The organism is Rothia endophytica (assembly GCF_928381505.1).
Classification (GTDB): domain Bacteria; phylum Actinomycetota; class Actinomycetes; order Actinomycetales; family Micrococcaceae; genus Rothia; species Rothia endophytica_A.
In genome coordinates this window covers 1-113,717 of the sequence record NZ_CAKMSJ010000005.1, presented here as the reverse complement: position 1 = coordinate 113,717, position 113,717 = coordinate 1, and the positions used below count along the sequence as shown (strand labels likewise).

The 113,717-nt window shown below is 55.9% G+C and carries 113 protein-coding genes, 2 tRNA genes, 3 pseudogenes and 1 riboswitch; of the genes and pseudogenes, 46 read left to right on the top strand and 72 right to left on the bottom strand.

The window, feature by feature from the left end; genetic code table 11:
* Positions 1 to 63 precede the first annotated feature (63 nt).
* On the top strand, positions 64 to 414 hold the full coding sequence (locus L6990_RS07710; RefSeq protein ID WP_237203521.1) for a universal stress protein: 351 nt from the start codon (positions 64 to 66) through the stop codon (positions 412 to 414).
* Positions 415 to 640: 226 nt separating this feature from the next.
* On the opposite strand, the gene L6990_RS07705 is transcribed toward L6990_RS07710, so the two are convergent.
* Complete coding sequence (locus L6990_RS07705; RefSeq protein WP_237203520.1) at positions 641 to 1,000, bottom strand: hypothetical protein; 360 nt, start codon at positions 998 to 1,000, stop codon at positions 641 to 643.
* Complete coding sequence (locus L6990_RS07700; protein ID WP_237203519.1) at positions 1,001 to 1,303, bottom strand: hypothetical protein; 303 nt, start codon at positions 1,301 to 1,303, stop codon at positions 1,001 to 1,003.
* Between the two features lie 189 nt (positions 1,304 to 1,492).
* On the opposite strand from L6990_RS07700, the gene L6990_RS07695 reads away from it, so the two are divergent.
* From L6990_RS07695 to L6990_RS07685, 3 genes are read left to right on the top strand one after another with little or no spacing between them, the layout of a single operon-like run.
* The gene (locus tag L6990_RS07695; protein WP_237203517.1) at positions 1,493 to 1,960 is read left to right on the top strand and encodes an S-ribosylhomocysteine lyase; all 468 of its coding nucleotides are present in this window, start codon (positions 1,493 to 1,495) and stop codon (positions 1,958 to 1,960) included.
* Positions 1,957 to 2,700, top strand: coding sequence for a 5'-methylthioadenosine/S-adenosylhomocysteine nucleosidase (gene mtnN / locus L6990_RS07690; protein ID WP_237203516.1), 744 nt, complete (start codon positions 1,957 to 1,959; stop codon positions 2,698 to 2,700). Before L6990_RS07695 ends, mtnN begins: the two co-directional genes overlap by 4 nt.
* A gap of 15 nt (positions 2,701 to 2,715) precedes the next feature.
* On the top strand, positions 2,716 to 3,540 hold the full coding sequence (locus tag L6990_RS07685) for an aldo/keto reductase (protein WP_237203511.1): 825 nt from the start codon (positions 2,716 to 2,718) through the stop codon (positions 3,538 to 3,540).
* 221 nt (positions 3,541 to 3,761) lie between these two features.
* Here the strand turns inward: L6990_RS07685 and L6990_RS07680 are convergent, their stop codons facing one another.
* The 9 genes from L6990_RS07680 to rimP form a co-directional block, all read right to left on the bottom strand.
* Positions 3,762 to 4,715, bottom strand: a complete 954-nt coding sequence (locus L6990_RS07680; RefSeq protein ID WP_237203510.1) for a bifunctional riboflavin kinase/FAD synthetase — start codon at positions 4,713 to 4,715, stop codon at positions 3,762 to 3,764.
* A gap of 74 nt (positions 4,716 to 4,789) precedes the next feature.
* Positions 4,790 to 5,215, bottom strand: a complete 426-nt coding sequence (locus L6990_RS07675; RefSeq protein WP_237203509.1) for a hypothetical protein — start codon at positions 5,213 to 5,215, stop codon at positions 4,790 to 4,792.
* A 226-nt stretch (positions 5,216 to 5,441) separates the two neighbouring features.
* Positions 5,442 to 5,813 carry a hypothetical protein gene (locus L6990_RS07670; protein WP_237203508.1) on the bottom strand — a complete coding sequence of 124 codons (372 nt, stop codon included), beginning with the start codon at positions 5,811 to 5,813 and terminating at the stop codon, positions 5,442 to 5,444.
* A complete protein-coding gene (truB, locus tag L6990_RS07665) occupies positions 5,810 to 6,910 on the bottom strand; it encodes a tRNA pseudouridine(55) synthase TruB (protein ID WP_237203507.1) in 1,101 nt (366 codons plus the stop codon). Before truB ends, L6990_RS07670 begins: the two co-directional genes overlap by 4 nt.
* Positions 6,911 to 6,916: 6 nt before the next feature.
* Positions 6,917 to 7,348 (bottom strand): 30S ribosome-binding factor RbfA, encoded by a 432-nt coding sequence (gene rbfA / locus L6990_RS07660; RefSeq protein ID WP_237203506.1) that lies wholly within the window; start codon positions 7,346 to 7,348, stop codon positions 6,917 to 6,919.
* Positions 7,349 to 7,622: 274 nt separating this feature from the next.
* Positions 7,623 to 10,484 carry a translation initiation factor IF-2 gene (infB, locus tag L6990_RS07655; protein WP_237203504.1) on the bottom strand — a complete coding sequence of 954 codons (2,862 nt, stop codon included), beginning with the start codon at positions 10,482 to 10,484 and terminating at the stop codon, positions 7,623 to 7,625.
* A gap of 232 nt (positions 10,485 to 10,716) precedes the next feature.
* On the bottom strand, positions 10,717 to 10,962 hold the full coding sequence (locus L6990_RS12010) for a YlxR family protein (protein WP_369127819.1): 246 nt from the start codon (positions 10,960 to 10,962) through the stop codon (positions 10,717 to 10,719).
* Between the two features lie 149 nt (positions 10,963 to 11,111).
* Positions 11,112 to 12,149, bottom strand: a complete 1,038-nt coding sequence (gene nusA / locus L6990_RS07650; protein WP_237203503.1) for a transcription termination factor NusA — start codon at positions 12,147 to 12,149, stop codon at positions 11,112 to 11,114.
* 129 nt (positions 12,150 to 12,278) lie between these two features.
* Positions 12,279 to 12,884, bottom strand: a complete 606-nt coding sequence (rimP, locus tag L6990_RS07645) for a ribosome maturation factor RimP (protein ID WP_237203502.1) — start codon at positions 12,882 to 12,884, stop codon at positions 12,279 to 12,281.
* A 135-nt stretch (positions 12,885 to 13,019) separates the two neighbouring features.
* Between rimP and L6990_RS07640 the strand changes: the two genes are divergently transcribed.
* A complete protein-coding gene (locus L6990_RS07640; RefSeq protein WP_237203500.1) occupies positions 13,020 to 13,871 on the top strand; it encodes a hypothetical protein in 852 nt (283 codons plus the stop codon).
* Here the strand turns inward: L6990_RS07640 and L6990_RS07635 are convergent.
* The 5 genes from L6990_RS07635 to ispG form a co-directional block, all read right to left on the bottom strand.
* A complete protein-coding gene (locus tag L6990_RS07635; protein WP_237203499.1) occupies positions 13,868 to 14,653 on the bottom strand; it encodes a TSUP family transporter in 786 nt (261 codons plus the stop codon). The genes L6990_RS07640 and L6990_RS07635 overlap by 4 nt on opposite strands.
* Positions 14,654 to 14,736: 83 nt before the next feature.
* The gene (locus L6990_RS07630; protein ID WP_237203496.1) at positions 14,737 to 16,536 is read right to left on the bottom strand and encodes a proline--tRNA ligase; all 1,800 of its coding nucleotides are present in this window, start codon (positions 16,534 to 16,536) and stop codon (positions 14,737 to 14,739) included.
* Between the two features lie 137 nt (positions 16,537 to 16,673).
* Complete coding sequence (locus L6990_RS07625; protein ID WP_237203494.1) at positions 16,674 to 18,158, bottom strand: hypothetical protein; 1,485 nt, start codon at positions 18,156 to 18,158, stop codon at positions 16,674 to 16,676.
* A 157-nt stretch (positions 18,159 to 18,315) separates the two neighbouring features.
* Positions 18,316 to 19,458: a GNAT family N-acetyltransferase gene (locus tag L6990_RS07620; protein WP_237203493.1), complete on the bottom strand. Its 1,143-nt coding sequence runs from the start codon at positions 19,456 to 19,458 to the stop codon at positions 18,316 to 18,318.
* Positions 19,459 to 19,475: 17 nt separating this feature from the next.
* Positions 19,476 to 20,642 carry a flavodoxin-dependent (E)-4-hydroxy-3-methylbut-2-enyl-diphosphate synthase gene (gene ispG / locus L6990_RS07615; protein ID WP_237203490.1) on the bottom strand — a complete coding sequence of 389 codons (1,167 nt, stop codon included), beginning with the start codon at positions 20,640 to 20,642 and terminating at the stop codon, positions 19,476 to 19,478.
* 173 nt (positions 20,643 to 20,815) lie between these two features.
* Between ispG and L6990_RS07610 the strand changes: the two genes are divergently transcribed.
* Entirely contained in the window at positions 20,816 to 21,487 is a 672-nt protein-coding gene (locus tag L6990_RS07610; RefSeq protein ID WP_237203487.1) for an MOSC domain-containing protein, read from the top strand.
* 3 nt (positions 21,488 to 21,490) lie between these two features.
* Here the strand turns inward: L6990_RS07610 and L6990_RS07605 are convergent, their stop codons facing one another.
* On the bottom strand, positions 21,491 to 22,837 hold the full coding sequence (locus L6990_RS07605; RefSeq protein ID WP_237203486.1) for a M50 family metallopeptidase: 1,347 nt from the start codon (positions 22,835 to 22,837) through the stop codon (positions 21,491 to 21,493).
* Positions 22,838 to 23,493: 656 nt separating this feature from the next.
* Here L6990_RS07605 and L6990_RS07600 point away from each other — a divergent pair.
* From L6990_RS07600 to pflA, 3 genes are all read left to right on the top strand, one after another.
* Entirely contained in the window at positions 23,494 to 25,620 is a 2,127-nt protein-coding gene (locus tag L6990_RS07600) for a pyruvate formate lyase family protein (protein ID WP_237203485.1), read from the top strand.
* A gap of 67 nt (positions 25,621 to 25,687) precedes the next feature.
* Positions 25,688 to 25,939 carry an autonomous glycyl radical cofactor GrcA2 gene (gene grcA2 / locus L6990_RS07595; protein WP_237203484.1) on the top strand — a complete coding sequence of 84 codons (252 nt, stop codon included), beginning with the start codon at positions 25,688 to 25,690 and terminating at the stop codon, positions 25,937 to 25,939.
* 6 nt (positions 25,940 to 25,945) lie between these two features.
* The gene (gene pflA, locus L6990_RS07590; RefSeq protein WP_237203483.1) at positions 25,946 to 26,818 is read left to right on the top strand and encodes a pyruvate formate-lyase-activating protein; all 873 of its coding nucleotides are present in this window, start codon (positions 25,946 to 25,948) and stop codon (positions 26,816 to 26,818) included.
* A 75-nt stretch (positions 26,819 to 26,893) separates the two neighbouring features.
* Here pflA and dxr read toward each other — a convergent pair whose 3' ends face one another.
* The 12 genes from dxr to L6990_RS07530 all read right to left on the bottom strand — a co-directional run bounded on the left by dxr (position 26,894) and on the right by L6990_RS07530 (position 38,799).
* A complete protein-coding gene (dxr, locus tag L6990_RS07585) occupies positions 26,894 to 28,210 on the bottom strand; it encodes a 1-deoxy-D-xylulose-5-phosphate reductoisomerase (protein ID WP_237203481.1) in 1,317 nt (438 codons plus the stop codon).
* Between the two features lie 41 nt (positions 28,211 to 28,251).
* Positions 28,252 to 30,069 carry an ABC transporter ATP-binding protein gene (locus L6990_RS07580; protein ID WP_237203479.1) on the bottom strand — a complete coding sequence of 606 codons (1,818 nt, stop codon included), beginning with the start codon at positions 30,067 to 30,069 and terminating at the stop codon, positions 28,252 to 28,254.
* 213 nt (positions 30,070 to 30,282) lie between these two features.
* A complete protein-coding gene (locus tag L6990_RS07575; RefSeq protein ID WP_237203598.1) occupies positions 30,283 to 30,549 on the bottom strand; it encodes a GlsB/YeaQ/YmgE family stress response membrane protein in 267 nt (88 codons plus the stop codon).
* A gap of 169 nt (positions 30,550 to 30,718) precedes the next feature.
* The gene (locus L6990_RS07570; protein WP_237203478.1) at positions 30,719 to 32,353 is read right to left on the bottom strand and encodes a solute symporter family protein; all 1,635 of its coding nucleotides are present in this window, start codon (positions 32,351 to 32,353) and stop codon (positions 30,719 to 30,721) included.
* A gap of 9 nt (positions 32,354 to 32,362) precedes the next feature.
* Entirely contained in the window at positions 32,363 to 32,737 is a 375-nt protein-coding gene (locus L6990_RS07565; protein ID WP_237203477.1) for a DUF485 domain-containing protein, read from the bottom strand.
* A gap of 139 nt (positions 32,738 to 32,876) precedes the next feature.
* Positions 32,877 to 33,470, bottom strand: coding sequence for a cell division protein DivIVA (locus tag L6990_RS07560; protein ID WP_237203475.1), 594 nt, complete (start codon positions 33,468 to 33,470; stop codon positions 32,877 to 32,879).
* Positions 33,471 to 33,499: 29 nt separating this feature from the next.
* Complete coding sequence (locus L6990_RS07555; RefSeq protein WP_237203474.1) at positions 33,500 to 34,345, bottom strand: phosphatidate cytidylyltransferase; 846 nt, start codon at positions 34,343 to 34,345, stop codon at positions 33,500 to 33,502.
* A 5-nt stretch (positions 34,346 to 34,350) separates the two neighbouring features.
* Positions 34,351 to 34,908: a ribosome recycling factor gene (frr, locus tag L6990_RS07550; protein ID WP_237203472.1), complete on the bottom strand. Its 558-nt coding sequence runs from the start codon at positions 34,906 to 34,908 to the stop codon at positions 34,351 to 34,353.
* A gap of 100 nt (positions 34,909 to 35,008) precedes the next feature.
* A complete protein-coding gene (pyrH, locus tag L6990_RS07545) occupies positions 35,009 to 35,743 on the bottom strand; it encodes a UMP kinase (RefSeq protein WP_237203470.1) in 735 nt (244 codons plus the stop codon).
* Between the two features lie 178 nt (positions 35,744 to 35,921).
* Positions 35,922 to 36,752: a translation elongation factor Ts gene (gene tsf / locus L6990_RS07540; protein WP_237203465.1), complete on the bottom strand. Its 831-nt coding sequence runs from the start codon at positions 36,750 to 36,752 to the stop codon at positions 35,922 to 35,924.
* Positions 36,753 to 36,871: 119 nt separating this feature from the next.
* Positions 36,872 to 37,669 carry a 30S ribosomal protein S2 gene (gene rpsB / locus L6990_RS07535; RefSeq protein ID WP_237203464.1) on the bottom strand — a complete coding sequence of 266 codons (798 nt, stop codon included), beginning with the start codon at positions 37,667 to 37,669 and terminating at the stop codon, positions 36,872 to 36,874.
* Between the two features lie 578 nt (positions 37,670 to 38,247).
* Positions 38,248 to 38,799: a YceI family protein gene (locus L6990_RS07530; RefSeq protein WP_237203463.1), complete on the bottom strand. Its 552-nt coding sequence runs from the start codon at positions 38,797 to 38,799 to the stop codon at positions 38,248 to 38,250.
* Between the two features lie 292 nt (positions 38,800 to 39,091).
* On the opposite strand from L6990_RS07530, the gene L6990_RS07525 reads away from it, so the two are divergent.
* From L6990_RS07525 to L6990_RS07485, 9 genes are all read left to right on the top strand, one after another.
* Positions 39,092 to 39,868: a transposase family protein gene (locus L6990_RS07525; RefSeq protein WP_237203462.1), complete on the top strand. Its 777-nt coding sequence runs from the start codon at positions 39,092 to 39,094 to the stop codon at positions 39,866 to 39,868.
* Between the two features lie 258 nt (positions 39,869 to 40,126).
* Positions 40,127 to 40,663 carry a M23 family metallopeptidase gene (locus L6990_RS11930; RefSeq protein ID WP_272879274.1) on the top strand — a complete coding sequence of 179 codons (537 nt, stop codon included), beginning with the start codon at positions 40,127 to 40,129 and terminating at the stop codon, positions 40,661 to 40,663.
* A gap of 237 nt (positions 40,664 to 40,900) precedes the next feature.
* On the top strand, positions 40,901 to 41,467 hold the full coding sequence (locus tag L6990_RS07515) for a hypothetical protein (RefSeq protein ID WP_237203460.1): 567 nt from the start codon (positions 40,901 to 40,903) through the stop codon (positions 41,465 to 41,467).
* Positions 41,468 to 41,559: 92 nt separating this feature from the next.
* A complete protein-coding gene (locus L6990_RS07510; protein ID WP_237203459.1) occupies positions 41,560 to 41,829 on the top strand; it encodes a glutaredoxin domain-containing protein in 270 nt (89 codons plus the stop codon).
* 223 nt (positions 41,830 to 42,052) lie between these two features.
* Entirely contained in the window at positions 42,053 to 42,445 is a 393-nt protein-coding gene (locus tag L6990_RS07505; protein ID WP_237203458.1) for a hypothetical protein, read from the top strand.
* A 439-nt stretch (positions 42,446 to 42,884) separates the two neighbouring features.
* Positions 42,885 to 43,388, top strand: coding sequence for a tyrosine-type recombinase/integrase (locus tag L6990_RS07500; protein WP_237203457.1), 504 nt, complete (start codon positions 42,885 to 42,887; stop codon positions 43,386 to 43,388).
* 78 nt (positions 43,389 to 43,466) lie between these two features.
* Positions 43,467 to 43,955, top strand: a complete 489-nt coding sequence (locus tag L6990_RS07495; RefSeq protein ID WP_237203452.1) for a hypothetical protein — start codon at positions 43,467 to 43,469, stop codon at positions 43,953 to 43,955.
* A gap of 28 nt (positions 43,956 to 43,983) precedes the next feature.
* On the top strand, positions 43,984 to 44,544 hold the full coding sequence (locus L6990_RS07490) for a hypothetical protein (protein WP_237203450.1): 561 nt from the start codon (positions 43,984 to 43,986) through the stop codon (positions 44,542 to 44,544).
* A 197-nt stretch (positions 44,545 to 44,741) separates the two neighbouring features.
* Positions 44,742 to 46,676: a hypothetical protein gene (locus L6990_RS07485; RefSeq protein WP_237203449.1), complete on the top strand. Its 1,935-nt coding sequence runs from the start codon at positions 44,742 to 44,744 to the stop codon at positions 46,674 to 46,676.
* A gap of 951 nt (positions 46,677 to 47,627) precedes the next feature.
* Here the strand turns inward: L6990_RS07485 and L6990_RS07480 are convergent.
* Together L6990_RS07480 and L6990_RS07475 are read right to left on the bottom strand one after the other, a co-directional pair.
* Positions 47,628 to 47,816, bottom strand: a complete 189-nt coding sequence (locus tag L6990_RS07480; RefSeq protein WP_237203447.1) for a hypothetical protein — start codon at positions 47,814 to 47,816, stop codon at positions 47,628 to 47,630.
* A 311-nt stretch (positions 47,817 to 48,127) separates the two neighbouring features.
* Positions 48,128 to 48,553, bottom strand: a complete 426-nt coding sequence (locus L6990_RS07475) for a nuclear transport factor 2 family protein (RefSeq protein WP_237203445.1) — start codon at positions 48,551 to 48,553, stop codon at positions 48,128 to 48,130.
* A 104-nt stretch (positions 48,554 to 48,657) separates the two neighbouring features.
* On the opposite strand from L6990_RS07475, the gene L6990_RS07470 reads away from it, so the two are divergent.
* The gene (locus L6990_RS07470) at positions 48,658 to 49,056 is read left to right on the top strand and encodes a winged helix-turn-helix transcriptional regulator (protein WP_237203444.1); all 399 of its coding nucleotides are present in this window, start codon (positions 48,658 to 48,660) and stop codon (positions 49,054 to 49,056) included.
* 301 nt (positions 49,057 to 49,357) lie between these two features.
* Here the strand turns inward: L6990_RS07470 and L6990_RS07465 are convergent, their stop codons facing one another.
* Both L6990_RS07465 and L6990_RS07460 read right to left on the bottom strand, forming a co-directional pair.
* Complete coding sequence (locus L6990_RS07465) at positions 49,358 to 49,936, bottom strand: recombinase family protein (RefSeq protein WP_237203443.1); 579 nt, start codon at positions 49,934 to 49,936, stop codon at positions 49,358 to 49,360.
* 472 nt (positions 49,937 to 50,408) lie between these two features.
* A complete protein-coding gene (locus tag L6990_RS07460) occupies positions 50,409 to 50,786 on the bottom strand; it encodes a VOC family protein (protein ID WP_237203441.1) in 378 nt (125 codons plus the stop codon).
* 62 nt (positions 50,787 to 50,848) lie between these two features.
* On the opposite strand from L6990_RS07460, the pseudogene L6990_RS07455 reads away from it, so the two are divergent.
* Positions 50,849 to 51,034, top strand: a pseudogene (locus L6990_RS07455) (TetR family transcriptional regulator); the annotation flags it as partial.
* Between the two features lie 9 nt (positions 51,035 to 51,043).
* The gene (locus tag L6990_RS07450) at positions 51,044 to 51,451 is read left to right on the top strand and encodes a hypothetical protein (protein WP_237203602.1); all 408 of its coding nucleotides are present in this window, start codon (positions 51,044 to 51,046) and stop codon (positions 51,449 to 51,451) included.
* A gap of 106 nt (positions 51,452 to 51,557) precedes the next feature.
* Here L6990_RS07450 and L6990_RS07445 read toward each other — a convergent pair whose 3' ends face one another.
* The 3 genes from L6990_RS07445 to L6990_RS07435 all read right to left on the bottom strand — a co-directional run bounded on the left by L6990_RS07445 (position 51,558) and on the right by L6990_RS07435 (position 56,214).
* Positions 51,558 to 52,157, bottom strand: a complete 600-nt coding sequence (locus L6990_RS07445) for a class I SAM-dependent methyltransferase (RefSeq protein ID WP_237203439.1) — start codon at positions 52,155 to 52,157, stop codon at positions 51,558 to 51,560.
* A 571-nt stretch (positions 52,158 to 52,728) separates the two neighbouring features.
* Positions 52,729 to 55,089, bottom strand: a complete 2,361-nt coding sequence (locus tag L6990_RS07440) for a S8 family peptidase (protein WP_237203438.1) — start codon at positions 55,087 to 55,089, stop codon at positions 52,729 to 52,731.
* On the bottom strand, positions 55,090 to 56,214 hold the full coding sequence (locus L6990_RS07435) for an AAA family ATPase (RefSeq protein WP_237203437.1): 1,125 nt from the start codon (positions 56,212 to 56,214) through the stop codon (positions 55,090 to 55,092).
* Between the two features lie 556 nt (positions 56,215 to 56,770).
* Between L6990_RS07435 and L6990_RS07430 the strand changes: the two genes are divergently transcribed.
* On the top strand, positions 56,771 to 57,349 hold the full coding sequence (locus L6990_RS07430; protein WP_237203436.1) for a recombinase family protein: 579 nt from the start codon (positions 56,771 to 56,773) through the stop codon (positions 57,347 to 57,349).
* Between the two features lie 33 nt (positions 57,350 to 57,382).
* A complete protein-coding gene (locus L6990_RS11960) occupies positions 57,383 to 58,000 on the top strand; it encodes an 8-oxoguanine DNA glycosylase OGG fold protein (protein ID WP_336604475.1) in 618 nt (205 codons plus the stop codon).
* Positions 58,001 to 58,004: 4 nt separating this feature from the next.
* Here the strand turns inward: L6990_RS11960 and L6990_RS07420 are convergent, their stop codons facing one another.
* Positions 58,005 to 58,886, bottom strand: coding sequence for a GNAT family N-acetyltransferase (locus L6990_RS07420; protein WP_237203434.1), 882 nt, complete (start codon positions 58,884 to 58,886; stop codon positions 58,005 to 58,007).
* Positions 58,887 to 58,988: 102 nt separating this feature from the next.
* Here L6990_RS07420 and L6990_RS07415 point away from each other — a divergent pair.
* The 5 genes and pseudogenes from L6990_RS07415 to L6990_RS07390 all read left to right on the top strand — a co-directional run.
* A pseudogene (locus L6990_RS07415) lies at positions 58,989 to 59,256 on the top strand (IS5/IS1182 family transposase); the annotation flags it as partial.
* A 346-nt stretch (positions 59,257 to 59,602) separates the two neighbouring features.
* Positions 59,603 to 59,911: an ArsR/SmtB family transcription factor gene (locus tag L6990_RS07405; protein ID WP_237203433.1), complete on the top strand. Its 309-nt coding sequence runs from the start codon at positions 59,603 to 59,605 to the stop codon at positions 59,909 to 59,911.
* Positions 59,908 to 60,129, top strand: coding sequence for a hypothetical protein (locus L6990_RS07400; RefSeq protein WP_237203432.1), 222 nt, complete (start codon positions 59,908 to 59,910; stop codon positions 60,127 to 60,129). The genes L6990_RS07405 and L6990_RS07400 overlap by 4 nt, the downstream gene beginning before the upstream one ends.
* Before the next feature lie 125 nt (positions 60,130 to 60,254).
* Positions 60,255 to 60,407 (top strand): helix-turn-helix domain-containing protein, encoded by a 153-nt coding sequence (locus tag L6990_RS07395; RefSeq protein WP_440480489.1) that lies wholly within the window; start codon positions 60,255 to 60,257, stop codon positions 60,405 to 60,407.
* 39 nt (positions 60,408 to 60,446) lie between these two features.
* Positions 60,447 to 60,644, top strand: coding sequence for a hypothetical protein (locus tag L6990_RS07390; protein ID WP_237203431.1), 198 nt, complete (start codon positions 60,447 to 60,449; stop codon positions 60,642 to 60,644).
* A 630-nt stretch (positions 60,645 to 61,274) separates the two neighbouring features.
* On the opposite strand, the gene L6990_RS07385 is transcribed toward L6990_RS07390, so the two are convergent.
* Genes L6990_RS07385 through L6990_RS07375 form a run of 3 tightly spaced genes read right to left on the bottom strand, consistent with a single transcriptional unit; the run spans position 61,275 to position 63,619 of the window.
* Entirely contained in the window at positions 61,275 to 62,144 is an 870-nt protein-coding gene (locus L6990_RS07385; protein ID WP_237203430.1) for a winged helix-turn-helix domain-containing protein, read from the bottom strand.
* Positions 62,145 to 62,197: 53 nt separating this feature from the next.
* On the bottom strand, positions 62,198 to 63,382 hold the full coding sequence (locus L6990_RS07380) for a helix-turn-helix domain-containing protein (protein ID WP_237203429.1): 1,185 nt from the start codon (positions 63,380 to 63,382) through the stop codon (positions 62,198 to 62,200).
* Positions 63,383 to 63,619, bottom strand: coding sequence for a helix-turn-helix domain-containing protein (locus L6990_RS07375; RefSeq protein WP_237203428.1), 237 nt, complete (start codon positions 63,617 to 63,619; stop codon positions 63,383 to 63,385).
* A 111-nt stretch (positions 63,620 to 63,730) separates the two neighbouring features.
* On the opposite strand from L6990_RS07375, the gene L6990_RS12000 reads away from it, so the two are divergent.
* The gene (locus tag L6990_RS12000; protein ID WP_369127821.1) at positions 63,731 to 64,093 is read left to right on the top strand and encodes a helix-turn-helix domain-containing protein; all 363 of its coding nucleotides are present in this window, start codon (positions 63,731 to 63,733) and stop codon (positions 64,091 to 64,093) included.
* On the opposite strand, the gene L6990_RS07370 is transcribed toward L6990_RS12000, so the two are convergent.
* The 4 genes from L6990_RS07370 to L6990_RS07355 form a co-directional block, all read right to left on the bottom strand.
* A tRNA-Ile gene (locus tag L6990_RS07370) sits at positions 64,053 to 64,126 on the bottom strand. The genes L6990_RS12000 and L6990_RS07370 overlap by 41 nt on opposite strands.
* Positions 64,127 to 64,209: 83 nt before the next feature.
* Entirely contained in the window at positions 64,210 to 65,415 is a 1,206-nt protein-coding gene (locus L6990_RS07365; RefSeq protein WP_237203427.1) for a glycosyltransferase, read from the bottom strand.
* A 195-nt stretch (positions 65,416 to 65,610) separates the two neighbouring features.
* Positions 65,611 to 66,519, bottom strand: a complete 909-nt coding sequence (locus L6990_RS07360) for a phage holin family protein (RefSeq protein ID WP_237203426.1) — start codon at positions 66,517 to 66,519, stop codon at positions 65,611 to 65,613.
* Between the two features lie 125 nt (positions 66,520 to 66,644).
* On the bottom strand, positions 66,645 to 68,036 hold the full coding sequence (locus L6990_RS07355) for an MBL fold metallo-hydrolase (RefSeq protein ID WP_237203425.1): 1,392 nt from the start codon (positions 68,034 to 68,036) through the stop codon (positions 66,645 to 66,647).
* A 115-nt stretch (positions 68,037 to 68,151) separates the two neighbouring features.
* On the opposite strand from L6990_RS07355, the gene L6990_RS07350 reads away from it, so the two are divergent.
* Complete coding sequence (locus L6990_RS07350; protein ID WP_237203424.1) at positions 68,152 to 68,409, top strand: metal-sensitive transcriptional regulator; 258 nt, start codon at positions 68,152 to 68,154, stop codon at positions 68,407 to 68,409.
* A gap of 72 nt (positions 68,410 to 68,481) precedes the next feature.
* Here the strand turns inward: L6990_RS07350 and L6990_RS07345 are convergent, their stop codons facing one another.
* The 7 genes from L6990_RS07345 to L6990_RS07315 all read right to left on the bottom strand — a co-directional run bounded on the left by L6990_RS07345 (position 68,482) and on the right by L6990_RS07315 (position 74,694).
* Positions 68,482 to 69,066: a rhodanese-like domain-containing protein gene (locus L6990_RS07345; RefSeq protein ID WP_237203423.1), complete on the bottom strand. Its 585-nt coding sequence runs from the start codon at positions 69,064 to 69,066 to the stop codon at positions 68,482 to 68,484.
* A gap of 21 nt (positions 69,067 to 69,087) precedes the next feature.
* Complete coding sequence (locus tag L6990_RS07340) at positions 69,088 to 69,858, bottom strand: sulfite exporter TauE/SafE family protein (protein ID WP_237203422.1); 771 nt, start codon at positions 69,856 to 69,858, stop codon at positions 69,088 to 69,090.
* Between the two features lie 363 nt (positions 69,859 to 70,221).
* Positions 70,222 to 70,294, bottom strand: a tRNA-Asn gene (locus tag L6990_RS07335).
* Positions 70,295 to 70,409: 115 nt separating this feature from the next.
* Positions 70,410 to 72,317: a DNA primase gene (dnaG, locus tag L6990_RS07330; protein WP_237203421.1), complete on the bottom strand. Its 1,908-nt coding sequence runs from the start codon at positions 72,315 to 72,317 to the stop codon at positions 70,410 to 70,412.
* A gap of 32 nt (positions 72,318 to 72,349) precedes the next feature.
* A complete protein-coding gene (locus L6990_RS07325) occupies positions 72,350 to 72,544 on the bottom strand; it encodes a hypothetical protein (protein WP_237203420.1) in 195 nt (64 codons plus the stop codon).
* A gap of 23 nt (positions 72,545 to 72,567) precedes the next feature.
* Positions 72,568 to 73,911, bottom strand: a complete 1,344-nt coding sequence (locus tag L6990_RS07320) for a deoxyguanosinetriphosphate triphosphohydrolase (protein ID WP_237203419.1) — start codon at positions 73,909 to 73,911, stop codon at positions 72,568 to 72,570.
* Between the two features lie 69 nt (positions 73,912 to 73,980).
* Positions 73,981 to 74,694, bottom strand: coding sequence for a GAP family protein (locus L6990_RS07315; protein WP_237203418.1), 714 nt, complete (start codon positions 74,692 to 74,694; stop codon positions 73,981 to 73,983).
* 75 nt (positions 74,695 to 74,769) lie between these two features.
* Between L6990_RS07315 and L6990_RS07310 the strand changes: the two genes are divergently transcribed.
* Complete coding sequence (locus L6990_RS07310; RefSeq protein ID WP_237203417.1) at positions 74,770 to 75,357, top strand: TetR/AcrR family transcriptional regulator; 588 nt, start codon at positions 74,770 to 74,772, stop codon at positions 75,355 to 75,357.
* Positions 75,358 to 75,665: 308 nt separating this feature from the next.
* Here L6990_RS07310 and L6990_RS07305 read toward each other — a convergent pair whose 3' ends face one another.
* Both L6990_RS07305 and dusB read right to left on the bottom strand, forming a co-directional pair.
* On the bottom strand, positions 75,666 to 76,208 hold the full coding sequence (locus L6990_RS07305) for a GNAT family N-acetyltransferase (RefSeq protein WP_237203416.1): 543 nt from the start codon (positions 76,206 to 76,208) through the stop codon (positions 75,666 to 75,668).
* A 120-nt stretch (positions 76,209 to 76,328) separates the two neighbouring features.
* On the bottom strand, positions 76,329 to 77,540 hold the full coding sequence (gene dusB, locus L6990_RS07300) for a tRNA dihydrouridine synthase DusB (protein ID WP_425570030.1): 1,212 nt from the start codon (positions 77,538 to 77,540) through the stop codon (positions 76,329 to 76,331).
* A gap of 258 nt (positions 77,541 to 77,798) precedes the next feature.
* Between dusB and L6990_RS07295 the strand changes: the two genes are divergently transcribed.
* Positions 77,799 to 78,398 (top strand): DUF3887 domain-containing protein, encoded by a 600-nt coding sequence (locus tag L6990_RS07295; protein ID WP_237203414.1) that lies wholly within the window; start codon positions 77,799 to 77,801, stop codon positions 78,396 to 78,398.
* 98 nt (positions 78,399 to 78,496) lie between these two features.
* Here L6990_RS07295 and L6990_RS07290 read toward each other — a convergent pair whose 3' ends face one another.
* The 4 genes from L6990_RS07290 to L6990_RS07275 all read right to left on the bottom strand — a co-directional run bounded on the left by L6990_RS07290 (position 78,497) and on the right by L6990_RS07275 (position 81,969).
* The gene (locus L6990_RS07290) at positions 78,497 to 79,381 is read right to left on the bottom strand and encodes an SDR family oxidoreductase (protein ID WP_237203413.1); all 885 of its coding nucleotides are present in this window, start codon (positions 79,379 to 79,381) and stop codon (positions 78,497 to 78,499) included.
* A 98-nt stretch (positions 79,382 to 79,479) separates the two neighbouring features.
* Positions 79,480 to 80,298, bottom strand: coding sequence for a PRC and DUF2382 domain-containing protein (locus L6990_RS07285; protein ID WP_237203412.1), 819 nt, complete (start codon positions 80,296 to 80,298; stop codon positions 79,480 to 79,482).
* Positions 80,299 to 80,645: 347 nt separating this feature from the next.
* Positions 80,646 to 80,984, bottom strand: a complete 339-nt coding sequence (locus L6990_RS07280; protein WP_237203411.1) for an MGMT family protein — start codon at positions 80,982 to 80,984, stop codon at positions 80,646 to 80,648.
* A gap of 22 nt (positions 80,985 to 81,006) precedes the next feature.
* Positions 81,007 to 81,969 (bottom strand): GNAT family N-acetyltransferase, encoded by a 963-nt coding sequence (locus L6990_RS07275; RefSeq protein WP_237203410.1) that lies wholly within the window; start codon positions 81,967 to 81,969, stop codon positions 81,007 to 81,009.
* Positions 81,970 to 82,165: 196 nt separating this feature from the next.
* Between L6990_RS07275 and L6990_RS07270 the strand changes: the two genes are divergently transcribed.
* Both L6990_RS07270 and L6990_RS07265 read left to right on the top strand, forming a co-directional pair.
* Complete coding sequence (locus L6990_RS07270) at positions 82,166 to 82,786, top strand: GNAT family N-acetyltransferase (protein WP_237203409.1); 621 nt, start codon at positions 82,166 to 82,168, stop codon at positions 82,784 to 82,786.
* Positions 82,787 to 82,910: 124 nt separating this feature from the next.
* Positions 82,911 to 83,858, top strand: a complete 948-nt coding sequence (locus tag L6990_RS07265) for a cation diffusion facilitator family transporter (RefSeq protein ID WP_237203408.1) — start codon at positions 82,911 to 82,913, stop codon at positions 83,856 to 83,858.
* Positions 83,859 to 84,054: 196 nt separating this feature from the next.
* Here the strand turns inward: L6990_RS07265 and L6990_RS07260 are convergent, their stop codons facing one another.
* A complete protein-coding gene (locus L6990_RS07260; protein WP_237203407.1) occupies positions 84,055 to 85,437 on the bottom strand; it encodes a glycine--tRNA ligase in 1,383 nt (460 codons plus the stop codon).
* A gap of 138 nt (positions 85,438 to 85,575) precedes the next feature.
* On the opposite strand from L6990_RS07260, the gene L6990_RS07255 reads away from it, so the two are divergent.
* Positions 85,576 to 85,797, top strand: coding sequence for an RNA-binding S4 domain-containing protein (locus L6990_RS07255; protein ID WP_237203406.1), 222 nt, complete (start codon positions 85,576 to 85,578; stop codon positions 85,795 to 85,797).
* On the opposite strand, the gene L6990_RS07250 is transcribed toward L6990_RS07255, so the two are convergent.
* The 3 genes from L6990_RS07250 to L6990_RS07240 are packed head-to-tail and all read right to left on the bottom strand — an operon-like array spanning position 85,794 to position 89,099.
* Positions 85,794 to 86,480 (bottom strand): alpha/beta hydrolase, encoded by a 687-nt coding sequence (locus tag L6990_RS07250; RefSeq protein WP_237203405.1) that lies wholly within the window; start codon positions 86,478 to 86,480, stop codon positions 85,794 to 85,796. The two genes, L6990_RS07255 and L6990_RS07250, sit on opposite strands and share 4 nt — an antisense overlap.
* 31 nt (positions 86,481 to 86,511) lie before the next feature.
* Positions 86,512 to 87,738, bottom strand: a complete 1,227-nt coding sequence (metX, locus tag L6990_RS07245) for a homoserine O-acetyltransferase MetX (RefSeq protein ID WP_237203404.1) — start codon at positions 87,736 to 87,738, stop codon at positions 86,512 to 86,514.
* A 14-nt stretch (positions 87,739 to 87,752) separates the two neighbouring features.
* On the bottom strand, positions 87,753 to 89,099 hold the full coding sequence (locus L6990_RS07240; protein ID WP_237203403.1) for an O-acetylhomoserine aminocarboxypropyltransferase/cysteine synthase family protein: 1,347 nt from the start codon (positions 89,097 to 89,099) through the stop codon (positions 87,753 to 87,755).
* A 121-nt stretch (positions 89,100 to 89,220) separates the two neighbouring features.
* Positions 89,221 to 89,338: riboswitch (SAM riboswitch) on the bottom strand.
* 138 nt (positions 89,339 to 89,476) lie between these two features.
* Between L6990_RS07240 and L6990_RS07235 the strand changes: the two genes are divergently transcribed.
* The 4 genes from L6990_RS07235 (at position 89,477) to L6990_RS07220 (ending at position 92,954) form a co-directional block, all read left to right on the top strand.
* The gene (locus L6990_RS07235; RefSeq protein WP_237203402.1) at positions 89,477 to 91,660 is read left to right on the top strand and encodes a S9 family peptidase; all 2,184 of its coding nucleotides are present in this window, start codon (positions 89,477 to 89,479) and stop codon (positions 91,658 to 91,660) included.
* Positions 91,661 to 91,764: 104 nt separating this feature from the next.
* Complete coding sequence (locus tag L6990_RS07230) at positions 91,765 to 92,319, top strand: hypothetical protein (protein WP_237203401.1); 555 nt, start codon at positions 91,765 to 91,767, stop codon at positions 92,317 to 92,319.
* A complete protein-coding gene (locus L6990_RS07225) occupies positions 92,264 to 92,713 on the top strand; it encodes a hypothetical protein (protein ID WP_237203400.1) in 450 nt (149 codons plus the stop codon). The genes L6990_RS07230 and L6990_RS07225 overlap by 56 nt, the downstream gene beginning before the upstream one ends.
* Positions 92,700 to 92,954 carry a hypothetical protein gene (locus L6990_RS07220; protein WP_237203399.1) on the top strand — a complete coding sequence of 85 codons (255 nt, stop codon included), beginning with the start codon at positions 92,700 to 92,702 and terminating at the stop codon, positions 92,952 to 92,954. The genes L6990_RS07225 and L6990_RS07220 overlap by 14 nt, the downstream gene beginning before the upstream one ends.
* A 508-nt stretch (positions 92,955 to 93,462) precedes the next feature.
* Here the strand turns inward: L6990_RS07220 and gatB are convergent.
* The 9 genes from gatB to L6990_RS07175 form a co-directional block, all read right to left on the bottom strand.
* On the bottom strand, positions 93,463 to 94,968 hold the full coding sequence (gene gatB, locus L6990_RS07215; protein WP_237203398.1) for an Asp-tRNA(Asn)/Glu-tRNA(Gln) amidotransferase subunit GatB: 1,506 nt from the start codon (positions 94,966 to 94,968) through the stop codon (positions 93,463 to 93,465).
* On the bottom strand, positions 94,969 to 96,558 hold the full coding sequence (gene gatA / locus L6990_RS07210; RefSeq protein ID WP_237203397.1) for an Asp-tRNA(Asn)/Glu-tRNA(Gln) amidotransferase subunit GatA: 1,590 nt from the start codon (positions 96,556 to 96,558) through the stop codon (positions 94,969 to 94,971).
* A gap of 9 nt (positions 96,559 to 96,567) precedes the next feature.
* A complete protein-coding gene (gene gatC / locus L6990_RS07205; RefSeq protein ID WP_237203396.1) occupies positions 96,568 to 96,864 on the bottom strand; it encodes an Asp-tRNA(Asn)/Glu-tRNA(Gln) amidotransferase subunit GatC in 297 nt (98 codons plus the stop codon).
* Between the two features lie 205 nt (positions 96,865 to 97,069).
* Positions 97,070 to 97,747, bottom strand: a complete 678-nt coding sequence (locus L6990_RS07200) for a transglycosylase family protein (RefSeq protein ID WP_237203395.1) — start codon at positions 97,745 to 97,747, stop codon at positions 97,070 to 97,072.
* Between the two features lie 633 nt (positions 97,748 to 98,380).
* Positions 98,381 to 100,576, bottom strand: coding sequence for an NAD-dependent DNA ligase LigA (ligA, locus tag L6990_RS07195; protein ID WP_237203394.1), 2,196 nt, complete (start codon positions 100,574 to 100,576; stop codon positions 98,381 to 98,383).
* 120 nt (positions 100,577 to 100,696) lie between these two features.
* Positions 100,697 to 101,779, bottom strand: a complete 1,083-nt coding sequence (locus L6990_RS07190) for a PP2C family protein-serine/threonine phosphatase (protein WP_336604474.1) — start codon at positions 101,777 to 101,779, stop codon at positions 100,697 to 100,699.
* Positions 101,776 to 102,897, bottom strand: coding sequence for an adenylate/guanylate cyclase domain-containing protein (locus L6990_RS07185; protein ID WP_440480488.1), 1,122 nt, complete (start codon positions 102,895 to 102,897; stop codon positions 101,776 to 101,778). The genes L6990_RS07190 and L6990_RS07185 overlap by 4 nt, the downstream gene beginning before the upstream one ends.
* Before the next feature lie 181 nt (positions 102,898 to 103,078).
* The gene (locus L6990_RS07180) at positions 103,079 to 103,576 is read right to left on the bottom strand and encodes a PH domain-containing protein (protein WP_237203393.1); all 498 of its coding nucleotides are present in this window, start codon (positions 103,574 to 103,576) and stop codon (positions 103,079 to 103,081) included.
* A 54-nt stretch (positions 103,577 to 103,630) separates the two neighbouring features.
* Positions 103,631 to 104,479 carry a biotin--[acetyl-CoA-carboxylase] ligase gene (locus tag L6990_RS07175; RefSeq protein WP_237203392.1) on the bottom strand — a complete coding sequence of 283 codons (849 nt, stop codon included), beginning with the start codon at positions 104,477 to 104,479 and terminating at the stop codon, positions 103,631 to 103,633.
* 271 nt (positions 104,480 to 104,750) lie between these two features.
* On the opposite strand from L6990_RS07175, the gene L6990_RS07170 reads away from it, so the two are divergent.
* The 7 genes from L6990_RS07170 (at position 104,751) to L6990_RS07145 (ending at position 112,392) form a co-directional block, all read left to right on the top strand.
* Complete coding sequence (locus tag L6990_RS07170; protein ID WP_237203391.1) at positions 104,751 to 105,035, top strand: YciI family protein; 285 nt, start codon at positions 104,751 to 104,753, stop codon at positions 105,033 to 105,035.
* Between the two features lie 211 nt (positions 105,036 to 105,246).
* Entirely contained in the window at positions 105,247 to 106,860 is a 1,614-nt protein-coding gene (locus L6990_RS07165; protein ID WP_237203390.1) for an acyl-CoA carboxylase subunit beta, read from the top strand.
* Between the two features lie 13 nt (positions 106,861 to 106,873).
* The gene (locus L6990_RS07160; protein ID WP_237203389.1) at positions 106,874 to 107,200 is read left to right on the top strand and encodes an acyl-CoA carboxylase subunit epsilon; all 327 of its coding nucleotides are present in this window, start codon (positions 106,874 to 106,876) and stop codon (positions 107,198 to 107,200) included.
* Positions 107,201 to 107,431: 231 nt separating this feature from the next.
* The gene (locus tag L6990_RS11995) at positions 107,432 to 107,719 is read left to right on the top strand and encodes a lactococcin 972 family bacteriocin (protein ID WP_369127820.1); all 288 of its coding nucleotides are present in this window, start codon (positions 107,432 to 107,434) and stop codon (positions 107,717 to 107,719) included.
* A gap of 82 nt (positions 107,720 to 107,801) precedes the next feature.
* The gene (locus L6990_RS07155; RefSeq protein WP_237203388.1) at positions 107,802 to 109,817 is read left to right on the top strand and encodes a hypothetical protein; all 2,016 of its coding nucleotides are present in this window, start codon (positions 107,802 to 107,804) and stop codon (positions 109,815 to 109,817) included.
* Positions 109,818 to 109,831: 14 nt separating this feature from the next.
* A complete protein-coding gene (locus L6990_RS07150) occupies positions 109,832 to 110,470 on the top strand; it encodes an ABC transporter ATP-binding protein (protein WP_237203387.1) in 639 nt (212 codons plus the stop codon).
* 218 nt (positions 110,471 to 110,688) lie between these two features.
* Positions 110,689 to 112,392: a DUF885 domain-containing protein gene (locus L6990_RS07145; protein WP_237203386.1), complete on the top strand. Its 1,704-nt coding sequence runs from the start codon at positions 110,689 to 110,691 to the stop codon at positions 112,390 to 112,392.
* A 256-nt stretch (positions 112,393 to 112,648) separates the two neighbouring features.
* Here the strand turns inward: L6990_RS07145 and L6990_RS07140 are convergent, their stop codons facing one another.
* Positions 112,649 to 113,542, bottom strand: a complete 894-nt coding sequence (locus tag L6990_RS07140; RefSeq protein WP_237203596.1) for a Gfo/Idh/MocA family protein — start codon at positions 113,540 to 113,542, stop codon at positions 112,649 to 112,651.
* A 43-nt stretch (positions 113,543 to 113,585) separates the two neighbouring features.
* Positions 113,586 to 113,717: pseudogene (locus tag L6990_RS07135) on the bottom strand (IS481 family transposase); the annotation flags it as partial.

Here is a 113,717-nt window from a genome sequence, read left to right as displayed (position 1 = left end):
CCCCTGGTCGGCAATCGCTCGCTACAATGCGAGTATGATGAGTCACACTACGATTGGAGTTGTATGAGCATTCTTCTAGCCCTGACCGCCACCGAACCCGGAGAAGCAGCCCGCCTCTATGCCATTGAGCGAGCCCAGGAGACCGGCGAATCCCTCGTTATTTGCCCTCTGGACGGCAGCGAGCCTGCAGACTTCGACTTTGGAGGTCTGGCCTACACCGTTGAAACCGGGGTGCACCGCAGCCGCGATGCTGTGGGCGATCTGATTGACGCAGTGGAGCGCGTCAAACCCCTCTTTGTGGTGGTGGGTGTACGACGCCGCAGCCCGGTGGGCAAAATGCTGCTGGGCTCAGCAGCACAGCGTATCATCCTTGAAGCTAACGCCCCGGTGGTAGCGGTCAAGCCCGCCAACTAAAACCTTCTGAGACCAGCGCCCCGTGCAGGCCTTGTAAAAAAGAAAACTTCACTGGCATGAAGTAAGAACATGCCAGTGAAGTTGTCTTTTACAGCATAGGTCAATCATGAGCTGATGCCACTTTTGTCAGAGGTGCGCTATTTCTTTCCGCGCCCGAAAACACAGGGGACGGCGGTAGCTCACTCCCATGATTCGAGTTGAATATAAGCTAACTCGCAATCCGTAACTATGCTTTGGCTGGCTGCAAGGTGGACGGTGCTGGAAAAGGCAGGTCAAAGAATTCTTGATCGGCTGTGATGTCGTTGTAGTTATTGGTTTTTGCAGTGATGCCATCGGGACTAACGCTCACCAGAACAACCTCTTTATGGCCATCATCAAGCTTCAATGTGTAGTTATCCGCCAAATAGCTGATTCCCAGATCATCGAGGGCTGTCTCAGCCTCGAACCAGTCCTCAGTCACAAGAACTTTTTGCCCCAAAAGGTTAAAGACGTGAAACACCTGACCTACCGGTTCAATCCAGCCTAGTAGTTCATGGTCATCGTCACGAAAGTGTTTTATCCACTGGCTACGCATAGCGTTAGGCACTCATTTCTTTTCGCGCCCGAAAGCTAGAGAAGCCAGCACAGTAGCACCGGTGACGGCGCAGACAGCGGGCCAGGGGCCAATCTTCTTGTGCAACACGTGGGAGTAGCCGAAGCCGCCCAGGTAGACAGCGGTCAAGGCCGCAGCGGTGCAGGTTCCTGCGTTTTCCTGCCACCCTTTGAAGGCAGCTACGCCACCGGCGGCCAGGGCAACACCACCTAAGGCACGCACCTCGGTGAGGCGGGCTACCTTATAGCCACCCGTCAGGCCGGCAGCGGCAGCAGCGGTGGGGATCAAAACGTTCATGAGGTTCTCCTTCGATACAGCGGGGTCAGATTCCAGATTACCCCTCCGTCAGCCCATATGTAGCTAGGTAGGCCTGGGGGTTACCCGAAAACTCCCTGCCAGAAACCCGCTCTCGGCTAGCGTCCTGCCACTAGATACGAAAGAATGGTAAGCAGACAAACTAACCCACCGCACAGATAGATGAAATCAGTGGAAAAACAGAAAACCAATGTGGAGTCCTTCGACCTGGACCACACCAAAGTTGCTGCCCCCTATGTTCGCGTAGCAGGGCGTAAGGAGCTACCCGGCGGGGATACCCTCATCAAGTACGATGTGCGCTTCACCCAGCCCAACAAGGGGCACCTGGGCATGAAGGCTGTGCACTCCATCGAGCACATGACCGCCCACCACATGCGCAACCATACCGACGCGCTCATCGACTTCTCCCCTATGGGCTGCCAGACCGGCTTCTACGCCCTCACTCTGGGGATCGAGCCCGCAGACTTCACGCCGATTCTCGCAGCCACCATGCAGGATCTTCTGGACGCCACCGAAGTGCCTGCAGCTAACGAGGTGCAGTGCGGTTGGGGTGCTAACCACTCCCTCGAAGAAGCGCAGACAGCCGTCGCAGCCTTCCTGGACCGCAAGGATGAGTGGGAAGAGGTCATGGCCTCATGAATTCCTTGCTACCCCAGGAATTCGCCACCGCGGTCATCGTTCAGGTGGCTATGGACGAAGAAGCTGCACCCTTCCTTGAACTGACCGAACCCGCCGCCGACGATTTCGGCGTGGGCGCCGCCCAGTTCTACCCCCGCACCCTAAATACCGCAGGTACCACCCAGCCGGTTCTGCTGGTCCGCTCAAAAATTGGTCTGGTCAATGCGGCTACCGCGCTCACCACTGCACTGGGCCTGGTTTCCCACCCCGCCGCCGTCCTCTCAGCTGGCACCGCCGGTGGCCTGCATACCAGCATCAACGTGGGTGACATCGTGGTCGGCGCCGACTACACCTACACTGACGCGGACGCCACCGCCTTTGGCTATGAGTACGGGCAGGTGCCCGGTATGCCCGCACGCTACCAGGCCAGCGAGTCGTTGCTGGAGCAGGCGCAGGCTGCGGCACAGGTCTACACCGGTGAAGGCCAGGTGCGTTATGGCACCATGCTGGCAGGTGGCTCCTTCGTTACCGCCCACAACGTTAAGAACACCCGCGAGATCTTCCCCGAGGCACTGTCCACCGACATGGAAACCACAGCGCTGGCCCAGATCTGCGTTTCTCGCAATCTGCCCTTTATCTCGGTGCGCGGCGTCTCTGATCTGTGCGGCCCGGCCGCTGACCAGGACTTCCATATGGACGCCCCCATCGTCGCTGCGCGAAGCGCCCAACTCGTAACAGCCCTCATTAATACCCCCGCCTAGGAAAAGAGAGACACTATGAATAAGCACACCTTGCGCGACGGCAACGAAATCCCCCAGCTGGGCCTGGGCACTTACCCCATGACTGACGCTCAGGCTGAGGTGGCAGTTTCTGAGGCTATTGCTCGCGGCTACCGCCTAATCGACACTGCCGTTAATTACGAAAATGAGACCGGCGTGGGCCGCGGCGTGCTGCGCTCAGGTACCGACCGTGGCGATATTTTCGTGCAGTCCAAGCTGCCCGGGCGTGATCACGGCTATGAAGGTGCCATGCGTTCCATCGAGGGGACCCTGGAACGTATGGGTCTGGACTATCTGGATGCCTACCTGATTCACTGGCCCAACCCTTCCCAGAACCTCTACGTGGATACCTGGCGAGCGCTCATCAAGCTGCAGGAGGAGGGCACCGTCAAAAGCATTGGTGTCTCTAACTTCCTCCCGGAGCACATTGACCGTCTGATAGAGGAAACCGGTGTAACCCCGGCGATCAACCAGATTGAGCTGCACCCATACTCCCAGAAGAAGGATTGGGCTGCTTATAACACTGATCATGCGATCCTGACTCAGTGCTGGTCGCCCCTGGGGCGCAAGACCGATCTGCTCAAGGACGCCGCGTTGGCAGGTGTCGCTGCGGAGGTTGGTAAGAGCGTGGCGCAGGTGATTCTGCGCTGGGAGGTGCAGAACAGCTACCTTCCCATTCCGAAGTCCTCTAACACCGAGCGGATGGAAGCTAATCTGGATGTTTTCAACTGGGAGTTGACGGACGAGCAGATGGACGCCATTACCGCCCTCGAAGCGGGCGTGGGCAGGGGCTTTGACCCCAACACCCACGAAGAAATGTAAAAACCTTCTTTAAGTGAAACAGTCGCTCCGGCCGTCCTCTCTGAGGATGCGCGGGGCGACTTTTTGGTGAATTCCCGGAGGAAATGGGTTCGGGGCTCAGGCTCGCCTGCTGGCTCGGGGCTGGCGTGAATTGCCTTCGTGAGCTTGCGAACCAAGGCAAGAGGGTCAGCAGCGGGCCTGAGCCTCGTTACCCATTGAAAATTTACTGGGTAAGGTCGAACCTAGACACCGAGGATTTCGGAGGCGCGGGCGACATCCAGGTTCATCTGTTCGATGAGCGCCTCAACACCGGTGTAGGCGACCATGCCGCGCAGGTAGTCTACGAATTCGAGGGTGATGTGTTGGCCGTAGAGGTTGAAGGCTTCTACTGCTTCTTGGGGGCGCCCAATGACGTGTGCTTCGACCTGGCGGCAGGTGATTCCTTCGAAGGTGGGGTTGGTGCCCACGGAGATAGCGACGGGGTGGCGGGTGCCTGCCTCGTCGGTGAGCCAGCCGGCGTAGACGCCGTCTGCAGGCACGAGGCCGGTGGAGTTGACGTCCATGTTGGCGGTGGGGAAACCGAGTTCGCGGCCGCGGGCTGCACCGTGGACTACTTCGCCCTGCATGAAGTGGTTTCGGCCCAGAATTTCAGCGGCTTGGGCAACTTTGCCCTCGGTGAGTAGGGAGCGGATGCCGGTGGATGAACAGCGGTGGGTGCCGTCTGCTAGGAGGTCCTCAACCACGATGACGTCAAACCCGTACTGTTGGCCGAGTTCTTTCATGGTGTTGAGGTCCCCGGAGTTACCAGCTCCGAAGCGGACGTCGTCGCCGATGACGACGTAGCGGGCGTTGAGCGCTTCAACAAAGGTGCGGCGCACAAACTCATCGGGGCTCTGGGCTGCGAAGTCCAGGTTGTAGTGAAGGAGCAGGTAGACATCGATGCCGAGGGAGTCCATGATGTGCTGGCGGGAATCCTGGTCCATGATTTCCACGTGTTGCCCGGCGGGGTTGTGGACCACGGCAGGGTGGGGGTCAAAAGAGACGGCGACGGAGGTGAGGCCGTGGTGCTGAGCAGTCTCTGCCAGGGTTGAGAGCACCTTTTGGTGGCCGATGTGTACGCCATCGAAGTTGCCGATGGTGACCACGGTGGGGCCAAAGCCGGCTGGGACCTGGGAAAGGTCGGTATAGCGCTTCACGGTACTCCTTGAGGGTGTCTTGCTCGTGTCTATGATACGCGGTTTGCTGTTGGCCCGCACACGCAGTGCCTGGGTTACGCGGTGACCCGCCCGGGCTTAGTTTTGAACAGCCACCAGAGCCCCACCATGGGTAGGACGAGGGGGATGTAGCCGTAGCCGGAGCCGAAGTGGGACCACACCGAGGCAAGTTCGAAGTGCTGGGGCTGGATGTAGCTGAAGATACCCACCAAGATGACGCCTGCCATCTCGATGCCAACCGCCACCAGGGATACTTTCCAGGCCCCCTCCCCCTTCTTGGCGAGGGCGATGGTCGCAACCAGGTAAATCAGGGCTGAGATAGCCGAGAGCGTGATGGACAGCGGCGCCTCGTCAAACTTGCGAATGACCTGGTAGAGGGAGCGCGCGCCCGCTGAGAGGGTGAAGACCGCGTAGATCACTACGAGGAGGCGGCCGAACCCGCTGGTCTTCTCTTTAGCATTCTGTTTAAGTGGCTGTTCCATTATTTTCCTCTGCAAAGCTGGGTTTAGGATACTGATCGTGGCAAAACGCACTCGCCGACAGACCTTCTCGCTGGTTCGCTAGCGCTCACAAGCGATTCATAAAGCTTCGCAAGCTCAGCTGATTCACAACAATTTCTATTTCGCTTCGCGGAAATTGTCGCTCATCCCAGCCAGTCGGCTACGGGGGTTCTGCCGCTCCCACGCTGGGCTTACCTAGCACCTGATTTTAGTAGTAGTACCAGAGCATGTTCATGCGGTGCACCATGATAATAAGTACTGGCCCGGTCAGGCCGAGGACCAGGGTGGACCAGCGGCTACGTTCGGTGAGCGACCAGATGAAGGTGCCGGCTGGGATGATCATGGCGGTGATGAGATAGCCGTAGTATTCCAGCCAGTCGCCGCTGGGCCCGTCAGTAAGGGTCTGCATGATGATGGAACCGACCAGGTAGACAACCAGGAAGGCTTCAAGTACGAGGACGGAGCCTTGGGAGAAGTCATCGGGGGCAGCACCGCGCAAAAATTGAAAAACGCAGATGGCGAAGCTGAGGGTTGAGAGCACTAGGCATGCCCAGAACCAGAGGTCAAGGCCAGCGATCATGCGGGGTTCTCCTCAAAGGTTTTGCCTGATTCGAAGACCAGGATGGGGGCGGCAACGTCCTCGCGTTTCCAGCGGGTGTTCTCGGTCAGTGCCACCAGAGTACCGTCAGGAGCGAAGGCGGCGCTGATACCGGCGGTGGTGGGTTTGTCGTGCCCGCCTTTGCTACCGGTTTGTTTGGGGTCTGATGTGGACGCCGGGGCGTCCTCAGTAGTCACAGGGCTTGGGCTGATACGCCTGCCGTTCGATAGGTTAGTTGCCTCGCTTGCAGTGAGTTGGCATTCGCTAAAGAGCCTGCGAGCTGCTTCTTCGATGGGCAGCAGGGGTACAGCTTGTTCGGCTTCCCGCCCCGCGATGAGGGTATCCAGGCTATAGGCATCCTCCACGGAAATTTCACCGATGGCGGTGCGTCGCAGTTGGGTCAGGTGGGCGCCAACGCCCAGAGCCGCGCCCAGGTCGCGTGCCAGGGCACGGATGTAGGTACCGGCAGAGCAGGTGACGGTCGCGGCGACGTCAAGCACATTGGCGGTGACGGTCTCGGTCGCAGTGGGTGCGCCGTCCTCATCGGTTTCAAGCACGCGGTCTACCTGCACGGTCTGTGGGGTCACCGAGTGAACCTCAAACCTGTGCACGGTGATGGGGCGGGCATCAAGCTGAACATCTTCGCCCGAACGCACCCGGGCGTAGGAGCGAACACCGTTGACCTTGATAGCTGAAACGGACGAGGGTACCTGCTCGATTGCGCCGGTAAGCTTCGCTACCTGCTCAGCAATCATGTCCTCAGTGATAGCCTCAACAGCAGCTGCGCTGGCAACCTCTGTGATATCGCCTTCAGCATCGTCGGTGACGGTGCCCAGGCCCAGTCGCATGATGGTGGTGTAGGTCTTGGTCTCCCCCACCACCCAGGTCAGTAGCTTAGTCGCCTTATTGACGCCCAGAATAAGTACACCGGTTGCCATCGGGTCTAGCGTGCCTGCATGGCCTACTTTGCGGGTGCCAGCAATCCACCGCATTTTTGACACCACGTCGTGGCTGGTCATCCCTGCGGGTTTATCAACAACAATGAGCCCCGATGGGCCGGTCGCACTTTTCTTCGCCACGTTTATTTACGCTTCGTCGTCTTCTTCAGTCTTGTAGGCATCCGCCCCTGCTACGTAGTCAGCTCCCTCGGCGGTGGCTGCGATTTCGGCGTCGCGTTCCTTGGTCTTGCGCAGCAGGTCCTCGATGTGGGCAGCGTTGACCGGCACCTCATCAGGGACGAAGGTGAGGGTGGGGGTCAGACGGGCGGTGATGTTCTTACCGACCTCTGAGCGCAGAACCCCCTTGGCGCTTTCGAGGGCAGCGGCGGTTGCCTTCTGCTCCTCGGCGTCGCCGAATACGGTGTAGTAGACGGTGGCGTGCTGAAGGTCGTTCGTCACGCGGGCGTCGGTGACGGTGATGAACCCCAGGCGGGGGTCTTTGATACGGCGTTCTAGTGCCTGAGCGACGATGACCTTGATACGGTCAGCGAGCCGGGCGGCGCGGGCTGGATCAGCCATGATGTTCTCCTTGGAAAAGGTCTGCGGTAAATCCATGAGGAGCCGGGCTACCCGCTGAGAGCTAGCAGGTACTGTGCCTGTTAGCTGGCTCGGGGCTGGCGTTTAAGGGTGCTAACAGGCACAGGGCCTGCTAGCGATTTCCCCACGGATAAGCCGTTGAGTCGTGTTCTCTATAAATTCTATTGGGGGTGGGGTGGCCGCTGTGCGACCACCCCACCCCCAATCATCGGGTGCCTAACCGTTGGGGCTAGGCACCGGTGCCCTTAGGTAGGGCTTAGACGCGGGGCTTTTCCTGCATCTCCCAGGTTTCGATGATGTCGCCGTCTTTGATGTCGTTGAAGGACCCAAGACCGATACCACATTCGAAGCCCTCGCGGACCTCGGTGGCGTCGTCCTTGAAGCGGCGCAGTGACTCAATCTTGAGGTTGTCTGCAACCACAGCGCCGTCGCGGACCAGGCGAGCGTTGGTGTTTCGCTTGATGGTGCCGTTGCGGACGATTGAACCGGCGATGTTGCCCCACTTGGAGGAGCGGAAGACCTCGCGTACTTCAGCTGAGCCGAGCTCAACTTCTTCGTACTCGGGCTTGAGCATACCCTTGACGGCTGCTTCGACCTCTTCGATGGCGCGGTAGATGACGGAGTAGAACTTCATTTCTACGCCTTCACGGTCAGCCAGTTCTGCCACGCGTTCTGCGGGGCGGACGTTGAAGCCGATGATCACTGCGTTATCGACGGTTGCCAGGTTGACGTCGTTCTGGGTGATTGCACCTACGCCGCGGTGGATGACGCGCAGCTGAACTTCGTCGCCGCCAACCTCAATCTTCATGAGGGACTCTTCCAGTGCTTCAACAGCACCGGAGACGTCGCCCTTGATGATCAGGTTGAGGGTGTCCATCTTGCCTTCAGCCACTGCGGCATCGAAGGATTCGAGGGTGACGCGCTTGCGGCGCTTAGCCAGCTGGGCGTTGCGGTCTGCTGCTTCACGCTTTTCAGCGATCTGGCGAGCAGTGCGCTCTTCTTCGGTAGCCAAGAAGGTGTCACCTGCGCGGGGCACGGTGGACAGACCCAGGACCTGAACGGGGCGTGAGGGGCCAGCTTCTTCAACGCTGGTGCCCTTCTCGTCAAACATAGCGCGCACACGACCGTGAGCTGCACCGGCGACAATGGCGTCACCGACGCGCAGGGTACCTGACTGGACGAGTACGGTAGCAACTGCACCGCGGCCCTTGTCCAGGTTGGCTTCAATGGCAACGCCACGGGCTTCCTTGTTGGGGTTAGCCTTGAGTTCCAGAGCGCCGTCTGCGGTGAGGCAGACTGCTTCGAGAAGCTCGTTGATGTTGAGGCCCTGACGTGCTGAGACGTCAACGAACATGGTGTCGCCACCGTATTCTTCGGGAACCAGACCGTATTCGGTGAGCTGACCGCGGATCTTCTCCGGGTTAGCGCCCTCCTTATCGATCTTGTTGACTGCCACCACGATCGGCACTTCTGCTGCCTGCGCGTGGTTCAGAGCTTCAACGGTCTGGGGCATGACGCCGTCGTCCGCTGCAACTACCAGGATGGCGATGTCGGTGACCTTGGCACCACGGGCACGCATAGCGGTGAAGGCTTCGTGACCGGGGGTGTCGATGAAGGTCAGGGCACGGTCCTGGCCGTCAACCTCGGTGTGGATCTGATAAGCACCGATGTGCTGGGTAATGCCGCCGGCTTCACCGTCGATGACGTTGGTGTTACGCACAGCATCGAGCAGGCGGGTTTTACCGTGGTCAACGTGACCCATAACGGTCACTACGGGCGGGCGGAATTCGAGAACGTCGTCGCCTTCACCTTCGGCTTCAGCATCAAGGTTGATGTCGAAGGATTCGAGCAGTTCGCGCTCTTCGTCCTCGGGGGAAACAATCTTGATGACGTAGCCGAGCTCGGCACCGAGCAACTCAAAGGTCTCCTCGTCCAGTGACTGGGTCTGGGTAGCCATTTCGCCCAGGTGGATGAGAGCGGTTACCAGTGCTGCTGCGTTTGCGCCTATTTTCTCGGAGAAGTCCATGAGAGAGGCGCCACGGCGCAAGCGAATCTCGGTAGTACCGTCACCGTGAGGTACGGCGACGCCACCAACGGTAGGCTGACGCAGCTGCTCTTCACGACGCAGAGCTGACTTGGTCTTGCCCTTCTTGCGCTTACCGCCACCGCGGCCGAATGCACCCTGTGCGTTGCCGCGACCTGCGGGGCCGCCACCGGGGCGACCGGGGCCACGGTTGAAACCGCCGCCGCTGTTGCCACCGGCACCGCCACCGCGACGGGGGCCGTTGCCGCCACCTGCGGGGGCGCCTGCGCCACCGCGGGCACCGACGTTGCCGCTCATCTTAGTGGGCATCATGTTGGGTGAGGGGCGGTTGCCACCTGCACCGCCGCCTGCGGGGCGGGGAGCACGGTTGTCTGCACCTGCAGGGCGTGCGTTGCGACCGCCTGCGGGGCGGGGTGCTCGGTTGTCTGCACCTGCGGGACGGGGGCCACCGTTACCAGCGGGGCGGGGTGCGCCGCCGCGGGGGTTACGTCCACCTGCGGGACGGGGACCACCGGTGCGGCCCTCACCGCGCTCGCCACGCTCCGGACGTTCACCGCGCTTGCCCATGCCCTGTGAGGTTGAGAAGGGGTTGTTGCCGGGGCGGGGGCCTGGCTTTCCTGCGGGCTTGGGAGCTGCAGGCTTAGGTGCACCGGGCTTAGGAGCAGATGCCTGCATGCCCTGTGAGGTTGAGAAGGGGTTGTTGCCGGGGCGGGGGCCAGCAGGCTTGCTGGTCTCAGCCTTAGGCTCTGCTGCCTTAGGAGCGGCAGGTGCCGGCTTTTCAGCTTCTGACTTAGGGGCATCAGCGGGCTTAGCGGCAGGCTTAGGCGCGGAGGGCTTCATGGCGCCGGGCTTTGCTGCTGCGGACTTAGAAGCGCTGGGCTTGGTAGCCTCTGCCTTGGGTGCTTCAGCGGGCTTGGCATCGGGGAAGGCAGCGCGGAGTTTTTTAACAACCGGTGCTTCAAGGGTTGAAGAAGCGCCCTTGACGAATTCGCCAAGTTCTTGCAGCTTTGCTACTGCTTCTTTAGAGGGGATTCCGAGTTCTTTAGCGATCTCGTGAACGCGGGGCTTAGCCACTTTTCTCCTGTTCTGATTCGCACCAGAACAGGCGCGAACCTTCAGTTTATTGGGGGTGGCAGCTCATGGTGAGCTGCGGTGTTGCCGGTGTCTGAGCACAGAAAAGCACTCATTATGCGGCACTCATCGGGTTTCCATCAGTTTTCTGACTCGCTTTCTTACAAGGTAAGCCGTCAAACTCGTTTGACTTTCTTGGTTCGCCTGGGTCTTACCCCTGAACCGGTGTGCAGCACTATGCTGTGATCACCAGTTCATTTGGCTGCACCCGGGTGCGAAGGGCCCTGCTGAACGCATTCTTTTTGATTGCGAGCGCCAGACATTCCTCGGTGTGGTGGAGCCATGCTCCCCTGCCCGGGTGATTTTTTGCCGGGTCGAAGGTGAGCCGCGGGGGCTCTCCATCAACCTTTGCAATTCTAATGAGGTCTGACTGCGCAACCGTGGCGCGGCAGCCGATGCAGGTACGAAGAGGAGTGTGCATGCGCTCCTCCTTTTCGTTCTGTTCCCAGGACGCTACCGCCTGCCTCATCTACACAGAGCAGATGGGCGGGAGTGGGCGCACTGGTTCTCTGTTAATAACCTCAAAGACCAGTTTAGCCCCCTTACGGGGGCTAACGGCAACTATGTTAGTTAGCTCTCGCTATCCGAAGCTTCAGTCTCGGTCTCTGCTGCAGCTTCTTCAGCTGCCGATAGAGCGGCACGATACTTGGATTCAGCGATGATATCGATACGCCAACCGGTGAGCTTAGCAGCCAGGCGGGCGTTCTGCCCTTCCTTGCCAATAGCCAGTGAGAGTTGGTCATCGGGCACGATAGCGCGGGCTGAGAAAGTTTTGCGGTCAGTCACTGTTACTTCGCTGACCTTGGAGGGTGAGAGCGCTCCGGCGATGAACTCCTCGGGTGAGTCCGAGTAGTCAACGATGTCGATCTTCTCGTTGTTCAGTTCGCCCATGACGGCGCGCACGCGGGAGCCCATTTCGCCGATGCAAGAGCCCTTGGGGTTGATGCCGGGTTTGGTGCCGCGTACTGCCATCTTGGTGCGGTGACCAGCTTCACGGGCGATTGCCATGATTTCAACTGAGCCGTCCTGAATTTCGGGCACTTCGTGCTCGAAGAGGCGGCGCACCAGGTTGGGGTGTGAACGCGAAAGCACGATGGAGGGGCCCTTGGGGCCGCGGCGGGCTTCTAGGATGTAGGCGCGCAGACGAGTGTTGTGGGTGTACCGCTCACCGGGTACCTGCTCAGCGGTCGGCAAGACCGCTTCGAGGGTGCCGAGGTCAACGTGAATCATGCGGGGGTTAGGGCCCTGCTGAATCACACCTGAAACCAGGGTGCCTTCACGGTCTTTAAACTCGCCGAGAACCTGGGAGTCCTGAGCATCGCGCAGACGCTGGTGAATGATCTGACGAGCGGTTGATGCTGCGATGCGCCCAAAGTTGTTGGGGGTGTCGTCAAATTCGCCGATGCGCTGGTCGTCCTCGTCCAGCTCAGGAGCCCAGATGGTAACGATGCCGCTGGAACGGTCAATCTCTGCACGTGAACCACGGATTGCACCGGGCTGCTTCTGGTATGCCAGCAGAAGGGCACTTTCGATCATGGGGATCAGGTCGTCAATCGAGATGTCGCGCTCTTTTTCGAGCAGGCGAAGGTTGCTCAAATCAATGTCCATGGCGGGCCCTTCTATGTAGTACGGCGCCGGGGCGTTTTCACACCCCGGCCCCGCTAAGTTGTATGTGCACCCTAGGGGTGCAGCCTAAAGAGGTTATGCGTCGTTGCTAGCTATTCTACCGACTAGGAGCTAGCGGTTAAACTCAATTTCTACCTTTGCGGCAGAAATCGCGTCCCAAGGAAGGGTAAGCGCATCGCGGTAAGACTCCGGCTGACCCTTCTTGGTTTCTTTTTTACGGCGGAGGACCGGGCCCTCTTCACCCACTGAATCGAGGCGGGCAAGGTAGTTCTCCCCGCCCTTTTCGGCGATATCAATCAGGCGATCAATCGAGCGTTTCCAGTGGCGGGTTTCGGTCAGCGGGCTGGTGACGCCGCGGGATGAGACCTCTAACATGTAGGGAGCCTCACCGTCGTTCGCTTCATCGAGCGCCGATGAAATTGCCTGTGAAACCTCAGCGATGGTGTCCAGCGAGAGAGCATCGGTGCGGTCTTCTGGGTAATCAATCACGATTTCAAGGGTGCGGTTAGCACCCTTGCCCTGGGCTGTGACCTTTTCAAGCACCAGCTTGAAGTCTTCGGTCACCACTTTCTCAATCGCACCGCGCACTTCATCCAGCACAAGAAAAGCGCCGGACGCAGCAGGTGGGGTTGAGATACCCTCAGCGGCACGGGCCGCTGCCCTGCGCTCGCGAGCATTAGGAGCGTCCTTTTTTGAAGCCTTGGGGCCGTTCGCCATAGCTTTTCTCACCTTTCACGGTTTGTCGTCTTCTCTACCCTAACCGATATCCCGGGGCCGGTCAGTTAGCTCTGCCTGGGCATGGATCTTTCTGGCAGAATGGGGTGTGTCCTTCCCGCCGTCCCAAGGTTGCCCATGCCCCGCTCTCTTCCCAAGATTTTTGCCGCTCTTCTGGCCCTGATACTTCTTGCTCTGGTCGCAGTTGGCTTAGCAGCGCAGAAGCAGAGTGATCAGACCCGGGCAGAGCTTGCGACTCAGAGCGCAATTGCAGCTCAGCTCCTTTCTCTGCAGGAAGCCGGTGAGGACGGCGAGCTGGGTGCGGCGATCACCGCATCTTTGGAGACTTTGGCACCGGCTGCCCGAGACATAGAAGCCGTTCAGGGCTCAGAGGCTTCCGATAAGCAGGTGGAGCAGAGTCTCGATGCGCTGCTCTCTCTCGGGTTTAATGCGCAGACTGCGGCTGACCGCGAGCGCGCGCTCATGGCTGCGGTGCGGGTATGGCAGGGAGCAGCAACTGATGGTCTCGTTGAAAGTCACTACCCTCCCGCTCTAGAGCAGCGGCTAGAGGGTTTGGAGGGCTTTGCCTGCGAGACCCCTGCCGCAACAGCAGAAGGCACGGCTTCTGAGGCTGTTCTTCATCTTCAGGACGCGGTGGGTCAGCTGGGCTATACTGCTGAGGTTTATGCTGCCCGCGGCGGGCAGGAATACGGCAAGGTAGCCGAGGCTGCCGGAAAGCGGGCTGAGTTTGCTGAAACTCTTGAAGGTGAGCTTTCCCCGGTTTTGAGCTGTGAGGGGCTCTTGCAAGCCCCGGCGGCGTCCTACCCTCTGGCTGAACCGGCGGACGCCTCCGCCCAGCTGGACGCTTCCCTAGAAGCTATTGCCACCAATGCGCAGGCTGCACTCGGCGATTCTGCCCTGCCCGCGGACGCTGACCGGGTAGAGATTCTGCTGGTCAAAGCCCTGCTGGACGCTGGCAGCTCCAGCTAGGCGCCGGTGAGCAGGTCGTAGCTGAGCTTGAGAATCAGGGCGCTGACCACGCATAGCATCATCACACGTATAAAACCGTTGCCGCGGGCTATGGCGGTGCGAGCACCCAGATAGCCACCTGCCATATTGGCAGCCCCCAGCGCCAGCCCCAGTAGCCAGACAGTGTGCCCACCCAGGCTAAAGAGCAGGATAGCGCCCAGGTTGGTTGCGGCATTAATGATTTTGGCGTGAGCGGTCGCCTGCAAGAAGCTATAGCCCAGCAGTGAAATCATGGCAATCATCAAGAAAGAGCCGGTGCCCGGGCCCAGTACTCCATCATAAAAACCAATGACCGCGCCAATTCCCAGACTTGTCAGCAGCAAGCGCGCACCGGTGTGTTTGGGGCGGCTCAACTCCCCCAGCTTGGGCTTGAGCAGGGTATAGATCAGCACCCCGATTAGAGCAAAAATGATCAGCGGCTTGATAAGACCCACCGGCAGAACCGTTGCCAGCAGGGCACCAATCACGCTAGCGCCAAAAGCAAGGACGGCGGTGGGCAGTACCGTACGCCGATCCACCGGCACACGGCGTATGTAGGTGGCTGCACTGGTGAGCGTGCCAAAGACAGAGCCCACCTTGTTGGCTGCCAGTGCCTGCACCGGGGTCAGCCCGGGCACCATGAGCAGAGCGGGCAGCTGGATCATTCCGCCGCCACCCACCACGGCGTCCACCCAGCCAGCCGCGAAAGCAGCCAGCAACAGCAAACTCAGGGTCAGCAGATCTAATCCTTCAAGCCCCAGCACCGCATCACCGTTCTTTCACACCAAAAGCTAAGAGGTGGAAGGGGTACCCCTTCCACCTCTCAAACCTAACGTACAGCTAAGTTCTAGCCGCGAACCTCAGCCACGATTTCTGCGACCGCATCGGCAACAGCAACCTCGCGAGCTTCACCGCTGCGGCGGTCCTTGACCTCGACCTTGCCATCGGCAAAGCCGCGCCCAACCACCACAATGGTGGGAACGCCCAGCAGCTCAGCATCGCCGAACTTAACGCCGGGGGACGCCTTGGGGCGGTCATCAAAGATGACCTCAAGACCGGCGCCTTCAAGGTCAGCAACCAGTGCCTCTGCACCGTCCACAATCTCGGTGCCCTTACCGGTCATCACCACATGCACATCTGCCGGTGCAAGGTTGCGGGGCCAGATCAGACCGCGGTCATCGCGGTTGCCCTCAGCAACGGCAGCCAGCGCACGGGTGACACCCACACCGTAGGAGCCCATGGTTACGGTCTGCAGCTTGCCGTTCTGGTCCAACACCTTCAGGCCCAGTGACTCAGCGTACTTGGTGCCCAGGGCGAAGATGTGGCCCATCTCGATGCCGCGGGCGGTCATCAGCTCACCTGAGCCGTCCGGTGCGGGGTCGCCCTCACGCACTTCACAGGCCTCAATGACGCCATCAGCTTCAAAGTCGCGGCCCGCTACCAGGTAGTAGACGTGCTTGCCGGCCTCATTAGCACCGGTAATCCAGGCAGAACCGGGCACTACGCGGGGGTCCAAGTAGAAGGGAATGCCGGTGGCAGACTCCTCACCCAGAAGCTTGGCGTCCAGCGAGTTGCCGGGGCCAATGTAGCCCTTGACCAGCTGGGGGAACTTCTTGAAGTCCTCTTCGGTTGCAGCCTCAACCTCAACCTCGCCACCAATACCCAGCAGGGCGCCGACGTTAACCTCAACACGGCCCATATCTACGGCACGGTCACCGGGTACACCGATGGCGACCAGCTTGCGCTCGCCGTCCGGCAGGATGACAGCAACGACGACGTTTTTGAGAGTGTCAGCAGCGGTCCAGGCGCCATCCGCATTGGGGTGCAGGGCGTTGGACTGGTCTACCAAAGTTTCAATGGTGGGTGACTCGGGGGTCTCCAGCACGATAGCGGCAGGGGTATTGGTAGCGTCCACGGGCTCAGGAACCACAGTGGTTACAGCCTCAACATTTGCTGCGTAGCCACCGGCTGAACGCACAAAGGTGTCCTCACCGATGGGGGTGGGGTGCAAAAATTCTTCTGAGCGAGAGCCACCCATAGCACCGGACTGAGCCTTTACGATCACAATTTCAAGGCCCAAACGCTCGAAAATCTTGATGTAGGCGGCGCGGTGAGCCTGGTAGGCCTCATCCAAACCGGCGTCATCGATGTTGAAGGAGTAGGAGTCCTTCATGATAAATTCGCGGCCGCGCAGCAGACCGGCGCGGGGGCGGGCTTCATCGCGGTACTTGGTCTGAATCTGGTAGAGGCAGACCGGCAGGTCCTTGTAGGAGGTGTAAAGATCCTTAACCAGCAGGGTAAACATCTCTTCGTGAGTAGGGGCAAGCAGCATATCGGTGCCCTTGCGGTCCTGCAGACGGAAGAGGTTATCGCCGTACTCGGTCCAGCGGTTGGTTGCCTCGTAGGGTTCGCGGGGCAACAGCGCAGGGAAGTGAACTTCCTGGGCGCCGATGGCATTCATTTCTTCGCGCACAATGTTCTCTACCTTGGCGAGAACCTTGAGGCCCAAGGGTAGCCAGGAGTAGATGCCGGGAGCGGCGCGGCGAATGTAGCCGGCGCGCACCAGCAGTTTGTGGCTGGCGACTTCGGCATCAGCCGGGTCTTCGCGCAGAGTGCGCAGGAATAGGTTAGAAAGGCGCTGTACCAAGGTGCTGCTGTTCCGTTTCTTGTAAGTGGTCTGGAGATGCCTGCCTCAGGCGAGGCAGGCACAGTCTACTCCCAGTTTACCGCTTAGAGCTGTGGGCAGCACCCCCGATGTGTGCTGCCCACTCCCCAACCGTTTGATTAGCGGAGGTTCAATGATTTGTACCATTCAGTCTTTGCAAGACCACGTTCGTTAAGGTCAGCTCCCAACCACTCAGTGCCCTTGTACCAGGTGGCGGTACCACCCTCGAATTCCTGAGTCACGATGGGGGCCCCCTCAGGGTCTGTACTATGAACTTCATCGCCCACGGGGGCACCCAGCATTGCCAGCGGGCCGTACAGTTTGTAGTCTCCACCGTAAGCCCATTCACTGTAGCTAGAGAAACGGGGCCGGTCGCTCAGCCCGTAGCTGTCCAGCAACATATTAGATTTGACGGGTACAGCACCCGGTAGGGGCTTCTGGTCACTGGTTGCTTTGATGTACCAGTCGTTACCCTCAGCGTCTCGGATGTTCAGAACACCCGGCAGGCCCAAGTAATCTGCTTGGGACCAGTCAAAGGTTGTATCGACCGGCAGAGCCTCGTCGTAGACGCGGCCTGCTACGTCATCGGGGAAACCGTTGACGAGTGCGGGCAATTCATCGTGGTAGATAAGGTAGTCTTCACCCTGCCACTCGAGAGATAGGGGGCGGGAAAGAAGCACCTGGTTCTCGGGCAGGGCATAAAGCATAAAGCCGTAATCGTCCCAGTTGTAACTGAACTGGGCGTGCTGCATCACAAGAGCCTGCAGAGTCAGCTGACCATCTTCATTACTCACCAGAGTTTGCCAGAGGTAGGGGCCGTACTCCTGCGGTGCCAGGAGGTACTCAGCCACTGCATTGGTGTTCATCCAGATAGCCTTGTTCTGCTCGGCTGAATAAAGGGCTGAAATATTGTTGCCGAAATCCTGCGAGTAATAGACACCGCTACGGTGGGTAACGGCTGAAACCGGCGCAGTAGGCTGGAAGTCGGTGGTAGAGGCAACCAGTGCGTCAATAGTGATGGAAGCGTTTTCTACATCGCTCTTTGCAGGGTCTTTGGGGTTATCCGGGGTAATAGGGATGATGGGGTTGGCAGGCTCAGGGGTCTCTTCTTTGTAGAAGCAGTTGCCGGTCTGCACGCGCTCGGCTTTCCACTGTTCCGCTTCTGGGCTGTTAAGATCCAGTGAGGCACCTGCATGCTCTCCTGCGAGGACGATCAGCGAGCGGGTCTGCCCGTTATAAGTGGTAACAGATGGGCCGCAGTAGGCATGATTCCAAGCATCCCCTTCAAAGCCACCAAAAACCTCTGCGCCGCCCGCTGCCCTAAAGGTTGCTGCGTTCTCTGCACCGTTGAGCACCCGCACGCCGTTCCTCTTATTCCAGGTGATGGTGGCATTTTCAAAGTCCTGAGCACAGGTTTTGTTGGGGTAACATTTTTCAGGGCTTAGGGGCTGGCCATACTTAGCCGGGTCTTTAAGCCACAGTCTGGCAATGCCGGACTTCGGAGCGGGGCTGGCTTCGGCTGCTTGAGCCGTGGCGGGGGTCATCGTTACTATCAGTGCTGCAGTAGCCACAGCGGAGGTGGCGTAAGCGTAGAGGTTTTTCATAGTTCCCTATCCTTGATCAACAAAGAGACCCTACTGCTTCTAGCGGTGGTTAAAGCCTCTCATATCTATAAGAATATGCTTGTCAGAGCGTTTTTTCTGTCTATGACGAGGTATTACCTGCCCCCACTTATAGGGCACTTTCCACCTGTTGTTAGGTTTAGAACAGGATAGTTGAGAAAGTGCCTGTCTGTTCCCAGCCTGTGCGCTGGTATAAGGCCCTGGCAACAGTGTTATAGCTGTTAACGTAGAGGGAGAGCTGGGGAAAGCGAGTGCGGATGAGCTCGGAGGCTTGCGCCAGTAAGGTTGGTGCCAAACCTCGGCCTCGATAGGCAGGATGTAGCCAGACGCCCTGCAGCTGGCAGGCATCTCCGTGAGCCAGCCCCAAATCTGTTTTGAAGACCACCACCCCCTCAGCGTTGACAGCCACCAGGGTACGGCCACTGCGAGTCAGGTCATCGATACGACGGGTGTACCCTGCGGGGTCACGGGTCATGGGGTCATAGCCCACTTCTTCAGTGAACATGGCCACCGAAGCACGCAGCAGGCTTTGTCGATCAGAGGTGCGCGCCCACCGCACCTTCTCAGTAATTTGCGGGGCTTTTAGGTTGGGGCGGTACAGTTCTCCACCGGCGAGCTCGGTCAGGTCAACGTGCTCGGGGAGCTCCAGCAGAGGCTGGTCTTCCCGCACGTCAAAAGGGGCGGGCATGCGCTGAGACAGGTACTCCCACAGCCCCATCACCGCTTCACGGCGCCCAAAGATAGAGCCGATTCTGCGGTGATGTCTCAGCACATACTGAGCCACCTGGCGCTCATATTCAGCAGGAATAGCAAGTGGTACACAGTTAGCCCCCAGCCACAGGGCCCCCACCAGGGCATAGCGGGGTTCACGGTTGTCAGGTGTCACCGTTTCGGCGTAGCCAGGTAAAGAAGCATCGCTGTGGCTTCCCTGCGTTCTGCCGCTGGCTTCTGTGGTTCTAGCAAACATTCCCTCTAGCACGTTGAGCACTCGCCGCGGCAGGCGCCCAGCTACCGCTGGTTCTGGCGGCGCGGCGTCCTTAGGCGAGCCTTCAGCAGTTGCGGCGTGGCGGGGAGCAAATACTCCGATAAATCCGTGAGGGGCCTTGAGGGCATTGAGGGTGCTGGGAGCAGGCAAGCCAAAAATGCTGAGGTGCTCAGCAGCATATAGAAAACCCACCGGGTCAGTGCTAATCAGGGCTTCCAGTTCGTCCCGGTCGTCGAGGGTTAGCGGGCGTATGATGGCGTCCGCAGCGTTGCGCTGGATTTTTGATAAAACTGACACGGTGGGTGTGCGGTGGTCTAGTTGCTCACTGAAACAGTGGGGTCACCGGAGAGGTCAATTTCGCCGCGTTCCTCCATCTCGCGGGCAATGCGGTTTGCCTCGTCGATGAGGGTCTGCACGATGTCCTCTTCGGGCACGGTCTTAATAACCTCACCCTTGACGAAGATCTGGCCCTTACCGTTACCGGAGGCAACGCCAAGATCGGCTTCGCGGGCTTCGCCGGGGCCGTTCACTACGCAGCCCATGACGGCTACGCGCAGGGGCACCTTCATGCCTTCCAGGCCCTTGCTGACGTTCTCTGCCAGTTCCCACACATCTACCTGGGCGCGGCCGCAAGAGGGGCAGGAAACGATATCGAGCTTGCGGGGGCGCAGGTTGAGTGACTCAAGGATCTGCGAACCAACCTTGACCTCTTCAACAGGAGGTGCTGACAGGGAGACACGGATGGTGTCGCCAATACCTTCAGACAGCAGGGCGCCAAAAGCGGTGGCACTCTTGATGGTGCCCTGGAAGGCCGGGCCAGCTTCGGTCACGCCCAGGTGCAGGGGCCAGTCACCGGCAGCTGCCAGCTGACGGTAGGCCTCCACCATAATGACGGGGTCGTTGTGCTTCACGGAAATCTTGAAGTCGTTAAAGCCGTGCTCCTCGAAGAGGGAGGCTTCCCAGACAGCGGACTCTACCAGAGCCTCGGGGGTTGCCTTACCGTACTTTTCCAGCAAGCGGCGGTCCAGCGAACCAGCGTTGACACCGATACGGATGGAGGTGCCGTGATCCTTAGCTGCAGCAGCGATTTCCTTGACCTGGTCATCGAATTTGCGGATGTTACCGGGGTTCACGCGCACAGCACCGCAACCGGCTTCAATCGCTTGGAAGACGTACTTGGGTTGGAAGTGAATATCAGCGATCACGGGAATCTGTGACTGTTTGGCGATAATGGGCAGCGCCTCGGCGTCCTTATCGGTGGGACAAGCCACGCGCACAATGTCGCAGCCGGACGCTGTCAGCTCAGCAATCTGCTGCAGAGTGGAGCCAATGTCGTAGGTTTTGGTGGTGGTCATAGACTGCACTGAGATGGGTGACTCTGACCCTACCCCTATGCTACCTACCTTGAACTGACGGGTTTTGCGGCGCGGCGCCAGCACGGGCGGCGGTGCGGCGGGCATTCCAAGAGCGACCGAGGTCAAGATAATCCTCCAAAAGGTTTTCAGCAGCGCGCCAAACCGTGGCACACGTTTACTCAACTATATATTCTGCCACGCTTCTGCGCTGGGGGCGCTTGAGCTAGCGCACATAGAGGGCTCTTCAAATGGTGCTTTTCAGCCTCCGTATTGAGCGACGCCCACCTATACTAAACCCTATGACACAGACCTCACCCTTACCCCGCGTCCTCTCAACTAATCTCGCAGAACCTGTGCCCTATCAGACTAGGGCCCAGAAGATTACCGGCATCAACAAGGTGGCACAGCCTTCTATTGAGGTCTTTACGCCGGGGCCCAACCACGGCGATGGCTCCGGGGTTGCAGGTGACACCATCGGCGATACCAAGCACCACGGCGGTCAGCACAAGGCGGTCTACGCCTATGCGCGCGAAGAGCTGGACTACTGGGGCGAGCAGCTGGGCCAAGAATTCACCCCTGGCTACTTTGGTGAGAACCTCACTACCGAAGGCATTACCTGGGCTGAGGTACTGCTCAACCAGCGTTTTAAGGTGGGAACAGCAGTGCTCGAGGTGAGTGTGCCCCGCTCCCCCTGCCGCACCTTCGCCACCTGGCTAGATCAGCGCGGGTGGGTCAAAACCTTCACCGCCCGCGGGGACGCCGGCGCCTATATGCGCGTTATCACCCCGGGCACCGTTAGCCCCGGCGACACCGTGGAGTTTATGGACGCACCCACCCACGGGGTCACCTTGGGCACGGCTTTCACCGCCGCCATGGGCGATAAGCAGGCAGCTCGTACCGTAGCAGAAGCGAACTGTTACCCGCCCTTCTACCAGGCAAAGGTTGAAAAGCTCGCGGGCATCACGGGCTAGCTCCTAGAAAACATTGATGGGCTTGAAGATATCAGCAGCCACCAAAATAACGGTCATCACCAAGAAGGAACCTGCCACCAGGTAGGTCAGGGGCAACAACTTCACGGGGTCAAAGGGGCCGGGATCCTTGCGCCCAAACAGGCGGGCAGTCTTACGACGGAAGCCCTCCCAGAGCGCGCCCAGCACGTGCCCGCCGTCCAGAGGTAGCAGGGGTATCAGGTTGAAGACAAAGAGCATGAGATTCATTTGAGCAATCAGGGAAACCAGTGAAGCTGCCTTATCACGCACAATGATTTCGTCATGAGCAGCAATTTCGCCAGCAATACGCCCCACTCCCACCACAGAAACCGGGCTGTTAATATCCCGCTCCCCGTTGGTGATCAGGGTTTGTGCCACTCCGTAGACGCGGGCGGGTAGCTTAATGAGGGTAGCCCCGATTCGCTCAAGAGACTGCCCAACCGTGGGCAGCACCTCCCCTACCGTTCCAGGGGTCAGCTCGGTTTCGGGGCTGATACCAATGAAACCAACATCAACGGTTTCTAGGTTGCCCTCACTATCCACCGTATAGGTCCCTAATAACTCATCCATCACCGGGCGGACGGTCAGTATAGGAGTGATCTGCAGTTCTTGCACCTGACCGTCACGCTGCACGGTGACGGGCACGGTCTGGTCTGCACGGTCGCGGATCATAGAGCTGAGTTGCTCCCAGCCTGTCACAGGTTCACCGTCAAAACTGGTAATCACATCACCCGGTTGCAGGCCAGCTTTCAGGGCAGGCGATACCGGGTCTTCTGCGCCGCATTCAGTTGCAGATGCGCTATTAGAGTCGGTAGCGCGCACCTGCTGCACGCACTGGGACACCGTACTAACGGTTGCGGTGGGCTGGTAGGAGCCGAAGCCGGTCACCAAGATAGCGGTACAGATCAGCCCAATCAGCAGGTTCATGGTGGGCCCACCCAGCATAATAATGATGCGTTTGTAGACCGGCAGCTTGTAAAAGAGACGGTTTTCATCCCCCGGTAAGATGCGTCCAGCGTCCGCCTCGCGGGCATCGGTGGCAAGTTGCTGGAAAGGGCTGGTTCCGCCGGCTCGACCTCCCTGATTTTCCCGACCCGGCGGGTACATGCCGATCATGGAGATGTAGCCGCCCAGGGGTAGCGCCTTGAAACCGTATTCCGTTTCACCGCGCCGCCAGGAGAAGATGGTCTTACCGAAACCAATCATGTACTGCGGCACCCGCACCCCAAAGAGCTTGGCGGGCAGCAGGTGCCCCACCTCATGCAGGGCAATGGATACGGCAATAGCGAGCGCCATCAGCACAACACCCAGAATGAAGAGCAGAATACCCACAGAACTCCTTGAATCTCGGTAGGACGCCGGGGCCCACCTCTCTTGTCGGCGAGTTGGGGTGGCGTCGGGATATACCAGCTTTTTAGCCTACGCCACCGGCTAGAGATTAGACGCTCTTGGTGAGCTGATGGTGCTTTGAATTTGCCAACAGTAAGTTTGGAGAAAACAGCCCGCCTAATGGACGGATGCCGCAAGCCAGCGTTTCGGACGTATGGCCCGCCTGCTGGCTCGGGGCTGGCGTGAATCGCTCTAGTGAGCTTGCGAACCAGAGCGAGAGGGTCAGCAGGCGGGCATACGTCCGAAATGCTGGGTTTACTTTACGACTCAAGTTCTAAAAGGGTTGAGGTGAAACTAACCCCAACTTTTGAGTGTTTTGCACCTTTACTTTTAGGTCAAAAAAACACTTACTTCATAAACCGCCTTGAACGCGAAACAAACCGCGCGAATGGGGTTGAACAGCTCACTTACCCCTCGCCATTAAAAACCACCAAGCGTGATTTGACTAGGTGATATATCTTATTTATTCAAGGTCTATAATTTAAGCATATACCGTACTAAATTTGATTTAAGCCCTTATTCAAGACAGACTTATTCATGAAGGAACACCCGCTACGGGTGTGTTCAAACCATAGAAATCTTCACAAGGAGAAGTTCACATGACCGCACAGGTGCAAGCTGAAAGCTCTGCAGCCCACGGCGTATTCGTCAATGAGCAGTCGACCAAGGCATGGGAGGGTTTCACTCCCGGTGCTTGGCAGAATGAAGTTGACGTTCGCGGCTTCGTGCTCGACAATTTCACCCCCTACCTAGGTGATGCCGAGTTCCTCGCTGGGCCCACCGATAAGACCCTGCGCGTCTGGGACACCCTTGAGAAGAAATACCTCTCGGTTGAGCGTAAGCAGCGTGTCTACGATGTTGACACCGACACCCCTGCCGAAATTGACGCCTTCCCTGCTGGTTACATCTCCGAGGACGACAACGTCTGCGTTGGCTTGCAGACCGACGTGCCCCTCAAGCGCGCCATGATGCCCAACGGTGGTTGGCGCATGGTCGAGACCGCTATCCGTGAGGCTGGCAAGGTACCCAACGAAGACATCAAGAAGATCTTCACCGAGTACCGCAAGACCCACAACCAGGCTGTCTTCGACATCTACACCCCCCGCATTCGCGCGGCTCGCTCCTCACACATCATCACCGGCCTGCCCGATGCTTACGGCCGCGGTCGCATCATCGGCGACTACCGCCGTGTAGCTCTCTACGGCGTTGATAACCTCATTGCTGATAAGGAGCGCGCCAAGGACGCAACCCTGAGCAAGGGCTTCAGCGAGCACTGGGCACGCTACCGCGAGGAGCACTCAGAGCAGATTCGTGCTCTGCAGCGCCTGAAGAAGATGGCTGAAAAGTACGGCTTCGACATCTCAGGCCCCGCTACCAACGCCAAAGAAGCAGTGCAGTGGACCTACTTCGCTTACCTAGCTTCGGTCAAGTCTCAGGACGGCGCTGCGATGTCCATCGGTCGCCTCTCCGGCTTCTTGGACGTCTACTTCGAGCGCGACCTGCAGGCCGGTCTCATCACCGAGACCGACGCCCAGGAAATGATTGACGCTCTGGTGATCAAGCTGCGTATCGTCCGTTTCCTGCGCACCATCGACTACGATCAGATTTTCTCAGGTGACCCCTACTGGGCAACCTGGTCAGACGGCGGCTTCTCAGCTGACGGCCGTACCCTGGTTACCAAGACCTCCTTCCGTCTGCTGCAGACCCTGCGTAACCTTGGCCCTGCTCCCGAGCCCAACATCACCATTTTCTGGGATGAAGAGCTACCCAACGGCTATAAGGAATTCTGCTCCGCTATCTCCATTGAGACCTCCTCAATCCAGTACGAGTCAGACCCCCAGATTCGCGAACAGTGGGGCGACGACGTCGCTATCGCCTGCTGTGTCTCCCCCATGAAGATTGGCAAGCAGATGCAGTTCTTCGGCGCTCGCGTCAACGCTGCTAAGGCACTGCTCTACGCTATGAACGGCGGGCGTGATGAAATGACCGGCAAGCAGGTTGTGACCGGCTACGAGCCCATCACCGGCGACGGCCCTCTCGACTTTGACGAGGTCTGGGTTAAGTACGAAGAAATGCTGGACTGGGTGGTCGGCACCTACGTTGAGGCGCTGAACATCATTCACTACAGCCACGACAAGTACGCCTACGAGTCCATCGAAATGGCACTACACGATTCAGATATCATCCGTGCCATGGGTTGCGGTATCGCAGGTCTGTCGATTGTTGCCGACTCACTGGCAGCTATCAAGTACGCCAAGGTCACCCCCGTGCGTGATGAGACCGGCCTGATCGTTGACTACATCACCGAGGGTTCCTTCCCCGCCTACGGTAACGATGATGACCGCGCCGATGACATCGCCGCAACCATCGTCCACACCGTTATGGAGAAGATCAAGGCGATCCCCCTCTACCGTGACGCGATCCCCACCCAGTCCGTCCTGACCATCACCTCCAACGTGGTCTACGGTAAGGCAACCGGTAGCTTCCCCTCCGGTCACCGCGCAGGCGAGCCGTTCTCACCCGGCGCCAACCCCGAAAACGGTATGGATACCCACGGCATGGTCGCTTCTATGCTCTCGGTCGGCAAGCTGGACTACGAGGACGCCTTGGACGGCATCTCACTGACGAACACCATCACCCCCACCGCGCTGGGCCGCACCAAGGAAGAACAGGTCAAAAACCTGGTCGGCATCCTTGACGCCGGCTTCATCCCTGAAGAAGACTAAAAGCTACAAGCAACCGGTGCGCCGGACCACCCGGCGCACCGCCACACCCCACCCAAAGGAGAACACCATGGCAGTAAAGTCATACGAAGAGCGCCTAGCATCAATGAAGGCTAACCGCGAGGCAAAGACCGCCCCCAAGGGCCTCTACCACGCCAACATCAACGTTCTGAACCGCGAAACCCTCGAGGACGCAATGGAGAACCCCGATAACTACCCCAACCTGACCGTACGCGTCTCAGGTTACGCTGTGAACTTTGTTCGTCTGACCCGCGAACAGCAGATGGACGTACTCTCACGCACCTTCCACCACGGCGCATAAACTGTTTTGACAACAACAGACGTCACTGTATCCGTCGGCGAGCAAGATTTTGCTCCGCCGACGGATCGGCATAAGGGTGCAGGCACCTGGGGCCTGGGTGAACTGACCGAACTTGAACGCGCGCAGCAGCTCAAGATGATGCGTGAGGGTCAGCTGGGTTCGGTGCATTCCTGGGAGCTGGTCACTGCCGTGGACGGCCCCGGCACCCGCATGACCATTTTTATGAATGGTTGCCCCCTGCGCTGCCTCTACTGCCACAACCCTGATACCTTCCAGATGCGGGACGGTCAGCCCATTATGGCAGCCGACCTCATGAAGAAGATTAAGCGCATGCGCAAGGTCTTCCGCGCCACTGGTGGCGGTATCACCATCTCCGGCGGTGAGGTGCTCATGCAGCGCGCTTTTGCAGAGAACATTCTGATGAGCGCTAAGTCGCTGGGCATTCACACCTGCATCGACACCTCTGGCTACCTGGGCAAAAGCGCATCGGATGAGTTCCTAGAAAATGTGGACCTGGTTCTGCTGGATGTAAAGTCCGGTTCAGAAGAGGTCTACAAGAAACTCACCGGCCGCGAGCTTCAGCCCACCATCGATTTCGGCGACAGGCTATCTGCCCTGGGCAAGAAAATCTGGGTTCGCTTTGTCTCTGTGCCGGGTTACAGCGATTCGGTAGAGAACGTTGAGCAGGTAGCAGATATCGTCTGCCGCTGGAAGAACGTGGTCGAGCGCGTCGAGGTGCTCCCCTTCCACCAGATGGGCACCGATAAGTGGGAATCACTGGGTCTCAAGTACGAACTTACGGACGTTGAGCCGCCCTCCAAGGAGGACGTTGAGCGGGTGCGCGATCAGTTCCGCGCTCGCGGTCTTGAGGTTTACTAAACCCCGCTTTTCTTAGGCCAAGATAAAAACCGGTACTGGATTGATCCAGTACCGGTTTTTGTGTGAGGCAAGCCCCTAGCGAGCCAAAATCTCGTGAGCGCGAGTGCGTGCCCAGCGCTCGGCCTCCAGCACGGCGTCCAGCGTCAGCTCAGAGGTTTCAGCCTTAGTACTGGAATTTTCGTGGTCCTCTAGCACACGGGCGGTGCTTTCGATCATATCAGTGAAGCGGATAGCCCCGGCGTGGAAAGCAGCCACAGCTTCTTCATTGGCGGCATTGAAAACCGCCGGGAAGGTGCCGCCGCGCTTTCCTGCCTGCTTGATTATCTGCACAGCGGGGAAGGCTTTGTTATCGAGCGGTTCGAAGGTCCACTCAGACGCCTGGGTCCAATCGCAGGGCTTGGCGACCCCCGGGATACGATGCGGCCAAGTTAGCCCCAGTGCGATGGGCAGCAGCATGGTAGGCGGGGACGCCTGGGCGATGGTGGAGCCGTCCACAAACTGCACCATGGAGTGCACCACTGACTGGCGGTGAACGGTCACGTCAATACGGTTTAGGTCGAGGCCAAAGAGGTGGTGGGCTTCAAGAACTTCCAGTGCCTTATTGACCATGGAGGCAGAGTTTGTGGTGACGACTAATCCCATATCCCAGGTAGGGTGCGCCAGTGCCTGAGCCGGGGTAACCTCGCGCAACTGTTCGTAGCTCATACCGCGGAAGGGCCCGCCGCTGGCGGTGAGAACCAGCCGGTCAATCTCTCGGTCGGTGCCGGAGGCGAGCGCCTGGGCCAGTGCAGAATGTTCGGAATCAACGGGCACCATGGGTTGCTCTAGCGGGGAGGCATCTACTGCGGTACGCACCAGGGCGCCACCAGCAATGAGGGATTCTTTATTTGCCAGAGCCACCTGAGAACCCGCTTCAAGAGCGGCCAGGGTGGGGCGTAAGCCAATGGAACCGGTAATGCCGTTGAGCACCACGTCCGCCCCAAAAGAGGCAGCCTGCACCGAAGCTTCAGGGCCGTAGGCGATATCCGGTTGATAGTCAGCTAGCCCCTGGCTGCGAGCGGCGTCAGCAATTAGTTCACGCAACTGGGCGGCATCCTGTTCGCTGCCGCTGGTCGCGACCAACTGCACGCGCAGTTTCACGGCCTGCTGGGCTAGAGCGAGCAGAGAGCTACTGCCAGCAGACAGTGCAAGCACGCGCAAGGGAGCGTCCTCTGCACCGCTCTTAGTGCCAGCGAGTGAATTGAGGTGGTCAATGACCTCGATGCCCTGGGTGCCGATAGAACCCGTAGAACCCAGCAGCGCAACGGTGCGCCCCTCCCCCAGGAAATCAATCAGTTCGGGGGTGAGAGCTGTGGTGTTGGGGCTGAGTGTCTGTGTTGAACCAAATCGCATGGCTTCATTTTCTCACACCTACCCCTTACACCCGGGCCGAGCTAACCCACAATGTCGAAGCTCTGCAGCTTCTTCTTAGAAGCCTTACCGCCCTGGTTCTGCAGACCCAGCAGTTCGGCATAGATACCGCCGGACGCCGCCAGCTCAGCTGGGGTGCCCATCTCGTCAATGCGGCCATCCTTGAGGGTGACGATGGTGTCTACGGTGGCAATCGTCGAGAGGCGGTGGGCAATAATCAGAGAGGTACGCCCCACCATCAACTCTTCAAGACCCTTTTGAACAGCTCGTTCAGCCTTGGTATCTAGAGCCGATGTAGCTTCATCGAGAATAAGTATGGGAGCATCTTTGAGGATAGCACGGGCTACCGCCACGCGCTGCTTTTGACCACCAGAGAGTTTTAGGCCGCGCTCGCCGATCAAGGAGTCATAGCCGTCCGCAAATTTTGAGATGAATTCATGAGCATTGGCTTTTTTAGCAGCAGCGATAATCTGTTCGCGGCTGGCAGCGGGGTTGGCGTAGGCAATGTTCTCTGCGATGGTGCCCGAGAAGAGTGAGGCGTCCTGGAAGACCATACCAATCAGTGAACGCACAGTTTCAAGGTCGCTGCCGGCAATGTCCATGCCATCGACAGTAACGGAGCCGCTGCGGGCGTCGTAGAGCCCTTCGAGCAGGGCCATGAGCGTGGACTTACCGCCGCCGGATTCACCGACGAAAGCGATGCGCTGCCCGCGCTTGATGGAGAGGTCGATGTTGTGCAGGACGTCCTCTTCACCGTCATAACCGAAGGTGACCCCATCAAAACGCACCAGCTCTTGCCCGGTTTCGGCCTGAATGGTGTGCGGGCGGGTGGGTGCGTCAGTGCCAGCGGTAATAGCCAGGGCGCGGGCATCGGACTCCCGTTCCATCACATCAAAGTAGTCCTTTGAGCCGGTGATGGCGCGCTGGGCGCTGTCAACAATCCAGGACAGCGAATTGATGGGGGCTACTGCCATGGCAAGTAACTGAATAAGGAGCACCATGTCACCGATGCTGAAGTTACCCGCCAGAGTTTGCAGAAAAATGAGCAGATAGAGCCCAAAGAAAATGAGGCTTAGGAAGGCGAGGCGGGCGGCATCCATGGAGTGCCAGAAACGGGACTGCTCACGAGTTAGCCCTACCGTATTGCCAAAGTGGGTGCGGAAAAGACCTAGCTCGCGGCGCTCGGCACCGAAAGACTTGACCACACGAATCTGAACGATGACTTCGTTGAAGCGGCCTGAAGCTATATCGATATTCTGGTTTTTCTTACCCTCCCAGACCTGCCACTTGGCGCTAGTCTTTGAGGTTAGCCACAGGTAGACGGGGAAGATAATGATAAGGAGCAGACCCAGCGGCCAGTAGTAGATGGAGCTAATAACGATAACCGAGACGGTGGTAATAATGAGCGAGATAAAGGTATTGCTCATGGTCTTCACGAAGTTAGTTACTTCGGTGATTGAACGGTTAAGCCTCGAAATGATGGTGCCGGTCAGCTCTGTATCAAAGTACGAGAGCGGCAGTGCTAGCAGCTTCTCAAAGTAGCGAACTGATAGGGTAGTTCGCATTTTTTGGCTCATCACATCACCGATGTAGCCACCAATGTTGGAGGTGAACACGTTAAAGAGCTGGGCTGCCAGGTAGGCCACTGCGAACCAGGCAATTGCCATACCGGTAGTCGGCTCAGAGCCATTGAGGTGATTCACCACGGTATCGGTCGCACCCGAGATAATAAAGGGTGCTAAGAGGGAGCTAGCTGAGGTCAGCACAGCACACACCACAATGCCAGTATAAAAGGGCCAAAGTTCTCGGGTGGCACGGATAATTCTAAGTATGCTCTTCATGGCTCTCCCTGTGCGTAGTATTGACTGTAGGCTCTTCGTGGAGTTGAGCTCTGCCCACCAAACACTACCCGTTACCCCGCCTGGCTGATCCTTCCCTCCGGTGCGTTATTCACCACCCTGCACGCCCTACCCGAGTACAACGAGGAACATTAACAAAAAAATCCCCGCCGTGCACCCGTGAGGGACACCGGCGGGGAACCTTTTCGTTAGAGGCTAGCGAGCGCTCTTCTTGGTGATCACACCGTAGATCCACAGAACGATCAGGGCGCCAATAACAGCGGTGAAGATTGAACCGAGGGTTACGCCACCGACACCAGCGGTGAGGAAGGGCAGGAAGTTGCCCAGCCAGCCACCGAGCATAGCGCCTACGATACCCAGAACCATAGTGACGATGATGCCACCGCCCTGCTTGCCGGGCATAATGAGTTTAGCGAGCGCACCTGCAATGAGGCCAAGAATAATCCAACCGAGGATACCCATGAGTGTATGTCCTTTCATCTGTGCTGATTATTATCAGCTGTACGTTTTTAAGCCTACACGAAAAGCTAAGCAATCTGTTAGTTTCTTGCTTATGCTTTGGTCACAGTTGGGTTAACACTGGGGGGCGTCCCGTTCGCGGCGCCCCCCAGTGAAATGCTAGGTATAGCTCTTAGTGATCGATTGCACCTTCTGCACCGACACCGGTGAGTGAGCGAACTTCCATCTCTGACTGCTTAGCGCTTGACTCTTCCTTACCACCCAGTGAGCCCAGGAAGCCCAGCAGGAAGGCGGCAGGGATGGAGACGATGCCGGGGTTAGCCAGCGGGAACCAGGCAAAATCTACTCCCTTGATCATGGAGGTTTCTGCACCGGACATCACCGGCGAGAAGATAATCAAGAGAACCGAGATGCTCAGACCACCGTACATTGACCAGAGCGCACCGCGTGTCTTGAAGCCCTTCCAGAAGAGGGAGTAGACGATGGTAGGCAGGTTAGCCGATGCTGCAACGGCGAAGGCAAGGGCAACCAGGAAGGCAACATTCTGACCCTGGGCACCAAGACCACCGAGGATGGACAGTGAGCCGATAACTACCACGGTTGCCTTTGCGATGCGAGTTTCCTTGAGAGGATCAGACTTACCCTTGCAGATGACATTGGTGTAGATATCGTGGGCGAAAGAAGCTGATGCTGTAATTGCGAGACCGGCAACTACTGCGAGGATGGTTGCGAAAGCAACACCTGCAATGACGCCCATCAGCAGAGAACCACCGAGTTCGTAGGCCAGCAGGGGTGCCGCTGAGTTGACGCCACCTGGTGCTGACTGGATGGCTTCCGCACCAACCATTGCTGCAGCGCCGAAGCCCAAGATTAGGGTAAAGAGGTAGAAGCAACCAATGAGGACGATAGCCCACACCACAGACTTGCGTGCTTCTTTAGCGGTGGGAACGGTGTAGAAGCGCATCAGAACGTGCGGCAGGCCAGCGGCGCCGAAGACCATCGCCATAGCGAGTGAAACGAAGTCCAGCTTGGAGGTTTCGCTCACACCGTATTTGAGGCCGGGCTCTAGAATTCTTGGATCACCGGAGGTTTCAACAGCTGCGCCCAAGAGGGTTGAGAGGTTGAAACCGTTGAGAGCTAGAATCCAGACCGACATCACGGCAACACCGAAAAGCAGCAGGCAAGCCTTGATGATCTGCACCCAGGTGGTGCCCTTCATGCCACCGATCATGACGTAAACAATCATGAGCAGACCAACACCGATAATAATCATCGACTGGCCGAGTTGGGAGCTAATACCCATGAGCAGGGAGACCAGCGCACCGGCACCTGCCATCTGAGCTAGCAGGTAGAAAAGTGTGACTGCGAGGGTTGAGATGCAGGCTGCAATACGGACCGGACGCTGCTGCAGACGGAAGGATAGAACGTCTGCCATGGTGAACTTACCGGTGTTACGTAGGGGCTCAGCTACCAGAAGAAGTGCTACCAGCCAGGCGACAAGGAAGCCGATGGAGTAGAGGAAGCCATCGTAGCCAGTCAGAGCAATTGCGCCAACGATACCCAAGAAGGAAGCCGCCGAAAGGTAGTCACCGGCGATAGCTAGACCGTTCTGGGTTCCGCTGAAGGAGCGCCCGCCAGCATAGTAGTCGGCTGCGGTTTTATTATTCTTCGATGCTCTCAGCACTACCACCATAGTGACGAGCACAAAAGCGCCGAAAATGGTCATGTTAACCCAGGGGGTACCCACGGTTTCGGTTGCAGCGTCTGCTGCCTGCAGGGCGCTGGCCTGCACAGTAGTTGTGTTCATAGTTGCCTCTTAGTTGGTCTTGCCGTGAGCGTACTGACCGTCTTCAATGTCGGTGCGTAGCTTCAGTGCCAGGGGGTCAAGTTTGCGATTTGCGAAGGATACGTACAGTGCTGTGATACCGAAAGTTGTGACAAACTGCAGCAGCCCCAGAAGAATACCAAGGTTAATGTTTCCTACCACCTGGATGCCCATTAGTCCTGGCGCATAAACGGCCAGGACTACATATGCCAGGTACCAGACAAGAAAGGCAACGGTCATGGGCATGACAAATGAGCGGTGGGTTTTGCGTAGCTTAACAAAATCTTCGCCCTGTTGGGCGGCAGCGAAATCTACATGGTCGGCGTCGACCGGTAGTTTGATGGGTTCGGGTGATGTGTGTGACATCAACTACCTCCTAATGTGTAATTGTGAACACATTAGTCTGTATCGCGCATCACTTGCAAGTGTAGAAGACATAAAAAGGGCAGGTTCCCGTAACAACCCGGTAAACCTGCCCTCACTAGTAAAAATAAGCTCGTAACTTTTACAGCGTGTCTTGTAAATATTCGAGACACCGGCTCATAAAAGCATCAACCTGCGTTTCGTCATAGCTGTTCTTGCCCACCGCACTTCTAAAAGCCGCTGAGCGAATTTTTTGCGGTAGCAAAGTTTCACCATGCTCGACTGCGCGCAGCATGAGGCGGCAAAGTTCGTCAACGTCCTGACTCAGGTACCCCTTGGTGCGTTTATGGGAGGGCCTGCGAAAACGCTCCCCATCGGGGCGATTTAAGCGCCCCAGCAAAAGCGTCCGCAGTTCTTTCAGTGAATCTTGCCAGAGTTGCTCACCATAACGCTCGATGTAGAGCCGACGCTCCATTTCAGCAAAGCGATCCTCAACTCGGTCTAGAGCACTATCAACAACCTGGGGCGTGTAACCCCCTGCTTCAGGGGTGAACACCTTATCTCGGATGGTGCGGGAAGTGTGCGCAGACTGCGAGGTGCTGTGATTCGTTAGGAGCTGCTCATAGTCATCGGCGAGTGCACTGAAAAAATCATTGACCTCACGTACGCTGTAGCCGCTCTCCTGCGCGTCCACTCTACTAAAGTCATCCGCAGTTGATGCCTGCTGCTGTGACATATTCACTCCTTGAAAGTTCTCTGCACGACCTAGAAGATAGCACCGAGTACAGCAAAAATAACGTAGCCGGTTGCAATCGCGAAAACAATGGAGTCAAGACGATCCATGACTCCCCCATGCCCTGGAAGAAGATTAGACATGTCTTTAATGCCGATTTCGCGTTTGACCATGGACTCCCCCAGGTCACCCACCGTCGATGCAATCACCAGAAAAATGGCCACAATGATGCCGTACCACCAGGGATCACCAATCACCATTGAGCAAATAATGCCAACAATAATTGACCCAACCATAGAGCCGGCAAAGCCCTCCCAAGTCTTTTTGGGAGATATTTTAGGAGCCATCGGGTGCTTACCCCAGAGCACACCTGCAATGTAGCCCCAGGTGTCATTGCCAATAGCCATCAGCAAAATCATGAGCACCTTGCCAGCACCTGATTCTTCGCGGTAGAGCAAAAGAGCCAGCGAGATCATGAAAGGCACCCAGGACATCACAAAGATGGAACCCATGATGGACATAATCATGCCATCGCGTTTGCCAACAATGCGCCAGCCAATCAGCACCAGGATTGAGGCAACCACCGTGAAAATCAACCATTGCCCACCGCCGTAGTAGGCGGCAAAAGGCATGAGGAAGGCCGTAGCGACAGCCGGGATAAGCGGCACACCCATGCCGCGTTTCTGATTGAGACCGTGGCAAACTTCCCACGTTCCCACAGCAACAGCAGCGGCAGCCAGGAACACAAGGACGGCAGGAACATAAAACAAACCCACCACCAGCACCGCGCCGAGCGTAACGCCGACGGTGATAGCGGCGGGTAAGTTCCTGCCAGCTTTTGAGGCCTTCTTAGGCTGTTCAGTAGGCTGAGCAGTCATCGTGTTTAGACCTCGGTCAGTTCAGCTTCCTTGACCTTCAGCAAAGCGTCAATCTGATCGGTGTGCTTCTTGGTGAGGGCATCCAGTTCTTTTTCTGCGCGAGTGCCATCATCTTCACCAATTTCACCGTCTTTGACCAGCTTATCGATAGCGGTCTTGGCGTGACGGCGGGTGTTGCGCACAGCAACGCGGCCGTCTTCTGCCTTGTGGCTAGCCATTTTGACGTACTCGCGGCGGCGCTCTTCGGTCATTTCAGGCATCACAACGCGCACGACGTTACCGTCGTTAGCGGGGTTGGCACCCAGATCTGAGTCGCGAATTGCCTTCTCAATGGCACCCAGTGCGCTCTTGTCATAGGGGGTGATGAGAACGGTACGTGCTTCGGGGGTCTGGAAGGACGCCAGCTGCTGCAAGGGGGTGGGGGCGCCGTAGTAGTCAGCGGTGAGGTTAGCAAAAAGCGAGGGGTTAGCGCGTCCGGTGCGGATGCTAGCGAATTCGTTCTTTAGCGCTTCAACGGATTTATCCATTTTTTCGCCGGCTTCAAGGAGGGTTTCATCAACCATCGGTGTTGTCCTTTTGGTTCTCGCCCACCGTGTAGGCAGGCTTTTTATACAGTCCCTACCAGTCTAGTGGGTCAGACTGGTAGGGGCTAATCTCTGGCAGTTATGCGGTCACCAGGGTACCGATTTGGTCACCAAGGATGGCCCTAGCCACGTTGCCCTCACCCTGCATACCAAACACACGCATCGTAACGTTGTTGTCCTTGCAGAGGGAGAAAGCGGTCTGGTCCATGACACGGATGTTACGCTTCAGGGCCTCATCGTAAGTGAGGTTGTAAAGACGCTCGGCGTTGGGATCCTTGTTGGGGTCAGCAGTATAGATACCATCTACCCCGTTCTTAGCGACGAGAACCTCATCAGCATGAATTTCAAGAGCACGCTGGGCTGAAACGGTATCGGTAGAGAAGTAGGGCAAACCGGCACCAGCACCAAAGATCACAACGCGGTCTTTTTGCATGTGGCGGATAGCGCGGCGCGGAATGTAGCTCTCGGCAACCTGGTGCATGGAGATAGCCGACTGCACACGGGTATCAATACCGGCCTGCTCCAGGAAGTCCTGCAGCGCCAGAGAGTTCATGACGGTACCCAACATGCCGATATTATCTGCACGTGAACGGTCCATACCCGCCTCTGAAAGCTCGGCACCACGGAAGAAGTTACCGCCACCCACAACGACAGCGACCTCAACTTTTCCGATGGTTGACGCAATCTGCTCAGCAATGCCTCGTACAACATCGGTTGAGATACCAACCTGCCCACCACCAAAAACTTCACCAGAAAGCTTGAGGAGGACTCGGCGGCGTCCGGTGTCATCTTTGTGAATAGGTGTGGTGGTCATGGGCCCTCCTGGCAACTCAATTATAGGTGCAGCGCCTACCGGCGCTCGCGTCGTCTCTAGCATACGACAAAGGGGAGCCCCTTGTGTAGGACTCCCCTTTGTACTCAACTTTTCTGTGCAGTATCACAGTGCCCCTTTGACAGGGCAAGGTAACTGCTCAAAGAGCGAGCTTCTCTACTTACGCACCAACACGGAAACGTTCGAAAGCGGTTGCGGTTGCACCGTTCTCTTCCAGAACTGCAGCAACAGACTTTGATGAGTCCTTTGCGAAGTCCTGATCAACCAGAGTGTTTTCCTTGTAGAAAGACTTGAGCTTGCCTTCAATGATCTTGGGGATAATCTGCTCGGGCTTGCCTTCGCTGCGTGCGGTTTCTTCTGCAACGCGCTTTTCAGCCTCGATGTCCTCAGCTGAGATGGACTCAGAGGTGAGGTACTTGGGGCTCATTGCAGCAATGTGAACTGCTACATCGTGAGCAACGGTTTCAACGTCGTTACCAGCAACAGCCAACAGGACACCCACCTGTGCAGGCAGGTCCTTTGAGGTCTTGTGCAGGTAAACAGCGACGTTTTCGCCTTCAACGCGTGCTACGCGGCGAACAACGATCTTTTCGCCCAGCAGTGCGCCAGCTTCAGTGGTGAGCTCTTCAACGGTCTTACCCTCGAAGGATGCTGCATTGAGTTCGTCGATGGTTGAAGCATTAGCTGCAACTGCTGCCTCGAGAACGTCGTTACCGAACTTGATGAAGGGGTCTGACTTAGCAACGAAGTCGGTTTCTGAGTTAACTTCGACCATGAAGCCAACGCCGTTTTCAACGCGTGCGGCTACGAGGCCTTCTGCGGTTGCACGGCCTTCGCGCTTGGTAACGCCCTTGAGGCCCTTAACGCGGATGATTTCCATTGCCTTCTGCTGATCGCCGTTAGCCTCGTCGAGGGCCTTCTTGACGTCGAGCATGCCAGCGCCGGTCTTTTCGCGCAGTGCTTTGATGTCTGCTGCGGTGTAGTTCGCCATTGTGAACTCCTTGATGGTTTGTGAACAGATCAAAAATCTATTGGGTGCCACCGTAACCGGTGGCGGTGAGAGGATAAGGCACCCACCAAGGTGGGCGGGTGCCTTATCGTTCTCAAGCTTTACTTAGCTTCTTCTGCCTTAGCGGATTCGTGCTGTTCGAGCAGTTCGCGTTCCCATTCAGCCATGGGCTCTTCGGAAGCATTAGCTGACTTGCCAGCCTTCTTGTTTTCGCGTTCCAGCAGACCCTCAGCAGCTGCATCCGCAATAACGCGGGTGAGCAGGTTGACGGAGCGGATAGCGTCGTCATTGCCGGGGATGGGGAATGAAACTTCGTCAGGATCGCAGTTGGTGTCCAGGATGGCTACCACGGGGATGCCGAGCTTCTGAGCTTCGTCAATCGCGAGGTGTTCCTTCTTGGTGTCTACAACCCAGATGAGTGAGGGAGCCTTGGTGAGGTTACGGATACCACCGAGGGTCTTCTCCAGTTTCTCGTGCTCGCGGCGGAGCAACAGCAGTTCCTTCTTGGTGAACTGTGAGCCTGCTACGTCATCAAAGTCGATCTGCTCAAGTTCCTTCATACGATCGATTCGCTTGGAAACGGTCTGGAAGTTGGTGAGCATACCACCGAGCCAGCGGTGGTTAACGTAGGGCATGTTCACGCGGGTAGCCTGTTCAGCGATGGCTTCTTGAGCCTGCTTCTTGGTACCAACGAAAAGAACGGTGCCACCGTGTGCAACGGTTGCCTTAACAGCTTCGTAAGCCTGGTCAATGAAGGCCAGTGACTGCTGCAAGTCAATGATGTAGATACCGTTGCGCTCGGTGAAGATGAAGCGCTTCATTTTGGGGTTCCAGCGGCGGGTCTGGTGACCGAAGTGGACACCTGAATCGAGAAGCTGGCGCATAGTTACGACGGGCATGTCGTCTCCTTTTGAAAAGTGCCGGGCGGGCCCCTGATTCCAGGCTAACCGCGCCACGCGCATAGTAGTTATCGGTTTACATGTGGAGCGTATGGGCTTGCACCCGCTCCCCTGGTAGCGCTCAGATCGGCCCGTCAAAGGTTTAGACGGTTAATCTCAGGCCGCGACCGGTTTCCCGGACCGAACGTCCCTTATCAGTGGTAAAACTGCTTCGCACTACGCGATGTCAGACCCGCACCAAGGCGCGGATGGGTCTCTATGTAAAAGGATTCCCCTTGCCCCTTTTCTGCCCTTGAAGGCTGAAAGTGTGCACACGAGTGCGCACACAGGCAAACTGCAAACATCAACTATACCGCATCAAAGCCTGCTCTAACACCGATTTTGGGCGTTTTAAGTCTGGTAAGCAGGTCACTTTTAGCTCTGCCGCTGACTGACACTGATGAGTCTAAAATTCCTTGGTGAACCCGCCCTTAATAGATACTTAATTCTCTGCACACCGTGAGGCTTATTCAAAAGGGGTCTTCTGGTGAAGCAAGATCAGCTCACCAGAGACCCCTCTCGCCCGGTCTCATAAAAGGCTATGAGGAGGAATCGAGCTTAACCAGGGAGAGGTCAAATTCAAGCGTAATTTTATCGGCAACCATTACGCCGCCGTTATCAAGCACCTGGTTCCACTTAAGTCCCCAGTCTTTACGGTTAATACGGCGGGTTCCCTCTAGGCCAGCGCGCGTGTTACCGAAGGAGTCTTCGCTAATACCGGTGAGTTCTAGCGGAATTGAGATAGCCCGCGTAACCTCACGGATGGTAAGGTTTCCGGTCACGATAAAAGCGCCTTCATCAATTTCATCAACAGTCGTTGAGGAGAAGGTGATTGTAGGGTAGGTTTCAGCATCAAAGAAGTCAGCACCCATCAAGTGCTGGTCCCGATCACCGCTACGGGTTTCGAGGCTGTCGACGTGAAGCACAATATTTACTTCGCTTTCACCCTGCCCGACATCTTTAATATTGGCCTTACCTTCAAATTGACCAAATTCGCCACGTACTTTAGTGACCATTGCGTGACGAGCTGAGAACCCAAAACGGGAGTGCTGAGCGTCAACATCCCATTGTCCGATGAAATCCGGATTCATAATCTAATTTAATTCTTTCGTTTTAGGGTTCGCGTTTAATTTAGGTTTACGCAGCTTTTAAATTCTAGGTCTTACTTGGGATAACGGGTACAGGTAAGACATCAAAAATCTGCATGTAATTATAACAATATAAACCGCTTCTCCCCTACCTGTAAATACACTGAGACGTACTGAGGCTTATTCAAAAGTAGGAACACACCCACACCCCACCAACTAGACAACGGCCCCACCAACGGCAAAAATAAGAGGATTAAATCACTACAAATAACCTCAAGCCATAGCGGAAGAACCGTTGCTCCACCAGCGTACAACAGGACTCACACCTCAGCAATTCACCACGCTACTGACAGCCCTCACCGCCCACATCACCTGGGCAAAACCAGGCGGAAGACCACCAGCACTAACCCTGGCCCAGGGTCTTAAAGTCACCCTTTTCTACCACCGACACAACCTCACCGAAGAACTCCTCGCAGAAATCTTCAACACCTCCCAGCCCACCATCTCACGGACCCTCAACACCGTTGAAAAAGCACTTGAGAAAGCCCTCAGGCCGCTAGAACAGTCTATAGAAAACAGCCTGAAAATCCCTGGTTCACTGGTTATCGACGGCACCCTATTTCCCACCTGGAACTGGCATTCACTAGGGAAAATAAACTTTTCTGGTAAGCATAAACGAGCCGGTTTCAACCATCAAATCATTTGCACCCTGGGCGGGAAACTACTGGCCATCACTGACCCGGTCCCTGGCGCTAGGCATGATGCCTATGCCTTCAAGCATCATGGCTTGGAAAGATATCTTGATGAGAGCACTTTGGCTGATAAGGGTTACATCGGGTTGGGGTTGGCCACCCCAGTAAGAGGCAGCAAAGCCCGCAGGATGCCTGCAGATGTGAAGGTGGTGAACAGGTTCATTAATTCACGCCGATCGGTGGTGGAGCGGGTTATCGCGCAGGTCAAGACGTGGCGGGTTTTGCATACAGGTTTCCGGCGGCCGCTGAGCGTGTATGGGCGGGTGTTTGCGGTGGTTCGGGGGTTGGTGTTTTATGCGGCTGGGAGGACTTTTGAATAAGCCTCCGTCTTTAGCAGTCCATGTGAGTTGGGTGCCCCGTGAGAAGTTCAAGTCAATACTGCCATCACCATGAACTGTTTCATCTGCCGTGGGAAAGGTGATGGTAGTTACTGGGCTGCTTGATATACCAAGGGGTTGAGTGGAAAACTCCCTCAGATTGCAGGGCGGGATATCTTCCCATGTCACTTTTTCATTGGTATTGGTTAAAGCGTTCGCCAGGCGCAGGGTAAGAGGTTCATAGCGAAGGAAGATGACACCATGAAGCTTTATATTCGGAAGGTGAAGCATCAATGCCTTTTAGTGGTTTTGCTCGCCGTTTTTCTACTAGCAGCCCCCAGCAGTGATGCGGTAGATGGCAAGACCCCGCGGTGGCAAGCCCCGGTGACCGGTCCGCTAAGCGTTGCTAGGGAGTTTGAAAAGCCTGAGCAGAAGTGGTCGCCAGGTCACCGCGGTGTGGACCTCATAATGCAGGAGAATTTTAACGTGCGCTCCCCTGAAGCTGGGGTCATCACCTTTTCAGGTACCGTGGTGGACCGTAAAGTCATGACCATCGAGCACCCGGACGGGCACAAGTCATCCTTTGAACCGGTGACCGATACCCTTCCGGTAGGTACTGAGGTTCAGGCGGGGCAGATTATCGCTCAGCTTGATCAAGAGGTAGCTCACTGCCAGCCTGCGGCCTGCCTGCACTGGGGTGTTCGTCAAGGACCGGACGACTACGTTAACCCCCTGCTCTTTTTGGGGTTAGCTGATCCCAGCGTTCTCCTGCCCATAGGCGATGATTTTGCGGCCTAGGTAGTTTTGGTTCATCGGTCAGCACGTGCATCTTGACCGGTATACAAAAAACCGCCCCCATCAGGTTATATCGTTTAACCTAACGGAAGCGGTTTATGCTGTAGGGCCTGCGGGGTTTGAACCCGCGACCAAGGGATTACACGCCCCACTCTGGAACCAAGCAGTAAAAATGACCCTCTTGCTGCAACAGCTACTTCGTTCAAGCTCTAGAGACCTCAAAGACGAGGTGAACTAACTATGCAGCACAAGAAACATGCCCACCCAGACATTTCCGTCTCATTTTTCCTCCGTGAAATCATCCCCACGCTTCTCACCCAAATGGGGCTAAAAGAAGAAGCAAAGTCAATCATTGAACAAACAGCAAACCACAAAATAGACACCCCTCATACCCCTAACGGCCTGAAGGCTGCTCTTTGGAAAGCCTACGAATCAGCCCTAAATCGTGTTGACCAAACATGCGAAAGTTCATCTGATTTCAGCGAAGAGGCCATTCGCGATTTTCTTGCCTACCTCTTCAACTACGAAGATCACCCAGAAGTCATCACAGAAGATACCTTCTACACCCACATCAACTACCACTGGTGGAGTTACTACAACTCCCCCAGCTGGGTAGGAGCACGCCTTCCAGCCCTCAAACTCTATCTTCAGATCCTCTGGTACTTCACGATCACCGAAGGCACCAACAATGAGGCTTCACCTCTACTGGAAAAAATACATTTCCATGATCTGTTTTCCACCTACATGCGGGCATATTGCAACTGCCCCATCACCATCTCCCAGATTGACCCACTATCCGCTCAGTAGAAGGCTTTGGCAAACGCGACCTCACTTTCTACCGCCACCAAACGCAGCCCTACACCATCACAACCCACCAATAAACCCAAGGAGTGAAGACTATGAGCAATCAAACCATCACCGTCTATACCACCAAAACCTGCCAACAATGCCGCCTCACAGAAGCAAGCATGGCCGCCAAAGGACTGGACTTTCGTATCATCCGGTTAGAGAACGAGCCCTCTATCGCTCACACGCTACGCAATAAAGGATTCAGGGAGGCACCAGTCGTCCAAGTCACCGGTGATAACCCACAGATTTGGTCAGGATTTCGCCCAGACCTCATCGAGATCCTCGCTAACTCATTGAGACTCGCAGTGACAGAGCAATGAGTAAAAACCCAACTCCATCAAGTGGACGCGAATTCAAGAAAATACTCACTTCCCAGGGCTTCACTGTCACACAAACAGGGGGCGGTCATTTCAAAGCTACCCACCCCAAACACCAGGACAAGCCACCTATCTGGTTCGCGGCTACCCCCAGTGACCGGCGCTGGATAAAAAACACCACCTCATGGATCAGAAGAACCTACGGACTCGACCTCAAGGATATTCAATGACAACAGCACCAGTAGCACCAAATGCAATGTTTTGGCCACGAAAATTCGGCGCTCTCTTCCTCATAGGCACCCCAGCAGCTATCGTTCATACTGTCATCGCCTACGGAGTAGCACCCACGCTAGTATCACCTGAACAACTTGATCACTTAGGTAACTGGACTGCCGTGGGCATCTTCACCCTAATTTTCACCTTCAAGGTGTATATCTTTCTGGCTCTACTCATCTTGCTAGTTCTAATTGGCTTGAAGTATCTACTCAGCAAAACAATCGGCCTCAGCTCCACTGCTAGAAGTCTCATAAGCAAAGCAAACCTTCTGGTGACAGGTAGCACCGTCGCTATCGCCCTCACCGGTTTTATCATCACTTTTATATCCATGGCCTTCAGCTAAAAAGCATGAGCCGGTTAGTACAAATACGTTCTAACCGGCTCATTTTTCAGTATCAGGCAGAACGCAGCAAACGTTTCATCTACCGGGAATCCAGCCTACAACTAGATGAAACGGAAACGTCATGACTTGCCCTTGGAACACCCAAATCACCGAGTTCTCAACCTGGCTCAAAGCAGCAGGCCGAACCCCACGCACCATCGAGACCCGCGTCCGCTGGTTACGCACACTCATAGAAACCACCGACTGTACCCCAGCCACCATTACTCACCAGGAAATAGCAAGTTGGCTAGCGAACCCCAATTGGAAACCAAACTCCAGACGCAATGCCCTCGCCTCAGCCAGACGATTTTTCCACTACCTCGAAATCACCGGCTACCGAAAAGAAGACCCCACAACCCTTCTCTTACCCATCCGGGTACCACGGGCAAAGACAAGACCCATGCCTACCAGCATCATCACACAGGCCCTAGAAAACTCCCCCAGCACAGAGCAACAACTCATGCTCTTACTAGGAGCCTTCGCAGGGCTACGACGCACAGAAATAGCGTCCCTCCACACCTCCAACTATGCCCAAGGCTGGCTAACTATCACTGGCAAAGGCGGCAACACACGGCAAATACTGGTGCACTCTCAGCTTGCACCATTTTTAGACCTCAAATCCAAGGGCTACTACTTCCCCGGACGATTCACCGGCCATCGTAGCAACGACAATATCGCCAAGAAAATCAGCCACCTCTTAGGCGCAAACTACACACCCCACAGCCTCAGACATTGGTTTGCCACCACCGTTTACTCCGAAACCCAAGACATCCGAGCGGTCCAAGAACTTCTGGGGCACGCTGATATCACCACTACCCAGCTCTATATCGGCATCGAAGAAACATCACTGAAAACTGCCATCAAAACACTACACAATCTGCTCACCGCTCCTGCGCAGAAGTGACCGACATTCACACGCTACAGAACCTAATACCTATCAAGGCAGGGTTTTCCCTCATCAATCATCTAAGGAGTAAGTACCATGGCTATCCCCACTCACTATGACGTCAAGCTGTCCTGCGACCACACAGAGAAAAACAAGGACCTCTCCCAGAAACCAGCTGGAGAGCGTGCCCAGTTCGTCAAATGGCTAGAACACAAAGGGCAATGCTGGAACTGCTACACCAAAGCCAACAAGGACGAGTACGCTCAGCGCGACTACGAAGAAGCGGTGGAGAACATGGCCGTTTTTGGGCTCAACGAACTAGAAGGAACGGAAAAGCAGGTCCGGGCAGGAACCCGCATCCGTAACCACAAATTGGTCGCAGCGCTAGAAACATTCGTCCGGGGCGATAACCCCAGCATGGATGAAGACGAGTTCGAAGCCCGCATTGTTGAGCCCGCACGCCGCATTACTCGGGCCGGATACTGGATTGCCAACATCGAGGTCGAGCTAGAAGACCTTGAAGAGATTCTAGAAACCGCGGTGGAGAACAACCCCCAAGACGTAGAATCAGAAAACCCCTTCTAAGAAGAACCCCGGGAAGGCAGGTACCACCATGAGCCGGGCCCCTATCACCAGTTCATTTGAAGAATGGGATACTAAGTACCCCATTATCAACTTTGAACGCACTTTCACCTGCGGCCATACTGCAGTGTTCACCAATCGATTGCACAAGTTTCAGCCCTACCAGCATCGGGCTGAATTTGCAGACCGCTTTGCCGCTACAACAGAGTGTTGGGATTGCCGACAAGCTAAATTGCCGCCACTTGAATCAGACCCTGTTTACGTTGCCTCGGTCAAAGCCGCTGTTGCCAATCTGGAGGTATTTGAACTTCCTATGCTGGAAGATGATGATCCTTCAACCCTAATGAGAGCACTGAAGCAACGTGATGCCCTGCTGGTGCAGGTGGTGGAATTGATGGTCAGCTCACCGACTCCCTCGATGAGTGAAGACGAATTTGAATCGGACGTACTGGTCTATGCCAGGAAAATTACCGATACCAAGTTTTGGGCTTCACCTCATCTGGTCTGGGTCACAGAGGTCTCTGAGTACCTGCAAGCTACAGCGGAAGGTAGGGAGCTAGTTCTGAACACCAGGAACGACTTCAATTACTAGCACTCGGAACAGGGGCTGGGAACACTACTAACAGTGTTCTCAGCCCCTGCTTTATACCCAAAAGCGGTGACTGACATTTTGCTTTTCCGCTACTAACAAGTCATAAGCCCATTCATTGAGCAGCCTAGCTTGTACTGTCCCATTTGGGACAGTACCGAGCTTAACCGGCAGCTATGACAAGTCAAGGAAAAGCATTTATGCACCAGCAGCACACTATCGTTGTCGTGCCAGCCCAGCGCGCTATCACCTTCGGTCAAACCACTGTACCGGTCAATTCAACCGCCCAAGCAGTCAAGTTCTGCCAGGACCAGGCGGCTATTTTGCGGAATAACTACCGCATCAACATTATTGACGTGAATGACAAGACAGAGTTTTCGCGTTACTACATTAGTCCTGGTGGTAGCCACGGAACTCGCAAAACCTCCGTTGATTCCGCTTGCCCAGTCATCGAAGCACCTTTGTATATTGACGGCTGGAAACTGGTTATTGATGACACTGTGCGAGAGACTTTCTATACTCTCAAGGAGTTCTTATCCCACTGTCAATCTATCGCTGATACCTACGTGGTTTCGTTCAAGGTGATGGCCGTGGACGTCACCCCCTCCCAACAGCAGGTGGAGCTCAAATTCCGCCCTACCGCTGCCCAGGAACCGGCAGATGATATTGACACCGGAAAACTTGGGCTTCTTCTTGTTGAAAAAGAATCGGAACCACTTCAGCAAGCAACGCAGATAGTTGCTGGTGGCCCTGGAGACGAAGAGCTGTTGCCAGTTCCCGATGTACTGGTTGATGAGGCACCTTTAGCAGGTGAAGATTCAGAGGCGGAAACGGAGGCGGAACCTGCTCCTGAACCTGAAGCCATTCCGGAAGCGGAAGTGGGACCTACAGATCAGCTAGAAACCTTAGATGAGCTGTTGCTTTCTTCTGAACCTCAGAATGATGATTGGGGCGCAGAGGAAGAGCAGAAAGCTTTTAGGTTTACGGCATTCGTGAAGTCTCGGAAGGTAATGGCAGCCGGTGCAGGGCTACTTATAGCTGTTCCTCTTGTATGCGGTTTTGCTTATTCTGCTGTTACCCGTGCCGATACCCCTAAGCCGGTGGAGTTTACGTCAAGTTCTGTCTCCATCCCCCAGGGCTATGAAAACGTAGCCCAGTGGTCACTGCCTATTCCGGAGGACTCCAGGGTGCACGTCGGTAAGGCAGCTACCGCTCTAATATCCTCCACTGAAATCAAGCTCTATAGCAATCAGACTGGGGAGCTACTACGGACCGTTCAAATCAGTGAGCCTATCTCCGAGGACAGCAAGAATGTCATTGGTAGCACCATCATCAACGGTAAGGATGCTCTTATCTGGGAGGTCGGTAATCAAATATCTGTCTTCACCGCGGATATGGGCAAAGATGGGTCTCTGATTACCGCGAAGGTAGAGAACAACCCGACTATCTACGCATTGGGCACAGCACCTCTTATCAAGGTAGAGGACAAGGTATACACGGTCACCGAATCTGGGCTGAAAGAGTTCAAAGCACCAGCTGGACTAACACCTATGGCCGTCGACGAACAGACCCTAGTCTCAGGAGGCTTTGATGTGCCAATCCTGCTCACCAATCTCGACGGGTCTAGCCAGGAGCGAAGCCTATCGCCTGTTTCAGAGGATCTGTATTTGAACTCCTATATCCACGTCGGTAAAGGGCTGGTTAGCAGTATCTGGGCAGAGGACCCTTTAGCTCAGTGTTCAGAGACCAGTCAGGCGGCGTGCGATTTAGAAGCTTTTTTAGTGGTTCACAGCCTGGAATCAGGTGAGGTTACTTTTAGCGCTGAAACAACTCTTGGTGAGGCAAAGAATGCTGCTTGGGTTGATGGGTATCAAGGGAATGTTGCCGTTTTGGGCAAGGTTCTCATAGATCCAGAGGGTCATAGTATCGGGGTTTTGCCTGAGGGTCAGAAGGCGGAGAAGGTCAAAGGATATTTTGTTCAGACCTCTGCAGAAGGCCGAAGTGCTTACATCGACGCCAGTGCTAGTCCTGCTTCTGGTAGCTACATGAATTCAGTAATTCTTGCTCAGACAGATCAATCAATCATTGTTCAGCAAGGCGAGAGCATCAACGCTTACAGCCGAGGCGGACAGTAACTTTTCTCCTTAAGTTTTTCAAAGCAACTAATCCTTTAAGAAGGTAATTATTATGAAGAAGTCACCATTGACTTACGCTTTTATGCTGGCTCCACTTTCCTTGGCAGCTTCGTCTGCTCTTGCGTATGGGTTGGAAGTTCCTCCTGCAGTTGTGGTTCAGAGTAATTCTGAGATTGGGCAAGTTCCTGGGCCGGAACCTGAGCCCGTACCAACTCCTGAGCCGGTACCGGTGGACCCGGAGCCACTTCCGGAACCAGTAGACCCCGAGCCTGTGCCTACTCCCGAGCCGGAACCTACTCCTGAGCCAATTCCGGAACCAGTAGGCCCGAGCCTACCCCAGAGCCTGTGCCTACTCCAGAGCCGGAACCTGTAGACCCAGTGCCAACTCCCGAACCGGAACCTACCCCTGAGCCGACACCGGAACCAGAACCCACTCCTGAGCCAGTACCGGTAGACCCGGAACCAATTCCGGAACCTGTAGACCCTGTACCTACTGCCGAACCGGTACCGGTAGATCCGACACCTGTGCCTGAAGACCCAGTGCCTACTCCCGAACCGGAACCAATTCCGGAACCAGTAGACCCTGAGCCTGTGCCAACGCCGGAACCAGAGCCCACTCCCGAGCTGGAGCCGACACCCGAACCGGAACCTACCCCTGAGCCAATTCCTGAACCAGTAGACCCCGAGCCTGCTCCAGAGCCGGAACCCACACCGATTCCAGTAAACCCGGAACCAACCCCAGTACCGGTAAATCCGACACCTATCCCCGAACCGATAGACCCAGAGCCAATTCCGGAACCAGTAGACCCTGTGCCCACACCGCTCAATGAAGTTGATCCAACAACCCCAGCCCCGGAAAGGGGCCCTACAAAATCAGCAGAAACTAAAGCTCAACTCGAAGTTATTCCAGTGACTCCAGAGCGTAATCAAGATACGAACTCACGCGAATCATTAGCCGTAGTTATTCCTACGACCCCGGTTATTGAGCGTGAGGATGTTCCGAACTCGTGGACGATCTTCCACCGTGACCTCCCAGAACTGCTCTTCCTCGTCCCATCGCAAAGCAGTAACACGAGAGTTGAATTGAATAGCTGTGGACAGACCAAGACGGGTGGTGAAGTGCTCCAAATACTCGCGCACTTCACCACCCGTCGGGAAGCGTTCCTTCCAATTCCAGGTGTCGATGACATCCTGAGAGAGAGTGAGGCAGTAGTAACGGGATTCGCAGTCCGTTCGAACTCCGGGATACCGATTACTGCTCCACGTCCCGCCGAGCGCAGTGCCGGCCTCTAATAGCAGCGCATCAAATGTTCTTTGCTAGAAGTAATTGGAGCATGGCAAGACCGCTAAAGCCGGCCCCAATGACGACAACTTCACGCGGCATGCCCGCGGAAGTTTCGGTTGATTGCGTCGTGGTCATCTTGTGCCCTCTTTCAGGTAGTCAACTCGGTTTATCCGTTATTCACGGAATCGGCGGAGCCCCAGAAGGCGTCTTCTGCTGGGCCGTCAGACGAGAACAGGTGCACAGCTACGATCTTTCCGCGTTGCACGGTGATGAGATCGCTGCCGGCTTGATCGAGCTTGACGTCGCCGCGGTCACCGGTGAATTGGACTGGGGCAACCACAAGATCACCATTGGCCATCAACGGACCGGTCGGAGCAATGGCAAACGTGTCTTGGCTGACCGTCATCATTCCGCCAATCAATGCATGCACAGCCTCCGGACCAACATGGGTACCCGAGAAACGGTTTTCCCCTGGCTGGAACCACCGAACATCCGGGTCAAGGTAACCGAGAGCATCCTGAACACGGCCCTCAGCCAGTGCACCAAAATACTGCGAAACGACCTCAATAGGATCCATAGTCGACGTAGTCATGAAACGTTCCTCCGTGAAATAGGTTTTACTGTCTCTCTCATGGTTACAATTAGTTACCTGTTACCTCAACGTAACTATTTCAGGAATTTAGAAAAAGGATGTAAATGACCACGGCGCACTGGAATGTGATGATGGCGAAATGCCCATCGCGGACATCGCTAGCGAGAATCGCGAACAAATGGACGGCGATGATCGTTATTGCACTGTCCGAAGGGCCCTTGCGATTCAAAGAGATTAAGGCAACTGTTGAAGGCATCAGCGGCAAAGTACTAACGGACACGCTCCGGGCGCTCGAACGTGACGGCATGGTCACCAGAACGTTCTACCCCGAAATGCCGCCTAGAGTGGAATACCAACTCACCGAACTGGGCCGAACCCTATCGGAGCCCCTCAACGCTCTACGCACATGGTCTGAAACGCACTTCGATGCCGTCCAAGAAGCGCGCGACGCATATGACCGCGCATCAGAGCCATCCGAGGATGATCTCATCACGAGCATCTAGAAAGCACCCGGATACAAATGGCAGAGTCGAAAATAACCACCAATTGACTCGTGGCAACCGGAAAGTAGAAATGGCTGATAACTAGCGACTCTCGCACCAAGCACCAGGACCAGAAGAAGACGGAACCACCATCAGCCTCGCCGGGCCCAGAAAGCGACCTAGCAAGTAGATCCCCATATTCTTCAATCAAAGAAACCATTTCAACCATAGAAATGACTCTACTTTGAGTCCTGCATTTTCAGATGACGAGACAATCCGAGCGGACTCATCGCGCCACTGTTTAGAGAGGAACTGACCTATCTTATAGCTCGTGGACCCTCTTTAGCTCACGATAGATTGTTGTCCGCGAGACGTTGAAGAGTTCTGCGAGCTCACTCTGTGTATGCTCACCCTGCGGGGCTATCGAGAGCAGATGCTTTCGCTGCGCTGGGGATAGCTTCGGTTGTTTGCCTTTAAGTTTTCCTTTGGCCTTAGCGATCGCCATACCTTCTTTAGTCCGAGCTCGGATGAGATCCGCCTCGAATTCGGCCACCATCCCAAGGACGTTAAAAAGGAGCCGGCCGACAGGATCCTTTGGATCGTAAATACTTCCGCCAAGACTCAACGCAACGCCTTTACGATTCAGTTCGTCGGCGATGTCCCTGGCGTCGGGGAGTGAGCGGGCGAGACGATCAAGTTTCGTGACTACGAGAGTGTCGCCGGCGCGCACAGCAGCCAGTGCTTTTCCCAGTCCTGGACGTTCGCGATTAGTGCCTGTTAACCCGTGATCGACGTACAGGTTTTCCGGCAGGACACCCAGTGCGGTCAGTGCAGCTTGTTGGGTCGCGAGATCTTGTTCGCTGGTTGAAACGCGAGCGTATCCGATAAGAAGTCCTGTCATGCACTCATTGTTGCAGTTATGGTGCCTTCATCGCGCATATTATCGTGCGAGTCTTACGTGCATATTTAATGACTGTAAACCTCTGAACCAAAATTCCAGATTCGGATGCACGGTGAGGGATCGGCTAACGGACGTCTTGACGAGCAATTCCCTGGTTGACATTGCCAACTGCCTGCGGCTGATGCCAGGGCACACGCTCGAGGACAAGGACGTGTGTCAGAGTCCGAAGTCCTCAGTATTTCTGTCCATAGTCAACAGCACTGCCGCCCGCAAGAGGAACCTCCTACGGGACATTCGCAGAGGTTCCCTGCATTGTGACCTGAAAGAATCTCCTGCATCGCGTGGAGGCGCGACGCCGACGAGCAGCTCGGACTTGGCTCCAATCGGCTAGCCGTCAATGCCCGCGGATGTGGCCCTGCCAATGCAATGATCTCCACAACATCGTTCACAAATGCCGTACGCAAGGGGGCGTTTAGGACGGTTGCGTGAACTGAGCTTCGAACTCTACGCTCGGCGCGATTGGGGTGATGACATCAACCAGTATGCCGTTGGGGTCTGCGGTAATGAAATGTCTCTGGCCAAAGTCCTCATCGCGTAGTGGCGTGATTATCGGTAGGCCTGCGGCAATGAATTTGGCGTATGTGGCGTCGACGTCATCAACTTCAAAGTTGAGCAGTAGGCCGGAAGCAGTTCCTCGGTGCGACTCGGGCACGGTCTCGTGCTGGCCATCCAAGACGGCCAAGGCATGTTCCTCACGTTGCAGGTGGATATACCAGTCGCTTGAAAACAGCTGTTCAAAGCCGAAATGTTGCTGGTAGAAGGCAGCGGTGCCAGCCACATTTTCGGTCATGATTACGGGATAGGAGCTCGAAATGATTTGCATGTAAGAAAACTAACATACAGACTGTATGTATGCAAAAAGTTCAAGTCCAGACAAACGCTCAGCGCAGCGCTCAGACCAGACGGGCGCTGCTTGTCGCAGCACGGTCGCTTTTCATTGAGAAAGGGTTCACCTCCACATCCACGCCAGAGCTGGTTGAGCGAGCGGGGCTGACCCGTGGCGCGCTATACCACCACTTCAGGGATAAGAGCGAAGTCCTGCAAGCAGTGCTCGAGGAGGAGGCCCGCCAGGTCGCAGAGGAGATAGAAAATGCTGCGCCGGCCAACGCCAGCCCTGTCGATGACTTACGAGAGGGCAGCGTCGCCTACCTCAAGGCAATGGCAGTTCCGGGGCGTACTCGCCTCCTACTTATCGAAGGCCCGGCGGCTCTCGGTACGGTCACGATGGAAACAATAGACGAGGGCCATGCCGCCGCATCACTACGGGAAGGCCTCGAAGACGCAATGCCCGGACACGACGTCTCTGCCCTAACGAACCTGCTGTCGGCATCATTTGATCGGGCAGCACTGGATATTGATGGCGGTGGCGACAAAGATACGATCCAGGCAGCGATGCTTTTCCTCATTGACCGGGTTGTGACTCCCAATGGGTCTCGGCATGAAGGGTCTCAGTGAATAGACATTCTTGAATGCCCTGCTAAAGGCTGTGTGCCAATTATCGACGGCGAATTCACCGTCCGAAGTCCTCAGCGCAGGGCTTGAGCGCCCGCAAGGTGAACGTCTACCGGACAATCGCGCAAATTGCTGCGTGGGGCCGGTTGCCGGGATCTTGGCGCTTTTCGACTTCGATCACTTCGAACCCGGCGTCATGCAGCAGGCCACTCATCTGATCAACGGACCAGCAGTAAGCCGTGGTAACCGCGTGGTCAAGCGGTTCTGCGGATTCACCCTCGAAAAAGCCGACGAGCAGGCGCCCTTGTGGCGAGAGAACTCGCGCGAGCTCGATGAGAACTGGCGGTAGTTCTGCCGGGGGCAGATGAATCAGTGAATACCAAGCGAGCACTCCATTCAGGCTTCCATCGGCTGCGTCGAGGCGGCGGAGCGTGGAGACCTGGAACGATACATCGGGAAAGCGAAGTCGGGCACTCTCAATGAATTCGGGCACGAGGTCAATGCCTGAGATGTCGGCACCCCGTCTGTGAAGAAAATCCGTCCAATGTCCCGGGCCGCATCCGGCATCGATGATACGGCCACTAATCTGTTCAGCCCATCGTTCTATGTGGCTCCGATCAAGCTCATGCATGTCATCGATTGCCCCAAGAATAGCCGTGTACTCGGCTGCCCGCGCGGCGTAGGCCTGTTGAACCTGAGAATCAGTCATGCAATAAGTCTAGGGACTTGCAACCACGACCTATCGCGCGGTTTCCCGCTTCGTCGGCCTGAAAGCGGCGTTCCCCATGGAGACTGTCGAGCTGTCCCGTAAGACGGTCGCCATACGGGACACTCGATCCGTTGGCTTGTTACGTTTTCGAAACTCCGAGTTTTCAAAGATTTCAGATTCCCATATACCCCGCCCGAGAAAATGCCCGGTGAAGGGGCCTTATACGGACGCCAAAAACGGTCGTTTCGACACATTGATCCGCGGACGTCGGTGAAATTTTGTGACAGTTGAAAACTCAACAGATTTTCAAGCGCGTTTGGTCGCAGAACCCAGTGCCACAAACTATGTTCCGATACAAGCTTCTTGACACGAGTATTGAGACATCCAGAATCATGGAGCACCTCCTCAGAAACGCTAGGTATCCATCGGCTAACGTCGCTTCGAGTTCCCGCGCCCGAAAGCAGTAATAAGGACCTGCAGCGTCGGTGCATCGCTCACTCCAGGAAGCACCGACCCTGATACTATCGCCATTGCATGCGCAAATACTAAATAAATCCTTTATTCTAGCGAGTCATACGCTGGGGGAAATTTGAATAGGAACACTTACGTTTTGCAATGCGCGTAGCGCCGGGTACGCCTTTGCAACTCCATCATAAAAGTCCGGAGCCCCGGGTTCACAAACAGTGACTAGCAGTGAGAAAGGGAGATCTGGGGCATGGTCCGACAGAGTTCCTGCTTCACGTGCTAGGTATCCGACTTCTAAACGGGGATTATGCGCTCCTCCAGCAGGAACCTTCACTCTATAATGTCGTAGCGTTTCCCATTTTCCAGATTCTCTGAGTTTGGCCTCGGATCGATCTGTCACTGGAGCCAAAGTTAGTGTTGGAGCTTCCCGACTGTCTTTCCAACCTTCGGATAATAAACGAAAAGCTTCATCACTTCGACGATCAAGATTTATTTTTCTAGTCTCATCGGGCGATGTATAGGTTCGTATCTCGCTGTGAGGCCTGAAGGTAAGGTCAATTGACGAATCCGTGTAATCGGTAGTCTGTGCGATATCGACCGTAGATGTGTAAGAAAGCGTTATACGAATCTCCAATTCACCAAGAGATCTAGCAGGTAAAGGGATTTGGTACCCCAACAGTGTCGACCTTATCGCTGAATCCTCGAAAAGAACGTGAGCTTCGTCAGCTTCTGCATTCAGTTTCTGGGTATAGTCGAGCAGAAAACGTCCGAATCCATGTTCATTTACTTTCGCCCTGTAAGCTCGATGCCTCTCAGCAAAATGAACCGCGAAAGCTCTCAAAGTATTAGCATTGAAGGTCGGAAGTTCTGCTGCGAGTCGAGACAATGCATGGGTCATCAAAGGGGCAGAAAAACTGGTCCCATGGTTGCGCATCACAGTCCCGTCCTCCCGTAGGAGAGGCATCCCTTCTTCCTCAGTTCCTCCGTATTGAACGCCAATGGGTTGGATCCTCGATCCGTGTCGACCAGGCCCCATAGATGAATAAGGTGCCCGTTCCCACTTTTTCTCCGGATACGGGAGCGTACAGGAACCCACAGTCAGGCCATTGACCATGTCAGCTGGCACTTGAACACGATGAAAATCGCTATTCGGCTCCCAAACAGACCATTCCCCACTATTACCTGCGGCGACTACGAACAATACGCCCATTTCATGTGCTAGCTTGTCCAGCTCACTTGTCCATCTGTCTGGTTCAGCGAAATCTTCGACACTTTTTTCGGGACCTAAGCTGAGGTTAACTATTTGGTGTTCACCTTTTTTAACAACTTCCACGATCTGATCGAGCATCCAATAACCCCAAAGATCGCCTTCAATATCAGGTGCCGGGAAAACCCTGTAGCTATCGACATTTACAGCAGGTCGCGGAGCTTGATCTCCAGAATCTAATAATCCATAGAGGGATGCTCCAACCACTGCTGTCCCATGTGACAGGTCTCCCCGATCCGACGCTTCGGGGGTGATATCGAATTCTCGGACAGGGAATAACGATGGACGACGTCCAAAAGATTCGATTCCTCCATCGAAAACTGCGACCCTGATGTCCTCTCTCAAAGGTTTATGTGTACCTGGGGAATGAACAAAAGCAGCACTCCGCGACCTGACACTAGGGCGCGGCCTTATCTTGGGCAAGGGACGTAGTGCTCTTAGCCCGTTAAAGCGTCTCAGATATTGAGCACTATCGAGCGACATAGTGACGGGTGAGAACGTAATTCCTCCGACTATCCGCTCGTAATCAGTATGGAGTTCACCTCCTACATTCAAAACTGCAGCATGCCAGTTCTCTATACGATCTGGGTCCAGTGCATATGCTTTGCCGTCCCGGCGACCTTGAGGATGCAACACTGCTTCCCATGTAATTCTTCCCCTAGATTTTTCTGAAGTTACTGGTACCGCTAGTTCGTCAACGGTTGATAGCTTAACTACATCGAACTTCCTCAGGTCTTCGTCGAAAGCCCGATCTCCCAGATCATTCGTTTCCTCACCATTGATGAGCGCACTGAGGCGTTCAAGTGCATCCGACTGCGAAGCAAAAACCAGGTTCTTAGTTAAGGCTAATATGGGCTGCCTCGATGCCGTTCTGTAGGAGCTCGAATCGGTTTTAACACCCACCAAATCCGCCTCGAGGTAACTCGCCAACCTCTCTGGAAAAGCAGAAGCCGCGAGATAATTTGGGAGAAGTCGGAGCTCGAAATAGAGAATATCTGAAATTAGCTCAGGCGGGAGGTTCTTGCGAGCATCCATAGCAATATCAACTTGGGGTCTGAGAAGTGTTGCAGCTTCCAAAGCACTCTGCGGATGAAATTTGTTATTTCTTCCAGAGTTGACTCTCGATACCTCTATTTTTAGCGCTTCACCGTTTGTAAATAGTCGGCGCCTAGGCGTGTTGCTGGAGGGTGTTTCAGCCATTTAATCGTTCACTTCTTTTCTTTTCAATGCCGATGCCACAGTAGGATGAGTGACTCCAGAACAGGCCGCTATACGGCGATTTGACCAACCCAATTGGTCTGACAAAAGACGATAAGCCTGAGTCGGATTCCCGAATTTTTTAGATAAAACCAATATCTCTTCACCCAATGTTTCCTCAACAGGAATTGAATGCAATACAGAACGACGACTACTGGCGTTCCAAATTCGTTCAATATCGGATCCTGTTGCACCTTCCGTGGCTTCCGACAGAGCGTCAATTAGGTCATCAGCGAAATTCTTTGATTTTGAAACGTTCGCGAATATTCTCTTTCTTGATTCAAAATTCGGCTTATCGAACTTCACCACTGTATCGAACCGTCGCTCAACTGCGGGATCAAGCAGATGCGCATGATTTGTAGCAGCTAACAGCAATGTCGTTTGCGGCCATCTGTCCAACTCAATGAGTAGGACGTTCACAATTCGCTTGAGTTCTCCGATATCTGTCTCGTCATCTCTATTCTTGGCTATGGCGTCAAATTCATCAAGAAAAAGGACGCATGGTCCCGACTGTGCATAATCCAGAACTGATTTAACGTTTTTCCCAGACGTACCAAGATGACTGGAAACAGTCGCAGACAGTGATAAAGTCACCAACGGCAGTTCCAACTTTTCGGCAATCCAACGCGCTGCGAGTGATTTCCCTACACCTGGTGGCCCCGTGAACATAACTGAGCTGGTAAGGGGAATTCCAGCCTTATCTAAGAGATCAGATTGGTGCCTCTCAAGAACGATGTCATTAACAACATCGAATTCCCTCGCATTAAGAGTAAGGTGAGCACCACTGGGAAGGGGGTCGATTTCAATCAGGTGAGAAGAAGTAAGTTCATCTGTAGGAACCTGACCTCCAGCAAAACGCAATCCCTTTGTTTTGGTGGCACTCTTGAGCGCGTGATGAATGTTCTGTCTAAATTCCTCAGGGTTGTCAACACCTGCAGGCACGGAACGAATTAGACGACTCGCCATCTGAGAGACGCCTGAGGCAAAGCCTGTGGAGCCAACCCTGACGAGGTCGTAAATTACGGCCTCGAGACCCGGGTGGTAAGACTTCGTTTTTTCTTGAGTCATATTTACCACTTTACCGGTTATCTTGGTCAGAGACTAGCATGAGATCAGTTGTTCCTAGAATTCGCATCCACCTTCAGGCGGCAGTCATATCTTCAAGACCGATGAGCCCGACGCGTGACTCCTATCAACTCGTTCTTCGATTTTCGCCCTGGGGATCGCCTCCCCTTTAACTATCATTATTAGATACCACGCTATCCACACAACCGTCCGCGCCGATGCAGACCGTCGAGGACCCTTTCTGGATCCGAGTCGCAAGGACTGCGTGCGGAAAGTTCCAAATTTACGAAACGCCACTGGAAGGATCCTGCTTTAGACCTCCCGCTAGAGAACGCTCTTGAAGCGCGGTATGCAGGTGGCGCATTGGATCTGCTGAAGGAGTGAAGAAAACTGTAGCGTCTTGCAACCTATAGGTTGCAAGACGTCTCAATGAGCCCCAATCCCTCGGCAAAAAATCCGCAGAAACTCAACGCCCCCAAATTCTCGCAACTATGTGTCGCAACCGATGGCGTAGAATCGTGTCTATACCATTAGTTGCGAGACACTTTTTGAAGGACCGATGACCAAACTGATCGGATACGTCCGCGTCTCTACCAAAGCCCAAGACGCCGCCCGGCAAATCCAAGACCTCCTCGCTGCCGGCGTCCGGCGCGATGACCTCTACACCGACCATGGTCTCTCCGGCGCCCTGGCCAAACGACCCGGCTTGGATAAAGCACTGACCGCACTGCATACGGGTGACACGCTCGTGATCACCACTTTGGACCGGCTCGGGCGCTCCACCCAGAAAATGCTCGAACTCGCCGAGGAACTACGAGATCGCAATATCGGTTTGCGCGTGCTCAACCTGGGTGGTGGTGATGTGGATACTAAAACACCCATGGGCGCCATGGTCTTCACCGTCATGGCCGCACTCGCGCAGATGGAACTGGAGATCAAGCGCGAACGCATCACCGACTCCGTCACCAAACGCCGCACCACCGGTGGTGATCTCGGTGGCCGACGCCCCACCTTCACCGAATCCCAAATCCGCACCGCATCCAAGCTCATTCAGGCCGGTGAGCCAGCGACCCAAGTCGCCAAAGATATGGGAATGTCCCGAGCAACTCTGTACCGACGAATCAAAGAGCTTTCATAACCAACCGGTGCTCGACAAGGGTTATAGCATTTCTTGCCCTTGCATACTGTTCTAGAGTCCAGGTCACTCGTCGGAGCAATAGACTACGCTGGGCAACCTACCACGCAACCTTTCCACGACTGGAGCTGGATCTTGGCCAGAACAAGAAAGACTACCGCCGAAGTTGCAGACCTTATACGCAACGGCAAAAGAATACCCACTACTGTAGAGGTCGAGAACCACGCTATCCGGTTCCACCCTCGTCACTGGTTGAACCGGTGGGGCGAAAATATCCCGGTCATTCCTTCCGTTTTTCAAAGCGGAGAAAAGGATAGTAAAGGGCGACTTACCCTTAGCCGCGGCGACCTATTCACTCTGGGTACCATGGTGGAAACTGCACAAAATGCGGTCAACTTCTACGTCGCGGCCTGTTCATGGGACGCCGGTGCCAAAGCCCGGGATATCTACCGTCGAATTCCAACATTGAGCGAAACGGACGTTGGAGAAAAACTCCTCGGCGGAATCATGCCCGCCAAAGACTCGAACCTCGAATCGGAAGTTGCCTACCGACCTTTCTGGAGACGTGAGCAGTACAGACTCAAGGGTCTAGGCCCAGCCTTCTTCACCAAGCTTTTGTACTTTGCAACCGGTTTTGACACATTATCAGATTAGCCCTTTAGGGCTCGAGGTCGATTCGTACCTCCGTGCATCTGTATCCTGCTCGCTCGAACGCCGCGGCCATGGGTGTGTTCACTGCGTCGGTGGTTGCGGTGATCCGCGGTGCTCCGGCTGAGGCGTGGAAGGCGGTGATGAACCCCAAGAGGTCATCGACGTATCCGTGTCCGCGGTGCTCGGGCAGGACCGCGAGGTAGCCGACGTTGCGATTCGTGGGTGTTGCCGAAGGAATCGCGATGCCAATGATGGTGTTCTGTTGGTCGTACGCGACGCGCCACCAGTCGCGGTCGCCGGGACAGGAACGGTAGTAGTCCACCTCCTCCCGAGCCAAGCTCAGTGCGTTGGTGCTGGTCAGCTGGCGTCGCGTCATGACGTCGAGCGAACCGTGGGCGACGAGGGCGATGAGGTTGATAAACGTGTCGTCGTCTGCCTGCTCGAACCGCAGTTGCGGGCTGGGTTCTTGTATCGGGCTGCCTTGGTCCCATTGGAACTGGCGTCGTTCGTTGTGATGACTCAGGCCAGCAGTGGCGGCTGCCGCGATCTTCGCATGGACGTCATTCGCTACGGCGGTGTTATCGCGCCACGTGATGGGGACACGCATGGTATGCGGCAGCGGGGTAGGGGTACCGTGAACTTCCACGGCGGCGTGGCCCTGTTCCAGCAACGCGCTGAGGATTACTTCGGACATGTCGTGGCCGGCGACGGCATCCCATACGTCCAGCGCGATTGGCCTGAGCTCGTCTCGTCCCCACCACAGGGCCCGGCCCACAATGCTACCGTCGTCGTCGAGAGCAATCTGCGACCAGCGAGGTTGCAGGCGACCGGCGGCGATCTCAGTCTGTATCTGTTCGGGTGTCATACCAATCTCGGGTGTGGTGGGCATGTGAGCGGCCTGCTGAAGAAGCTCCGCGGTGGGTGTCTCGATTCTCATTGCCTACATTGTTGCATAATTCTGAAGGGGTATTCAGATACTGGTCATCCCCGCACAAGCAATTCCCTCCGCCAGATTCTGCGCCGTCGCGGGATCAAGGCAGTGATCCCCGAACCTCGCGACCAGCAGCAATACCGCCGCGACCGTGGTTCACGCGGCGGCCGACACGGAGGCCTACCGCGGCCGCAACGTCATCGAGCGTGGCTACAGCGACGTGAAGCAATGGCGCGGCCTGGCCACTCGCTACGACAAACTCGGCCTGACCTACCGAGCCGGAGCCGTCCTCCGCGCGATCAGCCAGTGGCTCAACCACCTCGTTTGACGAGGTTTCGGGATATCGCTCCCAGACCTACGCACTCGTCCGTTCCGGGGAGCTGCGCTCGATCCAAGTCGGCGGCCGTGGGCAGTTGCGCGCCGAGCACCCCGAGCTCGAGGCGTCCATCCAGCGCTGCGGCGAGGAGACTGCGCAGCTCGTCGCGCGCAAGGAGGAGGCGACCCCATGAGGTCGACCCCTCCCGTACTCGCCGGCGGTGCAGGCCGGCCCGCAGTCCGACCGGCCACCCCGGGTGAGCAGCCAGCGTCTCCGCCAGACCCGGCAGAACTTGCGCACCGCTGACTGTAAGCATATACTTACACCTGACATCGTTCGATTACGATCCGGAGGGATAATGGACGCAGCACGGCTCGCTCAGATACTCAGTGCTCTCGGAAGTGAGCCTCGGTTGCGAATTATCGCCTCCCTAGAGACGGAGTCGACCCATGTCAGTGAGCTGGCCCGCCGACTTGGGATGTCTCGGCCACTGCTCTACCAGCACCTCAACCGCCTGGAAGCTGCTCGACTCATCGAGAGTAGCCTGGAACAGCTCGGAGAGAGCCGAGTGAGGAAGCACTACTGGGTCACTCCGTTTCAGCTTGAAATAACTCCAGACCACATTGTGCACCTAATTAATCAAGAACAGGAAAGAGAATCTTCATGACACTTACCGCTACCCTATTTGTTATCATCCTCGCCGTCGCACTACCACTCGCGATCTTCGTTGCTCTTACCGTCTGGGTGGTACGCACCATCACCAGCGCACGACGCGAAACGGCAACGGCGATCGATGGTTCGAACCAACTCATCGTGGAGCACCTACGCAACATCACCGAGCGGTTGGATCGGATTGAGGCCCAACTCAGCGAGGTCCCCGAGTAATCAGGCCCTCCAGAGAGCCGGTGACCGCCACGCCCCTCTTCATGACGCTGGAGGGCGTGCAGACCATCATGTCCATTGGCCGCTCCCAGCCCTACGCACTCGTCCGCTCCGGTGACCTGTGAGCAATCCAGGCCGGCGGCCGCGGACTTTGGTGCGTCGAGTGCCCCGGGCTCGAGGCAGCTAAGCTCATTCAGGCCGGTGAGCCAGCAACACAAGTCGCCAAAGACATGGGCATGTCTCGTGCGACGCTCTATCGACGGATCAAAAAACTTCCCTAATCAAACATTACTCAGTAAGAGTTACAGCTCTCCCTGCCCTTGCTGACCGTTCTACAGCGTGGGCAACTCGTCGGAGCAATAGACTACGCTGAGCAGAAAGGTCGCTCAGGCGTTGACGGCGACGTGCCTATCGAAGCTCTCTGCCGTAGTGTCGAAGATGCCGGATTCGACGTCGTGGGCATGGCAGAGCACGAGTGCCGAGATCCCGTCCCCGCTCACGCACGATTCGTTCGATGAGGGCGGCCGGAGCTGAATCGTCGGACAGATCGCAGGGATAATCGCCCGTATCGAGGTCACTAGTGACGACTTCCCAGCCGTCTGCCGAGAGTCGCGGAACGATCCCAGCTGCAATACTGTTGAGTCGCGCGGCTCCGGTCACAGGGGCGAGAGGCATTTTTCTACACTAGCGCCGCTCATTCGCAGGTATCTGCAGCCGCTCAAATTGGACGTTTGTGATGTGTTTATTTCAATGGTGTCCAGCCCACGGGCAACGGACCGTCGAAGCCCGACCCATGCGGCAACGTCCCGAAGCCCGTTAAAGGAGACCATGAATGAAGTCAGCCCTAAAGAACCGATGAGGATGACGGTTAGCCAGAGAGTGACCTTGGAATCAGGGTTGATTCGGGGGCTAGTGCGATTAGTTGGAGTGTTCAAAACGGTGTACCACTTCTGATATTCTTAGAGTCATTCATTGAGTCAATGGCAGCGTTTCATCATGAGGAAAATCTGGTCTGGTTTGAATTTTTGGCCAGCTTTTTCGATGTAGTGCTAAAGAGTTCTATTGGTTTGGTGATTGTCCTGGCCTGAGCACCTGATAAGGGTGCTCAGGCTTTTTAATGCCCCGGACATGATGAGCTGTGCGTCTTTCTAACGACCTAGAACGCTAAGTACCCGGTCAAGGGTGCAAACCGCTGATTCAATCGTTTCTGCGGTGCCTTCTGAGGCCTGAAGCAGGTCTTCTTGGAGATTGAACAGCTCTAGCAGAGCAGCACCGGTGAGAACGGAGCGGGTAATGCTCTGAATCATCTGGTCAGTGATGATCTCTGCATCAAATCGCTGTTTGCCGTTAGCTTCGATCACCTGGCGTGCTAAATCTTCAAAGTCCATTGCTACCTCTGAAACTTCCACAAGCCCCGGGTCGTGACCTGGTGTGTGAGCACTGGGCTTCTTTTCCTCTGGAGCACTTCGCTGGTAGTTCTGAGCCTTGGTGGGCTCAGCTGGAGCACCGGTTTTCTTCGGTGTGAAACTTTTGAGTCCCAGCCCATCAGCTGGAATGTCGAGCAGGTTTTCTGGGATTTCTTCACAGAGGGAACGTTCCTTGCAGGCTTTGGCGGTCTTGCCGTTACGGGTCAGAACCTGGGCATCAGGGGCGATGATGCCTTCTTTGCGGGCTTGCTGTGCGCTTCGGTTCACGGTGGACTTCGATAGCCCGGTGGCTGCTGAAATGGCCCGGGATGACATTTGTGCGTTGACCATTGCGCCGATAGTGCTCATACGGTCCTTATCTGGAACGCTCAGGAGCTGAGGTTCTCCGATTTCGGTTTCTAGGTATTCTTCCCAGGATGTGTAGCCCAGGGTCAGCCAGACGCGGTGTTGCCAGGCGTAGACCACGGTGGTGTAGGTGCTGTGGAGCTGGTGCTTGAGGTCTTTGGTCAGGCGTAGTGCTTCATCACGGGAGAGTTGTTCTAGGGCTGGCTCGGTGGTGATCTGGTCGAGTTCTAGGAGTGCGGTGGTCATGGTTATTGTCCTTTCAAGGAGCACTGCGGGTTTGATACGACAGGTGCTGTGGGTTAGTGGGAAACAGGTTGGCGGTTGAGGGCTGAGGGGTTTTGGGCTTTTCGCATGGCGTGGATGAGGTCTAGTCCGCGTAGGGGCTTGCCGTCTGGGCCGTAGATGGTCTCGGTTGGTGGTTCGGGGGTTTGGAGGGCTTTGCGGTCTGCGGCGCAACTGTTGCATTCGCCAGTGGCCGGGTATTGGATGTCGCAACGGGGGCAGGTCAGAGTAGTTTTTGCTTCTTGCTCTTCAAGGCGTCGAGCGTGTTCTTCAATGGCCAGGTTGTGCTGGTAGCGGCTTTTTGACTCGATGAGTTCGAGGATGGCTGGGATACCACCGGCTTCGTTGCCGATGACTCGGACGCAGAAACCGACTGGGTTGGTGACTTTGGTGCGGTTGGTGCGGTTGAGAATTTCTTCTACGACTTGCAGGAGCTCCGTGGCGGCGAACTGCGAGGTGTTCATTGCGCTGTAGCGGCTCAGCCCGGTTCGCAGTTGGGTGATGAAGAGCTTGGCTGGTACACCGCAGATGTCCCCTTGGAGGTCTTTTGAATCAGTCATCAATCCATCAGTCACGGGCGTTTCTTCTCTCGCGCCTGTTCTAGTGTTAGCTGATTGAGTGATTGATTGATCAATCACTGGGTTATTAAGGGTTAAACGCGCGCGCGTTCCTTTTAAGGCGCCTTCGGTTTTTGTGCTCAAATTTGCACCTTGAACGTCCATTTTTTGCACCTTGAACGTGGTTTGAGCTTCTGAAGGTGCATATTTTGCACCTTGAGTCTGACTAGGTGAAACATATCTAGGTGCAGATTTTGCACCTTGAAATTCTGAGTCCTGAATATCCTCTTTTTCGATGTACTCGTACTGCTTGCGGAGCTGTCGTGAGTATTCGATTTCTTCGAGGTCTTCGGTCTGAGGAATGTCCCAGTGGGTGATGCAAGGGTGAAGAATAATTGCATCCACATTCCGGCCCCGCGCGAACTCTGCAGGGCGACGTTCGGTGTGCAGCAGATCTTTCTTTCTCAGCTCAGAGATACTTGCCTTTACTGTTCTGATGGAGAGTCCAGACTTGGCGGATAGTTTCTTCTGGCCGGTGAAGCAGATGCCACTGCTGTCTGCTTCATTAGCGATGTTGAGCAGGATTCGGAATTCTGAGTTTTTGAGGTCTTTTTTTAGAGCCCACACCATCATTTCCAGCGACATTTAGCTACCTCGCTTAGGGGTAGCGAAGCGAATGTATTTGGTCAGTTCCTCAATGTCTACACTCATAAACTCAGCGATTTTTTCAATCTCGCTGGGGCGGAACTCGATACGGCCACGGAGCCTGTTACTCAGCTGCGCCTGGGACATATCTAGGTGGCGGGCTAAATCAGTTTGGTTGATCTCGCGGCGGCTAACCTCTGCCCTGATGTTGCCGGCGATTGAGTCTGCATAGGTCATACCTAAAGAATATAGGCTGTACCTATATTCTGCAATGTCAAATATTGGCTGTACCTATATTTTCTTAATTATTCCTTGACTATGACAGGCACACTTCGTAATGTATAAGATATGAAAGAAATGATTACTCCAGCAGAAGCTGCTGGCAAAGAAGTGAAAATCTGGATGACCCGAGAAGGTGTGACCCAGAAAGAACTGGCAAACATCTTAGGTGTTACCCAAGCCTCTGTATCAGAGAAGCTTCGAGGCAAAATAGCCTTCAATCTGAATGATCTGGTAACCATCTCAGCTGCCTTTGGCATCTCATTGGGCGAGTTACTTGGTGATGGAATTCTCAACGCCAAGGTCCCCGTTCCAGCTCTGCATGGACATTTTGGGGATAAAAAAATCGCCCCGATTGGATTCATACCAACCGGAGCGACTTATGAGGTTGTAGGGCCTGCGGGGCTTGAACCCGCGACCAAGGGATTATGAGTCCCCTGCTCTGACCAGCTGAGCTAAGGCCCCCCACCCACACGCGATCAAGCAGTGTAAGCGTTACCAAGAATACCGCACAGAGCCTGCTCTAGAAAAATTTGTTGCCAACCTGGCTAGCGACGACCAGCCACAAAATCATGGTAAGCCTGATTCGATACGTAGAGAGATTCAAAGGTTTGCCAGGTCTTCTCGGCAGCGTGCTTCTCAATCATCTGGTGAGAAAACTGACCCATTTCAGCTCTCTCCCCCTCCGATAAGAGCAGCACTGCAGCTAACTTATCTGCTAGATCCTGGGGGTTGCCCGGCTCGAAGAGGTAACCATTCTGCCCCTCTTCAACCAGGTGGGGTAACGCAAGCGCGTTCGCCAAAACAACGGGTTTAGAAGCACTCATAGCTTCAAGCGTGACGAGAGATTGCAGCTCAGCGGTACCAGGCTGACAGAAGACATCGGCGCGCAGGTAGCCGTCCCGTAATTGCTCGTCGGTGACATACCCCAAAAATCTCACCCGGTGCTCAACAGCGAATTCACGAGCCTTAGCCTGTAAGCTCTCCAGGATTTCACCGCTGCCAGCTACTTCAAGAACCACATGGTTCAAAGACTCAGGAAGTAGGGCAAGAGCCTCGATGAGAACATCCACATTTTTTTCAACCGCCAGGCGACCAGCAAAGAAGATACGAAGCTCCCGAGGGTCTTTCTCAATCGTTTCACCGGGAGCAAGCTCGTAGTTCTCACTCTGAATACCGTTGGACACCGGCATCACCAGTCGCCTAAATTTACCTGAAGCACGCATGGCATCAGCCCCGATTTGTGTGGGATTAGTGACCACCGCAGCCTGTGAAAGTACCCGGCGCATATCGTTCCATGAAGCTTTCTCTACCAGGTCCTTACCCCACTGAGGAAAAGGCAAGAAGGGGTTGATGTTAGCTGGCATCACGTGGTTGGTTGCGATAACACGTATCCCGTGTTTCTTACCGATTCTGGCAAGCACCCTGCCGATAATGTAGTGGCACTGAACATGAATGACATCGGGCTTAATACGCTGCACGATACGTTCAGCGTCCTTATAAATTTCCCACGGAAAACTCAAACGCATGTAGGGGTGGGTAACCACCTTGTGCGAGCGCACGCGGTGCTCTGTTAGACCACCTACGTCAAAGGAGGTTGTTTTACCTGCTTCTTGACGGGACGCCATGACGTGAACCGTGTGCCCCCGATCTTTCATGGCTCGTGCTAGACGGTGGGAGAACTGCGCTGCACCATTGACATCGGGAGGGTAGGTATCAGCACCAATAAGAATGGTGAGGGGCTGCGTGGCCATTGATGTGGTCACCTTTAAGGGTTGAAGAGAGGGTGTTTGCTACCATCAAGACACTACCGGATTGATTGATTTTTTGCAGGTTCAGTGCAGATAGCTGGTTCACTCTCACCCGATTGTAAACCCCACTATTTCAACAAAAACCCGCCGCCCTTTCTGAGAAAGGGCGGCGGGTGCATGCTCGTAGGTCAGTGAGACTTACTTGCGGCGAATGAGCTTGCCCAGGAATACGAAGAAGGCACCGAGGGAAGCTGCCAGAGCGGCGAAGGACTTCCAGTGAGCCTGCAGGGTTTCAGGGTCAGACGCATTGTTAACCAGGTTCCTGCCGCTTGCAGCCGCAGTAGATGCCGCAGTCGCAGGGGTGTTCTTGGCGCTGTACTTAGCCTCCTGGCTCAGACCCTTAGCGCGGGTCTGAACGTCGTTGGCGTGGTTTTCGATGTCATCACGCAGAGTCTTGAGGTGTTCACGACGCTGCTTGGTGCGCTGGATGAGCTGTTCCTTGTTGGGAGCAGGAGCGGCAGGGGCCTTCTCAGAGTCCTCGCTCTTGTTCTCTTCTGATTCAGCCTTCTTAGCTTCAGCCTTTTCAGCCTGCTCACGCTTGACTCGCTTTGAAGTCATTGCCGAGCCCTCCTTGAGCACGCCGAGGTCGTAGAGCACACCGAAAATCGCTGACTCAGGCTTGAAGGGAAGCTGTTTCATGATCATCTTGTAACCAACGAAGCCCAGCACGGCAGCCAGCAGGAGGAAAAGCCCAACCAGTACGAGGGCAGCTGCCCAGTTAGGCATGATTGCGGCAAGACCGACGTAAGCAAGGATGACCAGAGCGATGGCCATGAAAAGTGCGAAGACGACGGCTACAGCAGCTACTGCAGCGCCCTTACCTACCGCGATGCCCTTTTCTTTGACCTCAATTTTGGCGATGGCAACTTCGTCTTTGAGCTGCTTGGGGGCAAGGCGGGTAAGAACCTTGCCTGCATCAACAACCTGGGTCGCACTGGATTTGATGTTGTTGATGCCCGCGCGGATACCGCGGTTAGCGGCAGGCATTTCTTCGGCGCGGACGCTCTGAGCACGAGTATGCCCAATAGGATCCATCGGAGTGGTCATGAGCCACCTCTCTTTGCATTATAAGTGTGCTTGTGTACTGCTTTATACCAAGTTATCAGTTTACTCCGCTGATAGCCCTATTAGGCGAGATACTTGACGCCCTGGACGTAATTATTTACCTAGAGTTAGGCACCCTGCTCATCCATCCAGCCCTGGTAGCTTCCTTCAAGTTCCAGCACCTTGTAACCTGCCCGGCGCAGGCCGCTAGCCACCACTGAATTGCGCACACCTGATTGGCAAAAAGTCACCAGGGTTGAACCAGCCTGCGGTAGCTCATCCAGGCGCCAGAGCGCTGACCCACCCGAAAGTTGCTGCGCCCCCGGAATACTGCCGGCAGCGTACTCGCCCTTGGCGCGCACATCAATGAGGGCATCGTAACTGGCTTGGTCTAGTTCAGCCGGAGCGATAGTTTCTGGTTGATAGTCCGTAAGGTCAGCGATATCAGGGGTAAAGAAACGCACCGTATCAATACCAACACGGTAGAGAGCGTCCCTAAATTGAGCCACGTCAGCTTCACCATCAAAAGTGACGATGAGCGGGCGTTGCTCACGCTCCGGGTCGATCACCCAGGCAGCAAAATTGGAGGCTTGGCCTCCTGCCGGAACATTCAATGCACCTTCAACAGTTCCCCCGTGGACGCTGTGCTGATTACGGGTATCGACCAGTAAAGCTGACCCGTCACTCAGCATCTTCTTAACCTGTTCTACATTCAGCTTTTCAGGCTGAGCAGGTTGCCCAATGAGTGCTGGGCCCACCCGGTTCTCTTTTTTCATGCGGGTAAAATAAGCGTGTGCGTCCGGCTGGCCGTCCAGAAGTTCATCAATGAACCCCTGCTCATCATCGTTTTCAAGATAGGGCGCCCACCATGCAAAAGCTTTTTCGTAGCCCACAGTAGTGGTTGGCACAGCCCCCAAGGCCTTACCGCAGGGGCTACCTGCGCCGTGTGCCGGGTGAATCTGCACGTAATCTGGTAAAGGCATGAAGACTCTCTTCAGGCTTGCAAAGAGATCTTTTGCCCCTGCAAAGCGAGTGTCTTTGCCCCCTGCTGCCTCATCGAGCAGGTCTGGCCGCCCCAGGTCTCCCACAAACACAAAGTCACCGGTCAGCATATAGCCGGGCTGGTCTGCTACCGCGCCGTCGGTCACGAGAAAGGACAGGTGTTCAGGGGTGTGGCCCGGGGTGTGCTGAGCTGTAACGGTGATGTTGCCCAGCTGGATTGTGTCGCCGTGGTGGATTCTTGTGCCGTCAAAGTCGTACTGCCAGTCGGCTCCGCCCTCCCCCGAGAGGTAAACGGTGGCACCGGTTGAGGACGCAAGTTCTCGGGTTCCCGAAAGGTAGTCGGCGTGAATGTGGGTTTCAGTGACAGCAATGATATCCATGCCATTTTTGGCAGCTAGATCAAGGTAAACCTGAATGTCACGGCGGGCATCAACCACAATGGCTTGGCCTTTGCGCTGGCAGCCAATGAAGTAGCTTGCCTGCGCTAGCCCCTCTTCATAAATTCGTTCAAAAAGCATGATGACTCCTATCATTTGAAATAATACCCCTGGGGGTATTATTGAGCATAGCAAACTGCAACCCAAAAGCAAACCCCCGGGGGTATACTAAACAGAGCAACAAAAGGAGAACATCGTGCAACTTGAACCAGACAACATCAAACCCGCTATCAACCGACTCAAGCGGGCCCAGGGGCAACTGGGTGGCATCATCCGCATGCTAGAAGAGGGTGCAGACTGCCAGCAGGTCGTCAACCAGCTAGCCGCAGCATCCAAAGCCGTAGACCGGGCAAGTTTTGCCATCGTTGCCGCCGGGCTACAGCAGTGCTTGACCGCCGAAGAACCAGAAATGAACCCAGAGCAGCTAGAAAAGATGTTTCTCTCACTAGCGTAAACAGAACTAGCTGCCAACACAGGCGCAAAAAAGCCGCCGGGACCATATGGCCCCGGCGGCTTTATCTATCGTCTAAGCGTTTTGCTGCCCTAGGCGCGCCTTCGCTTCTTTCAAGCTCACCTCACCCTGACGGTTATAGGGCAATTTCTGCAGAGCTGCCCCCATGGCACAGGTGTTACTCAGTGCGGCGAAGCTCAAACCGCCACCCACAGCCCCGGCAAGATACTTGGCCTTGGGCGCAACCGCACTCAGAGCGATACTCCCCAACACCAACGATCCAGCCACTAACCGTACCTGACGCTCCAAATCCCAGCGAGCAGGGCCCGCATTGATAGCACCTTGCGCTGATTTCCACGCTTCAATACCGCCAGTCAGAACGCTGGTATTAAGCACGCCCACCCCGGCAAGTAGCTTCTGAGCCCTCTGCGCCCTGGCACCTGAACGGCAAATAATAATGGTTTCCTCATTAATGTGAGCACTGAGATCCTCGGGATGCTTTTCAATAAGCGCCAAAGGCACGTTGACGCTCCCCGGAATATGGGCACTTTCAAACTCAGCCGCTGTTCTTGCGTCAAGCAACAGTGCCTTGCCCTCACTGCGCACCTGCCCTAAGCGGGCAGAGTCGATTGACTGAGGTAAAGATGAATCGATGGTCATGTCATTCCTTTGATGTCGTTATTAGATGATGGCTAGAAAACTGTTGATAGCAGTGTAGATAGCTACAAGGTAAAGCAGGGTGGCGAAAGCTAGCTTGAGCATTTTCTGAGGCACCCTGGCACCGATTCTGGTTCCGATGAGCGCCGCAAGTACAGCCGCTCCGGCCATAGCACTCAGCACCCCCCAGTCCAGCTGGTTTAGCTGGGCAAAACCGGCACCCAACCCCGCGACAGAGTTGATAAAGATGACAACCAGCGAGGTGCCGACCGCATGCCGCATACTCAGACCCATCAGCAGGGTAAGCGTCGGGACGATCATAAAACCGCCGCCCACACCAAAGAAACCAACGAGGACACCCACCAAGAGAGCAGCCAGAATAATCTTGATGACACCCATCAGCCCTCCCGAACCCCTATCGCCGGAGACGGCTTGTGAGCCAGTCGCAGCATTTTTGATCATAAGGCTAGCTACAACCACCAAGAGGGCGGCGAAGGTGAGCATTAGGGCGTTGCCATCTACTCCCCCAGCAAGATAGCGTCCAACATAGGTACCAGCGATCCCCAGCACTCCGAATAGCACACCTTTACTGAGGTCTACTGAACCCATTTTTGCGTGATTGACAATACCCGAGACCGTACCAGCTACCATCACAACCAGTGAGCCGAGCGTGGCGTCCTGAGGCTCAAAGCCAAAAATAAACACCAGAGCTGGTACAGCAAGAATTGCCCCGCCGCCGCCCAGGGCGCCCATGAGCAGGCCGATGACGGCCCCTAACAGCATAGCGAGTAGCATAAGCACCTTTCAGCTAACTAACCTACCATCCAAACTATACCCCCAGGGGTATTTATTTTCAACAGTTCCCACAGCAGCGGCTTGAGAAGTTTGGTGAAGGCGAGCGTGCAGCTTATGTTCGAGCGTGCGCCCTAAAGCTGCACATTCGAACCTAAGGTGCACATTCGGACGCAGGAGCCTGCGGAATGGTTACTGGTTAAATAAAAAGACCCAGCTAAAAAGCTGGGTCTTGCGTTTTGCTCCCCCGACTGGACTCGAACCAGATGGAGCAGGCGGGAGCGAGCGCGCGAGCTCACGAGAGCCTGCGGAATGGTTACTGGTTAAACAAAAAGACCCAGCTAAAAAGCTGGGTCTTGCGTTTTGCTCCCCCGACTGGACTCGAACCAGTAACCCTTCGATTAACAGTCGAATGCTCTGCCAATTGAGCTACGGGGGAATGTTTTTGGTGATGTTTCCATCTCCGCAACGAGTAATAACTTTACTGGAGTTGCTTCGACCTCGCAAATCGAAATTCCGTAAGCTCAGTCACAAATTGCAAGTATTGGTGGAAGCTAGTCTTGCCCTTGCATTTTTTTGCGTCGCTGCATTTCTAGTTCCAGGAGTTGTTGTTGGATTTGCCGGTATTCTTTGGGTTCGGTGGCGGCGTTGGTTCGTTGCAGTCTCATGAGTAGGTCTGATTTTTGGCGAGTGATTTGTTGCTCGAAGAGACGGTTGAGAATGTCGCGGGAGTAGCGCACTAGCTGGTCGACGGTGCGCGCGGGGATGGGCGCCACGGTGAGTTGGGCGATGAGGGCATGTACTTCCTCTGGGGCATGAGCTCGGACGGTGTTGACCCAGGCGTGACCGGGCACGGGTGCCATGGTGCTTGCTGCACCGATAATCCCCTGCCCCACCCCAGCATGCATGCGGTAGCGGTACTGCACGGTGGCGAGTTCTTGCCACTGTTCGACGCTGAGATAGTCAGGCTTTTGCACCACGATTTCTAGGGCATCGCGTTCTAGCTTGGCGAGGGGGTCACTCATGTCGGGCTGCTCGAAGGGGTTTTCTTGGGCTCTCTGCTCTGTTTCTTCACCTGCCTGTCGGGCTGCACGTTCAGCTTCTGCAGCTTCAGCTTTTTGGCTAGCAGAGAGTTGCGGGTGGTTAAGGGCATAGGTGACGGCGCGCTGCACTTCACCGATGTCTAAGCCCAGCTGGCCTGCTACCTGCCGAACGTAGGCTGGGCGCAGGGCGGCGTCCTTAATGCCCGCGATGATAGGAGCGATGGCCCGCATACCGCGTACTCGCCCTTCAAGGGAATCAAGATCAAAGTCAGCTAGGGTGGCATCGATGGCGAATTCAAAGAGCGGGCGGCGGGACTCAATCAGCGAACGCACGGCGGCGTCTCCCCGGGCTAGACGTAGATCGCACGGATCCATGCCGTCTTTAGCAACGGCAACATAGGTTTGAGCGACAAAGCGCTGGTCTTCGGCGAACGCGTGTAAGGCAGCCTTTTGCCCGGCGGCATCACCATCAAAGGTGAAGATGACTTCTCCACCGCTACCGTCATCCGAGATGAGGCGGCGCACGATTTTGATATGGTCGGTGCCGAAAGCGGTGCCGCAAGTGGCAACGGCTGTATCGACCCCGGCCAGGTGGGCTGCCATGACGTCGGTATACCCTTCAACCACCACAATCTTTTTCTGACGGGAGATATTACGTTTTGCCAGGTCGATGCCGTAGAGCACCTGGGATTTTTTGTAGAGCTGGGTTTCGGGGGTATTGAGGTATTTGGGGCCTTGATCATCGTCAAAGAGCTTGCGAGCGCCAAAGCCGATGGTTTCCCCGGCGATACCGCGGATGGGCCAGACCAGCCTGCCGCGAAAACGGTCATAGAGCCCGCGGTTGCCCTCTGAGAACATGCCGGTGGCGCGTAACTCATCGGTGGTGAAGCCCTTATTCTGCAGATATTTGAGCAGATTATCCCAGCCCTTGGGGGCATAACCTACCCCGAATTTTTGGCTGGATGCCGGGTCAAACCCGCGCCCGCCCAGGAACTTTTGAGCCGGGGCAGCGGCGGGGGTGTAAAGGTTTTTTTGAAAGAATTCGGCGGCTATTTTGTGGGCGTCCAGTAGACGCTGCCGACGGCCGACCTCTTCTTTGGTCTGGCCGGTGCCCTGTTCGTAATGCAGTTCATAGCCGATACGGGCTGCCAGTATTTCTACCGTTTCGGTGAAGGGGGTGTGGTCCATTTCCATTACGAAGGAAATGACATCACCTGATTCGCCGCAGCCGAAGCAGTGGTAGGTGCCCATCTGGGGACGCACGTGGAAGGAGGGGGTGCGCTCGTCGTGGAAGGGGCAGAGCCCTTTGAAAGAGCCGATGCCAGCGCTTTTGAGGGTTACATATCCTTCAACAATCTCGCGGATATCGGTGCGCGAGCGTACCTCATCGATGTCTTCACGTTTAATTAAGCCAGCCACCCTACCAGTGTAGTTGAAGGCGTCAAACGCGGTTATTCATCGTCGAGGGGGCCAGGGCGAGTGCGTCCCATCCCGAAGCTTTCGGGTGAAAGGGCGATGAGTAGGGTCACGATAAAGGCGGTGAATCCCCATATCCATCGTCCGGTGACTGCACCCACCAGCACGCCAATCATGAGGCTGGTTACCGCCGCTAGGGCGAGCTGTTTGAAAGATTTTTTATATCTCATTGTTCTTCTTCCGTGAAAGGGTTCTACCAAAGGGGCTTGTTGCCCACCGACCAGTTCGACCCGGTGATGCGTTTGAAGAGGGCAAGGGCACTGCGGTCAGTCAGGCAGGCGACCTGATCGATGACCAGGCGCAGTTTAGCAACGTCATCGTTGCGGCCTAGCTCACGCAGGTCAGCAGCAAAGACAGGTTCAAGGTATTCAGGGTTCTCCAGCAAGGCTGCCACTAGAAACTCCAGAATTTCTTTCTGGTTTTCGTAGTGAGGCTGGGCGTCACGAGAGGTCATGACAAAGGTGGTGGCAATGCCCTTGAGCACGGCAATCTCATGCTCGGTTTCTTGGGGCACCACCAACTGGGCGCTGTAGCGAGTCAAATCCCCATCACCGTAAACATCACGGGTGGCGTTCATTGCCGAGGCCGCAAAACGACCAATGAGTTTTGAAGTCAGTGCTTTGAAAGAGGCATGAGAACTGCGAGTACCGCTCATAAAAGGCACCCAGCGTTCCAGGTTTTCTAGACGGTTCAGGGCGGCATCGAGGGTACTATCGTCAGATCCCGGCAGGTACCACTGGCGAGTTTTTTCAAACAGAATCTCGCGGGTACTGGGATTCTTGAGATCATCCAGTTGCACGTGACCGCCAAACACGGCATCCTCAACGTCATGCACCGAGTAGGAGATATCATCGGCAAGATCCATAACCTGCGCTTCGATACATTTTTGGGTGGGCGCCGCCCCAGCTTCAAGGGCACCGGCTCGAAACCAGGTGAAGACCGGCAGGTCATCGGCATAGACACCGAACTTGCGGTTGGGTCTACCGTCCGGCCGTGGCGGGGCGTCGGCATACCCCCATGGGTACTTACAGGTGGCGTCTAAGGACGCCCGGGTCAGGTTGAGCCCCGCACTGCCACCATCGTGCCGCATCACCTTGGGTTCAATACGGGTGAGCAGGCGGAGGGTTTGCGCATTACCCTCAAACCCGCCGGCGTCCGCAGCGAGTTTATCCAGGGCAGTTTCACCATTGTGCCCAAAAGGCGGGTGACCCAGGTCGTGGGAAAGGCAGGCCGCGTCAACCACATCGGGGTCGCACCCCAGCATTCTACCCACCTCACGCCCAATCTGGGCGACCTCTAGGGAGTGAGTAAGACGGGTACGCACAAAGTCATCGGTATCGGGGTCAACCACCTGCGTTTTAGCCCCCAAACGGCGCAGTGCGGCCGAGTGCAACACACGAGCACGATCTCGCTCAAAGGGCGAACGGTAAACAAACTTATGGTGCTCGGGCACCCAGCGGGCGGCGTCCGCCTCGGTGTAACCGGGACTGGGGGCGAGCTCACTGAGATACGCACTTGATGACTTTTCGACGCTCATAGCTCCAAGTTTAGTAGGATATGCCCCCCCCCTCGGAGGCGTGCAGAGAAATCTGGTGGTTCAAGTTTCCTAGAACAAGCCCAGCTGTATCGCACTGTTTCTGACCAGCAATACTCCCACAATAGCCGCCACCCATAGGAGCGTTACTTTGGCTTCGTACTCTAAACGCGGCATTATTGTGAAGATTTTTTCGAAAACGCGCTCACCCCACAGACGAGCGATACATCCTATCAGCACAGCCGGGGCAACCATCACTAGACAATAAAGACCCAGCACCCCCAGCTGAACTGCAAAAGGTGCAGGTAGCGATTGAATAATGCCAATAGCGGCAAGATAAGGCAACATGGTTGCCGTCTCTAAAACAGCTGCCCCAACAGCCAAACTAACGATGCCCAGTAAACCTGCACGCTGCCGGATCTTCTGGTCAGCCTGTTGCCCCCGGGCAACCATAATCTCCTCCGCCGTCTTCTTCACAGGGTTGGGCGAGAAAACTCCGAAGATGAACAGAGCAGCACCCAATGCTAATAAGGCCCAACTAAACCAGGCGGTGACGGCTACTTGACTGAAGATTTCCGTCACCCTGCGCATCCCAAAGAAAAGCGCAATGCCAATCAAGAAGTAGGAGGCGGCTATCGTAGCCAGGTAGGCCCCGTAAGGGACCACCCGGACATGCCTCCATTTGAGAAGCAATACCAGAGGAATCACGAGGGTTCCCATACTGAGACTATCGACCAAGGCTAGAGCCAATAATGATAGAAAGTTTGCCAAAGCCCACTCCTCCATGCAATCACATTAGACTTTATCATACGAACGTATGAGAAAATAGAGTTAAGATATCTTCGTTGATAAAGTGCATGTATGTCTGATACATCTGCTCAAGAAGCCGCTATAAGCGATGCGGCAATCCGCGTGATTGTTACACAAGGGTTTGATGTAGTGAGCGTGCGGAAAGTGGCCCAAGAAGCAGGTCTTGCCCACGGTACCGTCCAGTACTACATGGGCACAAAAAATCAGTTGCTCGAAAAAGCACTCTTGCGCTCTACAGCACGGCAACACGAGCGGGTGCAGAATCTACAACTACCCGCTGATCCATTGGAAAGACTAACGACTGCCCTACTCGAGCTTCTACCGATTGGAGAGGTGCAACGAGAGGACTCCACGCTTTGGATTACTATGGGCGCAGCGGCTTCAACACGCAGCGGGCTAGCCAAGTTGTATCAACAGGAGCTAGCCACTTTTCAGGATCGGCTAATGCAGGCACTGATCGCCTGGCACTCTACCGGCAACTTGGGAGTCGCCACTGAAGATCTTCCTCGCACCGCCCGGCTTCTAACAGCCTTCATTAATGGCCTGACCCTAGATTATCTGAACGTGCCAAGCCGATCAGGGCTAGTAGATGATATTAAAGCTGACCTCAGAAGCGGGTTGAAAAAAATCCTGAGTTAGAGGTACGCGCGTCCTATCAACCCCCCGCCCCCAAAAAAAGAGTGCGCCTCTTATTGACTACCTGCTACCCCTTAACCTATCTCCATGTAGTGAGGTGCTACGGGTAGATGAGTTTTTACCTTTCAGGGGCGCGGTTGCTAAGTAGTACGACTTTACTGATGTGCTACTTCTTTAGACCGGCGGGGCGCACCCCACACCACCTTGTCGAAACTAGGCGGAAAACCACCAGGTTGTTTGCGGTGGTGCGGGGGTTGGTGTTTTATGCGACTGGTGGGGCTTTTGAATAACCCTCAAGGTATCAGAGCGTTCTATAAATCATCATCTTCGCTCAACCCAAATTCTGCTGGGTAGATAACTTCGCCAGATGGCAGATCAAAAGCGGGGTTAAGATTAAGGACCATAAAAGCCTCAGCTGGCACCTCCATACTTGTTTTGATTCCGTGAAAACGCGATTGTTCAAACCCAAGGGCGTTATAAAAGGCTGGATGTCCCAGCACCAGCACACAGGCCGGCTCATTAAGTTGTAGCGCTTTTTCTCTGGCTGCCGACAGGACGCTACGGGTCAGCTCGCTGCCGATACCCTGCTTCTGATGAGTGGGAGCTACAGCCACCAAGGCGAGCGCAAGTACTGGCACCGAACCTACCCAGCAACGGGTCAACAGAGCGTGAGCAAGAATCTGGCCGCTCTGGCCCACAGCTACCCGAGACACACCAGGTTCCCAGACACTTCGGTTGGCGCGCAGATCTTCGACGAGTTGTGCCTCGTAGCCGGTCTCGAAAGCTGCTCTATGAAGCTGACCGATTGCAGGGGCGTCATCAGAGGTTTCTGGGCGAATGGTGTAGGTAGTCATGAGTCTAAGTCTAGTAGCCCGCACTGCTCGTTGCCGATGATGCAGCCACCAGCTGCTCTTAGTCACTCAAACGTCACGGAAAGAGCCGGTGAAGGTTTCGGTGATATCGAAGGTGAGACTCTAGCCGCCGGAGATATCTAGCTCAGCCTCCACCAGACCCAGACGCTCGGTGTCGCCCAGGATGCGGGAGTCGAGCCAGCCATCTGGCAGTGACGGGACCTTTGGGGTGCCGGCACGGCCACGCGGGCCCTCAACAGCGGCACCCGGGTAGCCCATGGAATGGTCTAGCTGGCCTAGTAGCTCACGGAAGGTGGCCAGATCAGGGACGGTCGCCATCTTCGCGCGCAGCTCCCCACCTACAGGGTAGCCCTTGAAGTACCATGCAACGTGCTTACGAATCTCACGCAAGCCGCGGTGCTCATCGGCAAAAGTCTCCACCAGCAATTCAGCATGACGGTAAATCATGTCCGCCACTTCGGTAACACCGGGGCGATACCGCTCAGCTGTCCCCTCAAAGGCATTCTGAAGATCACCAAAGAGCCAAGGACGCCCCTGGCAACCACGGCCGATAACCACACCATCCACACCGGTCTGCTCCACCATAGCGACAGCGTCCTCGGCCGAGAAAATATCGCCGTTACCCAAAATAGGCACATCGGGGATAGCTTCACGCAACTGAGCAATCGAATCCCAATCGGCCTTGCCCGCATAGTGCTGGGCGGCAGTACGTCCGTGAAGAGCAATAGCCGCAACACCGGCGTCACGCGCAATCTTGGCGGAGTCCAGATAAGTGAGGTGGTCTTCGTCGATACCCTTACGCATTTTGATGGTCAGGGGAATATCATTGCGCGACGCCTCACGCACCGCAGTTTGAACAATGGCGGTAAAAAGGTCAGTCTTCCAGGGTAGGGCTGATCCGCCGCCGCGCTTGGTTACCTTGGGTACAGGACAACCAAAGTTGAGGTCAATATGATCCGCACGGTCTTCTTCAACTACCATGCGAATTGCTTTACCCACGTTCACAGCGTCCACACCGTAGATCTGGATGGAGCGGATTTTTTCGTGGTCATCGTGGTCGATAATGCGCATAGACTCAGGTTTGCGTTCCACCAGGGCACGGGCAGTCACCATTTCGGTCACGTACAGTCCCCCACCGTACTCCTGGCAGAGGGTACGGAAAGCCTTATTAGTTACGCCCGCCATGGGCGCCAGGACCACGGGGGTATCAACGGTTAGCTTGCCCAGTTGCAAGGGCGGTAATTTAAGTTGCGGCGCGGCGTTGGTTTCTGCGGGGGTATCAGTTGAAAGAGTCACTGTGCTATTTTCGCACATTTGACCAAAGGCGGTCAGCGTGGCACCTCACAGTGCCAGCTGTGATACAAAGTAGCGGGCAAGGGCGCCCTCCCCGGCCCAGCGTGGGTTAGACAGCTTGACCGGGTGCGCTCCAGCATGTGAAGCCTCCATTCTATGCAGAGCTCACGCACCACTATGTAATAGTGAAATAAAACCTTGACACACCCACGCTAATATGTGCATCATTAAACGCGAAAGAGAAATAAATAATTGACACTTTCACATCTAGGAGGCCCCATGGGAAATCTGCCCACCCAACTCGAAAACATTGCTCTAGCCCAGGAGGCTGCTCAGGACTCTGAACACCATCTCAACCACTGCATTGCGGTCGCTAAAAATGATGGCTACTCCTGGGGTGAGATTGGCTCTGTGTTAGGGGTTAGCCGCCAGGCAGCAGCCCAAAAATACTCAAAGATTATTCAGGAGATCGCCCCCATGCACTTTTCAGAAGGAACCCAAGCGCACCTCATCAACACCGCAAAAGCCGTTCTTCACCGTATCGGAGAACAGGAATGGGAGAAGGTGCACAGCTACTTCTCTTTCACCGCTAAACGAGGACTCAGCAAGAAAAAACTTGCCGAGGTGTGGCAAGAAGTATTGGAGGGATGTGGAGATTTTCAGCGCGTTGATTCCCTCAATCTCCACGCCCCAAACCCCCACGAATTCAAGGTTTTCTCGGCTACTATCAAAGTCCCCAACACCTCAATCTTTGCAATCGCAGACTTCACGCTAGAACATACAGACGGTAAACCCGTCGGACAGATTGCCTTCAACTCCCGCAGGAAAGTTATTGGCTTCATCATCTATTTGAACGAATCAGCTGAGTTCCCCTGGTAAAAACCTCCTTATAGGCCTGCACCAAAAAGTCTGCCCCCGCCTCATAGACCTTAGAGGTCCCTGAGTCAGGGGCAGGTTCAGTGCTCTAGCTGTGAGACCTACGGGGTGGGGCGTCCGCCGGTAAGACCCAAGGTCTCGCCCGCAACGTAGGACGCGTCATCTGATGCCAAGAAGACATAGGCACCTGCGATTTCAGCTGGCTGACCGGCACGACCCAATGGAGTGTCCTGACCAAACTGGGTTAGCTTCTCCACGGGCTGGCCATAGCTGGGTTGCAATGGAGTCCAGAAGGGCCCCGGCGCCACAGCATTCACGCGAATACCACGAGGAGCCAAAGCCTGTGCCAGCCCCTTACTGAAGTTATTCTGAGCAGCCTTAGTCAGGGCGTAGTCCAGCAACGTCTCTGAGGGCTCATAAGCCTGAATCGAAGAGGTGAAAATAATCGAAGAGCCGGGCTTAAGATGAGGCACAGCCGCCTTAGTAACGCGGTAGGCCGAATAAATATTAGCTTTCATCGTGTGGTCGAAGTCCTCATCGCTGAGATCTTCAATCCTTTCATGCCACACCTGACGGCTAGCATTATTGACCACGATATCGAGACCGCCGAAAGCTTCTACGGTCTTTTCAACGATGGCCTGGCACTGCTTTAGCTCACGCAGATCCCCCGGTAGCGCCAGCGCCTTCACTCCAGCTTCCTCAATCGCCTTAATAATGAGTTCAGCGTCGGGCTCTTCTTCTGGCAGGTAAGAAATCGCCACGTTGGCCCCCTCGCGGGCGTAAGCAATGGCAACAGCCGCTCCCAGCCCGGAATCACCTCCGGTAATCAGAGCATTACGCCCAGCAAGGCGATCATTGCCCTGATAGGTTTTCTCGCCCAAATCAGCGAGAGGTTCCATTTTCTGATCGAGCCCAGGTTCAGGCTGGGTTTGCTCGGGAGGGCTAATTACGGGGTACTTGGAACGGGGGTCTTCGAGATGAGACATAAGAATCACTTTCTAGGGGTAAAAAATGAACCCCGCACGCTGGATCAGCAGGTGCGGGGCTCATATCAACTATGAGGTACTCACAGTTTTAGGGGTTATTAGAAGTTCTTACGGGTGTCATCGCCGTCAACGACGATTTCTTCCTTGCGGACGTCTGCGGATACACGCTCGGTCTCGGTGTGGACTTCCTTACCCACTGAGACACGCTCGGTGGCCACGGTCTCGGTTGAGACGACAGGGCGCTCTTCGTGAGCGGTAACAGTAACGTCAGCATGTGCATCGGCTGAGTCAAAATCGTAGTTATCTACGGTCTTGCCATCCTTGAGGTCGGTGCGCTCAACGACGATTTCTTCCTTGCGGACGGGAACCTCAACAGTTTCCTTCTCAGTGTGAACAACCTTGCGCAGGCGAACCTGGCCGGTTTCAGTTGCACTGGTTGCCTTGGAAACGTTCAGACGCTCCTCATGAGCAACAACATCGCCGTCATGAGGGGTGGTAGCGTGCGCATCGCGATGATCTTCTGTGAAATCTGTAGCGCCAGCGGTTGCGGTGCCAGCAGCCAGGCCCTCGTGTGAGGTGCGAGCGTCATCGTGAGTGGTAGCAGTGCCGCTCATTGAGTAGTACTCGTAGAGACGCTGCTCTTCTGCGGGTGACAGCTCGCCGTCTTCAGCAATGTTGGGGGCGTCCTTTACGAATTCCTTCGTGAAGGGAACGTGGATTTCGTCGCCGCTGTAGCGCGCCTGGTCAACAGGAACGAATGATTCGTTGGTGCCGAAGAGACCGGTGTTTACAGTAACAAAGGTGGGGTTACCAGTCTGCGCGTCGAGGTAAAGTTCGCCAACCTTGCCGATTTTTTCACCCTCGGGGCCAAAAACGGTGGAGTTGCGCAGAGTTTCGATAGTTTCGTTAGTAGCCATAGGTCTTGCTCCCTTTCGGAGTATTTTCATGGACGGTGCACGAGAGCTTAAGAGACCCTTACCTGTAAGGAGTCTTATGCCCTAGCACACTAGTAACACTACTCATTAACAGCATACTTGGCAAATACCTAAGCTGGCTTTTTAAATTATTTTTCACCCCTATTTACCTAAACTTAGTACAGAACCCCACTAATCCCAACATGTCTAGACATGATACTTCTGACATGCCAGAACAGATAATAAACTGGGATTAGGGTCTAAAAACATGTATTATATTAGAGGACTCTTTTGAAGATTCCGGCGCCGTCCTTCCATTCAGGCATGGAGGACGGCGCTTTCTTTACCCCTCATGAATTGCCCTCAAGACCATCAAACACCGTCGCGACCTGGTCTTTCAGCTCTGCAACGTTTACCCTGCAGTCCACTAATTTTAGTGACCCCTGAGCTTTGACTGGCAACTTATCAGCCAACCAAAGCTCAAGAGCTTCTGCGCTGTGACCGGGAATCTCACCCTTGCTATTACAGACGCGCCACCAGGGCACATTTGACCCCCAAAGAGCCAGTACTCGCCCAATCACACGGGCAGACTCCCCTGTTACGTCCCCAATGTCTCCATAGGTAGCCACTGAACCGCAGGGGATGCACTCAACAGCCCGCAGTACACGCTCTACGCGTACATCATCCATGGAAAGAAAGACTCTCTTAGTTTTAGCTATCAGCAATTACTAGGGAGGTGCTCGTCACCGACGCAGAGCCCATAGAGATGAGCTGGTCAATCATCACCGCTAAATCCTCCATAGAGTCATCCACCTCGATATTCACAGCATACTGCCCTACCATCACCGAAAGGAGCTGAAGAATCGCCTCACGCGCGGCCGGGTGACCGGGGCGGTAACCAATGGTGACATCGGTCGCATCATCCTCCGCCAGCTTCATCTGACCGGCATCTACTGCTAGTGGGCGGTAGCTAATGGCAAAGGCACTGATCAAGCCCTTTTTGCCTTCCCGCTGAGCGCGTAGTACGTCATCACGCAGGACGACCGCACCAAGGGCTTCTGCTTCATCGGAAAGGAAGAGACGGTTCACACGTCCAACTGAGGTCTGGGCAGGAGGGTCCCAAGCATGAACTGCTGTATAAAACTCCCAAAAACACTGCGTCAGTTCCACTGAGCCAGTAGCGATGTCCTCAATGGACTGTGTAAGGCGCTCCGCCTCGTCCTGATGCAGGGGCACCGCTGGCACACCGCCGGCTTCTACCCGCACCATGCGAGAGCGCTGCAATACGCTGAAACCGTGATGTTCGGCGAACGCAAGACCTACTGATTCCGGCACGGTCTTGCTGCGCAGGGCAGTCACGCCGCTGGGCGCCTGCTGCGCGGCATCTTTGAGATGTTGCAACAGGGCAGACCCGACACCCTTACGGCGGTGGTCGGGGGCAACCTCTACATAAGCCCAGAGTCGTTGAGTATGCAGCGAGGTCTCATAAATAACACCGGCCCCCACAGGAACACCCTGATGCTCAGCAACGATAGTGCGGATGAAAGGTTCATTGCTACTCTCAGCGAAGGACGAGCGGAATGCAGCTACCTGGTGGTTTTCGGGGTCGTTCCAGTACTGCAAAAGTGCAAGGTCATCGCCAGACTGCCAGGGGCGGTAGATGTAGTCGTTCACAGGTGCCTTCCGGTCTCTCATTGTGGGGTACTCACCTACTCTAGCGGACGCTCCCAGCGCTGGTGCAGAGAGTAGCAACACTGCCCCTGAACGCCCACCGCGAACCGAGAAAGTTTCAACTTGTCTTTACCTGCCGGTTACCGCTTAGAATGATGGTTGTTCCCAGCATTTCTTACCTTCTTTATAGATTGGTGTCATGACCTCACCTCTTGTGACAAAACCCATTTTGCGCGGTTCTAAAGTTGAACTTCGCCCCCTCGATGACCGCGCCATTGACGCGATGATTGGTATCTTGCAGGAGCCTGACGTACTCATCAAGACCGGCACCGCACATTCTCGTATCACCGAGACCCATCCCTTCGATGAGGCGCGTACCCGTGAGTGGTACGGTCGCCGCAACGACAAGCAGAATCGTCTTGACCTGGCGATTTATGTACCTGAATTAGATCAGTATGTGGGGGAAGTCGTGTTCAACGAGTATGATCCCAACAACCTCTCAGTCAACTACCGCATCGCTATCGGCAAGGCCGGGCAGAATAAGGGCTACGGTACTGAGGCCACTAAGCTGATGGTGGACTACGGTTTTGAGCACCTGGGCCTCAACCGTATTGAGCTTGAAGTCTACGATTTCAATGCCCGTGCCCGCCACGTCTATACCTCCTGCGGCTTTGTACCTGAAGGGCGCCGCCGCGAGGCGCTCTGCATTGATGGCACCTTCCATGACGCCCTTCTCAAGGCTGTCATTAGAAAGGATTGGGAGGCGGCTCGCAGTGTTAATGGGTACCTGCAGCTATCAGAAACTCAGGTCGCCATTTAGTCTGCTCGGGCGGCCCCTGGGGCAAACGCTTCCACCGCCCTTTCTCTCAGCTCACCATTTGCTATCCCGGTCTCACCGGGGTAGTTTTTCTTTAAAGGTTAGACGCAAGAAAAAGGGAGAAAGTGTGGCAGCGCATTCACATTCCCACCAGCATGGCTCTGAGCATTCTCATGATCATTTTGCAGGTGTTAACAGACGGCGGCTACTAGCGGTTGTTCTCATTGCCTGGTCGCTTTTTATCATCCAGTTGGTGGGTGCCTGGGTTACCGGCTCGCTTGCTTTACTTTTTGACACCGTTCACGTTGCCACCGACGCTATCGGGGTCACCGTTGCCCTCATTGTGGCTCATCTGGCTGCTCGCCCGCCGTCCTCCCGGCGCACCTGGGGGCTCAAGCGCCTTGAAGTGCTGGCCGCGATGGTTCAGGCAGCGATGCTACTGGGTGTCGGGGCTTTCGTGCTGGTTGAGGCAGTGCAGCGCTATTTTAATCCCCAGGCCCTAGCCACCAGAGAGCTGTTAGTTTTTGGCGCCCTTGGCCTGGCTGTCAATTTGGTGATGATGCTGATTCTGCTGGGCGGGGACCGTCGCAACTTCAACATGCGCGCAGCTTTCTTAGAGGTGCTCAATGATGCTCTAGGATCGGTTGCGGTGATCGCGGGGGCAATAGTAATCGCTCTGACTGGTTGGTTGCAGGCTGACGCCCTCGCCGCCATTCTTATTGGTCTACTGATTGTGCCCCGAACCCTCAAGCTGCTGAAAGAAACCGTGAGCGTGCTCCTGGAATCCGCACCGCGGGGCCTGGACGTTGAGGACGTGCGCCGGCATCTAGAGACTCTTCCCCACGTGGTGGCTGTGCACGATTTGCATGCCAGCCAAATCTCCTCAGACCTCCCGGTACTAACCGCCCACGTGGTGGTGGAGGACGAATGCTTCACCGACGGCTGCGCAGTGGAGACCCTCAAACGGTTACAGACCTGCGTTGCTGAACACTTTGAAGTCAGCATCAGGCACTCAACCTTCCAGATCGAGCCGGAATCTCTACAAACTGAGGGCCACTACGACCAGTTACCTTAGACGAAGCTCTATTCACAGGGATGTAAGACCACTGCTGTGTCCGCCAGTTATCTCCTGCCAACTAACGAACAATGGATGTGCTTGACGCCAGCTGGTCGGGGCTGGCGTGAATTACAGGCGAGCGCCCCGCGCGAGTCTGCAAGAGGGTCAGCTGGCGTCAAGCACATCCATGTGAGTTAGCTAAAGGTTTACCTACTTAGCCAGCTAGCTTAGCTGCCAGGTAGGCGGTGACCTGATCCAGGGCTACACGCTCCTGGGTCATGGTGTCGCGCTCGCGGATGGTCACAGCCTGGTCTTCCAGGGTGTCAAAGTCCACGGTGATACAGAAGGGGGTGCCGATTTCGTCCTGGCGGCGATAGCGGCGGCCGATTGCACCGGCGTCATCGTAGTCGATGTTCCAGTTGCGGCGCAGTTCGTCTGCCAGCTTCTTGGCTGAGGGAACCAGGTCTTCCTTCTTGGACAGGGGCAGAACAGCAGCCTTGACGGGAGCCAGGCGGGGGTCCAGCTTCAGTACGGTGCGCTTATCCACGCCGCCCTTGGTGTTGGGCGCTTCATCTTCGACATAAGCATCGACCAGGAAGGCCATCATGGCGCGGGTCAGACCGAAGGAAGGCTCGATGACATAGGGGACGTAACGTTCGCCGGTGCCCTGGTCAAAGTATTCGAGCTTGGCGTTGGAGTGCTCGTTGTGCACCCCCAGGTCGTAGTTGGTGCGGTTGGCGACGCCCATGAGCTCGCCCCATTCGCTACCCTGGAAACCGAAACGGTATTCGAGATCCATAGTGCCAGCTGAGTAGTGGGCACGGTCGTCTTCGGGGACGTCGAACTTGCGCATGTTATCGGGGTTGATACCCAGGTCAATGAACCAGTTCCAGCAGTCTTCGATCCACTGGTCGTAGTACTTGGGTGCGTCGTCGGGGTGCACAAAGTACTCGATTTCCATCTGCTCGAACTCGCGGGTACGGAAGATGAAGTTACCGGGGGTAATTTCGTTACGGAAAGCCTTACCGATCTGGCCAATGCCGAAGGGCGGACGCTTGCGAGAGGCAGTGACCACGTTGTTGAAGTTCACGAAGATACCCTGAGCAGTCTCGGGGCGCATAAAGTGCAGGCCCTCTTCATTATCAACGGGGCCCAGGAAGGTCTTCATGAGACCAGAGAAGTTCTGGGGTTCGGTCCACTGACCCTTGTTACCGCACTTGGGGCAGACGATGTCGTCCATGCCGTTTTCGGGCGCGCGGCCCTTCTTGGTTTCAAAGGCTTCAATCAGGTGGTCCTGACGGTGGCGGGAGTGGCAAGAAAGACACTCCACCAGGGGGTCGGTGAAGGTTGCGACGTGGCCGGAGGCCTCCCACACTGCCTTGGGCAGGATGATGGAGGAATCCAGACCCACCATATCTTCGCGTCCGCGAACAAAGGTCTGCCACCACTGCTGACGGATGTTCTCTTTGAGCTCTGCGCCCAGAGGGCCGTAGTCCCAGGCTGAGCGGGAACCACCGTAGATTTCACCTGCCTGGAAGACGAACCCGCGGCGCTTCGCGAGTGAGATGACGTTATCGAGCGTGGACTTCGCTGCCATGTGTTGGGTACTCCTATGAGCCTGCGCCACCGGTTGTGGCGTGCTTGGATTTGCAAAAAATGCACGCTCATCTGTGTGGGCGTGCACCTACCAGCCTACCGCACGCACCGGGGCATATGGGGCGGTAGAGTATGGGGTATGAGCAACATTGAACCTGTTTTTATTCGTGACGAGATGATCCGTCTAGGTCAGTTCTTGAAACTGGCTAACCTGGTAGAAAATGGCACCCATGCCCGCGATGTAATTCAGGATGGCCTGGTTAAGGTCAACGATGAAATCTGCGAGCAGCGCGGCAAACAGCTCCACCCCGGCGACCTTGTAGAGCTCAACGGCATGGCGGTACAGGTGGAGAGGGACTAGCCCAGCACCTTTTCACTCAGGTAAGCAGAAATATGAGCCAGCTCCTGGGCAGCGATGCCGTGGGCTAAGCCGGGGTAAAGCTCTTGCTCAACCTGGGCGTACTCCCCCACCCACTGCTGGGTAAATTCAATTTTCTCTGCGGTGATAATGGGGTCGGAGTCTCCCCTACCCCAGAAAAGCTGTAGTTTCTGATTCCCTGTGAACTCGGCGTCCCTAAAGTAATCAGACCCGCCGTCTACTGCGTAGCCAGAAAGCCCCACCACGGCGGTAATAAGCTCGGGACGGCGGCGAGCTACAGATGTAGCCACAGCCATGCCCTGCGAGAAGCCCAACAGGGTGACGCTCTTGTAATCAGCGGCGAGGGGTTCTAACCAGTCCAGCAGGTAGTCCACGGCTAGTTCGATTGCGGTGAAGCCTACGGTTTCAAGCTGCTGGTTGAGGGGCCACCACTGATAACCAATGGCGGAGCCTTGGACGTAGGCGGAGCCTGCGTCTGCCGGTAGCTGGTAGCCAACGGGCTGTGGCGCGCGGACGGACGCGTAGGTCACCTTCTCGCTGGGCAGGTAGGGGGTAAGCCCAAGCAGGTCACGCTCGTGGGAGCCGTAGCCGTGCAGGAGGACGACCAGGTGGGTGCCCCGGCGGAAGGGTTCTGCCTTGGAATATTCAACAAGGTACTGGTTCATAACCCCCAACTTACCATCGGCAGAGCCAGCTTTAGGCCACCGCCCACAGGTGCTTGCGTCCTTGCGGTTTTGCTTCGTCGGCGGCGTCCTGGGTTTCGATGCTGGTGGCAAGTATACGTTCGAGCTGTTCGTGTTCGATGAGGAAGCCGTCGTGGCCGCAGGGTGAGTGGATCACGGCGGGTTCTATGGGGCGGGGTAGGGCTGCTGCGAGGATTTGGGAGTCGGAGGGGAAGAAGAGGCGGTCGGAGTCGACGTAGGCGATGGTCCAGTTGCAGGTGGTACGGGCGAGGGCTTTTTCGAGACCGCCGCGGTCGCGCCCGAGGTCGTGGGAGAGTAGGGCTTCGTTGATGGCGAGGTAGGAATTGGCGTCGAAGCGGGCGGTGAGTTTTGCCCCGTGGTGGTCCAGGTAGTTTTCGACCTGGTAGCGGCCGCGGTCTGCGGGGACGGGATGCAGAACGTCGTGGCCGTCTTGGGCGTCGCGGCCGAAGCGGAAGTGGAGTTCGGCGGCGGAGCGGTAGGTGGTGTGGGCGATGCGGCGGGCCAGGGCGAGGCCGTTTTCAGGACCGGGGCCGGGGTAGTAGTCGCCGCCTGCGAAGGCTGGATCCTGCCGGATGGCCAGGTTTTGCATGTGGCCCCAAGCGATCTGTTCGGCGGTGGCAGCGGGGCCGGAGGCGATGACGGCGCAGGAGCGGACGAGGTCGGGGTAGGTGACGGCCCATTCTGCGGCACGGGCGCCTCCCAGGGAGCCACCGATGACGTGGTGTAGAGAGGTAACGCCGAGCTGGTCAAGCAGACGCTTTTCGGCGTGGACGCCGTCGCGGATAGTAACCAGGGGGAAGCGGGAGCCCCAGGGCTTTTGTTCGGGGTCGATACTGGCCAGGGCGGGGGAAGCTGGCCCGGTCGATCCGTAGCAGCCGCCAAGCATGTTGGGTGAGATGACGAAGTATTTGTCGGTGTCGATGACGCGGCCGGGGCCGACAGCGGTGGGCCACCAACCTGCAGCTTCGGCGGCCTCGCGGTCTTGCTCGCTGGCGTCCGCTCCTGCCCGGCCTGCCGAGACGTGGGTGTCGCCGGTCAGGGCGTGCAGGATCAAAATGGCGTTGTCGCCCGCCTCGTTGAGGGTTCCCCAGGTTTCGTAGCCGATGGTGACGTCGGGCAGCACTGCCCCCGATTCAAGGGTCAGATCGCCGACTTTGGCGTAGGTGAGGACGCCGTCGGTACGGGTGGGGGTGGTATCAGCGGGGCGGGCGGTCGTCATTGAGCTACCTTTCCTTAGCGGATGGCGGTGAAGCCGAGTTCGAGGTCGGCGAGGATGTCGTCGATGTGTTCGATACCTACCGAGAGGCGGATGAAGGCGGGGTTGATGCCGATGGCTTCAAGCTCTTCGGTGGTGGACTGGCTGTGGGTGGTGGACGCCGGGTGCACGGCCAGGGAGCGTACATCACCGATGTTGACCAGCAGGGAGTGGAGGGAGAGGGAGTCCACGAATTTCTGGGCGGTTTCGGCATCGGCGTCCTTGAGGGTGAAGCCGAGGACGGCGCCAGCCCCCTTGGGCAGGTACTTTTGGGCCAGTTCGTAGTAGGGGGAATCGGGCAGACCGGAGTAGGTGACCGATTCGACCTGGGGGTGGTCTTTGAGGAACTGGGCGACTTTGAGGGCGTTCTCTACGTGGCGTTCTACCCGCAGGGAGAGGGTTTCTAAGCCGATGGCGATGTTGAAGGCGTTGGTCGGTGAGATGGATGAGCCGAGGTCGCGTAGCAGGGAGACGCGGGCTTTGAGAATGTAGGAGAGGTTGACTCCGAAGACACCGTCCGCGCCGAGGTCGCGGGCGTAGACCAGGCCGTGGTAGCTTTCGTCGGGCTGGTTGAAGAGGGGGTACTTGTCGGGGTAGGCGCCGTAGTCGAAGTTACCGGAGTCGACGATGACACCGCCAACCGAGGTGCCGTGGCCGCCCAGGTATTTAGTGGCTGAGTGGATGACCACGTCAGCGCCGTGCTTGATGGGGTTGAGCAGGTAGGGGGTGGCGACGGTGTTGTCGACGATCAGGGGCACACCGACCTCGTGGGCTACGCCCGAGATAGCTTCGATGTCGAGTACGTCACCGCGCGGGTTGGGCAGGGTTTCTGCGTAGAAGGCCTTGGTGTTCTCGCGGGCTGCTGCGCGCCAGGACTCGGGGTCGGCGGGATTATCGACGAAGGTGGTTTCGATGCCGAGGTTCTTGAGGGTGTACTTGAGCAGGTTGAAGCTGCCGCCGTAGAGGGAAGGGGAGGCAACGACGTGGTCACCGGCTCCTGCGATGTTCAGGATTGCGAAGGTTGAGGCTGCCTGGCCGCTGGCGAGCAACAGGGCCCCGACGCCACCTTCGAGAGCAGCGATACGGTTTTCAACGGCTTCCTGGGTGGGGTTGTTGATACGGGAGTAGATGGGGCCCAGCTCTGAGAGGGCGAAGCGACCTGCTGCCTGGGCGGAGTCCTTGAAGACAAAGGACGTGGTCTGGTAGATGGGTAGGGCGCGGGCGCCGGTTGCCGCGTCGGGTTCCTGGCCGGCGTGAATCTGCTGGGTTTCGAACTTCCAGCCGGTGGGATTGGAGGGGGTGGGAACGGTGTTCTCGGTGGTCATGCGGCTACTCCTAGGGAGGTCGTTGTTTCAGTGTTCAGTTGAAACGGGCCGCATGCCGTATCTTCCGCCCGGGTAAGGAGGAAAAGAATCTGATGCCCTCGCAGAAGATAGAGGCACATCGGTCCCGCGCTTGCGTACCTGGTTCTCGGTGGGTACGCCCGGTCATCACCCAGGGCACCCCACCGCGAGTGGAGGGTTGCCGACCAGCTAGCTGGGGCTTAGCGCTGGTTCTCTTGACCTGTCTCTAGTCTTGCTGGCTCACCCGGGGACCGTCAAGAAAGAGCCCTAAAGTTTCAGCATGTGTCCTTGTATTGCGTACGTTACGTTCTGTGAGCGTCATTTAGAATGGTGGGAAGCGAGTTTTTACGAAAGGGCTGATGATGTCTCTGACTCCTCCTCTTGCCAAGCGCGTGCCCCTTAAGCGCACCCATCACGGTGATACTTTTGTTGATCACTATGAGTGGTTGCGCGATAAGGAAAGCACCGAGGTACTAGAGCATCTACGCGCTGAGAACGCCTTTACCGAGGCGGTCACAGAAGATCAGCAGCCCCTTCGCGATGCTGTTTTTGAAGAGATTAAGGGGCGCACCCAGCTGACCGATATGTCGGTGCCCTCGCGCCGCGGGGCCTGGTGGTACTTTAACCGCACGGTTGCCGGTGAGCAGTACCCGGTCATGTGCCGCGTCCCTGCCCTGACCGAGGGCAGCGTTGAAGAGCGCTACCAGCCGCCGGTCGTCCGCCCCGGGGAACCGCTCGACGGCGAGCAGGTGGTGCTGGACTGTAACGAGTTCGCCCGCGATATGACCTTCTTTTCGCTGGGTTCCTTCCAGGTGACCCGCGACGGTTCCCTACTGACCTTCGGTGTGGACGATTCAGGCGATGAGCGCTACACCCAGTACTTCAAGAACCTCGATACCGGTGAGATTCTGGAAGAGAAAATTGAGGATGTCTTTGCAGGGGCCTTCTTTGCCTCTGGAGCCAAGCACCTGATTTACTCGGTAGCCGATGAGTCCTGGCGCCCCTACGAAGTGCGTGCCCACGCCATTGGCACCAGCGCCTCTGAAGATTTTGGCCTCTACCGCGAAGACGATAACGGCCTCTGGTTGGGTGCCGGCATGTCGTCCTCCCGTACCCACGTGGTCATTACCTCATCCAACTCTGAGTACTCAGAGACACGCATTATCAATATCCACGAGCTGGGCCAGCTAGAGCCCACCCTCATTATGAAGCGGGACGCCGGTATCGAGTACTCCACCGATATCATCGACGTGGAAGGCACCGGCTATCTGGTCATCAGCCATAACTATGAGGCCCCCAACGGCGAAATCGTGCTGGCTCCCCTGCGGGAGGAGTACCTACCTTTTGCCGACTTCAAGGCCAGTTGGATTCCCCTTGTTCCCCACCGCTCGGACGTCCGTCTCGAGGGCTTCAAGTTCTCCCGCAACCACCTGGTGCTCATGGCCCGGGAGAACACCACCGTCAAGGTATTTGTTGCCCCGCGTACCGCTCTTGCGGAGCAGGTTGCCGCAGCCCACCCCCAGGGCCTTGACCTCTATGAGCCCGGCGGCTTTACCGAAGAGCTCTACACCTCGGCTTTCTCGGGCGTGAACATCATGTCCCCGGTCATTCGCCTGAACTACACCTCCTACCTGACCCCCAGCAGCGTCTACGACTACTTCCCCGATACCGACGACCTGGTGCTACGCCGCCGCACTCCCGTCATCGGCTACGAACCTGAGAACTACACTGCCTACCGTATGTGGGCCCCGGCAGCCGACGGAGCCATGATTCCGCTCTCCGTCATGCACCGCGCTGACCTGGATAAGTCGCAGGAAAACCCCGTCATCCAGTACGGCTACGGCTCCTATGAGTCCTCCATGGACCCCTACTTCTCCACAGCCCGTCTGAGCGTGCTGGACCGCGGCGTCATCTTCGTCGTTGCCCACATCCGCGGCGGCGGTGAAATGGGCCGCGCCTGGTACGCCGAGGGCAAGAAGCTGGCCAAGAAAAACACCTTCACCGACTTTATTGACGCCACCGACTTCCTCGCCTCCCAGGCCTGGGTGGACGCTGCTCGTATCGGTATCATGGGTGGATCAGCCGGCGGCCTGCTCATGGGCGCCGTCGTCAACATGGCCCCCGAAAAGTACGCAGCCTGTCTGGCCCAGGTACCCTTCGTTGATGCCCTGACCACAATTCTCGACCCCAACCTACCGCTCTCAGCCCTGGAATGGGAAGAATGGGGCAACCCCATCACCGACAAGGAGGTCTACGACTACATGAAGTCCTACACCCCCTACGAGAACATCCGCCCGGTCACATACCCGGCCATCGCCGCGGTGACTTCCCTCAACGACACCCGTGTCTTCTACGTGGAGCCTGCCAAATGGGTAGCAGCCCTGCGCGAAACCATCGACCCGGCCTCTCCCACTCCCCTGCTCAAAATAGAGATGGACGGCGGCCACGGCGGCGGTTCAGGCCGTTTCACCGCCTGGCGTGAAATTGCCTGGGACTACGCCTTCCTGCTCACCCACCTGGGCGCCAGCACCATCGCAGAGTAACCCTACCTATGCCACCGTCCCTTGACCCGGTTGACCTGACCCCACACGTCCCCCACTAAATCCTGCTCTCTCTGCTGAACAAGCCCCCTTACCGGGAAAAGTGGATGCGGCACGTGCAACGACGCCGGGGTAACTCCATCAATCAACGAGCCGTAGCCACTTTTATCGCCTACGAGCTCTCGGACTATCTCGACCAAGACATTGACCCTGCCACCATCAAAGACATTGATGAGCTCACCCTCACCTCTCCCCGATTTGAGGCCACTGACTCTACCGTCACCCTCATCGAGGGCGGTGAGCTTATCTCCATGAACGAGCACGAACGCGCCCACATCCACCACCCCGAAAACACCATGTGGCAGCTAGCCATCAAAGCGCCTGTTCCAATCCGTTACGTCCAGGTTCACCGGATTCGCTACCGCATCGACCTCAATATCGACCGCATGTTGCTAGAACCAGATGACCGCACCTACGCTTCCTTGGGGCCCTTCACCCCGGCACGGTTCAACGTTTCGCTGACTCTCACCTTCGATGCGCCCCCTAGGGCCATCGTCCAAAAAATTTGGTCCCACACCATGAAAGTCGAAAGCCTACTGGAAGTTGTTGAGCTTCCCGCCCCACAAGCACAAAGACCGGGTACGTCGCGCCATCACCGGTGAACACATCAGCAGCGAAACCATCGACCTGTTCAGCGAAACCTTCGGCTTCGACGAGCACACCCACAAGGCCCTACACAAGGCGGCCTTCCAGGGCTTCGACGACTCAGAAACCGTTCATTTCCTGCGCAGCAACCCCCAGGCCCTCACCTCAAGCTGCTACCTGGATGTTCAGCTTGATCCGGCAGATCCGGCGGCCTTTACCCTCAAGGCCACCTACACCCTGCTCAGTCTCGAATCAGGTTGCTCCGCCTTACTCTTTGCCTTACCCCAGGGGCGGGAGCTTACCTGCGCTGACCGGAACTTTTCGGTATCACGCGTCGACGAAGACCAGGAATGGGTTTTCACCCCCGCCACCTTCATTCAGCCCCCTGCAAACCTTCATGCTGCGTTTTAGTGTGCGAGGTAGGGCCCAGTCGCAAGCGGACGGCAGCTACCGGCTACTCTTGCCCTTCACCCACCGTAGCTACTCTGCTGCCATTAAGCTCACCGCAACCGGTACCCTCGTGAGAGTAAGCTTCACCGAGCAAACGTCCGCTGGGCCCTCCCCTACCATCGCCTGCGCCGACACTGTCACCGATTACCTCTCCCCTCTCAAGGACACCACCGTGGCACTGAACTGGAGCCCCAGCACCTAAAATTTTGTTTTCGCCCAAAAAATTTGTTCTGTACAGTAAAACTGCGATATGAGCGAGACGTGGGAGAACATAGTCTAAGGGTCTAAGGTTTGATGGATGTGGTAACCATCACCCCTTACACTCGATTCTTCAACAGGTGGATGAGGCTTAGAGCTTCTGGAAAGAACATCCCACCCCCTGGTGCATGTTTTCGCTCCTAGTTTCACCCCTCTGTACTAGTGCTAAAGCCCCACCCTGTTAAATCGAGACCCTAGGTAGCCTCAGTGCGATTTTTGCTACCTACCCCGACGGTTGGCCTGTTTTCCCTAGTGAGCCAACCGTCCATCGGGTAGAGCTCTACACCTCAGAGCCCTGTCCGCGGCGCAAAGTAAAAGGCGCCCCTCCTTCCCAGGCCGGGCGCCTTCTTTGCGCCTCCCTCTCTACCGGGAGCAGACAAGTAGACCAACAGAAAAACCGGGGCCCTCCCGTCAGGGAGAGCACCCGGTTACCAGCTGGAGAGACAGAGGTCTTAGCCCTCAACCCCCAGCTTTTCAAGAATCAGCTCACGCACGCGTCCGGCATCTGCCTGGCCGCGGGTAGCCTTCATGACCTGGCCAACCACAGCACCGGCGGCCTGGACCTTACCGGCACGAATCTTATCGGCAACGTCGGGCATAGCGGCTAGAGCATCGTCGATAGCGCTCGTCAGCGCACCGTCATCAGAGACAACCGCCAAACCACGCTTCTCAACAATCTCGGCAGGCTCGCCCTCGCCATCAATGACAAAACCCAGCACCTGGCGGGCAATCTTATCGTTGATCTTCTTAGCTTCAATAAGCTTATTAAGCTCAAGCACGGTCTGAGCGGTCGCACCGGTTTCGGTCAGCTCAACCTCGCGCTCCTTAGCGATACGGGCGATTTCGCCCATCCACCACTTGCGGGCAACAGAGGCAGGAGCACCGGCGGCAATAGTCTCTTCGATGGCATCCATAGCACCAGCGTTAACTACATCGCGGAATTCCTCATCTGAGAAGCCCCAGTCAGCCTTGAGGCGACGACGGCGCTCAGCGGGAGGCTCGGGCAGTTCAGCGCGCAGGCGCTCAATCCACTCAGAATCGGTGACCACGGGTACCAGGTCAGGTTCGGGGAAGTAACGGTAGTCATCTGCATCAGACTTAGGACGGCCAGAGGTGGTGGAACGGGTGTCCTCGTGCCAGTGACGGGTTTCCTGCACAACCTTCTCACCGGCGTCTAGCACAGCAGCATGGCGCTGGATTTCGTAGCGAACAGCGCGTTCAACTGAGCGCAGGGAGTTAACGTTCTTGGTCTCTGAACGGGTGCCGAATTCGGTGGTGCCCTTGGGCATCAGTGAAACGTTGGCGTCACAGCGCACGTTACCGCGCTCCATGCGGGCGTCCGAGATACCCAGGTTCTTGACGATTTCGCGGATGGCTGCCACGTAAGCGCGCGCCAGCTCGGGAGCACGCTCCCCTGCACCTACGATGGGGCGGGTAACGATTTCGATGAGGGGCACACCGGAGCGGTTGTAGTCCACCAGTGAGAAGTCAGCACCCTGGATACGACCAGCGGCGCCACCCTTGTGGGTCAGCTTACCGGCGTCCTCTTCCATGTGAGCGCGCTCGATATCGATGGTGAAGACGGTGCCGTCCTCAAGCTCAATATCGATAGAGCCGTTCTCAGCGATAGGTTCATCGAACTGAGAGGTCTGGAAGTTCTTGGGGGTGTCGGGGTAGAAGTAGTTCTTACGCGCAAAGTGAGAGACCGGGGCGATGTCGCAGCCCAGCGCTAGACCCAGCTTAATCGCGGACTCAACTGCTTTACCGTTGACCACGGGCAGCACACCGGGCAGACCCAGGGAGACTGGGGTGATGTTGGTGTTTGCCTCGTCGCCAAAAGCGTTGGGAGCAGGGTCAAACATCTTAGTAGCGGTGTTAAGTTCTACGTGCACCTCAAAGCCAAGTACGGGATCGTACTTTTCCATGGCTTCTTCGAAGGACAGAATGTCGTCAGTCATTTACTTAGCTCCCTCAAAGTTGAAGTCACGGATCAGGGTTTCGAGGTCAGGCATCTGCTCGTGCAGAGGGCCGCCCCATTTTTCGGTCAGCAGGGCTTCAAGGCCAGCACCGGCGCGGTATAGACGCTCGTCCTCGTGGGCGGGCGCGGTGAACTGAATGCCAACGGGCAGACCGTCTTCATCTGCAAGGCCACCGGGCAGTGAGATAGAGGGCACGCCGGCAAGGTTAGTGGGCACGGTAGCGATGTCGCCCATGTACATTGCCATGGGGTCGCCCTTGGTCTTCTCCCCCAGCTTGTAGGCGGTGGTGGGAGCGGTGGGCGATACCAGTACGTCAGCAACCTCAAATGCCTTAGCGTAGTCACGCTGAATCAGGGTACGCACTTTCTGAGCCGAACCGTAGTAGGCATCATAGTAGCCTGCTGAGAGCGCATAGGTACCCAGGATGATGCGGCGCTTAGCTTCTGCGCCGAACCCGGCGGCACGGGAGGCACCCATGACGCGCTCGATGGTGACGTTGCCTTCCTCGGGCAGCTTACGCAGACCGAAGCGCACGCCGTCGTACTTAGCGAGGTTTGAAGAAACCTCAGAAGACATAATCAGGTAGTAGGCACCGATAGCCTCCTTGACGGAGGGCAGAGATACCTCAACGATTTCAGCACCAGCGCTCTTGAGCAGTTCAAGGGACTCGTTGAAACGAGTCAGGACGCCGGGCTGGAAGCCTTCGCCGCTCAGTTCCTTAATGACGCCCACGCGCAGACCCTTGAGCCCACCTTCAGCCGCACCAGCACGGGCAGCATCAGCAAAGGCACCTACGGGAGTCTGCAGGGAGGTGGAGTCCTTGGGGTCGTGACCGGCAACTACTTCGTGGAGCAGGGCGGTGTCGAGCACGGTGCGAGCACAGGGGCCTACCTGATCCAGCGATGATGCCATAGCAATCACGCCGTAACGGGAAATTGAGCCGTAGGTGGGCTTCATGCCCACGGTGCCGGTAAAGGCTGCGGGCTGGCGAACGGAGCCACCGGTGTCAGTGCCCAGCGCTAGGGGTGCCTGGAAGGCAGCGAGCGCAGCCAGGGTACCGCCGGAGGAGCCACCGGGAGTGCGGTCTAGCGACCAGGGGTTGCGGGTTACACCAAAGGCTGAGTGCTCGGTGGTGGAGCCCATCGCGAACTCGTCCAGGTTAGTCTTACCCAGCATAGGCATGCGGGCTTCGCGGACCTTCTGAGTAACGGTGCCATCATATGGGCTCATCCAGCCCTCAAGCATACGGGAAGCGGCAGTGGTGGGCTGCCCCTTAGTGACGATAAGGTCTTTGACAGCGATGGGGACGCCCGCAAGAGCCGGCAGTTCTTTACCGGCGGCTCGGTCTTCGTCCACGGTCTTTGCTACAGTCAGTGCTTCTTCAGCGTTCAGATGCAGGTAGGCGTTGACGCCGCTCTTGCCAGCAGCCCGGTCACCGGCGTCCAGCGCCTCGCCATCGGTAGCAATAATACGGTCAATGAAAGCCTGGGTCACTTCTACAGAGGTTAGCTCCCCTGCGGTGAGCTTTTCAGCAATTTCTGCTGCCGTGAGTCTCAAAATGTTGTTCATGCCCGCTCCTTAGTCTTCGTCCAAAATAGCCGGCACCTTGAACTTGCCGTCTTCGGCATCGGGTGCCCCTGAGAGCGCTTCTTCAGCGGTGAGGGTTTCACCCACGACGTCCTCACGGAAGACATTCTGCAGGGGGATGGGGTGCGACGTTGCGGGGATATCATCTGATACCGCATCGGACACTGACTTCACAGAATCAACGATGACATCGAGTTCAGCTGCCATCGAGGCAAGCTCTTCTTCGGTCATCTCAATATGAGCCAGCATGGCCAGGTGCGCCACCTGCTCACTCGTAATGGCAGACATAATCACTTCCACGAGGTAGACATAGGTTTTCAGTCTCTTAGTTTACCGCACTGCCTCCAGACGCCCATCACCGAGGCTTGGGGGCAGACGCTGCCTGATCGACAGATAAATAGTAGGGCGGTGACAAAAAGGTGCCTGCGCCCCCATGGGAGCGCAGGCACCTTTTAATGCGTTGTATATACGCTAAGGCCTATTGATAGATACCTTACTTAGCGGGGATGGTGAGTTCCCAGCCGATTTCAATTACGTCAGCGTTGGTGATTAGACCTGAGTTAGCTGCAACGATTGCGTCCCAGCTGCTGAAGCCGTGTGCGTAAGCGATTTCTGAAAGGGTATCGCCAGCAACTACGGTGTAGGTGTTAGCTACGGGTGCTTCTGCTACTGCTACAGCAGGAGCTTCTGCAACGGGTGCTGCTTCAACAACGGGTGCTGCTTCAACAACGGGTGCTGCGGGCGCTTCAACGACTGCGGGAGCAGGAGCTGCAATTTCAGCAACCTGGTTAGCCTGAGGAGCTACAGTTGCGGGTGCGCTGGAGGTACCGTATGCGGAAAGGCCAAGCCGAGCGGAGCATGAAGGCCATGCGCCCCAGCCCTGCATCTGCAGGAGGTTTTCAGCTACGCGAATCTGCTCACCCTTTGATGCGTTAGCGGGTGAACCTGAGCCACCTGCTGCTGCCCATGATGAAGGGGTGAACTGAAGGCCGCCGTAGAAACCGTTACCGGTGTTGATGCCCCAGTTGCCACCGGACTCGCACTGTGCCAGTGCATCCCAAGCTTCGAGGGGAGCTGCGTTTGCTGAGGTTGCGGGAGCTGCCAGAGTAGCTACTGCTGCTGCGCCACCGAGGGCAAGTGCTGCTGCGTTACGACGAATGTTGGAAGTCATGTGAATGCTCCGAAGGCCACCTTACGCTCTTCCCATCCCTGGGCGTCTGTGCGTTGCCGTCTACCCAAGATGTTGAGTGGATCTTGTGAAGGTTATACCCTGTAGACGACATCAGGTGTGCGGTATAACCCAGCATGTGCTCGCGGCTTCCACCGCGAACTATAAAGCCTTCAGATTGAAGGCGTTTTCGATTCGTTGATAACGATAACGTAACGATTGAGCGCATGCCAACCCCTTTTTGAGATGAAACACCTTTAAGCAGCCGCTAGCCCTGTATTAACAAAACCCTCAGTGTGGTACCGCTCTACACTGTTTGCCCCAGGGGTCACACCGCATTGCCCGCTGATTTGACGCGCTTTATCGAAGCAGATGACCATTTAGACCCAACCCTCCAATGGGCTGTTTTTGGCGCTTAAACCTAGTTTCAAATCTCCAAAAAACTTTTTAAACTTTCCTCCTCACAGCAGACCAAAAAGTCACAATTTGGTAACAAAAATAGAGCGAGAGGTCTGCCCAAGACCCATTTTTGAGGGAGAAACCCCTAAATTTCAGGGGTACTCGGGCTGACAAGCAACCCGAGCACCCCTGCAAAACATCACGATTTGGTATCAGAAGTCACACTTCTGCCATCGTTTAAGATAGCTCTCCCGCCAGCAAAGCCTCAAACCCTGCTTCGTCCAGCACCTTGACACCCAGACTCTCGGCCTTATCCAGCTTTGAACCTGCAGCGGCTCCTGCTACCAGATAATCCGTCTTCTTGGAGACAGAACCCGAGGCTCGCCCGCCCCGCAGAATAATGGCCTCTTTAGCGCTGTCACGGGTGAAGCCTTCAAGAGAGCCGGTAACGACTACGGTCAGACCCTCAAGCGTCCGCTGAATAGACTCATCGCGCTCATCTTCCATGCGCACCCCGGCAGCAGCCCAACGATCCACTATTTCGCGGTGCCAGTCCTCCTCAAACCATTCAATGAGCGAGCGGGCAATAATCGCCCCTACCCCATCGACATTAGAGAGGCGTTCCTCGCTCGCTGCACGGATAGCGTCCATTGACCCAAACTCTGTAGCAAGTGCCCGAGCTGCTGTAGGCCCAACGTGGCGAATCGACAGAGCAACCAGCACACGCCAGAGCGGTTGCTGTTTAGCCTTTTCCAGCTGTTCGAAGAGCTTGAGTGTGTTCGCCTTCGGTGCACTGGGTTTCTTAGCGGTCCCTTTGCTATAGAAATAGGGTTCGCGCACCGTCTGCGTGACACCGCGCAGGGTCTTCTCCCTCTCGATTTTCACATCCGCCAGATCTTGGGGGGTGAGATCAAATAAGAAGGCTTCGCTCGTTAGTGGGGGGACCTCTGGCTCCGCTGGGCTGGTGAGTGCCCGAGCTGCCTCATAACCCAGTGCTTCAATATCAAAGGCGCCACGACCAGCCAGGTGGTTAACCCTCTCTTTGAGCTGGGCAGGGCAAGAACGAGCGTTGAGACACCTAATATCAACATCCCCCTCTTTAGCAGGAGCAAGAGGCTTTCCACAGGAGGGGCAGAGAGTAGGCATCACAAATTCCCGCTCGCTGCCATCACGCAGGGCAACTACAGGGCCAACAATCTCGGGGATGACGTCCCCAGCCTTCCGCAGTACCACTGTGTCGCCAATCAAGACACCCTTAGCCTTAACAACTTCCTGATTATGCAGTGTGGCCATCTCAACGGTAGAGCCTGCCACCTTCACAGGCTCCATCATGCCAAAGGGAGTTACTCGCCCGGTCCTGCCCACGTTCACCAAAATATCTAGAAGTTTGGTGTGAACCTCTTCGGGTGGGTACTTGTAGGCCACTGCCCATCGGGGAACTCGGGAGGTGTACCCCAGACGTGCCTGAGTATCAAAATCATTGACCTTGATAACAATGCCATCGATTTCATGAATCAAGGAGTGGCGTTGCTCCCCATATGTGGCAATGAACTCCAGGATCTCCTCACGGCTATTCAACAACCGTGAGTAAGGGCTGACCGGTAGCCCCCATTGGTGTAGTTGCTCATAGGTCTCATACTGATTGCTAATAGACAGACCGCTCTGAGCACCGATACCGTGCACAAACATGCTCAAAGGGCGCTGGGCAGTCAGCGTGGCGTCCTTCTGACGCAGAGAACCGGCAGCTGCGTTGCGGGGGTTGGCGAAGGGGGCTTTACCCTGCTCTACCATGCTCTCGTTGAGTGCTTTGAAATCTTTAGACGATATGAAGATCTCCCCGCGAACCTCAATCTCAGCAGGGTGTTGGCTACCGGTCAGCTGGGTGGGGATGCTCTTAATAGTCAGAACGTTGTGGGTGACATCTTCGCCGGTAGTGCCATCACCTCGCGTGGCAGCACGGACCAAAACCCCATCACGGTAGAGCAGGTTTACCGCCAGCCCGTCAATCTTGAGTTCAGTCAGCCAGGTGGGGCGAGCACCCGTCATCTGCTCGGCGTTCGTCTCGGCACGGTCAAGCCAGGCACCAAGCTCTTCCAGCGAGAACACGTCTTCAAGGGAATACATGCGCGCCAGATGCTGTACCGGTGCAAAAGCGCTGGACGCTTCGCCACCGACCTCCTGGGTGGGAGAATCGTTGGCGACCAGTTCGGGGTGCTTAGCTTCCAGAGTTTCCAACTGCCGGTAGAGCTCATCATACTCAGCATCAGATAACGCCGGAGCGTCATCCATATAGTATTGCTGCCTAGCTTCGCGCACACGGTCCACCAGCTGCGCATATTCTTCTTTGAGGGCAGCTGATACCCCCTGACTTTCTAGCAGGTCGCGGTCAATGCCGTGCACGGTCTCTTCTTCTACACCGGGTAGGTTCTTCATATCGCTCACCCCTCTATTGTGCCCTGAAAATGCGTGCCCTAAAAGCGGGTTAGCTACAGAAAAGGGCGCTGCACCCCGGGTATGGGGTGCGGCGCCCTAGGCTGCCATAGAGAAAAGCTACTAGCCGTTAATACCGCGGTGCAGTTCGCGTTCGGGGTGGAATTGTTCCTCTTCGGTATCGGTGGTGTGTTCGTAGTCGAATTCTTCGATACGGGCGGCAATCTTGTGGGCGTCGGTGTGGGTCAGCTCCTTGAGCTCTTCAGCCCTCACCTTGGCATCGCTTTCGGTGATGGCATCTGCCACAACTACGGTGATGTTATCTCTGCCTCCTGCACGCAGGGCTGCCATCTGCAGCACATCAGCTGCGTCCTGAGGGTGCTCAACGGTCGCCAGCACGCGCGCCATATAGTTGTGGGAAAGCTCGCCGGACAAGCCATCTGAGCACATCATGAGGCGGTCACCAGGCTTAGCCGGAATAACCCAAAAGTCAGGTTCCCAATAGTTGCCGGTACCCAGAGCACGGGTGATGACGTTGCGGCGGGGGTGGGTCAGGGCCTCTAGGGCAGTAATCTGACCGGTATCTACTAGATACTGCACCTCAGAGTGATCTACCGTGACCTGCTCCAACCGAAGACCCTCAACGGGACCATTAGAAATAGAAAGAGCGTCCTCGGTCTCGACATCCTCATCCCGGAGCAGCCGGTAGGTGCGCGAATCACCCACGTTGAAGATGAACCACATTTGCTGCTCACCAATGTGAGTCAGCCAGGCACCGGTCACCGTCGTACCAGCGCGTAGACCCAGGGTATTTTTGATAGCTTCATCAGCCTCGGAGATAACCCCCTTGATATGTTCGAGGGTTTTGAGAATCTGCTGGTTGAGCACCGAGGTGTCCTTGCGGCGGCGCAAACGGCGATTAGCTTGAGGCTCCTCGGTTTTCTGCTGAATTTCAGCCTCTAAAGCCTGTTGGAATTGCGCTTCCTCTTCTTCCGTCATCCCGCCGGGTCGGGTAAACATTTGAGAGTAGGCCATAGTGCGAGTGCACAGTCGTGAGGCAACCTCACCAGCTTCGTGCCCGCCCATACCGTCAGCCACCACGCAGAGGTTACCTGCAACAGTCAGCGAATCTTCGTTGTTGTCCCTGTGTTGCCCAACGTCAGTGGCGGTGCCAGTGTATACAGTCAGGCGTTCAGCCGTGCTCATTCGAATTCAATCTCCAGTTCGTTACCAATTCCCGGGGTGATGGCCACGGGCCTGACGTTGCCAAAGCCGCGCACGTTACGCACACCCTGCGGAATTAACACAAATCGTTCATCACCCTCTAACGCATCAGCAGTTGAGCTATCGGTGAGCACGACTCCGGGTTCGGTGAGAGCCACGAGCCGTGACGCCAGGTTGACGGTGGGGCCGTAAATATCACCGAGGCGGGGAAGCACCCGCCCCCACACAAAAGCCACGCGAGCTTCGGGCAGTTGCGAATCTTCACTAATCAGTTTGGATAGGGTCAGCGCAATGCGTGCTCCGTCCTCGGGTGACTCTACCAGGTACATGACCTCGTCCCCCACCGTTTTAATAATGCGGCCGCCACCCACTGCGATGACCTCTGCGCACCGTTGCTCGAAATGCTTGACCAAACGCGCTAAAGATTTCTCGTTCATCTCACGAGACAGAGAGGTGTAGGAAACCAGGTCAACAAAGCCCACGCCACGGGCTAGCGGTAGAGCCGTTTCAGCTAAATCAGCATCGTCCTGTTCATCGCGTAGCGCTAGGCGCAGGATTGCCGAGTTCATCATGCGGCGGTAGCCGTAGACGGTGATGAGTTCTAAATCGTCAAGAAGTTTAGGGAGGAGGTGTAGCAACTCGGCTCGAGCTTCCGCATCAGTAATTCCCCGGTTGATGACCATATCTTCAACCAGAGTTTCCACCTGCCACACCACCATGCGGTCCATCATCTGACCAACGGAACGTGTAATCGAAAGGGAGGCATCCTCAGTGAGCTTGCCTTCGCGCACCATATTGCTAATGGTGGTCAGAGCTTCACTGTCCATATGCGTGAAAAATGCATCATCGTCTTTAAGGTTGGGGATACCCAACGAACGCCAGATTTTACGCGCCGTGAGGAGCGACACGTCAGCTTCAGCAGCGACCTCGGCGCGGGTGAGACTGCGGTTATCGCCCAGCAAAGCCCGCTCAAGCTCCAAAATACCCTCTCGGGCTTCGTCGCTGCGGTAAAGCTGACCCTGCACCCCGTGCCTGCGGCGCTTGCTCCTGTAGCGTTCGGTACCGGCTTCAGTGCCGATGCCGTTTGCTGGCTTCTCCACGGAGTCTCTCGCTTTCGCTGTCTCTTGTGTTTGTGGTTATCAGACGGGCACCGGTGGGTGACTGTCTACACCCAGAATACTCTTTTGTGAGCTGGACTACGACCGGTCGCAGGCTGTGGCGCATTCTTCCATCTTAACCCCGCCCACATCTCATTTCTCAATTTTTAAAAAAAGCTAGGCATCAGCTGCTCTGGACGCGCCCCTCACCAGTAGCCAGCAAGTTCATCTGTGCCTGCCTTATTTCGTGCGAGAAACGGGCAGCATCGGGCACGGCCTCCAAAATATACTGTTGCCCTCTCGCCCGCACTACTATGGGCGCGGCGTCCACTACCCCCATGAGCGTAAGCCGTTTCAGGTTGGCGCCCTCAATAAGCTCAAGTGGAATTGACACGTCGGTAGAAGATTTCATACCGCTACGGACCAAAAGGCGGTGGCTGGTGAGGACATAGCTGGTCAGCCACCAGCGCAGTCCGCTCTTAACAGCCCGGTAAAGCAGGCCAAGTGCCAGCGCGAGCGCTAAATACCTTATCCAGCGGGAATCAGTGCCCATCGCTGAGGAAAAGCTCCACGCCACCATCGCTCCCAGCGCCCATGCAAGGGGGCGCAAAAGTAGCACCCCGTGGGAACGGGTTGCCGCTACGGCATATTCGCTGGGCAGGAGCTCACCTCTAATTTTCATCGTTGTAGAGTGTAGTGCTTAAACCTGAATGTTTGCTTCAGGCAGCCAGGGAGACTAGGAGCCATAGCCATCTGGGCGCACGTGCACGACGTCCCCTACCGTGAACTGGCGTTCTTCACCGTTTTCAGCCCGGACCACCAACTCTCCGGTGTCAGCGATATCAACACCGACCCCGCGGAAGGTCTCATCGCCCGGCAGATAAATGGTGAGATGGGCACCAATGGTGCTGATGGCAGCACGCAGGCGCTCCAACAGGCTGGCACCGCCAAAGGGCCGTGAGGCGTCAAACCCGCAGGACGCAAACCCGCGGTAGTAATACTCAAACCGGGTTGCTAAAGAAGTAAGCACCTGTTCTAAGTCAGCTGGCTGACCGCTCTCTACCAGGGTGCTGGTTGCAGTGGGGACCGGCAGCTGCTCAGCGGTCATATTAAGGTTTAGCCCCACCCCCACAATCACCGAGATATCGCCCTCAGGTTCTAGCACTAGCTGCGCCAGGATGCCACACACCTTGCGGTTACCCAACAGCACATCATTGGGCCACTTAATACTGGGAGCCAGACTAAAGTCCTGCATCAGTGCGTCACGGACTGAAAGTGCGGCTAGGGAGGTTAACCAGTGATACTGATCGGGGGCGATGTGCACACGGGGGTTGGCGTGGGGACGCACCACAAAAGTTGTAGCCAAGCTGGACCCCGGGGGTGCCGACCAGACCCGGTCCAAACGTCCGTGCCCAGCATTTTGGTCCCCGGTTGAAATGACAGACAGCTCACCCCAGCTGCGCCGGGCCACAGCATCCCCGACAAGTACAGCCCGCCCGTAGTCATTGGTTGAACCAACACTTTCAAGAATTTCTACGCGGTCGAAGCCTGGGAGGTCAACAGCGCTGGGGTCAAGCTGAGTCATGGTTGCCTTTCTCTTTATTCTGCCCCCAATACTAGCGGCGGGCCTGTGAGGTGAGATACTGGGGGTAGCAATTCATTTCAGTATCTAGCTATGACTAAGTAGAAGCCCGGTGGGGTGTCGTTGCGCCAACTGACCCTCTCACCTCTCGCCCTGGGGGGCTCGCCGTGATTCACGCCAGCCCCGAGCCAGCTGGCGCAACGACACCCCATCGGTTCTAGTGACACAGCAAGATTTCTTGAATCTAGTCTCACAATATTTTAGGGAGCAACTTATGACCACCTACGCTGTTGAATATTCTTACGGGCCCGCCGATCTTCAGGCGCTACACCGCCCGGCCCACCGCGAGTACCTGGCCAAGCTTCATGAAGAAGGTAACCTGCATGCCGCAGGCGCCTACCCCGATGGGGAGCCTTTTGGTGCTCTACTCATTTTTGTTGCCGATAACAGGGAACACCTGGACGCCCTGATTGCGGCTGATCCCATGAGCACCGGCGGCGTCCTCACCGGTTACAAGGTGCGCGAATGGAACGCGGTCATTGGCAAGGTTGGCCGGTAGCTTTACCTGCGGTGCTTGACGGGTGGGATTTTTCCAGCAGGGCAAACCCCACCCATCAAGCAACCCTCCTACAAAACATTTACCCCTCTTATTTAGAGAAAACACCCCAAAATTCCTAAAAAAATTTACCCTCGGCTCAGGCGGCGACTATAGTTGATACGAATGCCCTGACCGGGGGCACTTTGAGACACCAAGAGCGTGAAGAGGCACCATGAGCGAGAATCTCACCGAGCAGGCTGACAACGGGCCGGATCTTTCAACAACCGCAGGAAAGATTGAGGATTTTTATGCCCGCCGGGAGCAGACTCTCGCTCCTGCCGGGCAGGCTCCAATTGATCGTCAGCATGAGCGCGGTAAGCAGACCGCCCGTGAGCGTGTTGAGATGTTGCTTGATGAAGGTTCTTTTGTTGAATTTGATGCTCTAGCGCGCCACCGCACCACGGCGTTTGGTATGGATAAGAAGCGACCTCTAGGTGATGGCTTGGTTTCGGGCTACGGAACGATTGACGGCCGCCTAGTTGCTGTTTATTCTCAGGACTTCACGGTTTACGGCGGTTCACTGTCCCAAGTCAACGGTGAGAAGATCGTTAAGGTTCAGAAGTTTGCACTCAAGAACGGTTGCCCGGTCATTGGTATCAATGACGGTGGTGGCGCCCGCATCCAGGAGGGTGTGGCGTCCCTGGCCATGTTTGCTGATATCTTCCGTATGAATGTGCGCGCTTCAGGCGTTATCCCGCAGATTTCTGTGATTATGGGCCCCTCAGCTGGCGGCGCTGCTTACTCCCCCGCTTTGACGGACTACATCGTAATGGTTGATAAGACCAGCCACATGTTCATCACGGGGCCGGACGTCATCAAGACGGTAACCGGCGAAGAGATCGATATGGAGACCCTGGGCGGGGCCCGCCAACACAACGCGGTCACCGGCACCTCTACCTACCTGGCTGAGGACGAAGAAGACGCTTTTGATTTCGTGCGCGAGCTCATCGAGTTTTTGCCCTCTAATAACCTCACTGAGACCCTCCCCTTGGATCATGACCAGGACCCCGAACCCACCATTGATGACCTTGAGTTAGATCAGCTGATTCCCGACTCAGCCAACCAGCCCTACGACATGCGCTCGGTGATTGAGGCGGTTGTGGACGACGGGCACTTCCTGGAAATGCAGGCGCTCTACGCCCCCAACGTCATGATCGGTTACGCCCGTGTTGAGGGTAAGACGGTTGGTATCGTGGCCAACCAGCCCATGCAGTTCGCTGGCACCCTAGATATCAATGCCTCCGAGAAGGCTGCTCGGTTTGTGCGCAACTGCGATGCCTTCAATATTCCTATTCTGACCTTTGTGGACGTACCGGGCTTCTTGCCAGGGACCGACCAGGAATTCAACGGCATCATCCGCCGTGGCGCTAAGCTGCTCTACGCCTACGCTGAGGCTACTGTTCCCCTGGTTACCGTCATTACCCGTAAGGCCTACGGCGGTGCCTACATTGTGATGGGTTCCAAGAAGCTGGGCGCAGACATTAATCTTGCTTGGCCCACCGCTCAAATCGGTGTGATGGGCGCTCAGGGTGCGGTGAACATTCTCTACCGCCGTGAGCTTGCCGCCGTTGCCGAAGAAGGTGGGGACGTCGAGGCTCGCCGTGCTGAGCTCATCACCAAGTACGAAGAAGAGCTGCTCAACCCCTACCAGGCAGCTGAACTGGGCTACATTGACGAGGTTATCGCCCCGTCAGAGACCCGTGTGCGCATCGTCAGCGCCCTGCGTGCCCTGCACGATAAGCGGGCAGCAAGCCCGGCCAAAAAGCACGGCAACATTCCCCTGTAAAGGCTGATTCTCTATGGCAACTCCCAACCCCCTCTCGCTACTGGGCTTCGGTAAGAAACCAGCGCCAGCGCCCACCCCTGCAACCGCGCAGGATGACGCTGTTCAGGCTGGCAATGAGACTGCCTCTTCGGAGGCTCCCCTGCTGACTGTGGTCAAAGGCAACCCCACCGACGAGGAGCTGGCAGCTCTAACCGCTGTGGTGGCAGCTTCAGCCGCGCAGGCTGAGCAGAATAGAGAGACTGCCCTGGAACACTGGCAGCGCCGCCTCAACACCACCCAGCAGCTGGGCGCCCGTCTGCGACCAGGTCCGGGCTCTTGGAAGCGGGCACGGCCGCAGTAGTTTCTTCACCTAGTAAATCCAAATACTTTGGAGCAAAATATTTCCAAGATTAGAACTCTGAACATAATTGGAACCATTCCAAAATCTAATTTAGACCCATCGGTCTAATATAAAAATTAATTTCAGAAACCATCTACAAACTATTGCGGAACAGCCTGCGATTAGGGAATACTCTAAGTTAGCGAATCCGTTGGAGAGACGCACCAAACTTTTCATACTTTGGATGAAACGATGAAGTTCTCTAAAAAGATCCTTGCCACTGTTGCTCTCAGCGCCAGTCTTTTCGGCGGTGCAAGCGCAGCTAACGCCGCCATCCACAATGTAGGGGGCGGCACCTGGGACCAGGGGGTGAGTTATTTTACTATGACCACCTGGTCAAATTATCACCACCCCTCAAGAGCACACGGTAGCACCGCATGCAACGCTAATAAATGCAATAGCGCCACCGCGCCCACCAATCGTTGGTCCAAAGCCAACATTCGTGCTACCTGGGGTGGAAACACAAGCTATTGGCGTTAGAATCTTCTGCCAATCTTAAACAGGGTTGGGGTTTCAAAATGTGGGAACCCCAACCCGCCCCCCCCAAAAAAACAAAAAGCCAATGAATAGCCATATCCGTTTCGCATATATTCTCGCTTGGATTACATCCTCTCTGCTCTGTCTCATTTTTGCCTCGGCTACTTATATTTTTTTGGTTGACCAAGACCGCTGGGGCCCAGAAGGCTTTAGAACAGGGGTAGCTATAACAGAGCTCCCTAGTAATCTATCCACAGAAAGCTTTCTGAATGAGCTAAGTTCACTTGCGCAAGCTCGAAACATTAATATATATAAGATTTCAGTGTCTTTAGATTATGACGTGAGAGCGTCCGATTATTACCTCATATTAGGTAACACAGACACGGTCATCGGTAATCTCGATACGGCATCCTTCCCCAGTTTCAGCGACAAGTACCCTTCACGTCTTTACCCAGAACAGCAACTGAGCCGTGATCAGCTCACGGGGACCTACCTCATTGACGGAAACCCCCAAGACTCTCAGGCAGTAGCGGATACGCTCAAGCAGCTGGGAGTCATCAGCACGACCGTAAATTCCAAGCCCGGATACGTTCTGTGGTTTTTCTTTATCGTTGGCAACGGCTGGGCAGTAGCAGTAGCTATTCTCCTCATCTGCCTTATCTTGTCCTTGTGTCAGCTACAAAGTGTGAGACTGTCTGTAGTCTCAGCCCGCGTCACTGCAGGCGAAGTGCCGCTTTACGTGTCTTTGAAAGAGATAGCATTACTACTGCTACCGGTATATGTACCGTTAGTTTTTGGCACTACAGCACTGAGTCTCTATAGCTTGATATACGCGCAAGGGTACAGGCTGACCAGCATAGGCATGATTGCAATCCAGCAGGGGCTGATTCTTACCGGAGCATTAGCAATTAGCCTGCTGAGCATACGCATCAGCACTGCTAAATACTCACTTGGGCAACTCAACAAGGGCAGACGCCCAATGACTCTACTGGGAGCACTTTCAGGCCTCCTGGTTGTCGTTGCTTTTTTGGGTTCAATGGTAAGTATCTCCGATACGCTTACCCTCAAGAATGAGGATGAAAAGGAATCGCACGCTGACACCCTGCGAAACGAGCATACAAATCTGGTACAGCCTGTCATGGGCTACGCCCTTCAGTCTTCACAAGCTGATTATGCTAAAGAGCAACTTGGCAATGTGTTTGCCCAACTCGAAATAGATCAGACTAGCTATCTCGCCAGCAAAAACCCATTGTATGATACACCTTCATCTGTTTCGGATAATGTACTCCTGGTCAATCCCAATTACCTGATGACTTTCACTCATTTGGATGCATCAACACTTGATTTAGTCATCCATACCTCCCAAGAAGAATCATCAGTTGCTGTCTTAATACCCCAGTCTTATTCCCCATATGAGGAGGAAATTGTAGCTGAGGTTAAAAGCTGGGCAGAGTTTCAACAAGAACTGGGGGGAAACCCGCGTCCAGCAACAACGGTTAGGTCCTATACCGGTATTGATACAGGAATCTTACCGCTGTTGAGTTACAACTTACCTACCAGCATGTACCTTGAAAACCCGATAGTTATAGTTAGTCACTCAGCAAATCATGTCATTCCCCCACAGATTATTGGAGAATACGGGATTGTTTTTGACGACACAGCACTAAAAAAAGCTGTAAATGAGGAAAATTTAGAGTATGCAGTAGTCGGCTATGAGTACACAACTCAAAATTCGGCTTTAGCAGCCGTTGATAGGAAAGTAGCTTTCAGTATCTCTCTGGTAGGAACTTCTGTTGCCTTGCTTGCACTACTTCTAGGAAACGTCATCCTGGCCACTATCTACCAAGCAAGGAACCGTTCAGCAATTTTTCTTCTACTCACATCAGGAGCTAGTTTTACTGAAACCTACGGTGATTTTGTCATCAAAAATATGTTATTAGCAGCTATACCAATTTCTCTTATCGTTGCAACAACACAGCTCCCCCTCACAGTAATTCTTATTATCGCTAGTGCAATGATTCTTGTCTCGGCTTCCGTGGTAGTTCTTACACTTAAACAGTTAGAACGTACGTTATCTAGATTTACGCTCGAAATCTCCTAAATCCAAGGATCTACATGAAAGAGAAAAACTCACTCATATTGTCGGAACTCCGTTACAGTTTTCCCCAACGGACGCTATGGGAAAACCTCAGTCTCAATGCAGAGTCAGGTAATTTTATAGCGCTTCGCGGTCACAGCGGTTCAGGTAAGACTACTCTTTTGCAATGCTTAGGTTCCCTAGAAAAACCGTCCTCTGGAATCATTGACTTCAATGGTATTAACCCTTCAACGCTCAAGGGAAAAGCTAAGAGAAACTACCTTAGAAACACTGTTAGTCTAGCTTTTCAGAACTCCGGGTTAGTGGGCTCCTGGTCAGTCCGCAAAAACATAGAACTTGCTGGGTACGAAGTTAAGCAAGATCAGACCCGAGCAGAGACTGCATTCAACTACTTCGATCTTGACTACAGTTTTTTGGATAAACCTGTCTACCAACTCAGTGGAGGCGAACAACAGAGAGTGAGTCTCATCAGGCTAGCATTGAGGAATACACCCCTGATTCTGCTCGATGAGCCGACTGCAGCACTTGACGATGGCAATGCGCAAAGAGTTATAAACTTCGTTCAAAACCATTGCGACAAAGGCGGTATCGCTGTAATAGCTACCCATGATGCTCGTCTACTCGGTTATGCACATGACTCAATCGATCTGGGTTAAGTCAATCAAGCCCTGCGTACCTGAGTTTTTCCTATCAGAGGCCCGATAGCAACCTTGTGCCGTCATCTTCGTTTTATATTGTTCAGTAACATGATCGGATAAACCGTGAGTTACTGGTTCACCAAAGAAAGCCCCCAGTAGTTCAATTTTTCAAAAAGGGTCTTCACTCCGACAAGAGTGAAGGCCCTTTTCTGCATCTGAACTGTAATATAGGTCTCATGACTATTCACCCAGATTTACCCGCTATTTTTACCACCGACCGCACACAAACTCGCGTCGATGAAATTGCCAACGCTTACTACGAGAAGTGCCTGGAGCTAGACCCCACCAGCGCCACCCTAGAGGGCCGCAAGGGCAGGGAAACCGAGTACGCCGACTTCTCCCCCGCCGGCAACGCAGCCGATATTGCCGCTGTACGTGAAACCCTAGAACAGCTAAACCAGGCAGAAATCACCGATGACATTGATAAGGTCACCGTCGATGCCATGCAGGAACGTCTGGGTCTAGCACTTGAGCTTCACGAAGCAGGGCTGGGCACCTGGGAAATCAACAACCTAGCCTCCCCCATTCAGGGCATCCGCTCGGTCTTTGACCTCATGAGCCGCAACAGCGAAGAAGACTGGGGCTTCATTGCAGGGCGCCTACACAACGTCGCTTCTGCGCTAGAAGGCTACATCGAGACCCTCGAAGAAGCACGCGCTCGCGGCTGCGTAGCCGCTGTTCGCCAGGTTGACACTGCCATCGAGCAGGTCACCGCCTATATCGCTGACGGTGGTTTCTTTGACGCCCTAGCCGCTGAAGTTGCCGAAGCAGCTCCCGCCCACGCCGACCAGGCCAAGGAGGGCGCGGAGTCCGCCAAGGCAGGCTACGGCAAGCTACTGAACTACCTGCAGGAAACCCTGCGCCCGGCAGCACCCCAAGAAGACGCTGTAGGACGCGAGCGCTACTCCCTCTACTCCCGCCAGTTCGTGGGCACCACCCTGAATCTAGAAGAAACCTACGCCTGGGGTATCGAAGAGCTAGACCGCATCATCGCGGCCCAGCAGGCAGTAGCAGAAGAGATTAAGCCCGGCGCCAGCATCGAAGAAGCCAAAGCGGCACTGGATGCTGACCCCGCCCGCACCCTGCACGGCACCGATGAACTCCAAGCCTGGATGCAGAAGCTCTCTGACGAAGCCCTAGATTTTCTCTCCAAGGAACACTTCACCATCGAAGGGCCCCTACGAAACCTCGAATGCATGATCGCCCCCACCCAAGAAGGCGGCATCTACTACACCGGCCCGTCAGCTGACTTCGAGAGAGCCGGCCGCATGTGGTGGTCAGTCCCCGAAGGCGAAGATACCTTCGGCACCTGGCGCGAAGTCTCCACTGTCTACCACGAGGGCACCCCTGGCCACCACCTACAGGTCGCCACAGCAACCGCCATGGCTGAATCCCTCAACGACTGGCGTGCCTCCGCCTGCTGGGTCTCGGGCCATGGCGAAGGCTGGGCTCTCTACGCCGAACGCCTCATGGACGAACTCGGCTACCTGGCAGACCCCGGTGATCGTATGGGCATGCTGGACGCCCAGCGTATGCGCGCTGCCCGCGTCGTCTTTGACATCGGTCTACACTGCGGCTTCGAGATCCCCCAGCGCTGGGTCGATGAACTTGGCATCGAACCCGGTATCTGGGACGCCGACCGCGGCTACCGCTTCTTGGAAGTCAACCTGGACATGTCAGAAGGCCAACGCCGCTTCGAGTTCCTGCGCTACCTGGGCTGGCCCGGTCAGGCACCCTCCTACAAGGTAGGCGAGCGCCTCTGGCTGCAGCTGCGTGAGGACGCCCGTGCCGCCGGCGTCTCGGACCGAGACTTCCACACTCGCGCCCTCATGCTGGGTTCGGTCGGGCTAGACACCCTCAAGCGAGCACTAGGTTATTAGACCGAGTATTTTGCTCATGAGCGGGCACCTTGCCTGTTAGCACCCTTAAACGCCAGCCCCGAGCCAGCTAACAGACTAGGTGCCCGCTCTTCGCGAGGACATCAGCCCCCAAAAGCCTGCCCCAGGTGCCAGGCAAAGCAAGCTCATACCCGCCTGCTGGGCGGGGCTGGCGTGAATTGCCCTTGTGAGCTTGCGAACCGGGCAAGAGGGTTAGCAGGCGGGTATGAGCTTGCGGAGCCTTGTTCAATACCTTTTGCTAGCGCTTTTCAGAGCTATCGTTTTCCCCACTAAATACGATGCCCGCTTGGTGGCGCGCCTCGGTGCAGATGCGGTTGACGGTGCGCGACAGCTGAGTTAGGTGGCGGTAGCGTTCCCTCTGCCTTTCTGTGAGGTGGCCTTGCCTTTGAGCGGCAACCAGCTCCGCAAAGGCAAGAGCTTCATTGCGCATCAGCTGGCGCAGCGGTGCGCCAGGAGCCTCTGATTCAAAGAGGGCCTGGCCCTCGGCTGTCTCTACCCTGTCGATTCCCTGCACCGCGTTCAGCACCAAGCCCGAGCGTCCTGCCCTAATCTCGTTGGGCAGGCGAGAGGCCTGGTTTTTAGAGAACGATAGCTCAGCAGTAAAGCCCGGGTAGGTCAACAGCAGGACGCCGGCAGCGTCCACCCCGGTCGGGGCCAGTTGGGCTCTGTAAGTGATAGCCTGCGGCTCCCCAAACCAGGCAACCGCTGCATAGACCCCGTAAATACCCAGGTCAACCAGGGCACCACCGCCGTGACGCAGCGAGAAAATGTTGGGTTCCTGGCCTGCCAGCACAGCATCCCAACGCGAAGAATACTGGTGAAAATTCAGGCTGGCACCCGTCACCTCTCGCCCACCCTGCTTCTGTTGCTCCACCCAATGCCCTACAGTTTCAAAGCCTGGCTCAAAAAGATGCCGGGCCGCCTCCAGCACCAGCACCCCGGCTCTTTCCGCGGCTTTGTGCACCTCCTGCCACTGCTCTGGGTTCCAAAAAGCGGGTTTCTCAACGAGCACATTGCAGCCTGCATCGATAGCGGCCAGTGCGTGCTCCTTATGGAGGGAATTGGGGGAAGCGATATACACTGCGTCCAGTGAATACTGCAGCAACTCGCTCATATCGGTAGCGATACTCACCTGTTCTAGGTCAGCATCCTGGATGAAGGCACTAGCGGTAGCGCTAGATGTGATGTCCAGGGACGTTGTTGAGTCGGTCGAAGGGTACGCCGCCAATCGCAGAGTGGTGTCGGTGGTGGTTGTAGAAGTGGAGCCAGCCGGGCAGCGCCAGGCGTCGTTCGGCCTCTGAACCGTA

Bases quoted from the DNA above. Each gene is read 5' to 3' on its own strand.
- L6990_RS07360 (WP_237203426.1), bottom strand. From the start codon at position 66,519: ATGACCACTCCGATGGATCCTATTGGGCATACTCGTGCTCAGAGCGTC.
- L6990_RS07490 (WP_237203450.1), top strand. From the start codon at position 43,984: ATGAGCCGGGCCCCTATCACCAGTTCATTTGAAGAATGGGATACTAAG.
- L6990_RS07180 (WP_237203393.1), bottom strand. From the start codon at position 103,576: ATGAAAATTAGAGGTGAGCTCCTGCCCAGCGAATATGCCGTAGCGGCA.
- L6990_RS07460 (WP_237203441.1), bottom strand. From the start codon at position 50,786: ATGACCGAAAATGTGGCTGGCACCGCTGCCTTCTACCAGCAACATTTC.
- L6990_RS11995 (WP_369127820.1), top strand. From the start codon at position 107,432: ATGAAGTTCTCTAAAAAGATCCTTGCCACTGTTGCTCTCAGCGCCAGT.
- L6990_RS07445 (WP_237203439.1), bottom strand. From the start codon at position 52,157: ATGACTGATTCTCAGGTTCAACAGGCCTACGCCGCGCGGGCAGCCGAG.
- L6990_RS12000 (WP_369127821.1), top strand. From the start codon at position 63,731: ATGAAAGAAATGATTACTCCAGCAGAAGCTGCTGGCAAAGAAGTGAAA.
- ligA (WP_237203394.1), bottom strand. From the start codon at position 100,576: ATGAAGAACCTACCCGGTGTAGAAGAAGAGACCGTGCACGGCATTGAC.
- L6990_RS07170 (WP_237203391.1), top strand. From the start codon at position 104,751: ATGACCACCTACGCTGTTGAATATTCTTACGGGCCCGCCGATCTTCAG.
- L6990_RS07340 (WP_237203422.1), bottom strand. From the start codon at position 69,858: ATGCTACTCGCTATGCTGTTAGGGGCCGTCATCGGCCTGCTCATGGGC.
- mtnN (WP_237203516.1), top strand. From the start codon at position 1,957: ATGAATTCCTTGCTACCCCAGGAATTCGCCACCGCGGTCATCGTTCAG.
- L6990_RS07220 (WP_237203399.1), top strand. From the start codon at position 92,700: ATGCTGCGTTTTAGTGTGCGAGGTAGGGCCCAGTCGCAAGCGGACGGC.
- L6990_RS07430 (WP_237203436.1), top strand. From the start codon at position 56,771: ATGACCAAACTGATCGGATACGTCCGCGTCTCTACCAAAGCCCAAGAC.
- L6990_RS07255 (WP_237203406.1), top strand. From the start codon at position 85,576: ATGAGCAACATTGAACCTGTTTTTATTCGTGACGAGATGATCCGTCTA.
- L6990_RS07700 (WP_237203519.1), bottom strand. From the start codon at position 1,303: ATGAACGTTTTGATCCCCACCGCTGCTGCCGCTGCCGGCCTGACGGGT.
- L6990_RS07555 (WP_237203474.1), bottom strand. From the start codon at position 34,345: ATGACTGCTCAGCCTACTGAACAGCCTAAGAAGGCCTCAAAAGCTGGC.
- L6990_RS07325 (WP_237203420.1), bottom strand. From the start codon at position 72,544: ATGAGATATAAAAAATCTTTCAAACAGCTCGCCCTAGCGGCGGTAACC.
- L6990_RS07575 (WP_237203598.1), bottom strand. From the start codon at position 30,549: ATGGGTATCCTCGGTTGGATTATTCTTGGCCTCATTGCAGGTGCGCTC.
- L6990_RS07365 (WP_237203427.1), bottom strand. From the start codon at position 65,415: ATGGCCACGCAGCCCCTCACCATTCTTATTGGTGCTGATACCTACCCT.
- tsf (WP_237203465.1), bottom strand. From the start codon at position 36,752: ATGGCGAACTACACCGCAGCAGACATCAAAGCACTGCGCGAAAAGACC.
- L6990_RS07420 (WP_237203434.1), bottom strand. From the start codon at position 58,886: ATGCCCACCACACCCGAGATTGGTATGACACCCGAACAGATACAGACT.
- L6990_RS07145 (WP_237203386.1), top strand. From the start codon at position 110,689: ATGACTATTCACCCAGATTTACCCGCTATTTTTACCACCGACCGCACA.
- gatC (WP_237203396.1), bottom strand. From the start codon at position 96,864: ATGTCTGCCATTACGAGTGAGCAGGTGGCGCACCTGGCCATGCTGGCT.
- frr (WP_237203472.1), bottom strand. From the start codon at position 34,908: ATGGTTGATGAAACCCTCCTTGAAGCCGGCGAAAAAATGGATAAATCC.
- grcA2 (WP_237203484.1), top strand. From the start codon at position 25,688: ATGGCAGTAAAGTCATACGAAGAGCGCCTAGCATCAATGAAGGCTAAC.
- L6990_RS07355 (WP_237203425.1), bottom strand. From the start codon at position 68,036: ATGCTTTTTGAACGAATTTATGAAGAGGGGCTAGCGCAGGCAAGCTAC.
- L6990_RS07475 (WP_237203445.1), bottom strand. From the start codon at position 48,553: ATGACTACGTCGACTATGGATCCTATTGAGGTCGTTTCGCAGTATTTT.
- L6990_RS07600 (WP_237203485.1), top strand. From the start codon at position 23,494: ATGACCGCACAGGTGCAAGCTGAAAGCTCTGCAGCCCACGGCGTATTC.
- L6990_RS07440 (WP_237203438.1), bottom strand. From the start codon at position 55,089: ATGGCTGAAACACCCTCCAGCAACACGCCTAGGCGCCGACTATTTACA.
- L6990_RS07610 (WP_237203487.1), top strand. From the start codon at position 20,816: ATGACACAGACCTCACCCTTACCCCGCGTCCTCTCAACTAATCTCGCA.
- L6990_RS12010 (WP_369127819.1), bottom strand. From the start codon at position 10,962: ATGCACACTCCTCTTCGTACCTGCATCGGCTGCCGCGCCACGGTTGCG.
- L6990_RS07685 (WP_237203511.1), top strand. From the start codon at position 2,716: ATGAATAAGCACACCTTGCGCGACGGCAACGAAATCCCCCAGCTGGGC.
- L6990_RS11930 (WP_272879274.1), top strand. From the start codon at position 40,127: ATGAAGCTTTATATTCGGAAGGTGAAGCATCAATGCCTTTTAGTGGTT.
- L6990_RS07465 (WP_237203443.1), bottom strand. From the start codon at position 49,936: ATGACAGGACTTCTTATCGGATACGCTCGCGTTTCAACCAGCGAACAA.
- dxr (WP_237203481.1), bottom strand. From the start codon at position 28,210: ATGCGATTTGGTTCAACACAGACACTCAGCCCCAACACCACAGCTCTC.
- L6990_RS07470 (WP_237203444.1), top strand. From the start codon at position 48,658: ATGACCACGGCGCACTGGAATGTGATGATGGCGAAATGCCCATCGCGG.
- L6990_RS07285 (WP_237203412.1), bottom strand. From the start codon at position 80,298: ATGGCTACTAACGAAACTATCGAAACTCTGCGCAACTCCACCGTTTTT.
- L6990_RS07400 (WP_237203432.1), top strand. From the start codon at position 59,908: ATGACACTTACCGCTACCCTATTTGTTATCATCCTCGCCGTCGCACTA.
- L6990_RS07710 (WP_237203521.1), top strand. From the start codon at position 64: ATGAGCATTCTTCTAGCCCTGACCGCCACCGAACCCGGAGAAGCAGCC.
- L6990_RS07270 (WP_237203409.1), top strand. From the start codon at position 82,166: ATGACCTCACCTCTTGTGACAAAACCCATTTTGCGCGGTTCTAAAGTT.
- L6990_RS07240 (WP_237203403.1), bottom strand. From the start codon at position 89,099: ATGACCACCGAGAACACCGTTCCCACCCCCTCCAATCCCACCGGCTGG.
- L6990_RS07670 (WP_237203508.1), bottom strand. From the start codon at position 5,813: ATGATCGCTGGCCTTGACCTCTGGTTCTGGGCATGCCTAGTGCTCTCA.
- L6990_RS07675 (WP_237203509.1), bottom strand. From the start codon at position 5,215: ATGGAACAGCCACTTAAACAGAATGCTAAAGAGAAGACCAGCGGGTTC.
- rbfA (WP_237203506.1), bottom strand. From the start codon at position 7,348: ATGGCTGATCCAGCCCGCGCCGCCCGGCTCGCTGACCGTATCAAGGTC.
- L6990_RS07310 (WP_237203417.1), top strand. From the start codon at position 74,770: ATGTCTGATACATCTGCTCAAGAAGCCGCTATAAGCGATGCGGCAATC.
- L6990_RS07530 (WP_237203463.1), bottom strand. From the start codon at position 38,799: ATGAATCCGGATTTCATCGGACAATGGGATGTTGACGCTCAGCACTCC.
- L6990_RS07485 (WP_237203449.1), top strand. From the start codon at position 44,742: ATGCACCAGCAGCACACTATCGTTGTCGTGCCAGCCCAGCGCGCTATC.
- dusB (WP_425570030.1), bottom strand. From the start codon at position 77,540: ATGTGCGAAAATAGCACAGTGACTCTTTCAACTGATACCCCCGCAGAA.
- metX (WP_237203404.1), bottom strand. From the start codon at position 87,738: ATGACGACCGCCCGCCCCGCTGATACCACCCCCACCCGTACCGACGGC.
- L6990_RS07150 (WP_237203387.1), top strand. From the start codon at position 109,832: ATGAAAGAGAAAAACTCACTCATATTGTCGGAACTCCGTTACAGTTTT.
- L6990_RS07380 (WP_237203429.1), bottom strand. From the start codon at position 63,382: ATGTCGCTGGAAATGATGGTGTGGGCTCTAAAAAAAGACCTCAAAAAC.
- L6990_RS07320 (WP_237203419.1), bottom strand. From the start codon at position 73,911: ATGAGCGTCGAAAAGTCATCAAGTGCGTATCTCAGTGAGCTCGCCCCC.
- L6990_RS07260 (WP_237203407.1), bottom strand. From the start codon at position 85,437: ATGGCAGCGAAGTCCACGCTCGATAACGTCATCTCACTCGCGAAGCGC.
- L6990_RS07165 (WP_237203390.1), top strand. From the start codon at position 105,247: ATGAGCGAGAATCTCACCGAGCAGGCTGACAACGGGCCGGATCTTTCA.
- gatB (WP_237203398.1), bottom strand. From the start codon at position 94,968: ATGACTGACGACATTCTGTCCTTCGAAGAAGCCATGGAAAAGTACGAT.
- L6990_RS07385 (WP_237203430.1), bottom strand. From the start codon at position 62,144: ATGACCACCGCACTCCTAGAACTCGACCAGATCACCACCGAGCCAGCC.
- L6990_RS07570 (WP_237203478.1), bottom strand. From the start codon at position 32,353: ATGAACACAACTACTGTGCAGGCCAGCGCCCTGCAGGCAGCAGACGCT.
- L6990_RS07200 (WP_237203395.1), bottom strand. From the start codon at position 97,747: ATGACTTCCAACATTCGTCGTAACGCAGCAGCACTTGCCCTCGGTGGC.
- L6990_RS07315 (WP_237203418.1), bottom strand. From the start codon at position 74,694: ATGGAGGAGTGGGCTTTGGCAAACTTTCTATCATTATTGGCTCTAGCC.
- nusA (WP_237203503.1), bottom strand. From the start codon at position 12,149: ATGGACATTGATTTGAGCAACCTTCGCCTGCTCGAAAAAGAGCGCGAC.
- L6990_RS07505 (WP_237203458.1), top strand. From the start codon at position 42,053: ATGACAACAGCACCAGTAGCACCAAATGCAATGTTTTGGCCACGAAAA.
- L6990_RS07495 (WP_237203452.1), top strand. From the start codon at position 43,467: ATGGCTATCCCCACTCACTATGACGTCAAGCTGTCCTGCGACCACACA.
- L6990_RS07175 (WP_237203392.1), bottom strand. From the start codon at position 104,479: ATGACTCAGCTTGACCCCAGCGCTGTTGACCTCCCAGGCTTCGACCGC.
- L6990_RS07305 (WP_237203416.1), bottom strand. From the start codon at position 76,208: ATGACTACCTACACCATTCGCCCAGAAACCTCTGATGACGCCCCTGCA.
- L6990_RS07235 (WP_237203402.1), top strand. From the start codon at position 89,477: ATGATGTCTCTGACTCCTCCTCTTGCCAAGCGCGTGCCCCTTAAGCGC.
- L6990_RS07625 (WP_237203494.1), bottom strand. From the start codon at position 18,158: ATGAAAAACCTCTACGCTTACGCCACCTCCGCTGTGGCTACTGCAGCA.
- L6990_RS07500 (WP_237203457.1), top strand. From the start codon at position 42,885: ATGCCTACCAGCATCATCACACAGGCCCTAGAAAACTCCCCCAGCACA.
- L6990_RS07510 (WP_237203459.1), top strand. From the start codon at position 41,560: ATGAGCAATCAAACCATCACCGTCTATACCACCAAAACCTGCCAACAA.
- rpsB (WP_237203464.1), bottom strand. From the start codon at position 37,669: ATGCCCGTCGTAACTATGCGCCAGCTTCTCGATTCAGGTGTCCACTTC.
- L6990_RS07190 (WP_336604474.1), bottom strand. From the start codon at position 101,779: ATGAGCACGGCTGAACGCCTGACTGTATACACTGGCACCGCCACTGAC.
- L6990_RS07560 (WP_237203475.1), bottom strand. From the start codon at position 33,470: ATGTCACAGCAGCAGGCATCAACTGCGGATGACTTTAGTAGAGTGGAC.
- L6990_RS07290 (WP_237203413.1), bottom strand. From the start codon at position 79,381: ATGTCTCATCTCGAAGACCCCCGTTCCAAGTACCCCGTAATTAGCCCT.
- L6990_RS07295 (WP_237203414.1), top strand. From the start codon at position 77,799: ATGGGAAATCTGCCCACCCAACTCGAAAACATTGCTCTAGCCCAGGAG.
- L6990_RS07250 (WP_237203405.1), bottom strand. From the start codon at position 86,480: ATGAACCAGTACCTTGTTGAATATTCCAAGGCAGAACCCTTCCGCCGG.
- L6990_RS07345 (WP_237203423.1), bottom strand. From the start codon at position 69,066: ATGACCATCGATTCATCTTTACCTCAGTCAATCGACTCTGCCCGCTTA.
- L6990_RS07435 (WP_237203437.1), bottom strand. From the start codon at position 56,214: ATGACTCAAGAAAAAACGAAGTCTTACCACCCGGGTCTCGAGGCCGTA.
- L6990_RS07155 (WP_237203388.1), top strand. From the start codon at position 107,802: ATGAATAGCCATATCCGTTTCGCATATATTCTCGCTTGGATTACATCC.
- L6990_RS07515 (WP_237203460.1), top strand. From the start codon at position 40,901: ATGCAGCACAAGAAACATGCCCACCCAGACATTTCCGTCTCATTTTTC.
- L6990_RS07640 (WP_237203500.1), top strand. From the start codon at position 13,020: ATGCCCCGCTCTCTTCCCAAGATTTTTGCCGCTCTTCTGGCCCTGATA.
- rimP (WP_237203502.1), bottom strand. From the start codon at position 12,884: ATGGCGAACGGCCCCAAGGCTTCAAAAAAGGACGCTCCTAATGCTCGC.
- L6990_RS07405 (WP_237203433.1), top strand. From the start codon at position 59,603: ATGGACGCAGCACGGCTCGCTCAGATACTCAGTGCTCTCGGAAGTGAG.
- L6990_RS07160 (WP_237203389.1), top strand. From the start codon at position 106,874: ATGGCAACTCCCAACCCCCTCTCGCTACTGGGCTTCGGTAAGAAACCA.
- gatA (WP_237203397.1), bottom strand. From the start codon at position 96,558: ATGAACAACATTTTGAGACTCACGGCAGCAGAAATTGCTGAAAAGCTC.
- L6990_RS07580 (WP_237203479.1), bottom strand. From the start codon at position 30,069: ATGAAGAGCATACTTAGAATTATCCGTGCCACCCGAGAACTTTGGCCC.
- L6990_RS07280 (WP_237203411.1), bottom strand. From the start codon at position 80,984: ATGGATGATGTACGCGTAGAGCGTGTACTGCGGGCTGTTGAGTGCATC.
- L6990_RS07230 (WP_237203401.1), top strand. From the start codon at position 91,765: ATGCGGCACGTGCAACGACGCCGGGGTAACTCCATCAATCAACGAGCC.
- pyrH (WP_237203470.1), bottom strand. From the start codon at position 35,743: ATGACCACCACACCTATTCACAAAGATGACACCGGACGCCGCCGAGTC.
- L6990_RS07375 (WP_237203428.1), bottom strand. From the start codon at position 63,619: ATGACCTATGCAGACTCAATCGCCGGCAACATCAGGGCAGAGGTTAGC.
- L6990_RS07565 (WP_237203477.1), bottom strand. From the start codon at position 32,737: ATGTCACACACATCACCCGAACCCATCAAACTACCGGTCGACGCCGAC.